Origin of the sequence: Helicobacter ailurogastricus, from assembly GCF_001282945.1 — a bacterium.
Taxonomy (GTDB): domain Bacteria; phylum Campylobacterota; class Campylobacteria; order Campylobacterales; family Helicobacteraceae; genus Helicobacter; species Helicobacter ailurogastricus.
Window position 1 is genome coordinate 321,193 of sequence record NZ_CDMG01000002.1, and the last position, 106,859, is coordinate 428,051.

The following is a 106,859-nucleotide window of genomic DNA, read 5'->3' on the forward strand; positions in this document are numbered from 1 at the left end:
TGGGGGGCAGGTGGGGCTCAAAACGGGAGGCCACAAAGGGGCTTGCCGCTAAAACAAAGCGGTAAAAGCTGATGTCGTCTAAGGTTAAATCGGGGTCTATGTGCTGGTTTTCCTCTAAAAAAGTTTCGGCATCGCTGGTTTCTTGCGTGTTGATGCCCGTTTCAATGGGCTTAACTAAGAAGGTTTTGATCCCCCGTTCATTGTAAAGTTTGGCTAATTTAAGGGCTATGGTGGTTTTGCCCATATCTGTGTTTGTGGCGCTGACAAAAATGGGGCGGTGCATGTAAAATCCTTGTTGTGGTTTTTAGTAGCGGTGTATTATAATACAAATGCTCCCTAACGATACTTTTAGCTTAACTTTCTTATAATGCTGGGAAAAGTCTGTGAGGTTTTTTATGCTTAGAGTACTTTTTGGAATCAGCGATACGCAAGAATGTAGAAGCGGGGTGGATGCGGCAATTAGGCTCTTCTCTAAGATCAAAGAAGTGCATTTTACTTTGGTGCATGTGAGTCCGGAGGTTTTGATTTATCCTGAAAGCGGGATCATGAATTACAGCCAAACCGAGGTCGTGGCAAACGAACAATCTAAGCAACTTATCGATGAGTTCATGGAGCTTTTCACCCAAGAGGGCATCTCTTGCGAAACGGTGCTTAAAATGGGTAATCCTGTGGATATTGTGCTGGAGATGGCACCCAGTTTCGATCTTTTGGTGATTGGGGCTAGCGAGTCTTCGATGTTTTACCGCCTTTTTGGGTCGCACCAAAACAGCTTCATCGATAATTCCCCCATCCCCGTTTTGGTGGCAAAATAATGCCCCCCATCACGACAAGACTAAATCGGCTCTTAAACGCCGCCCTAGCGCTGGCTAGTAAGCTCTCCCACCGCTACATCACCCCTGAGCATTTGTTTTTTATCATGCTCAACGATAAAGAAGTGCAGGGGTTTTTAAAACGGCTGGATTTAGACATCGATGAGGCCAAACAGCTAGCACAAAATTACCTCACCGAGAATATTCCCACCTACGAAAACGCCCTAGAAAGCCATGGCAAGACCCCCGTCAATGACGAGCACCTTAACCGCCTTTTTCAGACTTTAAGCCGTTATGCCAAAGAAATGCCCCACAAAGTCCTGGATGTGCAAGACTTGCTGTGGCTCATGGTTGAAAAAATCCCCTGCTACGCCACAGAGATTTTGAAAACCTATGGGGTCGATGGCCCTAAAATTTTAGAGCAACCCCCCCTAACTTTCTCTAAAGAAAAGACCCCTGCCCTTAGAAAATTCGCCCGGGATTTAAACGCCCTAGCCGCTAGAAACGCCATTGACCCGGTGTCTCACAGAGAAGCAGAAATCAAAAATGTGATCGAAATTTTGGGGCGGCGCAAGAAAAACAACCCTCTATTGGTGGGCGAGCCGGGCGTGGGAAAGACCGCCATTGCAGAGGGCTTGGCTTTAAAGATCGCTAGGCAGGAGGTCCCCCCATTTTTGTTAGGGCGCACGATTTACGCCCTAGATTTAAGTGCGATGGTCGCGGGGAGCAAGTATCGGGGCGAATTTGAAAAACGCTTGAAAAAAACCCTAAAAGAGCTCCAAAGGGACAAGGGGAGCATTTTATTCATTGATGAAATCCACACCGTGCTAGGGGCTGGGGCTTCTAGTGCAGGCGCGCTTGATGGGGCGAATATCTTAAAACCCATGCTGGCCGATGGGAGTTTAAGTTGCATTGGGGCGACCACTTTTGACGAGTTTCGCGCAGTGCTCGAAAAGGACAAGGCTTTTTGCCGCCGCTTTAGTAAAATCGATGTTTTAGAGCCCTCTAAAGAGGATTGTTACGGCATTTTAGACGACATCGCTGGCTACTACGAACGCCACCACAAGGTCAAATACAGCAAAGAGGCTTTAAAAGCTTGTGTGGATTTGTCGGTGCATTACTTGCATGAAAGCTTTTTGCCCGACAAGGCGATCGATCTTATGGACATGGCCGGCTCGTTTAAGAAAATCTACGCCCCAAACACCAACCCCCCCACTATCTCTAAAAGCGACATTGAAAATGTACTCTCTTTTAAAATCGATATTCCTAAAGCCCACATTAGCCCAGAGAAAAAGAACCACTTGAAGGGGCTAGAAGAACAGCTTAAAAAAGAGGTCTTTGCCCAAGAAGAGGCGATTGCCCGCCTAGTGGAAACCATAAAAATCCACGCTTCAGGTCTGAGCGGCGCGCAAAAGCCCATTGCAAGCTTTTTATTTGTCGGCCCTAGCGGGGTGGGCAAGACGGAGTTAGCCAAAGCTCTAGCCAAACACATGCACTTGCATTTAGAGCGCTTTGACATGAGCGAGTATAAGGAACCCCACAGCATTTCTAAACTCATCGGCGCGCCCTCGGGCTATGTGGGCTTTGAGCAGGGCGGGCTCTTGGTCAATGCCATGCGAAAGCATCCCCGCTGTGTACTCCTGCTCGATGAGATTGAAAAAGCACACCCCAATGTTTATGATTTGCTCTTGCAAATCACCGATAACGCGGCCCTGACAGACAATAGCGGAAAAAAGAGCGATTTTAGGCACACGATTTTAATTTTAACTTCCAATGCGGGCAGCCAAACTTTGGGCAAGTTGGGCTTTTTGGAGGACAACACCCACAAGTACCACCAAGCCCTAAAGGAGCTTTTAAGCCCAGAGCTACGCTCAAGATTGGACGCAGTTTTGACTTTCAAGCCCTTAGATTTGCCGCATTTAGAGTGTGTAGTGCAAAAAGAGTGCAAAAAAATAGAAGCCGTGCTGGCCCCTAGAAACATCAGCCTAGTTGTGGATAAGTCGGCGATCGCTCATCTCGCATCCTTGTGTTTAAAAGACCCATTGGGCGCACGCGTTGTAGAAAAACTGGTCCATACGCACATCAAGGTGAAACTCAGCGATGCCCTGCTCTTTGGTGGGCTCAAGGAGGGGGGGAGCGCAAGATTTATATGGCGCAACCAAGAAATGCAACTTGTCCTTAAAACTGCAAGCAAACCCCGCAAGATGCGCCAGACCACGAAAACGCCTTGAGGTGAGCGATGCCTTCGATCCAAGCTCTTTATAGTAAAATCCACCGCGCTGTTGTTACAGACGCGAATTTAAATTATCAAGGTTCGATCACTTTGGGCGAGGATTTGCTCAAGGCCGCTAGACTCGCCCCCTTCATGAAAGTCGATGTTTTGAATGTCAATAACGGGGCTCGTTTTAGCACCTATGTCATTGCGGGCAAAGATTGCGAGGTTTGCGTCAATGGGGCGGCGAGCCGACTTGTGCAGCAAGGCGACCTTGTCATCATTGTCGCTTATGTGTCGCTCTCTCTTGAGCAACTACCCACCCACAAGCCCCATATTGTGTTTGTGGATCAACACAACGCCCCGATACTGGAGGAGAACCCATGTTAGATTTTGGCCAGTTTGGCGGTTTGCTCTCTAGCCTACAAGAGCAAATTAAAGAAATGGAGGAAAAGAGCAAGAACACCACCTTTGAAGCCAAGAGTGGGGGCGGGCTTGTTAAGGTGCAATTTAATGGGGCGGGCGAGTTGTTAGACATTCTCATTGATGATGGCTTGTTAGAGGACAAAGAAGCCTTGCAAATCTATTTAATCAGCGCGCTCAACGAGGCTTATAAACAAGTTGAGGAGGCGCGCAAAACTTCAGCCTTTGGCATGTTGGGGGGCTTAAATCCCTTTGCGAAATAAGCTTTTTGCCGTGCTCTTGGCCTTTGGTGCGCTCAAGGGCTATGACTTCTCCCATTGTCAAGGCTACTACAAGCGGGCAAGCCACGCGGGCAGTGTCTCCTTGTTTTGGAAAAACAGGCAGGTGTCTTTTGCGCATGGCAAACTTGCCAAGGGGGCGAAAGTCTTAAAAGCTGACCCTTTCATCGGCTTTTATGTCCTTAAAACCCCCCCCACAGAATTTGCTTACAATCTCTTAGACATCGATGAGCACGCCTACACCCACCCGCTGGCTAGTGTTAGCGCAGACAAAGCCACTCCCGGGCACATTGTAAAACGCCAAGGGGGGTTTTTAGACTACGCCCAATTTTCTACCCCCGTGGCGCTCAATGGCGTGGTGAGCAATATTTGCTACCAAATTTATGGTGTGGGTGTGGGGGAGGGCTTTATTGAAGCTCGCTACATCAAGCGCTTTTTACGCCAAAGCACGCCCTATTATGGCGACATCGGGGTGAGGGTGCGCCAAAGAGGGGGCGTGGTGGTGGAGAGTGTCGATCCTTTTTTTCAAAACAACCCCTTTTTAGAGCAAGATAAAATCACAAACATCGATGGGCGCGCCATCAACAATGTTAAAGAATTCGAGTGGGTGGTGAGTAACCTTGCCTACCAAGAGCGCGCGAGCGTGCAGGTGTTGCGAGGGGGGCGTTACAAGACTTTGAGTGTTAGAGTGGATAAACGCTATGGGGGGTTTTTGTTGCCAGACAGCTTTTTAGAGCGCTTTGGCGTGAAGCTTAACGGGCATTTTGTCATCCAAACCCTCAATAAAAACCGCCCCCGCGATTTTAAGCTCTTGCAAGTGGGAGACAAGCTCGTGTGGATCAACCGCAAGCCCATCGCCCCCGCAAGCGCAAGTTTCGCACAAAAACTCGCCGCTTTACGCCACGCTCTAAGCCACGCCTACATGCAAGGGCGGATTGAATTGTTGGTTTTAAGAAATGGTTTTGAGTTTTATGTCCGACTCTAATTTGCGCTTTTATCAAGAAATTTGCACCGCGTTTGAGGGCTATCTTGTGGCAAACAAGCCCACATTACAAAACTTCGATCCTCCTTTTGACCCCTCTTTTAAATTTGAAACCGCCTTTTGGGAAATGCTTTTAAATGGGGGCAAGCGCTTTAGGCCCAAGCTTTTACTGGCCGTTGTGTGCGCCTTTGTGCGCTCACCTCAACGCGTTAAGCGGGCTTTTCCCATCGCTCTAGCCCTAGAGGTGTTGCACACTTATTCATTGATCCACGATGACCTGCCTTGCATGGACAACTCCCCCCTGCGCCGCGGTCATCCCACCTTACACACCACCTACAACGAAACCACCGCTACTTTAGTGGGCGATGGTTTAAACACCTACGCCTTTGAGCTGATCGCTTGCTCCAAACTGCCAAGCCCCCTAAAGGTGTGCTTAGTGGCGACTCTAGCGCAATGTGGAGGGGTTAGAGGGATGGTGCTAGGGCAGGCTTTAGATTGCCACTTTGAGGGGCAAGAGTTGTGGCGTGCGCAATTAGAGGAATTACACATCCTCAAAACGGGCAAGCTCATTGCCGCAAGCCTTAAAATGGGCGCACTCATTTCCAAAGAGTTTAGCAAAACCCCCGCCCGCTTGGCCCAAACCCTTTTTGATCTGGGCTTGCTGATGGGTCTTTTCTTTCAAGTGCGCGATGACATCATCGATGCCACCCAAAGCCCCGAGCAGTCGGGCAAAAGCACCCAAGCCGATGGTTTGAAAAACACTTACGTACATTTGTTGGGCCTAAATGGGGCGCAAGGGTATTTAGCCACCTTGCAAGCGCAACTTTTAGAGAGATTAGAGATTTTGCCCCCCGCTCTCAAAGGATATTTAACGCATTTGCTGGAGAGTTTGGCATGAAGCCTTATATTTTACTCACTAATGATGACGGCTACGAAGCTAGAGGGCTTTTGGCTTTAAAAGAGGCTTTAGAGGGGGTCGCTGAGGTGCTGGTGGTCGCCCCTAAAAATGAAAAATCTGCCTGCGGGCATGGCGTTACAACCACTCTGCCCCTACGTTTAGAGCAAATGGGGGAGGGGTATTACCGCGTGGATGATGGCACACCCACCGATTGCGTGTGTTTAGCCCTATCCATTGCCAAGCGCCCCTTTGATTTGCTGATCTCAGGGATCAACCATGGCTCAAACATGGGAGAGGATGTGCTTTACTCGGGCACGGCCGCCGGGGCCATTGAGGGGACGATCCACAACATCCCCTCCATCGCCTTGTCCCAATACATCAAAGAGCGCAAACTCTTTAGCCATTTTGATTTTGCGCTGGCTAAACAAATCGCCCTAAAATTAGTAGAAAAATGCTTGCAAGGCTTCCCCCTTAAGGGGCGCAAGTTCTTAAATGTCAATGTCCCCCAAAGCCCGCACTTTAAGGGCGTGAAAATCACCCAACAGGGCATCCGCTTGTATGCCAACAACATCCACTGCAAACAAGACCCTAAGGGCAAGCAATACTGCTGGATGGGGGTCAATCCTTTGCGCTGGGAGGAGAGAGAGGGCGTGGTGAGCGACTTTAAGGCCCTTAAAGAAGGGTTTGTGTCCATCAGCCCCATCACGCTCAACATGACAAGTTACGCCGATTTAGAGGGCTTGCAAGGCTGGTTTGCCTAAACTTATAGTAAAATGGGGTTTATGAAAACGAGGCACCTTTTTTTGTGGTTGTTGGTCTTTCTTTTGAGCGGTTGCCATCGCCTGAATATGGGCTATTTCTCAGAAGTGCGGGCAGGCTATGTCTTTAATGTGAGCTCGCCCACCGTTGTGGTCTATGACACCGCTGACATGGTCACCTCCTTTTATATCCAACTCATCATCTACGACCTGCAAGAGCTCGGTTTTTACAATGTCTTTAGCATGCTTGAATACCCCCCGGCTAAGGCAAAAAATGTCATTTACGCCCAAGTGGTGCGCAATGTCTCTGCTGTGCCCGTGCTCGCCTACCACTACATCCTGATAGACAGAGCCAAGAGCAACCGCTGTTATTGGCATGAAGGGCAATTTTATTGTGCCAAAGTCCCCACAGACTACTACGCCATCAATGGCTTTTCGGCATATTCTAAAATGTTGGCAGGCTCGCATTTTATCCTAGATTGGTGGGACAATGTTTTAAATAAACGGGTGCTTTACATCGATGGGAGCGTGAGCGGGGACACTTGCGGGTATAACCGCTTGTATGAGGAGTTGATCTCTAACACCATTGGGCGCATTGACTTTACCCGCTCAGAGCATTACCGCTACTTCCATCAGCTCCCCATATACCAACCATGTTATAGGCGTTGAATGCAAATCCGCCGCTCTTTTCACTTCTGTGCGAGCCACATTGTGCGTAATTGCACCTCTAGGCGGTGCGCCACGAGCATCCACGGGCATAACTACCAAGTGGAAGTCTTTTTACAGGCGCATAAACTAGACAAGGCGGGCATGGCTTTAGATTTTGGGATTTTTAAAAACGAAATCGCTAGCTTCATCGATGCATTTGATCATGCGCATCATTTTTGGGACAAGGAAGCCGAAGGCTTTAAAAACTTCATCACCAGCACAAGCGCGCGTTATGTCAAACTAAGCTTTAATCCCAGTGCCGAGCATTACGCCTTAATGTTCCATCTTTTCATTAGTGCGATTTTAGAGGCGACAGAGCTACACAACAACGAGGCAGTGGGAGTCTGCTCTGTGAGGGTGCATGAAACCAGCTATGGCTATGCCCAAAGCGAGACAGAGGATTTAAGCAATCCCGCTTTAATGGGCGCGATCTCTTTAGAGAGCGTGGTTTTTTCGCCCGCCATTTTAAAGGACATGCCAAATCCTAAACTCTTAGAGCAGCTTTTAAATTACCACAAGGCCAAAAAAAACTCCCCTTGTGCGCCTAAAAAACCCTTTGCTAGCCCAAAGCCCCTAGCCCAAATATGAGCCTACCTTTAGTAGAAACCTTTTACAGCTTGCAGGGCGAGGGCTCTTGTGTGGGGCAACCGAGTGTCTTTATCCGTTTAGGGGGGTGCAATTTTAAATGCGTGGGCTTTGGAGTGAGGGCAAATATTGAGGGGCAAGAGTTTATGGGCTGTGATAGCATCTACGCCGTGCGCCCTAATTCTAAATGGCAATATCTAAAGAGCGCTGGGGAGCTTTTAGATAAACTCCCCGCTTTTAACCCCGCTTGCTTGCCTTTGATTGTCTTAACGGGGGGCGAGCCAAGCCTGCACTTTAAAAACCCCATTTTGCTTGAGGCGTTGCAAATCTTGCAAGAAAGGGGACATGTTCTTTGGGTCGAGAGCAATGGGAGTGTGCTTTTCGACTTTAGCCCGCCTTTAGATTCTTTGCATTTCACTTTAAGCCCTAAATTATCTTTTAGCCAAGAAACAACCCCCCTAAAACCCCTACAAAACATTTTAGATCACGCCCTAGAAGTGGTCTTAAAATTTGTGCTAAAAAATCCGACAGACATACACGAGGTGCAAAATTTACTCAAACAATTGTGCTTTAAAACCCCTCCCTTAGTCTATCTTATGCCCCTAGCCACAGACAAGGAGCGCTTACAAGAGGGTTTAGAGGGTTTAGCAGAAGTGGCCTTAGCGCATGGCTACTCTTTGGGGCAAAGGCTACACATCCAGCTTTGGGGCAATGAGGCGGGGCGTTGATGTTAGAGGCGTTTAGAGCACACATCGAAGCCATCAGCAAGGAGGATGGCACGCATAAATTCAGCCTAGATAGCGTGCTAGAAATGGGCGAGGGGCAAAAGGCATTAGAATTGCTGCACAACGCCCTAAAAGCGCAAAAGCAAATCATTCTTGGGGGGGATTACGATTGTGATGGCATGAGCGGCACGGCTTTAGCCCTGTACTTCTTTAAAGAGGTGCTAAATTATCCTAACATCAATTACATCATCCCTAGACGCAACACCGACAGCTATGGCATGAGTGTCGCGCTCTTAGAGGCTTACGCCACAAAAAAGCGTTTTGTAAAGACCAGCTACAACGCTAGGGAGGAGGTTATTGGCGGGCAAGCCCTAGATTTTAACAATAGCCTTTTCATCACCATTGACAATGGGGCAACCATCCCCGATGAAGTGTGTGCCTTTTTACACGCCCACAACACGCCCCTAATTCTAAGCGATCACCACGAATTTTTAGAGGGGCGCATCCCCGCTTGCGATGCCTTTGTGCATCCCCTCTTAAGCTCCAAGCACCCCTTTAAGGGCATTAGCGGGGCGTGCGTAGGGTATTTATTTTTGCTCGCCTACGCCAAGCACTACGGGGTAAAAATGCGCCTAGATCACTTGCAGTATTTGCAGATCTTGGCCGGACTTAGCACCATAGCCGACATGATGGACTTAAGCACGCCTTATAACCGGCAACTCGTGCAGCGCATGGATTGCACCCTAAAAACTGCTATGCCAGACTCGCTTAAAGCCTTGTATTTAGCCCAAAAATACCAAAACCCCTATAAACTAAGCACCCTAGCATGGGACATCATTCCGCTCATCAACGCCGTGGGACGGCTCGATGGCATTGAGGGCTTTTGCCATTGCAATTTGGTTGTGGATTTGCTCGCCACAAGAGAGGCTAACCCCACTTACGCCGCGCTTTTAGTGCAGACCAATCAAAAACGCAAAGAGTGTATTCAAGAGATCAAAAAGACCCTGCAACCCACAAAAAAAGGCCCGCTCATCTATGCGGGCGGGCACATCCCTAGAGGGGTTTTAGGCATGCTGGCCAATCAATTCTTAGAAATGGGGGGGGTTGTGGCCCTGTGTTGGCGCTATGAAAACGAGAGCATAGAAGCGTCCTTGAGGGCAAAAGAAGCGGATTTAATGCAAATTTTAGCCCACCTTAAAGACAAGGGCATTGGCGTGCAAGGCGGGGGGCATAAGCAGGCGTGCGGGCTCGTCTTTGCAAATGAAAATGAATTTCAACAAGCTTTAGAGTTTTTAGGGCAAGCGCATGCTTTTTAAGGCCCAAAGTTTAGAGGTCTTTTTTAGCCCTGAGTTTTTAGAGCTTTATGCCAAAGGTGAGCCTTATGGGGTGGGCAATCCCACACCCCTATTTGAGGTTTGCGCCCCCTTAAAATCGTGGCGTTTTTTGGGACGCACAGGCCAACACATCGAGCTCATCTTAGAAGATCACACCGCTCTTTTGGTGTGTAAGTGGTGGTTTTGCCCCCCCAAGCACCATATCCACTTTTGCCCCCCAAACTCCCTATGCCTTGTGGGCGAGTTTGATCCCTTTGATAAAGAATTAAAATGTCTAGAAATTAAGCTGTAAAACCAAAACTTTTAAAGGAACAAAAAATGTTTTATATTTTTGCACTTTTAGCAGGCATGGCCTTAGCCTTACAAGCCCCCGTTAACGCAGCACTGGCTAGAGACATGGGGGGCGTGAGTGTCTTTGCGGCGTTTTTTTCGTTTTTGATAGGGACTTTGTGCTTGCTGGTTTTAGCACGGGTGTTTCACCAAATACAGGGTGACACTTTGAAACTTTTAGGGCAACAAGAGTGGTGGAAATACATAGGCGGGCTGTTGGGCTCTTTTGTGGTCTTTACAACCATCACCAGCGCGCCCAAAATTGGGCTAGCCCCCATGCTCGTCTTTTTGCTTGTGGGGCAGTTGTGCATGGGTTTATTCTTAGACTCCATCGGGGCTTTTGGATTGGCGCAAAAAACCATCAGCCTGTCTAAAATCCTCGGGCTAACGCTCATCATCTTTGGGATTATTGTCTTTTTCTACAAGGACATTTTTAAATAAAAAACGCGTAGCGTTTTTAAAGCGTTTTTAAAATGCGGGGCAATAACCCTGCTTAAGGGCGCAAACACAACGAATTGATACAAAAATGCTAAAAATCTTTGGTGTTGTGCGTAACTTAAAAGCGTGGGTTTAGAAAATCTTTAGGGTTTTGAGTTTGCTTTGTTTATTTTTCTTGTGTTAGAGTAACCCACTTTCTTTTAGTGGAGCGTTCCATGCCCATCGCGCCCAAGCCTTATAAACTTGTCTGTCCTTGCGGGTATTCTAAAACCGTGGCTTTTAAAAGCGATGCTTTAAGTCCGACAGATTTAGCGCAAATGAGCGCAACTTGCCCCAAATGCGGGCAGAGCATGCGCAAAACTTCCTTAAGTCTGTTTGGACAAATCTTTAAGGGGTTTAAAAAATGATTCAAAATTTATCTATCTTTTAAAGAGCCTAGGGGGTGTGCCCGACTACTGTATTTTGGAGTGAGGGCGTGGCCGACCTTTGCAGACTTGCGCGGGTTGGAGTGTGATGGCTTATCGCTGTGCGTGGCCACTGCATAAAAAAACGCGCAAAACAAACGCGCGCTTTAATTTCACATGCCCCAACTTTAGGGCATTAGAGCAAAAACCCCATTAAGTTATTGGCAATGGTGGCACTCAATGGAGCGGTCAAAGACACTTTTTTCTTCTAAATGGGGGCTTTGGGTGCGTAGGTAGTAGGTGGATTTTAGCCCGAGTTTCCACGCCAAGTGGTAGATTTCGTGTAAGAGTTTGCCATTGGCCTTATCGAGGCGTAAAAAAAGATTCAGGCTCTGGCCTTGATCGATCCACTTTTGGCGCACGGCGGCTAGGCGGACAATGTCTTTCGGATCAACATCGTAGGCGGAAGTGTAGTAGCTCCAAGTGTCAAGGTTCAAGTTTGGCACCACTACGGGGATCATCCCGCTTAAATTCTCTTCAAACCACTTTTTTTGGTAAATGGGCTCGATGGTTTGGGTCGTGCCGACTAGGATAGATATAGAGCTAGTGGGCGCGATTGCCATTAAATAGCCATTTCTGAGCCCCTGTGTTTGCACCTGCGCTTTTAGGCCAGCCCAATCGCAGGCGCTCTTGTGCGGGCTGATTTCTAGGGCTTCCAGCTTGGCCTTATCGATGGGGAAAATGCCCCTACTCCACTCCGAACCCTCAAAGTGAGCATAAGAGCCCCGCTCTTTGGCTAATGCGCTGCTTGCCTTAATGGTTTCATAGCTGATTTTCTCCATTAAAGCATCGACTTTGGCGGCGTGCTCTTGGCTCCCCCAAGCAATTTGCGCTTGGGCGAGCATTTGCGCCTCGCCCATCACACCCAGCCCGATCGCGCGGCTTTTTAAATTCGTGCGCTTGGCTTTGGTGGTGGGGTAAAAGTTTAAATCAATGACATTGTCGAGCATGCGCACGGCAATGGGCACGACCCGCTCAATGTCTTTGGGGGTGTTGATCTTGCTTAAATTTAAACTCGCTAGGTTACACACGGCAAGCGTGCCCTCTTTAGGGACTTTAGTTGCCATAAAGATTTTTTGCCCGTTTAAAAAGTCGTTGCTGGTGAGTTTATTTGCCTTTTTTTCAATGCCTGCATCGGTGCAAACAAGGTCCTCTTCCTCAAAATACACCCGCGCGCCATCGGTAAAATCCACTTGCACTTTGTAGTGGCTCGAGCTCGTGTTTTGGTAAATCTCAGTGCAAAGGTTGGAGGAGCGGATCATCCCCACATGGGCATTAGGGTTGGCGCGGTTGGCGCTGTCTTTAAAGCCTAAAAAGGGCAAACCGCTTTCAAAGTAGTTGGTTAAAATGCGCTTCCAAAGCGTGCGTGCGCTGATTTTCTCCTTGCCGATGTGGGGGTTTTGCTCGTAGGCCAAATATTTTTCTTTAAACTTGGCTCCGTAGCACTCGGTTAAATCTTTGCATGCATAGGGGTCAAAGAGCGACCACATCTCATCGTTTTCCACCCGCTCCATGAATAAATCGCAAATCCACAACGCGGGGAAGAGATCGTGCGCGCGGCGGCGCTCATCTCCGCTGTTTTTACGCAGATCAATGAACTCCAAAATATCCATGTGCCAAACTTCTAAATACACCGCGATTGCGCCCTTTCTCGTGCCGAGTTGATCGACCGCAATTGCCACATCATTGACGATCTTTAAAAAAGGGATCACGCCTGCGCTTGCGCTTTTGTGCCCATCAATGTAGCTGCCTAAACAGCGCACTTGACTAAAATCCCACCCAATGCCCCCGCCGTATTTTGAAAGCAGTGCCATGTCCTTATAGCTATCAAAAATCCCCTCAATGTTATCCGGGGTCGAGCCGACATAGCAAGAGCTGAGTTGGTGATTAGGGGTGCGGGCGTTGGCGAGTGTGGGCGTGGCACACATCATCTCAAAGCGGCTTAAAACCCCATAAAACTCTAGGGCTTTTTCATTAGGATCGCTCTCATTTTGGGCCAAGAACATCGCAATCGCCATAAACATGTGTTGGGGCAATTCGATCGGGTGGTTGAATTCGTCTTTGAGTAAATAGCGATCATGCAGAGTCTTAATGCCTAAGTAGTTGAATTGCAAATCCCGCTTAGGCTCAAGGGCCTTATTCAACAGATCCAAATCAAACTTTTCTTTAAAGCCCCGCACAATGCGCCCCTTGCTTTCACCCAGCTCCAAATATTTTTTGAAGGGCAAGTAGCCCTGAAACCCGCTCACCTTTTCATAAAGGTCTTCTAAGAAAAGTCTAGCGGCGACAAAGCTCCAATTAGGCGCATCCACATCTATTTTATCCACTGCCATGCGAATCAAAGCTTGCGCCACGTCTTGCGTGCCAAGGCTGTCTTTAAAATAAAGTTGCGCCTCGGCTTCTAGCTCATCGGCACTAATGCCCTCTATGCCCTCTGTCGCTTTTTGTATGCTTTGGCGTATCTTTTCCATGTCTATCGAGTCGGTGCGCTCGTTGCGCTTGGTTGCTGTCATTTCCATCAATTGCCTTTAATCGGTCATTTTTTGACACGGCGGCGTGCCGTGGGGTCTAAAACTTTTTTGCGGATACGCAAGGTTAGAGGGGTGATTTCTAAAAGTTCGTCCTCTTCGATCCACTCTAGAGCGCGCTCTAGTGCCATCAGTCTTGGGGGGGTGAGTTTGATCGCATCATCGCTTCCGCTGGCACGCATGTTGGTTAAGTGTTTGGATTTAATGGGATTGACCTCTAAATCGTTGTCGCGGCTGTGTTCGCCAATCACCATGCCGACATAGACTTTTGTTTGCGGATTGATAAAGAGCGTGCCCCGCTCTTGGATATTAAACAGAGAAAACGCGGTCGCCTCCCCATTTTCCATGCTCACCAACGCCCCGTTTTTGCGTGACTCCACGCCTCCGCTAAAGGGGCGAAACTCTAAAAATGAATGGTTCATCACGCCCTCGCCCTTGGTGTCGGTTAAAAACTCAGAGCGATAGCCAATCAGCCCTCTAGCTGGAATCTCAAATTCTAAGCGGCTATAACCATCATTCATCGGGTTCATCGCTTTCATCTCCGCCTTGCGCCGCCCCAATCGCTCAATGATCGCCCCGCTAAAATCTTGGGGAGTGTCGATCACTAAGTGCTCAAAAGGCTCTAGTTTCACGCCATCTTGGACTTTAACAATGACTTCAGGGCGGGAGATGCTAAACTCAAAGCCTTCACGGCGTAAATTCTCGGCTAAAATGGTGATCTGCAATTCCCCCCGACCGCTCACTTTAAACTTGCCCTCGCCCATTTCCTCGCACTTCATCGCAATGTTGGTTTGCATCTCTTTTAGCAGGCGATCTTTAAGCTTGTTGGCCGTTACATGCTTGCCCTCCGTGCCGGCCAGCGGAGAGTCGTTGATGGCAAACACCACGCTCATGGTAGGCTCTTCAAGGTGCATGGGGTCTAAGGGCATAGGATTATTGGGATCGACCACGCTATCGCCCACATCCATCGCATTAAAGCCGGCAATGGCGACAATGTCGCCCGCCTGTGCCTGCTCGATCTCCATTCTAGCTAGCCCTAAAAAGCCAATCAATTTTGTGATACGCCCGCTCTCCTTGCTCCCATCGCTTTTATACAAAGCGACCATGTCCCCCTTTTTGATCTGCCCATTAAACACCCGCACAATGCCGATCTTGCCGACATAATTGTCGTAATCTAGGGTGAAGATTTGCATCTGTAGAGGGTTATTTGCCTCTCCGCTGGGCGCGCTCACATGCGAGACGATCGTTTCAAATAGGGGCTCTAGGTTCTTTTTCTCATCGCCCAAATCTTTGATAGCATAGCCATCGCGCGCGGCGGCATACACCACGGGGAAGTCTAATTGCGCATCGCTGGCTCCCATCGCCACGAACAAGTCAAAGACTTCATCGACCACCCGATCGGGCTCGGCGGCAGGCTTGTCAATTTTATTGACCACCACAATGGGGCAAATGCCAAAACTGAGCGCCTTTTTCACCACAAATTTGGTTTGGGGCATCACGCCCTCTTGCGCATCCACTAAGAGCAAAACCCCATCGACCATTTTAAGCACCCGCTCCACTTCTCCCCCAAAGTCGGCGTGTCCGGGGGTGTCTATGATGTTGATTTTGGTGTCTTTGTAGTGGATCGCTGTGTTTTTAGAAAGGATGGTGATCCCCCTCTCCCTTTCTAAATCGTTGCTATCCATCATGCGCTCATCGACCTTGTCGTGCTCGCCAAAAGTCCCCGATTGGGTGAGCAAACCATCCACTAAAGTGGTCTTGCCATGATCGACATGCGCGATGACAGCGATATTTCTAATCTTTTGCATCTAAGCCTCTTGGTTATGGTAGATTTTTGGAGGGGCTAGTATAACCAAACTTTACTTAGGGCAAAATCTGCAAAAAAGCTAGTTTTTGGAGCGGAAAATAAACTTATCGATTTTAAAAAAGATGATTGCACCGATGGTTTGCCCGATAAAGAGATTGAGCCAAAGGGGGGTGTGCATCCACTCAAACAAGAGCATGAAGGGCAGCATCACCACCGCCGAAACCATCCAACGCACCCAGTAAATCAAGAACAAACGAGTTTTATATGCCTCAAAAAACTTCATTCTCTCTCCTAAGACAAGATCACGCAAGGACAGCAAAATTCGGTGTATCGATGGTAGCCCCCTCCTTTAAAAACTAATGTTTCTTCAACAACTCTTCAATGCGCTGGGCGTAGTGGCTGTCGGCCTTTTTAAAGTGCTCTAATTGGCGGCTGATGATGTCATTAGGTACACCCTGCATGGCGTCGGCGACATTTTGGCAAGTGCGCTCTTGCTCATCTTTAGGCATCAATCTAAAGAGATCGCCAGCTTGGGTGTAGTAGTCGCTGTCATAATCCCTAAAGTTATAGGCATAGATGGCCATTTCATCGGCAAGTTTAGCCAGCTCGAGCTTGGGCTCTCTAGCGTGGGGGGATTCTTTGTAACCGGGCAGTGAGCTGGGTTCGTAATTGCGCATTGCGCCATAGTGCCCGTTTGTCATAAAGCCATCCCTTGAAGAAGTTGCAAAGGGGCATTTGGGAGCATTGACAGGCAGTTGGCTGTGGTTGATGCCTAGGCGGTAGCGCTGCGTGTCGCCGTAGGCAAAGAGCCGTCCTTGCAACATCCGATCGGGGCTATAACCCACGCCGGGGATCACATGGGCGGGGTTGAAAGCGGCTTGTTCCACTTCGGCAAAGTAGTTTTCAGGGTTTTTATTCAGCTCCAAAATCCCCACTTCAATGAGGGGGTAGTCCTTATGACTCCACACTTTGGTTACATCAAAGGGGTGGAATTTATAGTTTTTGGCATCGCTTTCTGGCATGATTTGCACGCAAAAACGCCATTTGGGGAAGTCTTTATTTTCAATGGCTTCAAATAAATCCCTTTGGTGCGAGTCCATGTCATGCATGCGAATCTTTGCCGCCTCTTGACTGGTTAAATTTTTTATGCCTTGCAAAGTTTTAAAGTGGAATTTCACCCAAAAGCGTTCATCTTTCTCGTTGATGAGGCTAAAGGTGTGGCTGCCATAGCCGTTCATGTGGCGGTAGCTCTTAGGAATGCCCCGATCGCTCATTAAAATCGTCACTTGGTGCAAACTCTCGGGCGTGAGACTCCAAAAATCCCAAACCATAGTCGCGTCTTTTAGATTGGTTTTAGGGTGGCGTTTTTGGGTGTGGATGAAGTCGGGGAATTTTAAAGGATCGCGGATAAAAAACACGGGAGTGTTGTTGCCCACAATGTCCCAGTTGCCCTCCTCAGTGTAGAGTTTGAGCGCAAAGCCCCTAGGATCGCGCTCGGCATCGGCCGAACCCTTTTCGCCCGCCACGGTGGAGAAGCGCAAAAAGCAAGGGGTTTGTTTGCCCACTTGGCTGAAAAGTTTGGCTTTGCTGTATTTGGCGATTTCGGTGCTGGTGATCGTTAAAGTCCCATAAGCCCCACTGCCCTTAGCATGCACCACGCGCTCGGGGATTCGCTCGCGATCAAAGTGGGCAAGTTTTTCTAAGAACCAAGTATTTTGGAGTAAAACCGGTCCTCTGGGTCCAGCGGTGAGTACATCTTGGTTAGATCCAATGGGTGCGCCCGTGGCGTTGGTGAGAAAAACATCTTTTTTCATAAAAATCCTTTACTTAAAAATTTGGGAAAACCCATAGCAAAGGATAATATAAAAAACGGAAGATTCGACTAAAAAAGGCAGAGAGGGCTAAAAAGCCCCTTTAAGCGTTACAGCTTGTAACTAATGGCTGGGTTTGGGTGGTTTGTGCTCGCCACAATGGCAACTGCGGAGACCAAGAGGGCCCATGCCGTGCCCCCAAAACAAGCCGCTTTCTTTAAACTGCGCCCTTGTCATTTTGGCAACCCTAGTTTTGATAGCGGCACGGATAGCCTCCATGCGTTTGTCAAAATCCTCCATTGTCATGTTTGCGGTGTTTTTGTCCGCTGAGGCCATGACTTTTTCGAAAAACTTTTTGCGCTGTTTGGCATCCATGTGCTTGCTGCGTTTATAAAGCTCCATGCGGTAATCGGGCACTTGTTCGGGTGCGACCTTACCTGCCATCTCAATGAGCTCTTTATCGCTTTTGCTCTCAAAAGCCCCTGAACCGGCGAGCAGACTATTGCACAATCCCGCCATCACTAAAGCGGCGACACCTAATTTCATCTTATTTACCATTAGCATGAAACTCCTTATGTGTGGGCTAGACCCTCAAGAATTATTCGTGAGCTGCAGGTTTATCAGCAGGTGCAGCAGGCGCATCTTTAGCGGGAGCGTGCTCTGCTTTATTGCCATGCTCTTCGCCATGTTCGTCTTTGTGCTCTTTTTTATGGGCGTGGTGTTCGCCTCTTTTGTGGCCTTTTTTGGCATGTTCATGTTTGGGAGAGCACCACATTTTGTGCTCTTCACCTTTACAAACTTCAACATTAGCCAAGTCCATAGCCTTCAATTCCTGAGGTTTGTGTTCTTTTTTCATTTTTTCGAGCTCTTCGGCCACTTCTTCACGCAATTTGTTGAAGTCTTCCGCACTCATTTTGGCGAAGTTGGCTTCGGCGGTTTTCTTCGCTTGGTGTTTAAACTTAGCCCTAGCTTTGGGGGATTTTATCGCTTTCGCGCGTTTAGCCACTTCAATGCGGTACTGAATCACATCCTCAGCATCGTGCATTGTGCCCGCTTTTTGGATAAATTCTTTTTTACTAAGCTTAGAAAAATCCTCTGCTGCGTGTGCAACACCTAAAGCCAATAAACCCATTACGAAAATCTTTGCAAATTGACGCATAAACTACCTTTGTGGAATTTGTAGAATAAAAACAAGCTGGATTCTATCTACTCTTACTTAAATCCCAGCTTAACAATGCGCTTTGAGAGCGATTTTATGTGGGGGATTGTGGCCTAAATTAACCACAACTACCAATGCTCTTAAAAAATGTTTTAGGCGAGGGGGAGCGCATTTTGATGGCTTGAAAAAACATGCAACGGGTGTTGGCGTTGTGTAAGCGCCACCCGCTCAAATCTTGGTTAAAGCTTTTGGCGTAGGCAAACATTTGGTACATGTTGCGTACATGGGTGATGTCCCAGTCGTCTAAGGGCTGGTTAAAGCTTTTGGCAAAGAAAAACATTTTATGCATGTCGGTTACATGGCTGGTGTCCCACTCATTCAAGGGCTGGTTAAAGGCAAAGGCCCCATAGAAAAGGTAGGACATGTTTTCCACATGGCTTACATCCCAACCTTGAATGGGGCGGTTAAAGGCGGTGGCGTATTTAAACATGCCCTGTAAATTCGTGGCGTTAGAGAGTTTCCAATGGGTGATGTCCCCATTAAAACTATAAGTCAGGCTAAACATGTAACTCATGTTGCGGACATACTCGACATTCCAATGGTTGAGATTTTGGTTAAAGTCTCTGCAACCATAGAACATAAAGCTTGTGTCTTGCACATGTTGCATCTCCCAATCGTCTAAGGGCTGGTTGAAAGAAGCCAAAGCAAACATGCCTTTCATGTTTGTAACGCCACTTGTGTCCCAGCTGTTTAAAGCTACATTCACCTCCCGCCCCATAAACATGGCTTCCATATTTTTAACATGGCTCACATTCCATGTTTCAATGCCGTTTAAATCTGTACGGGTACTGCTTGTGTGGCAATTCTCAAAAAGATTGAGCAGCTGGCTATATTCTTTATCTTGTTTAGCCCACAAACTGCCGTTTTTAATGGGGAGTTGCTTTAAGCGGGCGTAAGTGTTGTTTTTATCACAAGATAAATAGCTCATGTCCTCAATTAGACTCGTGTCAATGCTTGCTAGTGGGATTTTAGGGTCATTGATCAAAGCGGTGAGTTCGGCCTTGGTTTGCGGGTAGTGCAAGTATCGAAGGACATTGGGAGGAGACATGCCCTGCATTTCTCTTTGCGCTTGGGTGTGGAGCGTTTTGCGTGTTTTTTGGCTTTGGATTTTTGTGCCCTCTAGGGGTGAGCCTAAAAAAATCCCTTGTGTGTTGGCCTGTTCTAGGTTTTTCCACTGGCTGATGTCTTGCCTAAAATGCGTGGCGTTGGCAAACATGTAGCTAAAGTTCTTGGGGGTGGCAATGTGCTTACGATTCCAGCGTGATAGAGGCTGGTTAAAGGCTCTAGCGTGGTAAAACATGTAGCTAAAATCCACCCCCCTAGAGGTATTCCAATTATTGATGGGCTGGTTAAAGCTAGTGGCGTTGGCAAACATGTAGCTAAAATCCACCCCCCTAGAGGTGTTCCAATTATTGATGGGCTGGTTAAAGCTAGTGGCGTTGGCAAACATGTAGCTAAAGTTTTTCACCCGAGAAGTGTTCCAAGAGCGCAGGGGTTCGTTAAAGCGCATTTGATTCATAAACATTCCCTCCATGTTTTCTACATGGCTCACATCCCATTTGCCAATCCCCTTAAAGTCTTCACGATAAGGCGTGCATATACCCTTTTTAGCTAAGGGGCCTTGCAGACAAAATAAATAACTCATGTCCTTAATGTAGTGGGTATTGATTTGGGTTAAGGGAATATGGGGGTTTTGCAAGAGATTTTGCAACGTGGTTTTGTCCTTTGGGACAAAGATTTGCGCTCTTAGAGGGAAAAACCCCACTAAAAAAAGCAAGCATATAAATGCGGATCGACTAGACATAAACACTCCCACAGAAGAGATGATCGCAGAGAGCAAAAAAATTTTTAACATTCTAACATAAAAAATGTTAAACAACCCAATTTTGCGCTTTTTTGAGGCCGTTTAAGATGGCCTCGTTTGGCTTGTGTTATAGTTTAAGTGTCTATAACCGATATAAGGCTACGACAATCAAAGGAGTTAGTATGCGTTGCTCTAAATATTCTTGGATGGTTTTGCCGGCTTTGGTCGGTCTCTTAAACGCTGAAGAGAGTGGTATTTTTCTTGAGGGCGGTTACCAACAAGGTAAGGCACAAGTGCGCAGCACGGGTAAAGATAGCAGCACCACAACCTCCACCATAAAGGGTTTTGGTTTGCAAATCGGTTATCAAATTTTTGCGAATAAATACTTCGGTTTTAAGGTTTATGGATTCTTTGACTACGCCCACACGACGGGGATAGAATTTGCCAACAACGGCGCTTCAGGGGGCAACCCCGTAGATTGTAAAATGCCCGGGGGTGGGGGCTTGCCGGGGGGTTTGACACCACCTGTGTCCGGCCATCCCGCCGTCCCTCCCGTAGTGCCCGGAAGTGTCATACCGCAGTGTTCTGTGAATGTCATGGGCATTTTACAGCAAATGGTGGGGAGCAAGAAGCCCTTACAGCCCAACATGCTCACCTATGGTGGGGGGGGAGATTTGATGGTGAATTTCATCAGCAACAAGATGATGGCTTTGGGGGTCATAGGGGGCATACAATTTGCCGGCAATTCTTGGATTCTGGCTACACCTGATTTTAGCGATGTGGCCTTGCGCTATATGGGTGTGAATAAAAAAGCCACCGGTTTTCAATTCCTTTTTAATGTGGGGGGGCGTTTGCGTATCTTAAAGCACAGTAGCATTGAAGCGGGCGTGAAGTTTCCTATGATGCGCAACAACCCTTTCTTGGAAACCAAAAACGATGGCACGCTCTACATCCGCCGACTCTACTCTTGGTATGTCAATTACGCCTTCACTTTCTAGCGCACAAAAGCGGGTTGGATGAGAGGGAGCTCTTCGCCTTTAAAATTTATCTTCACCATGATTTGGTAACGCCCTTTTAAGGGGAGATTAAAAGGGGGCAGCTGGCAGGTGCTCCCTTTTTCTTGTGTTTCGCATAGGATATTGTCTAAAGTCAAGGGTTTTTGTTTGCTCCTTAAAACCGACACGCTAAAAATAAGAGTGGGGGCTTTTGGGTCTTTATAACGCACTTGCAGGCCTAAATGGTTGCCCCGGTTGGAGAGCCAAAGTAGAGGCGTGTTTTGGTTTAAATAAAAGGGGAAAAGCGGTTCGAGTTTTTGGCCACCACTGACGAGCTCAAGGCCGTAGGCCTGTTTAAAGGCATTGTAGGCAGCCAGCATGCCGTTAATGTGGCTGTCGGTGTAGGTGTGCTGGTGCAAATAAGAATTGTCGCTTTGGGGGGTGTATTTGATCGCCACAACCACCAAAGCCACAACCAAGCCTAGTCCAATAAATAAAATAGACAAAATGCCAAGAGGCCAATAGTTTTTTTCTTTAGTGTCCATGTTTTCTTGTTCCAAAAAAATAGCCGTAAAAGAAGAGGGCTAGAAGCGAGCAGAGCAAAATGTAGAGCGTGGTTTTAACCACGCTGTTAGAATACTCCTCTTTAATGTTGTTCGCTAGTTGTATGTGGTATTTGCGCGCGATGGCATCGGCCATATAGGTGTAGCCATTGAGCAAGGCAAAGGAAAAGCGGGCGTTGTTTTTAGCTGTGTCTGTGCCCCACTCTTTAGGCAAAAAGGGGGCGATGCGCTCAAAAAAAATACGCTCTGTGGGGATTAAGTCCTTTGGATCAGTTAGAATGTCTATTTTTTGCGCTCCAAAATGGGCAAAAAGAGCAACAAAGGGGCGGTGCAGGTCTTTTAATTTGGCTTGTTGGTAGGCTAGCCGCCCTTGTTTTGTGTGGGTATCTGGCGTGTCGGCCAAAAACAACACAAAAGAAACCCCCGTTTTGCTAAACAGCTCACTAGACACTTCTTGCACAAGCTCCACACTTTTGGGGACCAAATGCCCCGCTTCGTTGTCTAGCACGAAGTCCCCGGCGTGTAAAAAGCCCGCCAAAAGCAGGCAAGCCCTAAAGAGCTTCACACGGCGAAGAGAAAGGGGCGAGCGAAGTAAAGCACAACCGTGATGGCAAACAAGGCGATTAAAAAAAGCCCTAGCAATTTTTCCATCCCTGTAAACATGCGCTACTCCTTCACTTTGTAAAATTCGTGTTTGTTGCCAAACATTTGTAGGCTTTGGGTGTCTAGCTTGTAGTAGTGGGTCGCCTCCTCTTGCTGGATGTGCACGGCCTTAAGGCCCAAAAAAGCCACCAAGATCAACAAAATAACCACCACCAAGAGGTTGCCTAAAATCCCGTTTAAACCAAATAACCCATTCATCATTCATCTCCTTGTAGGGATTGGATATAAGTTGCCAACGCCTTCACTTGCGTGGGGCTAAAGTGGCGGTAAGCAAAGCTAGGCATCTCCCCGATGTGCCCTTTTTTGCCCTTGTCAAGCACTTCTTGTAAAAAGGCGGGGGTGCCATAGCGGGTTAGATCCGCTGCCATGCTCCCTTGTCCCTTGCCATCAGCCCCGTGGCAACTCGCACAAGTGCTTTGGAAAATGGCCTGCCCTTTTTGGACCAATTGCGGGTTTTTGGTGTGGTGCAAAGCTGAAATGTCTGCCATGACATAACTAGCCACAGCCTTAGAATCTTCGGGGCTAAGACCTAAAGGGGGCATTTCGCCGGCTTGATAACCCAAGCCCACCGAGCCCTGCGCGATCACTTCCTCAATGCCCTCCTCTTTGCCCCAATTGACAAGGTTTTTAGCGGTGTTGTTAAGCCCTGTGGCCTCTAAGCCGTGGCATTGTGAGCACTGCACCAAGAAAATGCCCTGCCCCATTTGCTCCAAGTCTTTTTCTTTAAGATTTTGCCAACGGGCTTCAAAGTTTTTATTATAAGTGGCGACTTCTTTATTGTACTGGCCGATTTGAGAGAAACCAGACATGGGATAACCCATAAAGATGTACCAAAGCCCCCAAACGATGATGGCTAAAAAACTGATGATCCAACCTGTGGGGATGTCGTTGAGAAACTCTCCAATGCCATCATAGCTGTGATCCTTGCCCCCATAAAGCTCGCCGTCTGCCTTACTTTCGCGCATCGCCTTAAAGAGAGAAGAGCTCATGCTAAGTGTGGCAACCAAAATCACAAGGGCTGCCCCCAGCGCAAACAAATTAATGTGATCCTTCAAAATATCCATCTTTAGCCTTTTTTATGAGATAAGTGCCGAGGCTCGATGGGCGCATCGTTTAGCTCATCTTGCAAGGCCAGCTGGCTGTAACGCTCGTAATCCGTGATCCCCTTTTTGTCTTTCACATACATAGATATAATGTAAAAATACAAAAAGAGCGTGAATAAGACCGTGAAAAAGGCGTAAGCAAAGCCTCTTAGAGTGTCGATGTCCATTTATTGCCCCTTTGCGCTGGGTTTTTCAATGCGCCCTTGCCCTAGACTATTTAAATAGGCGATGAGGGCCACAATTTCTTTAACCCGCCCCTCTTTAAGTGCGGCCTTCACTTCAAGGTCTTGCATGCGCTCAACAATGCCTTTAGCTTCCTCTAAGAAAAGCTTTTTGGCCTCTTGCATATCGCCCAGTTGCACCCCTCCGGGTTTGTCATAAGGCACTTTAAAGACCTCTTTTTGGGTGTAGGCTTCTGCAAAGGCGGTGTCAAAATCTGCATCTTTTTTAAACAAATGCTTATAGGCGGGCATGATGCTACCGGGCACTACGCTGGTGGGCTCTAGCATGTGTTTTTCATGCCAAGCGGTGGTGCGCACATCGCCCACGCGGTGCAAGTCGGGGCCAATGCGCCGAGACCCCCACAAAAAGGGGCGATCGTAGGCATATTCTCCACTTAAGCTGTAAGCCCCGTAGCGTTGCACTTCAGCTTGAAAGGGACGGATGAGCTGGGAGTGGCAATTATAGCACCCCTCATTAATATACACCTGCCGCCCGGCGGTTTCTAAAATGCTGTAGGGTTTTAACCCCTCAATGGGGCGGGCGGATTTAAAGAAGTTGGGCAAAATTTCGACCACCCCGGCCACTGCAAAGGCGACCACAAAAGCGAGCGTAAAAAAGAAAGGGTTTTTTTCCAAAAAATAAAACATGGTGCGCTCCTTAGTGCATGCCCATAGGCGTGGCGTAGGCGGGCTCTTTTTCTAAAACGCGCCCTTTTTGGATCGTCATCAGCACATTGTAAAGGAAGATGAAAAAGCCCACGAGATATAAACTGCCACCCAAGCCACGGATCACATAATAGGGGATCAACACCCGCACAGTATCCACAAACTGATACACCAAGTTGCCGTATTGATCCACATCGCGCCACATCATCCCCTGCGTGATGCCCGCAATCCACATGGAGGAGAAGTAAAGCACAATGCCTAAAGTCATCAGCCAGAACTGCACATCCATGAGTTTGGCAGAATAAATTTCTCTTTTAAACACACGGGGCACCATGTGATAAACCGCCGCGATCAAGGTAAAGCCCACCCAACCGAGCACGCCGTCATGCACATGCCCGATGATCCAGTCGGTAAAGTGCGCTAGGGCATTGACCGAGCGGATGGCTTGAATGGAGCCCTCTAAAGTGGAGAGCATGTAAAAGGTGCTGGCTAAAACCAAGAACTTAATGAGGGGAGATTCTTTGAGCTGGTGCCATTGCCCCCGCAAAGTCAAGAGCATGTTAATGGCCGTGCCCCACGAGGGGATGACCAAAATCACAGAGAACACAGAAGATAAGGTTTGCACCCAATCGGGCACGGTGGAATAGATCAAGTGGTGTCCGCCAGCCCAAATATAAACAAACATCAAGCTCCAAAAAGAAAATAGAGTGAGCTTGTAAGAGAAAATGGGCTGTCCGCTTTCTTTAGGCAAGAAGTAGTAAATCGTGCCGATCACCCCACTAGTGAAAACAAAGGCCACCGCGTTGTGCCCCCACCACCATTGCACCAAAGCATCGTTGCTGCCCGCATACATAGAAATAGAGTGCCAAAGGCTACCTGTGTGGGCGACTAAATAAGTGGGGATGGAAAGGTTATTAAAGATGTAGAGCACGGCGATGCCTACATAAGTGGCGATGTAATACCACAGCGAAACATAAATCGTGTTTTCGCGTCTAACCCCCATGCTCCCAAACATGCTAATGCCCCACAAGACCCACACCACCACGACTAAAATGTCTAAAGGCCATGCAAGTTCGGCGTACTCCTTGCTTTGGGTGATTCCGCCTAACAAGCTCACCACGCCCAAGATTAGGGTTACAATCCAAAGCCAAAAATGCAGGTAGCCCACCACTCTTAAGAATGGATAGTCGTGATAGGTAATTTTTAAGACCCTTTGTCCAATATAATACCAACTTGCCCAAATCCCACCCAGCGTAAAACCATAGATCACGCCATTTGTGTGGACAGGCCGCAAACGCCCAAAAATGCTGTATTCACCTAAAATATAGTTGAGTTTAGGGAAGGCTAGCTGAAAAGCTAAGATCACTCCAACTAACATGCCAATGACCCCAAAGGCGATCATGGCAATGATGAATAGTCGGGCAATCGAATAGTCGTACTCAGCGGAAGTTTTAGCTGTTGCTGACACTGAAGCACTGCTAGCATAACCCTGTGGGATGCCTACATCCATACATTCTCCTTCATTAAAATATCACGCAATCAGACATTATAGCACAAATTGTATCGATGGCGTTTAATTTAATGTCCCTTGTGGCTTTTAGGCCATCGGACTAAAAAAGCGCGCTCACTTCCTCTACTAAGGGCGCATCTTGGCTTAAATCTAAAAAACGAAAAGCGTCCCCACTTTGTTGCGTGCCCTCTAGCAAATCCCCTGAGTGGCGGTATTTTAAATCTAAATTTGCGATTTCAAAACCATCCGTGGTTTGGCTAAAGTCGTGTAAGCGGGGGTTTGTAAGGTTGTGGGTGAAAAGATAGCAATAACCCTTGCCCCCAAGCCTTGCCACCCTGCCCCTTAGCTGGTGCAAGGTCGCTAGCCCTAAGCGTTCAGCCCCCACAACGACAATCGTGGAGAGCTTGGGTAGGCTGATTCCCACTTCAATTAAGGTTGTGGCGAGTAAAAGTTGCCCCTTTTTGGCAAAGTCCTCCATGATGTCCTCTTTGTCCTTGTCCTTGCCACTCACCACAAAGACATTTTCAAAGCGTTTTTGCCAATAGGGCGCGCCCTCTTTTAAAGAGAGATAGTCCTTGTTTTCGCTCTCCTCCACTAGAGGGTAAATGATGGCCACCTGTTTGCCCGCGGCGATCTCGGCTTTAATGTGGGTTAAAAGGGCGTTAAACTGGGGTTTATCGACAATGCGGGTTTGTATGTTCTTTGTGTGGGGTTTGTCTTTTAAAAAGCTTGTGGCGATGAATTTAGCCCCCATCATTGCTAGGGTTCTGGGTATGGGCGTGGCAGAAAATTGCAAATAATGGGGCTTGCTACCCGCTTGTGTGGCTAGAGCTTGCAAGGTGTGGCGTTGCTTCGTGCCAAAACGGTGTTGTTCATCGCTGAGTACTAAAGCGACTTGCGAAGTGTCTAGGGGGGCGTAGAGCAAAGCGGTTGTGCCAACAATAAAGTCCGCCTCGCTAAAGGCTTCTTTTTGCTTGCCATTTGTCCCGCCTAGGAGCAACAAGGGCTTGATGCTGGCGGGCAAATATTTAAGAGCCTCGTTGTAAATTTGCTTGGCCAAAATGCTTGTGGGGGCCATTAACAGGCTTTTATAGGGGGCACACAAAGCCACGCTGGCTAAAATCACCATCGTTTTACCACAGCCCACATCACCCATCACGAGGCGTTTTGTGGCTTTAAAACCCTGCATGTCTTGCTGGATATTGGCGATGGCCTTTTGCTGGTCCGGCGTGAGCTTAAAGGGCAAATTGTCTAAAAACTCTTGCAAGGCCTTTGTGTTGGCATGCTGGCTAAACTTAGCGGGGAAATCAAAAGTTTTAGACTTTAGAGCACACATGTAAGATAGGGCTTCTATGTATTTTAGGGCTTGTAGGTGTGGATGGGGCAAGCCTTTATGGGCGTTGTAGGCTAGAGCAAAAGCCATTGTGGGGTGGAAAATTTCGCATAAATTTTGCACAACCTCTAAGGGTACGCCGATGCTTTCGAGCTGGTGTAAATTCTGGGGTGTGAGTGTATTTAGGCAAAAGTCAAGGTAGGTTTTGTATTGGTCTTGCTTAAGAAAGGCGGCAAGTTTTTTACAATCCTTGTCAAAGCGCATGGCTATGGTGTTAGGCTTGTCTATGATTTTGGGGTTTGTCATTTGTAGGGCATTTGTGTAGGGGCTTGTGCCTAACTTGCCATAGACAAAATAGCTTTTTTGTCTGAAAACTTTAAGGTGGTAGGAGGTGTGGTTAAAACAAATCAATTCTAAAGTTTGCCCGGTTGTTTTGGCTTGGGTTTGGATTTTTAAGACTCTGCCCGCGTGCATACTCATATACGCAACTTCTATGCAACCCATAGCCCCCGGCTCTAAAGTGTCGAGCAGGGCATAGGGGGTGTAAGCCTTGGGAGGGTTTAAGATGATCTCTAAGAAATGGGCTAGGGGCAAACCCACGCCCAAGTCTAACTTAGGGTTGATCCCCCCCTGTTCTGTCTGCAACATGGCTAATCTTTAACTTAGATTTAATAAAGCATGGTTATTATAGCCCAAAAAGGAAGTGGATGAACTCCAAACTCTTACGCTTTTTAGGCTCTTCTATCTTGGCTACTATGGGGGTTTTTGGCTTGCAGGCGTGCAAGGACACAAGCAAAACCTCTAGCCAACAAGCCAAGCCCGCGGACGCTAAGGTCTTAAACCAAGCCAAAGATGCCGACTCTAAGGCACTCAATAAAATGACTCCTGTTAATCCCGACAAGAGTGCGGATTTGGAGTCTGGCCTAGAACACAAGATCGATGATGCCAAAACAACCGAGAAGATCGATCGCATTGTGGATGAAGAAAATGCGATCCAAGAAGCCACACAGGGCACAGGTCCGATCTACACTCCCCAAAACAACAACATCCTCCAAAACTGGTCCAACCACGAGGATAACTTGGCTTCACCTTTAAACCACAACTACTAGCCTAAGGACGACCATCCTAAACTTGACACGCAAGCTTGCCTTTGTGTTGGGTGCGTTCAGTGCTTCACTGCTCCCCATGCGGGCTGCCAAAAGCCGAACTTTTTTGCTCAGCCAATTTCAGATCGGTACGATGCAATTTTACACCTACCAAAATGGTGTTCCCGTTAGAAATGTGCGCACCATTGAGGGGGCAAGCATTGTCTATGGCTACGAGTATAACCCTCTAAATCGCTGGTTTTACACCCGCTACTATGGCTTTTTGGACTATGGATATGTGATCTTAGACAAAAGAAAAGCCAACATCGAAACAAACATGTTCACTTATGGAGTGGGGGCGGACTTATTGATCGAGTACAACAAAAACCCCCTCAATGTTTGGGGGCTCTTTTATGGGATGATGGTGGCGGGCAACACTTGGACGACTTCGAAGTTTTCGGAAAATTTCTTTGTGGAAAATTACCGCTCTTTTACAAGCTTTTCATTCAAAGGGACTTATTTTAGGCTCTTGGGGCAAGTGGGCGTGCGCTTCCAGACTGTGATTCTCTACCACGATGTGTCTTTTGAGTTTGGGGTGAAATTCCCCTTTGACACCGAGATTGGCTCTAAATTTGTGCGTAATTACAGCATTTTCGTGTCCCACACTTGGTATTTTTAAAGGATTCGTCTAAAAGCTTTAATGCCCTAAACAACGTTTAAAATGCCTCATTTCCAAAAAGTCTCTTTGGCGTTTTTGCAACCCTTCTTGTCCATCGTTCGCACACAAGACCAAAAAGACCATCACCCCCTGCAATCCTCGCATCGGCTGGAAGTGCTCTTATTTGGGTGGCATAGATCAAAACCCATAAATGTTAGAGATGAATCCACTAAAACTTATTTGGGTTTTGGCAACACCAACCCTCTATTTTCTCATTATTTGTCAAAAATAAGATTTTATTAATCTTAGAGTGTTATAATGGCGTGCCTTTTAATCATAACAAGGAGTTTGAAATGGATATTCAATTTATCCTAGATCACATGAACAAAAACCATGTTAAAGACATGGAGGCTTTATTGGCAAAATTTGGGCAAGTCAAAGGCGCGCGGGGTGTACATCTCAAAACAGCCACCCTAACGCATATTGAAATCGGCTACAACCTTGAGGGTAAAGAGGGCGTGTTGAAAATCGATTACCCCGCTAAAGTCGCAGACAACGAGGGCATTAAAAACGCCATCATCGGGCTTTGCACTTCCATTAGTGAAACCACAGACATTAAAGGGGTCAAAGAGGATTTAGAAAAATTTAGAGAGGGCTTTAGCAGCGTGTGTATCGCCAGCTTAAGTCCTGAAAACGAAGTGATTTGCTCATATAGCGCGCTTCTCTTTGATGAACACCACGACCACAAGCATTTTTACATTTATGTGAGCGAGGTTGCCGAACACTTTAAAAGTCTTAAAGCGCACCCTGATAATGTAGAAGTCATGTTTTTAGAAGATGAAGCGAGCGCAAAATCGCCCATTTTACGCCGCCGTTTGCGTTACAGGACCAAGTTGCACTTCATCGAAAGGGGCGAGGAGTTTGACAGGGTTTATGACAACTTCTTAGCCAAACACGGCAAAGGACGGGGCCTAGAAACCATCCGCCACATGCAAGACTTCCACTTGATTAAACTAGAGTTTCTTAAAGGGCGGTTTGTCAAAGGTTTTGGACAGGCTTACGACATTGACGCTCACGGGCACATCTCCTATGTCGGGGCAAAGGGCAACCCCCACACCAAAGGTGCACACCCACACGGCGCACATCCCTATGGAGCAAATCCCCACGCACACCCACACGGCGCACACCCACACGGCGCACACCCACACAGTGCCCACCCCCACGCTTAAAGCCCACACTTTAAGCTAGACAGCGCAGGGCGCACCTAGCGGGTGCGCTTAGATTAATTTTGCCTTTATTCTTTTTGCGCTAGAATGCGCACTCGCCTTGTATTAAAAATCACACACGCTCCACCTTGAAGTGTTTTTAGGGAGCGTGGCGGCAAACTTTAAGGAGCAGATCATGATCACCATGAAGGATTTATTGGAATGTGGGGTGCATTTTGGGCACCAAACTAGGCGCTGGAACCCCAAGACAGCCCGTTTTATCTTTGGTGTGCGTAAGAACATCCACATCATCGATTTACAAAAAACCTTGCGCTATTTCCGCTACACGTATAATATTGTCCGCGATGCGAGCGCAGAGGGCAAAACCATCATGTTTGTAGGCACAAAAAAACAAGCCAGCGATGCACTCAAAGAGTACGCAACGCGAGTCAATGTCCCCTATGTCAATTACCGCTGGTTAGGTGGCATGCTCACCAATTTTAGCACCATTCGAAAGTCTGTGCGTAAGCTTGAAATCATGGAGGAAATGGAGAGCAGCGGGCAAATCGACCTGCTCACCAAAAAAGAAAAACTCATGATCTTACGCAAAAAAGAGAAGCTTGAAAAGTATTTGGGCGGGGTGCGCCACATGAAAAAGATGCCCGACATGATGTTTATCGTGGATGTGGTGAAGGAAAAAATCGCCGTGGCTGAGGCGCGCCGCCTTGGCATCCCCATCATCGCCCCCCTAGACACGAATTGCGACCCCGATCTGGTGGATTACCCGATCCCGGGCAATGACGATGCAATCCGCTCCATCGGCCTTTTCTGTAAAGAAATGGCAGAGGCAATCACTGAGGGGCGCGAGCTTGTGGGGCGCAGTGAGGAAGCGGTTGAGGAAGTTCAGGCAGCTAGTGAGGCTGAGAAAGAGGAAGTCTTAGAAGAAATCGCCCAAGAAGAGGAGGGAGCAGACCATGAGTAGTGTCAGTGCCGCACAAGTCAAGCAACTAAGAGAAATGACCGATGCGCCCATGATGGATTGCAAAAAAGCCCTTGTGGAGTGTGGGGCGGATTTAGAAAAAGCGGTCGCTTACCTGCGTGAAAAGGGCCTAAGTAAGGCGATCAAAAAAGCCGATCGCGTGGCGGGCGAGGGCGTGGTGGCTTTGGCGGTGGAGGGCAACAACGCCACCATGCTAGAGATCAACAGCGAAACCGACTTTGTGGCTAAGAACGACCACTTTAAAGACCTAGTGGCTAAATCCTTAGAGCTTGCCAAAAACAAGCAACCCAAAAACACCCAAGAATTGTACCAACTCCAAATCGAGGGGCAGGCTTACGAATCCTATTTGCACTCTGCGGTCGCTAAAATCGGGGAAAACATCGTGGTACGCCGCCTAGCTTGCGTGCAAGCGGGGCAAAATGAAGTCCTCAATGGCTATTTGCACGCCAACCACCGCGTGGGCGCGATCATTAAAATCGCCCACAACAACCCCGCCAACGCCGATAAGCTGCGCGAATTGGCCCGCCACATCGCCATGCACGCGGCGGCCATGAAACCTGTGGTGTTGGATTACAAATCCTTCAGCCCCGATTTCATCGCTAAGGAAAAATTGGCTCTTGTGGCCGAGCTTGAAAAGGAAAATGAAGAGGCTAAACGCTTGGGCAAACCACTTAAACACATCCCCACCTATGTGAGCCGTGCCGAGCTAACGGCAGACATTCTAGCCAAACAAGAAGAGGCCTATAAGCAAGAATTAAGGGATCAAGGTAAGCCTGAAAAAATCTTTGACAAGATCATTCCGGGCAAAATGGAGCGATTCATCGCCGACAACACGCTTTTAGATCAACGACTCGCCTTGCTCGGGCAATTCTTTGTGATGGACGATAAAAAGACCATCCAACAAGTCTTGGATGAAAAAAGCGCGCAAATCCACGACGAAGTCCGCATCGTGGAGTACATCCGCTTTGAAGTGGGCGAGGGGATTGAAAAGAAAAGCGAGGACTTTGCTGCCGAAGTGGCGGCACAAATGAAGTAAGGGGAGTTGATGGGCTCTTATCTTTTCACCTCAGAATCGGTGACAGAGGGGCATCCGGATAAAATGGCAGATCAAATCAGCGATGCCGTTTTAGATTACATCATTGAGCGGGACAAGAACGCCCGCGTGGCGTGCGAAACCTTATTGGCTAATGGGTTTTGTATCATCACAGGCGAACTTAAGACCAACATCTACGCCCCCATGCAAGAGATCGCAAGAGGAGTGGTCAAAGACATCGGCTACACGGACGCACTCTATGGCTTTGACTACCGCAGTGCAGCGGTGCTCAATGGAATCGGCGAGCAAAGCCCGGACATCAATCAGGGCGTGGATCGCTTGGATGGCGAAGTGGGGGCGGGCGATCAGGGCTTGATGTTTGGCTACGCTTGCAATGAAACCCCCCAATACATGCCCCTAGCCATTAGCCTAGCGCACGCCATCACCTTAGGGCTTGCCCGCGCGCGCAAAAGCGCAACTTTGCCTTTTTTGCGCCCCGATGGCAAGGCGCAGGTGACGATCCGCTATGAAGACGATAAACCCGTGGGTATCGATACAATCGTGGTTTCTACCCAACACTCGCCTGAAGTCGATCAAAAACACTTGCGCGAGTCCGTGATTGAAGAGATCGTTTATAAGGTCCTGCCCAAAGAGTTTTTAGACGACAACATCAAATACCACATCAACCCTACGGGTAAATTTGTCATCGGCGGACCACAAGGCGATGCGGGCTTGACGGGGCGCAAGATCATCGTGGATACCTATGGGGGCTCTTGTCCGCACGGGGGCGGGGCGTTTAGCGGAAAAGACCCCTCTAAAGTCGATCGCAGCGCGGCTTATATGGCGCGCTACATCGCTAAAAATTTAGTGGCTAGTGGGGTGTGCCAGCGCGCCACGGTACAACTGGCTTACGCCATAGGCATTGTCGATCCCGTCTCTGTCTATATCAACACCCACCACACCAGTACACACAGCCCCCAAGCGCTTGAGGCGTGTGTGCGCACGCTCTTTAAACTTACCCCAAAAGGGATCATTGAGAGTTTGGATTTACTGCGCCCCATTTACCGTCAAACGGCGACTTACGGACACTTTGGGCGCGAAGGGTTTAGTTGGGAGCAAACCGACAAAGCCACAGCGATCGCCGACTTCTTAAGCAAATAATCAAGGTTTTTAGATTTTAGGAAGTGGTGGAGTGTAGGGGGATCGAACCCCTGACCTCAACGCTGCCAGCGTTGCGCTCTCCCAGCTGAGCTAACACCCCAAAAGCAAGCATTGTAGCACAGATTTTATTAAAATGCAAGTCTAACCATTGAGCTCCTGATAGTGTTTGTTGTACTCTGCTTGCATGTCTTGCTCTAATTTGGCATACCAGTCTGTGCTTAAGTCGGGCGTGAAGGCGGGCATGAGCACCATGCGTAGGTGCGTGGCCTGCGATTCTATGGGTTTGGTGTTAAAAATCTTGCGGGTGTTGAATAAGAGGATGGGCTGGATTTTTAAGTGCAATTTCTCTGCCAAAACCCTAGCCCCTGGTTTAAAAGGCAAGAATTTTTCAGCCCCCCTGCCCCTTGTCCCCTCAGGAAAGATCACCAAGGGGCGATCTTGCTCGAGCTTTTCTTTGGCAATTTTAATCAAAGATGCTAACCCGCGCCGATCCTCTCTATCGATTAAAATCATCTGGGGGGTTTTGAGCGCGTAGCCATAATAGGGGATGTCGCCCAATTCTTTTTTGGCGATCCAGCAGATGTTGCGGGGGTGGTAGGCCTCTAGGCAGATGATGTCGATGATGCTTTGGTGGTTTAAGACGATCAAATCCGCGCTCAAATCAAATTCCCCGACTTTCTCCAAAGGCGAGCCCATGAGTGGGAAGAAAGATCGGCACCATTTGCGGGTTTGGCGGGAGTTGTTGCGCTTACGGGTTAAAAAATTCATTAGAATAATAAAGCCTAGCCCTAAACCCACAACCAACAAAGCATAAATGCCCCGAATTTTACTCCACATCTTCTTTCCTCACCCAACCAATTTTTTCATCATCGGTCATGATTTTATAATACTTGGCATGCTCGCCTATGATTTTGACATGCAAGGCCTCTTTAGGGATCGCCAATAAAGTTGAATTTTGCGTGGGCAAGATTTTAATCGCTGCTTGCGCCCTTAAAATCCCCGTGCGGTAAGTGGAAAGGATATTCCACAGCAAGACTCCCAAGAGCAAAACAGCCACAACCAAGGTGGCGTTTTTATAGCTGGTGAGAAAATAGCACACCACAACCACGAGCAACAAAGTCATTAAAAAGATATTCGAAAAGAGCAATAAATTATTCTTGGGTTTTAGGTTGCTCTGCGTGCTCACACTTTCTTCAATGGGGATGAGCGAAAAATGCAACTCTTTAAACTGCGCCTCTTGCAAGGAAAAATAATTAAAAGACAGGTTTTGCATGCCCTTTGGCAAAATGCAATAATAAACCCCACTGGCATCCCCTGCGCCTAAACGGCTGCTTTCAAAGCCTTGCTTGAATCCGCCCGGGATTTTAAAATCCTCTAGATTCGCCCCCCTTGTTTGCAACTCAAAGACTAAAATATTGTGGGCGGTGTCGTACTCCTTGACCTTATAACCTACGAGTTTAAAACTCTGCGCCACCACCCCTGTGTAATTGGGGTGCGCTGAGAGATCGACCACCTGCAAGGGGATAGCCGGCGCGCTAGATTTATCTAAATAGCCCTGATTTTGCACAAAAGCACTCACTTTAAGGGCGGGAACAACTGCTTTTGTGCCTAAAACTTTGTAATCGTAGGTTGCGCTGAAAGTGCCATTGCCTGTGTCTAGCCAAGTGGGGGTGAAGTTGATCCGTTGAAGTTTTTTGGGATCGGGCAGGTTTTCTAGAGCCGCCCCTAGAAACTTGGCTTGAGAAAAGAGCATCAAGCGATACTGCACGCTGATGCGTTGTCCGATATACACGGGCTTGCCAGTCAATTCTTGCAAATTAGCCACCTTGACATACACGACCTTAGCCTGAACTTCCTCGCCTTGCAACCCGACTAAAAAAAACAAGAAGCCTAAGAGATAGCGCGCTAGCCCCACCCTCACAATGGCCTACTTATGCGCGCTCTCTTTTTGTGGGGCGGTTAAGATGTCCCAAACTTTTAGGGTGTCGATGGCGGTTTTTAGCTGGATGTCGGCGTTGATGTCTTTTTGGGTGATGGGCTTATCCTCTTTATTTTCACCCTTTTTGCCATGCTCGGATTTTTTGCTCTCAGATTTGTTGTTTAGCGATTGCAATTCCTGTTGCAAATGGTGTTTTAAATCCGCCTCTTTGATGCTGAATTTGCTTTCGTCTTGGGGGACATTGCCCGGATGGACCACAATGTCTGGCTTAATCCCCACCGCTTGGATCGTGCGCCCGCTGGGTAAATAGTAGCGGGCGATGGTGATCTTAATCGCCTCGTCTCTACCCACGGGGAAAGTGGTTTGCACGCTGCCTTTACCAAAGGTGCTCTCCCCAATGATGATCGCCCGCTTGTGATCTTGCAGGGCCCCTGAAACGATCTCGCTGGCACTTGCTGTGCCGGCATTGACTAAAACCGCGATGGGAAGATTAGGATAGGGGGCTTTGCCGTTGGCTCTATATTCGATGTCCTCAGATTTGATCCGCCCTTTTTGCGACACGATGACGCCATGCTTGATGAAGAGATTAGACAAGTCAATAGCTTGGTTTAAAAGCCCGCCCGGATTGGAGCGCAGGTCTAGCACAATGCCTTGTAAATTTCTAGCCTTGCTTAACTCGGTAAGCACTCCCTTAACCACATTGCGATCAAACGAATTGACCCGCACATACAAGAAGTGCGTACCCTCGATCTTTTTGGCATGCACGGATTTGATCTTAATGATGTCGCGCAACATCTTCACCACAATGGGTTTGGGCTCAGACTTACGCACTAAAGTGAGCTCAATGGGGGTTTTTGGCTTGCCGCGCATGAGATTGACGGCATTATCAATGCTCATGTTTAGCGTGCTCTCTTGGTTGATCTTTAAGATCACATCGCCCGCTTTGATCCCGGCTCTAAAGGCGGGGGTGTCATCCAGCGGGGCGATCACGGTGAGCGCGCCATCGCGGATACCCACAGTGATGCCCAACCCGCCAAATTCGCCCTCGGTTTGGGCTCTAAAATCGCGGAATTTTTTAGGCGTTAAGTAGGACGAGTGCGCGTCTAAATTCGTCATCAACCCATCGATGGCCTTATCGACAATGTCGTTAATGCTGACCTCATCCACATAGTAGCGTTCGATTTGTTCCACCACGCTAGAGAATTTTTTTAAGGCATTGAGCCGCTCTTGAGTCGTTGGCTTGCTATTTTTTTTAAAGCTCTTGGTGTGGGGGGTGTCTTGCGCCACTTCTTGTTGGGGCAAATTGTGCGCCACCAGCCACACACTTAAAATAGACGACACAACCCCCATCGTAAAATACTTATTCATCGATTCCCTTATGTTTTAATTCTCGCATCAAAAGGCCCCATTTTATCGAAAATTAAGCAATTTTACAATTATCCCACACAAACCCCCTGCGGGTTGGCTAAAGCTTAAACCCCCTTACAGGGTTGGTTACTTTGCGTAGCGTTATTTCTATCCACGACTCGCAAGCAAAAATTTAGCACCACTCTAACAGAGTTTTTCATTATAATTTTGGTGCTAAAGCACTTCTAGCTACGGGCTAGAAAAGGTCTTTACGCGATTTGTCAAGATGGCAAAGGAGTCCCATGCAAGACAGGCACGAAACACAGCAAGATATAGACATCAAATCCAACTTCTCGGTCTTGGCGTATGTTTGTGGCTCGTTGATCTTCTTTGCAAGCTCTTTAGATGCGTTTGAATACAAGTTTAGTGGCCGAGCCGAGCAGACCTCTCAAATTGGGTTCAACACCAGAGCGATTAAGCGCAGAAGAGGCCTTTATCCCATGCAACAATACGCCACAGTGGCGGGGTATTTAGATTTAAGCTTTAGTTTATTGCCCCAAAAGTCTCCCCACAGCCTTAAAGGCGGGATCGGGGGCATGGTCGGCGGGGTTTTCTACGACAGCACTAAAAAACTTGAGGGTGGGAGCGAAATCTACAATCTATATGGTTTCTACGATGGATATTTAGGGGGATCTTCTAATGTTTTGAGCACGGACAGCATTGACATTAAAAATAATAAAAAACGCGCATTGGCTAAAACCTACATTTGGAGCGATGCGTTCTTAGAATACCAATACAAAGATGTCTTTGGGATCAAGGGCGGACGCTACACCTCCACCATGCCTTATAGAAGCGGGAAAACGCAGGGTTTTGAAGCCTTTGGCCAGTATAAACACGCCCGCTTGATTTGGTTTAGCTCTTTTGGCAGGGCAATCGTGGGCAGTGGGTTTTTAATCAATTGGTATGCCCCTAGGACATCTTATAGCGGCAATTGGACAAAGAACACCCGTGGGGGCTGGACTCCACATGGATACCAACTCTCCTATGGCACGCACGCCACCCGCTTGATTTACAACAACCATAAATTTTTGGCCGAGTTTTTCTATTACTTCTCGCCCAAGGTTTTTAACGCTCCGGGTTTTCAGTTTGGTTGGGACACCAACCCCAATTTTGATGGCAAGGGCTTTCGATCAGATAGCCACATCATCGCTATTTTTCCCATGTATGAGCCTTGGATGGTGCTCAATAACAAAGGCGCGCCCATTTACAAATACGATAACCCCATAACCCCCACCGGCCAGAGCTTGATTTTGCGCCAACGTTTCGATTACAACAACTTTTATTTGGTGGGGACTTTTTATAAAAATTTTGGCAACACTAACGCCTATGTGGGCAATATGGGTAACCCGGCGGGCGTACTCTTAGGGGGCAATAGCATTTACGCCGGCACGGCTGGCACGGCGTTGAAGGCCGATGCTGTAACGGGAGCCATCGCCTATGGAGCCACACATTTTAATAAAAAATTCTTGTGGCGCATGCAGTGGCAATGGACCAGTGCGCCTGTGGCGTGGGAAGCGCGTTACATGCTCACACTGGGGTACACCTTTAACCAAGTACTCAAGGCCACGATCGACTTAGCCTATTATGGAGTACATACGAATAAGGGCTACCAAGCGGGCTTAAACGGGCCATGCGTTACTTATTGTGGCGGAGGTTATCAAGACCGCAGCGCACTCTACACCAACCTCATCGCTTCTTTTTAGCCATTTTGCTAGGAAAAAGTGGGGTGTTTTAAGCAAGAACTTGCTAGAATCAGACACACGAGAGTGAATGGCCGTTAAATTATTTTCGTTTTAAGGAGATTTGATGGGTTACCCCACAACCAGCTTAACATCCCCATTAGGCCTTTCTTCTTTCATTACTTGCCCCCGTCCTTACATCATGAAAGAGAGGAGAGTTTTGGACTGCATGCAGCTCCTAGGCATTAGGTGTTGCTAAGGGTAACACGCCCGATTTGGTTTTAGGTTTTCCAAGAGTTTTTAAACCCGTTGTGTTACACACAGATCACGCACATTAAAGGATTGTGATGAAAAGAGTTGTGTCGCTCTCTAAAAATTTAGTGGCTTGGTTGGGGCTTGCGTCCCAAACTTCGGCTTTGGATTGGAAGCACTTAGATTTGCGCAATTTGGAGTCTTTTGCCAAATTCAAGGCAGGTGCGGAGTCTTTCTCTAAAATTGGATTTAACAATAAACCCATCAACACCAATAAAGGCCTCTACCCCACAGAAACTTTTGCGACCATCGTGGCGTATTTGCAATTAGATTTTCCCGAACTCATGCCCAAAAGTGCAACCGCCAATGGACACCACATGTCAGGGAGTCTAGGCGGGTTTGGTGGGGGCTTGCTCTACGATGGCACGAAATACGCCATTAACCAAGTTACGGGCAAGCCCTATGGAAGCATGGCTTGGAACTACTTTGGTTACTGGGGTGGGCTCGTGGGGCAAAAGCCTTGGGCAAAGTGCTGGTATGGGGCAGGGGGCGGTAGCGCTTCCGACTACGCAGGCAAAAGCGCAGCCCAACTGCAAGCCATGTCAGATGCGACAGTTATTGGGGGGGTGAATGCCGCTGATTGTGTGCAAGGCTATGCTGATAACGCCCGCAATTATGTGATCTACAACGCCTATATTGACTATTCTTATAAGGATATCTTTAGATTCAGGGGCGGGCGTTACGAATCTCCCGCTGACTACATGAGTGGTTACACGCAAGGCTTGGACATGACTTTAAAGTTGAGAAACTTTAAGTTTTGGTGGTTTAGCTCCTTTGGCCGTGGCTTTGCTTACAACGAATGGCTTTATAATTTTTACTCGCCTAAAACTTACACGCTCGCCAATGGCAAAAAGATCAACCCCGGGGTGCATGCTTTTTACATCACTTGGGAATACAAGGGCTTTAGTGTCGTGCCCTTTGTCTATTTTTCGCCCAACAACGAATATAGCCCATGCTTTACTCTCATGTATGATAGCAACCCCAAATTTAAGGGGGTTGGTTGGCGCTCGCAAACCGACATCACGGTCTTAAACCCCTTTTACGCACCCCGTTTTTGGAACACCTACCAATTTGGGATGCTCTCGGGTAGAAACGCCCACAGCTTGATGATCAAACAGCGTTTTGACTACAACCAATACAACTTTGGGGGCGGGATTTACCAAAATTTTGGCAACGCCAACTACATGATTGGCTACCACGGGAGCCGCTTAGGCTTTGACTTTTGGACAAACACGGTCTATGCCAACACCATTAACTCCCTCTCTTACATGATGGACTCTAACGCTTTCACGGGCTTTCTCTTTGGCGGGGGGGTGTATAAAAAATGGCTTTGGGGTTTGATCGGCCGTTTAACCTATGGACCTAGAGCGGATGAGCAAAGCTTTGCGTTCAACGTTGGTTACGAGTTTTCCAAACATTTTTACGCCGACATTAAAATAGAATACTATAACCAGTTGATACACCATGGCTATAAAGTGGGTTGGAATGGCCCTTTCTTGCCCGATCAACCTGCCACCGACCAAGATAGAAGCCATATTTTTACCGAGATTAAAGTGAAGCTTTAGTTTAAAGTTTTGGTCGTGGAATTTTGAATCCTTGGGGGTTTGTATGGGCTTAATGTGCCGTAAAGGCTTGTTCTTTTGCGCATGCTGTGCGAGCACTTTGGGGGCTTTTGATTACAAATTCAGCGGGACAAGCGAGTCGGTTTCTAAGGTCGGTTTCAACCACTCCCCCATCAACTCTAAAGAGGGCATTTTCCCTACAGAGAGCTTTGTAACCCTAACGCTCAAGGCCCAAGTGGATGCGAGTTTGTGGGAGAATGAGAATTATAAGCTCAGTGCAGGGTTGGGTGGCAGCATCGGTGGATTGGCCTACAATTCGACTAAAACTTTAATCGATCAGAGCACCGGGCAGCTCTATGGCTCTAAGATTTACTACTATTTTGGGCGTTGGTGGGGGTTTTTGGGCAACGCCCCTTGGAAAAAGTCCAATATAGAATCCACGCAACAAGCCCGTCCCTATGTGCTCTACAACGCTTTTTTGCGCTACGACTATGGGCATGTTTTAACCATCATTGCCGGCCGCTACCTTTCTAAAACGATTTTTTTAAGCGGATACACAGAAGGGTTTGAAGTCTCTTATAAATTCCGCCCCTATTTTAGATTGCGCTGGTTTAGCTCTTTTGGGCGGGCTTTGGCGGTGGGGGAATTTATCCGCCCTTGGTACGCCCCCATCACCACCACCAATAAAAAAGGCCAAGTGGTCGATTTGGGCATCCACGCTGTGGGGCTAAATTTTGACACCAAGAAATTTTCAGCGGTGGGCTTTGTCTATTTCTCCCCCAACACCTACACCACCCCCGGGGTCAAGCTCCACTACAACAGCAACCCCAGCTTTAACGGGCTGGGCTTTAAATCCTTAACCGACATGACTGTAATCTTTCCTATTTATAGCCCACACCTCTACGATGCATGGTATCGGGGCTCTATGTTGGGTAAGGGCGGGGTGAGTTTATACATCCGCCAACGCTTTGACTACAACCAATACAATTTTGGCGGGGGATACTTCCAAAACTTTGGCAACGCCAACGCTAAGATCAACTGGTATGGTAGCCCCATTGGCATCGACTACCGCGACAACAGCGTTTACGGCGGGCTCATGGATAACATGATTTCACCCAATGCGGTGACGGGTTTTGTCTTTATGGGGGGGGTGTATAAAAAGCTCTTTTGGGGGCTCGTGGGGCGCTTGACCTTCTCACCTAGGGCTAACGAGCAAAGTGTGGCTTGGAATGTGGGAATCAAGTGGAACCGTTACTTTTCGACCAACATCAAGATTGAATACAATGAAGTGGACACCCACAAGGGCTATAATATCGCCAACTGGTACACCCTAGACCCAAGTGCCCCAGCCACCAACCAAGACCGCAGTTATTTAATGACCGCCATTAAAGCGCAATTTTAGTGGCGATTTGTAACATTCAAGCATTGCTTAAGCACCCCGCGCCTTTCCAAACTAGCCCAGTTGCCCCAAAGCTGTGCTACAACTCTAGATATTAACACAAGGAGCTCGATTGCACACCGCTACACGCAGATTAAGCCATGTCCTCTATTCTTTGGCTTTTTTAATGAATCCACTCAAAGCCTTTGATTTTAAATTCACGGGACGGCTAGACAACTTCTCTAAAATAGGTTTTAACCACTCTAAAATCAACACCCAGTACGGCATTTTCCCCACAGAGAGTTTTGTGGATATTGTGGGTTTTGCCCAAGTGAAAGTGGGGTTATTGCCCAAGCACACAACAGATCACAAGCTCAGTTTTAGCTTGGGCGGGGCGATGGCAGGCGTGCCCTACGACTCGACCAAGTATTTAACGGATCAAGACGGGCAAGTTTATGGCTCTGTGGTGCATAACTTTATCGGGGGCTGGCATGGGTACTTTTTTAACAAGTATCTCACGCAAGCATCTGGGGCTTACCACGCTCGGCCCTATGTACTCGACACTGCCTTTTTGCAATACGATTACAAAAATAAATTTGGCTTTAAGATCGGGCGCTATGAAGCCAACATTGACTTCATGAGCGGGTCGAATCAGGGCTTTGAGTTTTACTACCGCCCCATTAAAAATCTCAAATTGTGGTGGTGGAGCTCGTATGGACGGGGTTTGGCGTTTAACTCGTGGATTTATCAGTTTTACGCCTCAACCGCTTATGAAAAGCCAAACAAACAGATGATCAACTACGGCTGGCATGGCATCACTGCCACTTACGACTACAAGAAACTAAGCGCACAGGCTTTCTTTTATTTTTCGCCCAAGACCTACAATGCCCCGGGTTTTAAGCTTATCTACGACACGAATAAGAATTTTGAATTGGTGGGCTTTCGCTCCCAAACCCTTTTGATGGTAACGGTCCCCATTTACGACTCGGGCTGGTACAACCCGCTCACAAAAACTTACAGCATTTGGGATTCTGCGCAGCACGGCGCGCTCGTGGGTAAATATGGAGTCACTTTAAACATCCGCCAAGCCTTTTGGTGGAATCGCCTAGCCATCATCTTAGGGCTTTACAACACCTTTGGCAATTCTGATGCCTTTTTGGGCAGCCACACCATGCCCATGGGGAACAACACTTCCTATGTCAATAACTATGTGAGCTCGAGCATCATCGGGTTTGACTTTTGGGACAACACGGCTTATGACGGGCTGGCTGATGCCACCACTAATGCCAACACCACAACCATCTATGGCTCCGTAGGTAGCATTTATAAAAAATTCGCGTGGCACATCTTTGGACGCGTAAGCAACGCCAACCACAACGCCCAGGGGCACATTGGGCGCAGCAACGAATACTCCGCAGCCCTAAGTTTAGACTACGCCTTCACCCGCTCGGTGTTCTTGCACTTTAAAATCGAATACTACGGAGTGCAAATGCATCAGGGCTACCAAGTGGGCTACTTTGGCGCACCCCAATTTAACAACCCCGACTTTAGGGCAAATTATCAAGACCGCAGCCACATCATGACCAATGTTACTTTAAAGTTTTAGCGTCCTTGGATTTAGTGTTAAGAAAACATTTAAAGTAACATTCTATGTACTTACAAAATTTCTAAACCAAATTGTGTTTGTTTAAGAAAAAAATACACAAAGTACATTAAAATTGCGCTCACACAATCATGGTCTCGGGCATAGCTCGGTTTTAGAGTTTTTACGGGCATGTTTTGTGTAGTTTTCTGAACACTATAAGGTTAAATGGCACTTGCATACAAAGGCGACACTGATGAATAAAGAAAAACAAACAAGAAGGTTACGAGATATGAAGAAAATCAAAGGCTCTAAGTGGGATAAACTAGCAAGGGGGGTGCGCAAGCTACGCAACACGCTCACACCCGCCCTGCTGGCCTCTTCTTCTTTGGGGGTTTGTGGCTTGGATGCGCTCAGCTACGAGGTCCATGGAGATTTAATCAACTTCTCTAAGGTGGGATTTAACAACTCCCCCATCAACCCGGTCAAGGGGCTTTACCCGACCGGTACTTTTGTGGAATTGACAGGCAAGCTAGAAAGCACCGTGCATTTAGGCAAGGGCTGGAGCGTGAGCTTGGGCGGCGCGCTGGGTGGGATGCCCTACGACAACACCCGTTACGACAAATACGCCAGTGGCATCAATGTTCCACAGGCTTGGAAGAATCCGGATGCTTGCGGAAAAAACTACACGGGCCCAGACAGCGCAAATGGCTTCTGTGTGCCTTTTTGGAGTCCTAGTGGGCAGTACGGCTCTTACCAATGGGCGATGCAACACGGTGGCGTAGCCGACCCTCGCGGTATTGGTTATATGTTTATGGGGGAATGGAACGGCTTGGCTCCTAACTACTACCCGGCCAGTGCCTACACCCCCGGGCAATCGCGCAGGTATGAAATCTACAAGGCGAATGTCCAGTACAAAAGCGACAAAATTTGGATCATCGCTGGGCGCTATGACACCACACAGGTCAAAGACATCGACTGGTTCTACCAATTGACCCAAGGCTTCTACGGCATGTTTAAACTCACGAATAAGCTGACTTTCCAAGTGTTCAGCTCCTGGGGCCGTGGTATTGCTGACGGTCAATGGATGTTCCCCATCTACCGGGAAAAACCTTGGGGGCAACACAAAATCGGGGTGATTTACCAAGTGAATAAACACTTCTCCATCCACCCGCATGTGTGGTTCTCTCCCAAAGTCTTCACCGCTCCTGAAATCAAAATGTATTACGACACCAACCCCGAGTTTAGCGGGCGCGGTTTCCGCTCACAAACCACCCTTTACGCCATGTATGTGTACCAATGGGCGAACGACTACATCCCAGGCATCGGGCATGTGGGCCGCTATGGGGCCGCAAGGTATAACACTTGGGACCCTTTCCTAGATGGCGGTAAATGGCGCGGCCTACAAGGTCCGGGCGGGGCAACCATTTTGATTAAAGAGCGCCTAGACTTCAACAACTACAATGTGGGCTTTGGTATCTACGACAACATCGGTAACCCAAACCCGAACATCGGTACTTATGGTAACCCAGTGGCGATCGATGGCGTGGAACAATGGACCGGTGGTATCTACTCACTAGGGTTTGCGTCTATCAACAACATCACCGACGCCGATGCTCTCACAGTTTATGCGAAAACCGGCGCGGTGTATGGGAAGTTTGACTGGGAGTTGGCCGAAAGATACACCACAGCTCCTCGTGCAGACGGCCAAGCTTTAGCGTTGTATTTGGACTACCAATTTGGCAAACACATCAAAGCCGGGATCAAGCTTGAATGGTTCATGCAGGTCATCCGTGCGGGCTATAACCCAGGTGTGGGCTTCTTAAGCTACATGGGGCAACCTTTGAGCTTGAATACAGGTGTGTTCTCAGCCTCTGGCTTTGCGCAAGGTCCCCAAGAAACCGGGGGTATTGCGCACACAGTCGTGCAAGATCGGAGCCACTTGATGACTCACATCAGCTACAGCTTCTAGGTTTTTATCCACCTTAGGGGGTCTTCCCTTAAGGTATTGTTGCTATAATACCCCGTTTAGATTTTTCATAATCACCTTCGTTAGGTTGCCAATGCAAGTACAATTTAGAGGGAATCGCACCACCCATAAGTGGCTTGTTTTTATGCTCCTTGTTTTAGAGCGCGTTTTAGCCTTTGACATGAGCATTAGTGGGAAACTCAGCAGTTACACCTTGTATGGCTTTAACAACAAACGCTACGACCCCTCTAAGTTTATCTACCCGACAGGCAGTTACACCTCGCTTTTAGCCGAAATGAATCTTAGCATGGACATTTACAAGGGCTTACACGCCGAAGTGGGCGGCATGCTCTCTGCCCTGCCTTACGACTCCACTGCCTATCAAGGCAACGACATCCAACCCGGGCAGCCGGGCGGTCCAGCGGTCAATGGAGGAAAAAATTATTATAACCACGATGGGGGGATATTCTGGGAATATATTGGTTGGTTTGCGGGTCACAGCGGTTTGCAAGTGCAAAAACCCCGCTACGCGATGGTGCACAATGCCTACATCAGTTACAACTACAAGGATATTTTTGGCATCAAGGGCGGGCGTTATGAACTCTCCGATTACGACTGGTTCACTTCTTTTAGTCAAGGCGTGGAGGGGTTTGTCAAATACAAGGACTATAAATTACGCGTGCTTTACTCGGATGCGAGGGCTTCTGCATCTAGCGACTGGTTTTGGCCTTTTGGGCGTTACTACACCAGCGGCAAGCCCTTAATGATCGCCGAGTTTAGATACCAAAAAAACCACTGGAAAGTCAATCCCTATTTTTACTCCATCTTTGGGCGCATGAATGCCCCCGGGATCAACATCACCTACGACACCAACCCCCATTTTAGAGACAAGGGTTTTCGCTGGGTGGGCACTTTTGTAGGATTCTTCCCCTTCTTTCCCCCCTCTGGACGGGGCTATGACATGATTTTGTTTGGACAAGAGAAAATGGGCAAGGACGGACAAACTCTCTTCTTCCGCTCCCGTTTTTATTACAACAAGTGGATTTTTGGGGGCAGCATTTATAAAAACATTGGCAACGCTAATGGCGACATCGGCATTTATGGCGACCCTCTAGGTTACAACATCTGGACCAACAGCATTTACGATGCAGAGATCAACAACATCGTGGGCAAGGATGCGCTCAACGGGTTTTTATACTTTGGCTCGCACTTCCACGGCTTTACTTGGAAGGTCTTGGGGCGCTTAACCGGCTCGCCTCGGGCCAACGAGCAGAGCGTGGCACTTTTTTTAAGCTATTTTTTGAGCCGCTACAACTTAAAGTTTGATTTGAAACTGGAGTATTACAACAACATCACCAAAAAGGGCTATTGTCTTGGCTTTGGCTATGGCCCCACGCCCAATACTTGTGGATCATGGGACCCTGCGATCAACAACTTCGCCCCCCGCCTGCCCCATAATGTGGATTCAGGCCGTAGCCATTTGATGTTTACCTTGACCTACGGCTTTCAGCTCCTCTAAGGCAGTAAAGACACTAAAAGATCTTGTGTTTCACTGACACACGCCATGGCGTTAGAGCGGCTTAGAGCGTCGATCGCCCCCGCCCCATAGGTGTTGTCTTTATAGGGCGTGAAAATGCCCTTTTCTAACCATCCTAAAATTAAATGTGTGCGTTGCCCTTTTAAGTTTAAAGAGTTTGCCATGCGCGCTTTAATTAAGGGCGTTTGCGCCATATCCCCGGCTTGCTTTAAAAGCACAGGGCGCACAAGGGCTAAAAAGGTGAGGATACAGCTTAAAGGGTTGCCCGGCATGCCAAAGATGAGCTTCCCTCCTACGCTCGCGCACAAAATGGGCTTGCCCGGCTTGACATTCACCCCGTGGTAGTGGATTTTTGCGCCCAAATGCGCTAAAGCCTCTTTAAAATGGTCTTTATCCCCCACACTCACCCCCGCGCTGCTGATGAGCACATCGCAAATTAAAGCTTCTTTTAAGCGTGCGCTTTGCTCTTGCAAGTCATCGGGCAGATGCCCTAAATGCGTGGCTTCAAAGCCTAAGTTTTGCAGCATGGCCACTAAAACAACCCCGTTTGTGTCATACACTTGGTGTTTCTTTGCTACACTGCCTAAGCCCACAACTTCGTCCCCACTGCTAAAGACCCCCACTTTCAATTTTCTAAAAACGCCTAGAGTGGCGCACCCTTGTGAGGCGAGCAGAGCAATGTCTCCGATTTTTAAGCGTGTGCCTTGTTTTAAGAGCAAATCCCCCGCCTTAAAATTTTCCCCCTCATAGCGGATGTTTGCCCCCTTAATAAACCCTAGCGGGGCTGTGGCGTGGGTGTTGTTAAAGTCTTGCATTTTTTCTAAAGGCACGACCACCTCCACCCCACTAGGCACGAGTGCGCCGGTCATGATTTTCACACACGCCCCCGGGGCCAAATCCACTAGGGGGTTGCCGGCATAAATGGTTGTGCCAATGGGCATGCTCTTGCCCAGGTCCTCTAAGCAAAAACCAAAGCCATCCATCGCCGAGTTTGTGGCCTTTGGCAGAGGGTCTTTGGCGTAAAAATCTTGTGCCAAAATGCGCCCGTGCGCTTCTTGCAAGGGAACTTCTTGCACTTCTAACTTGACTTGGGGTAATTTTAGCCCGACTTCCAAAGCCTTCGAAAACGCGATTAAATCCATCAAAAACCTTTAAAATAAAGTAGAGATCGTTTTAAACGCTTGCAACAGCTCATCTTTAAAGCGGTGCATGATCGCGCCTAAAACTAAAATCAAGCCGATCAAGGCGATGGCGATTTTGAGCGGAAAGCCCACAGCCAACAAGTTAAATTGCGGGTGGGTTTTCATGATCATGCCAAAAACAATGTCGCTAAACATCACCACCGCCAAAATGGGAAATGCCATGCTAAAGCCCACGATAAACAAATGCCCCAAAGCCTGCACGCTCGCCTTTACCATGTGGTTGGTGAGCACAAACCCACCTAAGGGAACTTGCTCTAGGCTGTGTTGCACCCATAAGATCACCAAATGGTGCATGGAGGTTTGGAGCATGGTTAAAATGGCTAAAAGCAAGACTACCTGCCCAACCACCGCCTTTTGCGCGCCTGAAACGGGGTCGTAGGCGCTAGCCATCGTAAGCCCCATAGAAAAACTAATGGTGTCTGTCGCAAAGGCGATGGCATTGAAAACCACATGCAAAAAGAAAGAGGCGCACAGGCCTAGCAAAACTTCAGCCAAACAGGCGATTAAAAAATCCTCAGCCCCCAAAAACACGCGCATGTGGGGTATTGAGGGGTAAAAGACCAAAGTCAAGAAAAAGCTAAGGGCCCCGCGCACAGACACGGGGATCAAGTTGTTGTCAAAAAAAGGAAAAAGCGCGACCACCCCGCTTAAACGTAAAAAGAGCAGCAAAAAGCCCTGCACATGGCGATCGCTCATATAAGCTAACCAGTCTAACATGGCCGGCATTATAGCGCAGCAAGATTTTTATTAGGCTTTTAATGTTAGAATGAGCGTTTAGTTTTAATTTTACTTAAAGAAAGAGGGAAATATGCGTAGATTGTTTTGTGCTTTAAGCTTGTGTGCCGGGCTTCTTGGGGCTGTGGAGAGCAAAATAGGGCAGGCCGTGGTGGATCTCATCGACAAAGAGATCCATAAAAAGGTCAGCGTGCTTGAGGTAAAACCCCTAAAGTCTAATAAAGAGTTTCAGGTGGTGGTGGTGGAGGACCCTGACACAAAATACCACATTCCCCTTTTGGTGGATAAAAATGCGGATTTGGTCATGGGGCTTACAAACATCTTCTTTAGCAAAAGCAAGCAGGACACCGAGTTTGTGCAAGATCTCTACCACAGCACCCAAAGCCACAACTTTAAACAGCAAAATAGCACCGCTTTGAACGCTCTTTTTGAGGGCTTGCCTAAGGGTTATACCATCGATCTAAAATCCACCACTCCAGGGGTGAAAAAAAATCTTTACATCATCTCCGATCCTAAGTGTCCGCACTGCCACCACGAATTGGAGCAAATCGACAAACGCTTGAAAGAAGCCAATGTGCATATGGTCTTAGTGGGCTTTTTAGGGCATGAATCCACGCTCAAAGCCGCCGACATTTTAAAACAAGTCAAAAAAGCCCACAGCACTCAGGACAAAGTGGATTTGCTCCAAAAGGTCTATGCCATCGCCTACAAGCCCACCGATGCCCCCGATGATAAAATCCAAGAAGTTGAAAAAGTGACCAAAAAGATTTTAGACACGGGGCTGGTCAAGGGCGTACCTTTCCTCTACGAGTACCAAGCCAAAGCGAACAAAAAATAACCTACTTGCCGTGCAGTCTTTTTAAAACTGCGCGGCTATACCCTCCCCAAAAGACATAAACAAGCGTGAAAAGCCCTAAGAGCCCTTGATACCATAAAAACCCCAAAACTTCTAAAAACCCCACCTCTTCCTTAGCAAAACTAAGCAGGATCAACATCTGCGCCCCATAAGGGATCAGCCCTTGAAAAATGCACGAAAAAATGTCTAGAATCACCGCACTTTCCCGTCTATCTACCTCAAATTTTAGGCTGATTTTCTTGCTGATTTCGCCCACAATGACAATCGCCACCGTGTTGTTTGCCACCGCTAAATCCACCAAGCTCACCAACGCGGCGATGCCCACTTTTGCACTCTTTGCACCCTTAATGCAGCCCTCAATCTTAGAGATGATCCACGCCACTCCCCCCTCTTTATCCACCATGTAGGCAAGCCCACCCGTAAGCAGCGAGAGTAAAAAAATCTCTTGCATGCTCGAAAAGCCCTTATAAACTTCTTGCCCCAAAGCTAGCCAAGTCCAATGCCCGCTAAAAAGCCCGATTCCCCCTGAGAGCGCAATCCCACTAAAAAGTACCAAAAAGACATTGACCCCCAAGAGGGCTAAAACCAACACAAAAATATAGGGCAAGGTTTTAATGAGCTCGTAGCTGTGGGCTTGCACGGGTGTGGGGTGTGTGGGTTGCCCCCAAATTAACAGCAAGATTAAAGTCAAAAGGCTCGCGGGCAGGGCAATGTAGAGATTGATTTTAAATTTGTCTTGCATATTGACATCTTGCGTGCGGGTGCTGGCAATCGTGGTGTCTGAGATGATAGACAAATTGTCCCCAAACATCGCCCCTCCCATAAGCGCGGCTAAGACTAGAGCCAAAGACAAATGCCCTTCTTTAGCTAACCCCACCGCAATGGGGCCTAAGGCCACAATCGCCCCCACGCTCGTGCCGATTGCTAAAGAAATGAAGGCGGACATGGCAAAAATCCCGGCGGCTAGGTATTGCGCGGGTATATAGGTGAGCCCCAAATTCACGGTGGCATCCACCCCACCCATCGCCTTACTCACCACCGCAAACGCCCCGGCAAGTAGGTAAATCACGCACATGGTCATGATATTTTTATCCCCACAGCCACTCAAAAAGTCGTTAAACTTTTGCTCTAGACTCCCTTTAAAAAACGCAAAGGCAGCAGCCACCCCTATAGCAGCGCACACGGGTCCGGGCAGTTGGTAAAAGCCCATTTTCACCCCCCTAAGTTCTAAATAAAACCCCGTGCCTAAATAGACCCCGATAAACACCCCAAAGGGGATCAAGGCGTGCAAACTCGGGTTGTTCTCTAGCTTATCTGACATTCTCATCCTTAAGTTGGTTTATAAAAGTTTCTAAACGCGCTTTTGCTTGCCCATGGCTGGCTAAAAAGTCCTTGTGTGCGTGTGCGTTTGTGTAGTTTGTAACACAAAACACCCCAAAACTAGGGATTTGGTAATACTGAGCCACGCTCAGTACACTAAAAAATTCCATGTTCTCTAAGTGGATGCCCGCTTGCACCATGCGTCTAGAAAAGTCTAAATCCGTGTGTATGTAATTGCTGCTATTGACAATGGCTGGTGGCAAGTCTAGGGTTTTTGGCCCTTGCGCTTGCAGGCAATTATCTAGGGGGGTGTAGCTATGGGCCAGCGTAAAACTCTCCTCAATTTGCATGGCCTGTGTACTCACATAAAGGCTTAAAAGCGGGGTAGAAAAATCGTAGCTGCCCGCCGTGCCGATAAAAATGATTGTGCTAGGCTTTTCAAGCAAGCACAGACGGCTTAGATTTAAAGCACTTTGCACCAAGCCCACGCCAACACTTTTGGCGCAAACAAAGCTTTCCGTGTTACCCGCACACACAAACATCAACACCCCTTCGCGTAAAGTCTAGTACTTAAGCTAGCCCATGCTAAAATAGCTGAAATTTTTTAAAGTGGAATTATGGCACTTTTGGGGCAGCATTTTTTGCACGACCCGCACTACTTGGAGCAGATCTTGCAATCCATCCCCCATGCCCACTTTGCCGATGCGGTGCAGATGGTGGAAATAGGGGTTGGCTTGGGAGATTTGACAAGCCGACTGCTTAGCAGGCTAGAGCCGCCCAAAAGTTTGTTAGCCTACGAGGTGGATGCCCGTTTAGCCCAGAGGTTAAAGCCGGTTTTGGGGTCTTTATCGGCGCGTTTAGAGCTGGTCGTGGGCGATGTGATGCAACGCAAAGGGGTGCAAGATGGAGAGCCAAAAGAGATACGCGTACAAGCCCCTGCGGGGTTTGTGGGGCTTAGGGTTTGCAAAGACGCTTTTTTACACCCCAGGCCTTATTTTTTGGTTTCTAATTTGCCCTACTACATCGCCACGCCCATTCTCACTAGATGCCTTAGAGATGCCCTTTGTGTGGGGATGGTGGTGATGGTGCAAAAGGAAGTGGCTGTGAAATTTTGCGCCACAGAGCAAGACAGCGATTATGGGGCTTTGAGTGTTTTGTGCGCGGGTGTGTGCCCCGAGCGTACTTTGCTTTTTGAAGTCCCTCCCCAAGCTTTTAACCCTCCCCCAAAGGTGCGATCTGCCGTGATGCGCTTGCTTAAAGCCCCCTTAAGTGATCTAGGCGCAATTTGTAGCCTGCCGCTTGCGTCTTTTGAGAGCGTGCTTAAAGTTTGTTTTCAGGCGAATAGAAAAACCCTATACAACAACCTTAAGAAAACCTACAAGGCAACGCATATCCAAGAGTTTTTTACACAAAACGGGCTAGAGCTTTCTTTAAGGCCCCACCAAGTGGCTTTTACCCACTACGCTAGTTTGGCGCACTTTCTCCACAAAAAACTAAACAGGACAACACATGGACAACAATCCCTTTAAGGACAACCCACAAGACAACAACCAAGAACCGCAAAACCCAGCGGGCGAGAACGCAACCCCCCAGCAGAACAACAAAAAGCCCCATAAAAGCCGCTTCAACAACCGCATTAAGCAAGGGAGGGGGGCGTTTAACAACAATAACCCCCACATGCAAGAGCAAAGCGGGGTGAAAAACATCACAAAGGCCAACGAGCGGGGCAATTTGGGCTTTCACAAAGAATTAAAGCAGGGAGTGGAGGCCAACCATAAAATCCACATCAACCATTTAAACCCCCATTACAAATTAGACCTCAATGTCAAGGCGCGGGTGAAAATCACCCCCCTTGGCGGTTTGGGCGAGATTGGGGGAAATATGATGGTGATTGAAACCTTAAATCAAGCCATCATCATCGATGTTGGGATGAGCTTTCCTAGCGAGGACATGCACGGCGTGGATATTTTGATCCCCGATTTTAGCTACCTACACAGCATTAAGGATAAAATCGTGGGCATTTTAATCACCCACGCCCACGAGGACCACATCGGGGCAGTGCCCTACCTCTTTAAAGAGTTGCAATTCCCCCTTTATGGCACGCCTTTAAGCCTTGGGATGATTGGCAATAAATTTGATGAACACGGCTTAAAAAAGTTTAAGAGCTACTTTAAAATCGTGCAAAAACGCCAACCGATCCAAATTGGGGAGTTTGTCGTGGAGTGGATTCACATCACGCACTCCATCATTGACGCGAGCGCGCTGGCGATCCAAACCAAAGTGGGGACCATCATCCACACGGGAGATTTTAAGATCGATCACACCCCCGTAGATAACATCCCCACAGACCTTTACCGCCTCGCGCACTATGGCGAGCAGGGAGTGATGCTGCTACTTAGCGATAGCACGAACTCTTATAAACCGGGCATTACGCCCAGTGAAAGCAGCGTGGGGCCTGTGTTTGAAAATCTCTTTAAAAACGCCAAGGGGAGGGTGATCATGAGCACCTTCTCTTCAAATATCCACCGCGTGTACCAAGCGATCCAGCACGCTTTAAACCACAACCGCAAAGTCGCTGTGATCGGGCGCTCTATGGAGAAAAACTTAGACATCGCCAGAGAGCTAGGCTACATCCATCTGCCCTCTAAAACTTTCATTGAGGCGCACGAGGTGGAAAAGCACCCCGACCATGAGGTGTTTATTGTGACGACCGGCTCGCAGGGCGAAACCATGAGTGCGCTTTATCGCATGGCCACAGACGAGCACCGCCACATCAGCATTAAGCCTAGCGACCTCATCATCATCTCGGCTAAGGCGATCCCGGGCAATGAAGCGAGCGTGTCGAGCATTTTAAACTTGTTGATGAAAAAAGACGCGCAGGTCGTGCACCACGCCTTTGATGTGCATGTGAGCGGGCACGCCGCCCAAGAGGAACAAAAACTCATGTTGCGCCTCATCAAGCCCAAATTCTTTTTACCCGTGCATGGCGAGTATAACCATGTCGCGCGGCATAAAGAAACCGCCATGTCGTGTGGCATCCCTGAAAAGAACATTTACCTAATGGAGGATGGCGACCAAGTGGAGGTGAATCCAAACTTCATGCGCAAGACCAAGAGCATTAAGAGCGGCAAAAGCTATGTGGATAACACGAACAACACCAGCATTGAGGAAAAAATCGTGCAAGAACGCCAAGAAATCGCCAGTGCAGGGCTTTTAAGCGCGGTGCTCTTTATCTCCAAAGAGGGACAGGATTTAATGCCAAGCTCCAAGCTCACCAGTCTTGGCATTGTGAATATGCAAGAGGAGAGGGCGTTTTTAAGCGAATTGCATGGCTCTTTGAGTCTATACATCAAGGCCTTGCGCCAAGATGTGTTGGGCAACCACAAACACCTAGATGAAAATGTCCGCAACTTCTTAAGGAAAGCTCTATTCAAACACACCAAGAAATACCCGGCGATTGTAAGCCATGTGTTTGTGAGCTGATGAGAGCGTGGGTTTTGGGCTTCATGTTGGCGGGGGTTTTGGGTGCAGCGGAGGTTAAGATGCATACGATTTACTTAGCGGGGGGGTGCTTTTGGGGGTTAGAGGCGTACATGGAGCGTATTTATGGGGTGAAAGACGCAATCGTGGGCTATGCTAATGGCAAGAGCGAGCACACCAACTATCACGAACTGCACAACACCGACCACGCCGAAACAGTGAAGGTGGATTTCGACCCGTCTAAAATCAGCCTAGATAGACTCTTGCTCTACTACTTTAAAGTGGTCGATCCCACGAGTTTAAACCAGCAGGGCAACGACAGGGGGCGGCAATACCGCACGGGCATTTACTACACCGACAAAGCCGATGAACCCATCATCGCCAAAGCCCTAGCGCATTTGCAAAGCCGCTACAAAGAAAAAATCCGCATTGAGCTAGAACCGCTAAAAAATTTTGTCGTGGCGGAGGATTACCACCAAGACTATTTAAAGAAAAACCCCGGGGGTTATTGCCACATTGACTTAAAAAAAGCCGATGAGGCCATCATCGACCCCAACGACTACCACAAACCCAGTCAAGAGGAGTTGAAAAAGAAACTCACTGACCTACAATATAAGGTTACTCAAGAGAGCCACACCGAACGCCCCTTTGACAACGCGTACGATAAATTAGACAAGCCGGGCATTTATGTGGACATCACGACCGGCGAGCCCTTGTTTCTCTCCACCGATAAGTTTGATAGCGGTTGTGGCTGGCCTGCCTTTAGCAAGCCCATTGAAAAAGAAGTTGTGGGCTACGCTAAGGACACAAGCCACAACATGATCCGCACAGAGGTGAAAAGCCGCGTAGGCAAAGCCCACTTAGGGCATGTCTTTGAGGATGGACCGGCCGAGCTGGGGGGACTGCGCTATTGCATCAACAGCGCAGCACTAAAGTTTATCCCCCTAGAGGACATGGAAAAAGAGGGCTATGGCGCGCTCATCCCCATGCTTAAAAAAGCCCTTCTTAAAAAAGAGGTGCATAGGTGATCGATTACACCCGCCTCGCCACGCAGAGCCTAGATTTAGCCATTGAAGCATTGGCACACGCTAAAGAAAATTTAACGCAAGACACCCTAAAACCCATTGTGGAGTTGTTGGGCAACGCCCCCTTAGTCGTGGTGATGGGGGTGGGCAAGAGCGCACACATTGGGCGCAAGATCGCAGCCACACTCACCAGCACGGGCACTAGGGCGGTCTTTTTACACCCCACAGAGGCGATGCATGGGGATATGGGAATTGTAGGTAGCCAAGATGTCATCTTGGCTATCAGTTATGGCGGGGAGAGTGTAGAGCTGTTGGAAGCCCTGCGCTACATTGAGTGCGCCGGGGTGGTGGCGATGAGTAAGCACAAAAACAGCTCTTTAGCTAAGAGCGCAACCCACCATTTAGAATTGAAAATTAGCAAAGAGGCTTGCGGGTTTAATTTAGTCCCCACCACCTCCACTACTCTAAGTTTGGCTTTAGGCGACATTTTGGCGGTGTGCCTCATGGCATACAAGAATTTTAGCAAAGAGGAGTTTGCTAAGAGCCATCCGGGGGGGTTACTTGGTAAAAAAATGCACCTAAGAGTGAAAGACATTTACCGCACTACAAATTTACCCTTAGTGGATGCCAATTGTTGTTTGCACGAAGCGTTGCTAGAGGCGACTGCTAAGGGACTAGGCAATGCGCTTTTGGTGGATAAAAAGGGGCATTTGCTGGGAGTTTTAAGCGATGGGGACATTCGGCGCGCGCTTTTGCAGCCTGAAAACTTTGATTTAAACGCCCCTGCCAAAAATTACGCCACTTTGCAACCCAAAACCACGACAGACTTAGACATGCTCGTGGTGGAGGCGTTAGAACTCATAGAGCAAACCCAAATTTCGCTCTTGGTGGTGTGCGACACCCAAAATAAGGTTTTAGGGGTCTTGCATTTACACACCTTGTTAAGTTTGGGCTTAGGGGGCTAGCATGTTTGAACGCTTAGAACTCATCATTAAGGACATTGAGAACGCCAAAGAGGAAGTGGAATTGTTGTTAAGAATCGCCCACTTGAGCTTGAGCGATTTTATTTTAATGAAGCGGGGGAGTTTAGACATCCCGCCCACTTTGGACATGGCGTTTTACACGCAGATCAGCGAAAGGGTCGAGGAATTAAAAGAGGCCATCAACGCCCTAAACAAATACAAAAGAGAAATGTTAGTTTTTTAAAGGAATTTTATGTGTGGCATTGTGGGCTATTTGGGGCTTGATGAGAAAAAAGAAATTTTAATCCATGGCCTAGAGGAATTGGAATATCGGGGGTATGACAGCGCGGGGCTGGCTGTGCTAAAGACTAACGACTCTCATTTGCACCTTTTTAAGGTGAGCGGCAAGGTGCAGGCCTTGCAAGAAAAGGCGCGCGATTTTGAATCCAGCGGGTTAGGTGTGGGCATCGCGCACACCCGTTGGGCAACGCATGGCAAACCCACAGAGGCTAACGCCCACCCGCATGCTTACCGCTCAAGTGCTGTGGTGCATAATGGCATCATTGAAAACTTCGCCCTTTTAAAAGCCCAGCTACAAAAAAAGGGGCATGTGTTCTCAAGCCAAACAGATAGTGAGGTCATCGCCCATTTGTTTGAGGACGCACTAAGCCAAGAGCCAAGCGTTAGCATCCAAACCGCCTTAAATGCCTTTAAAAGCACCATTGCCAAATTAGAGGGGGCGTATGCGATTTTACTCATTTGCGCTAAATTGCCCACCTGCATTTTTTACGCCAAAGAACGCTCCCCATTGCTCATCGCACAGGGAGAAAGCGGGATTTATTTAGCCAGCGCGCCCAGCGCATTAGTGGGTAAAGCTAGCCACATGGTGCGCCTAGCCGATGGGGCAATTGGCGTGTTAGAGGCTAACAAGCCCTTAAACTTAGAAAAACTAGGCAAATTAGACGAAGTCCCCACCGACAGCCAGCAAGGGGATAAAGAGGGCTTTAAAACCTTCATGGAAAAGGAAATTTACGAGCAGGGCAAGGTTTTAACTTTGTTGGGGCGTTTAAGCCCTAAGGGCGTTGCTTTAGAGTTGCCCGAGGGGTTTTTGGAGGGCGTGGGCTGTCTTAGCATTTGTGCGTGCGGGACGAGTTATCACGCTGGGCTCGTGGGCAAATATTTGATCGAGAGTTTAGCCGGGCTAAAGGTGCAAGTGGAGCTAGCCAGCGAATACCGCTACGCTCACCCAGCCACCCAACAAGGCGAGTTGTTTGTCGCCATCTCGCAAAGCGGCGAGAGTGCGGACACTTTGGAGGCTCTAAAACTTGCCAAAGCTTTAGGTTTAAAGACTTTAGGCATTTGCAACACCCAAAGCTCGAGCATGGGCGCGCTAGTCGATGCCATGCTTTTGACGCATGCGGGGTTAGAGCGCTCAGTCGCCTCCACAAAAGCCTTTGCCAGCCAAGTTTTAGTGCTTTGGCTTTTGGCCTTGCAATTGGCCAGCTTGCGCCACACCTTAAGCAAAGAGGAGCAGGAGGCCCATTTACAGGCCCTAAACTCAAGCCTAGAATCCATGCAAGAGGCCTTAAAAGCACACACACAAATAAAAAATCTGAGCAAAGAAATCACTAAACGGGATTTAAAGGGGTATTTTTTCATGGGGCGGGGAGTGTTTTATCCGCTTGTGCTCGAGGGAGCCTTAAAGCTTAAAGAAATCGCCTATGTGCATGCGCAAGGTTATGCGAGCGCAGAGATGAAGCACGGACCCATCGCTTTGGCAGACAACACCCTTTTAAGCACGACTTTACTCCCAAAGAATTTGCTTTTTGCCAAGAATTTAAGCAATGTAGAAGAGCTGAGTGCTCGAGATTCCTTGATCTTTGCTTTAAGCCCGCTTAAGGTCGCGCCCGCCACTTTTTATTTAAAAACCCCTCCCTACCCGCATTACATGAACGAGTTTTTTTATATGCTCGTGCTGTTGCAACTTTTTGCCCTAGAGATGGCGCAACTAAAGGGACTAGATGTGGATAAACCCCGCAATTTAGCCAAGAGTGTTACGGTTGAGTGAAACAATTCCCATTTACATCATCCACCTAGAAAATTGTGCTAGGGACATTGCCCCTTTGCTGTGGCATTTAAATTATCTTTTAGAAAAAACCCCACATAAAAACTTTAGTGTGGAGGTCTTTAGGGCGGTGCATGGGCATAAGGATTTTTTAGCTAAGGGCATCACCTACACCCACACCCACCCCGTATTCAACGACTTTAGCCCCCACTTGCCCGATGTTAAAGAAACCCTAGATTTGATGCGCCTTGCCCTAAAAATTCGGGTGAATTTCCAAAGTTTCGGGCAACTCGGGTGTTTTGCCAGCCACTATTTGCTGTGGCAAGAGTGTATGAAATTGCAAAAGCCCATCATTGTGCTAGAAGACGATGTCCTCCCCACTTTTGATTTCTTTGAAAAATGTGCTTTGGGGTTAGAGAGCTTGTATGGCAACAAAACCCAAATGGTGCGCCTCTTTGCCCTTTACTTCAAACGCCACCGCCTTAAAAAGTCCATGGGGCACCACTTCGATCGCCTCTTTAGTCCCATAGGGGGTATGGGGACACAGGGCTATATCTTAAGCCCGCTTGGGGCGCAAAAACTCTTAGAAAATTGCCCGGCGCAATGGGTGCTGCCCGTAGATGTCTATATAGACGCTTATTACACCCATAAAGCTTCTTGCTTAACTTTAAAAACCCCTGCGCTCTTTGTCGATGAGCTCGCCTCGCAAGTGCCGCACGCCAGCGCGGATTATTTTAAGGGCAAACTCAAAGCCCTATCCTACCTCTTACGCGCCTGCAATTACACGCTTAAATGCAAGCTTTTTATACAACACCTGCTCTTGTCGTTTTTAGATCGCAAGGCCTAACAACCAATCTTTAAACGGGCAATGAGGACAAAATCTTGGCTGGCGGGTGCCTGTTGTGCTTTAAGGCGCGTGGGCGTAGAGCCCGGGTAAAAATCTAGGTGTTGGATGTAGCATTGTTTCTTTAGTTGCTTGCCCATCCAATTCGTTTGTTCTTGGGCTTTTTTAATCAGGTCTTGGCGCAAAGTGCTCCAATCGATCTCTTTAATTTGGGGATAAAGGGCGGGAGTACTTGGCAGAATCAGCCCGCTTTTTAGCGCAATCTGAGAGATCTTATCTTTGAGGGTGTTGTAAGCCTTAAGTTTGTCTGCGGGGATTTTGCAATCCATCGCGCCCTGAAGGCTGTACCCACTAAGCTCTTGTTTAGGCCCAAAGGTGTAACGGGGGCGCAAGTTGTAAATGGCTTGTTGGCATAAATGATCCTCTTGAGCTAGGTCGTTGATCTCTTTAAAACTCTCTTTAATGGTCTTTTCCTGCTCGGGGCTTAAAGATGGGCTCTTTAAAAGCCCTTGGCTGCCCTCAAAGATAAAATGCGCACCATAGGCTTTGGGGGCTAAAGATTGTGTACTTTTGATTTGCAAAGCAACGCTCGTCTCTTGCGCTTGTGTGTGTTTGCCTAAAACAAAACGCTCAAAGCTCAAGCCTCCTATAAAAACCCCTAAAAACACCACCGCCACACATGCACTTTTGATATATTTCATGTCTTTCCTTTACTCTTGGGAGATTTGGATTTCATCTAAATTTTTAAGCCGTCCGGTCATCTGCTCCACTTCGTTTGGACTATAATGGTCTTTGACATGCTCGATGATGTCTTGTACAAGGGCCAAATTTTGGTTAGGGACTTTGTCTAGGGGAATCTTGTCTGTCTTGTTCGTCAAAACGCTGCGATACACGTGCATTTTTAGCACAATCCACTCGATGTGGCGCATGACATGGATTAGGCTTGTTTCAAGTCCTTGGTTATTATCCGCGCTTTTATGACTATCGGCTACGAATGTCTCTAGCGCCTTAAAAAACTGCTCAAAATGCGCGCTGATGTCTGTGCTTAAACGGGTAACTTCCAAAAAGGAGGTGGCCAATTTATTGATCTCTTGTTCAAACCCACCAAGACTGCTCTTAATGTTGCTCACCTCCTTAGCCACCCTTTCGGCTAATTTGCGGATTTCATCAGCGACCACGGCAAAGCCCCGCCCGTGCTCTCCACTTCTAGCCGCCTCGATGGCCGCATTGAGCGAGAGCATGTTCGTCTGCTCGGCGATGTCGCTAATGACATCTGTCACCTGCATAACAAAATCCATATTGTTTTTAAGCCCCTCCATCACAGCGTTGGTGTCTGTGCAACTGACATTAAAATTGTCTAAATCAGTGCGGATTTCACGCATTTTGTCTTGGCTTTTTAAAGAGTTTCCCTCAATGTTTTGGGCCAATTCTTTATTTTCCACACATTGTTTAACCCGATTAGACAATTCTTGAAGCACTTCCAAAATGCCCTTAGCCCCCCCGCCCATCTCGGCCAAGCGGAACACAATTTCGCTGTTATGTGCCTTTAAAATCCCATCGACATGGGACTTGGCGTGCGCGGCGTATTGTTTAAAAACCCCTCGATAACCCTCTTCAAAGACATTTCGATAATCCTTGCCCTCCTTAGCCGCCTGCACACATGCGTCCATCTCCCTAAACACCGATTCGACTTGATCCAAGAAGTCGTTTAAATCGTGCATGATAGAGCTATAAGGGCTTTGCTCGTCAATTTCTGTGATGCGGCATTCTAAACAGCCGCTTCTAACTTGGGTGGCAAATTCCTTAATCTTGGCTAGGGAAGTGTCGGGGCTCGTGCTAAACCATTTAAGCATGTGCATCCTTATAGGCGTTGGAGTTGATTGACCCACCGGTCGTAACTGCAATTTTGTTCTGCCAACATTTCCTCTAATAGCCGTCTGCTCGCATCCATCCCCCCTCCTTTCTCAGCTTCAAGCAAGCGGGCATAAAGGGGGATGATGATTTTTAAGGCTTTTTTATTAGGAGCGCGCCGCACAGAATAATAGCCGATGGTGTTGTGTTGTTCATCAATGGAGGCCGTAGCGGTGGCAAAAACCCAATAAAAATGCCCATCAAAAGTTTTGTTTTTGACATAAGCGAGTATTTCTTGCTGTTTGGGGATAGTGTCCCACAAGAGTTTGAATATAATGCGGGGCATGTCAGGGTGGCGGATAATGTTGTGCGGCTTATGTAGGACATCTTTTTCAGAGCAGGCGACAATGTCGCAAAAGGGTTTATTCACATAGGTGATCACCCCCTTGGTGTTTGTTTTGGAAACCAAAAAGTAATCCGGATCTACAAACTTTTCCATGCAACTCTCCAGAAACGAAATTACGACCCCACATTGTAGCAAAATTAATGATCTTTAAACAAGAAACCCATCCGTCTTTAGCGGGTGGGCGATTCGCAGTTTAACAGCCCCCCCTCCATTAAAAACCGCGAAGGTTTATAGGTGGCTTTTTTCATTTTATCCTCTTTGGCGTAGGACAAATACAAGTGATCCTTAGCCCTAGTTACGGCGACATAAAATAAACGCCGCTCTTCCTCTAAGCTCCCGCTTTGTTTGGCTAGCTTGGTGTTAGGAAAGCGCCCCTCCATAAGATCGATCGCATACACCGTGCCAAACTCTAGCCCCTTGCTGGCATGCACACTTAAAAGATTAACCCCGCTTCCGCTCGCCATTTCTTTAGAGCCGAGCACGACCGCGTGCAAAAAATCGCGCAAATTTTTATAATTCAGCGCTAGGCGGATCAATAGATCCACTCTTTGCTTGATTTTCTCCAAAGCTTGGGTGTAATGCTCTTGATCTAGCCCTCCATCTTTGTTCTTCGCCCGCTCTTTGGCTAGGCCTTGGCTGATTTGCTGAAACCAAGTGGATTTGGCAATGTGAGCTAGGCTTTGGGCGGGCAGTCTTGGGGTTTGCGTTTTACATAGGGCGTAAAGCTGGTCTAAAAAGGCGGCGCTGGCTTGGGTGAGCTTGGGGTGGGTTAAAAGGGGGTGGGCTTTAAAATCATCGCTCACGCTGTAAGTCGGGGTTTGCACGGGGATTAGGGTTTCAAACAAGCCCATTTGGGGGCGTTTAACTTGGGGGTAGGGGTTTTTGTTATTGGGCTTTAACAAGCCTTGCAAGCTGTGCCCATCGCCTAGAATTTGCAAGGCCAAATAAAGGTCTTTGGCTAAAGCGTTGCCAATGCCGCTGCCGTAGCTTAAAACCTGCATGGCCGCCATCATGTCCTTAGAGTAGCTCAAAAAGGCGCACACATCTAAGAGAAGTTTGATTTCTTTGGTGTCAAAAAACCCCACGCCTCCCCTGCGCCTTGAGGGCACGCCAAGCGCGCGCAAGGCCGCCTCACACCCTTCAGCGCTGGAGTTGTTTCGAAAAAGAATCGCCACATCCTCAAACCCCCCCCGCTTGGCAATGTTTTGGGCAATGCCCTTATACTGCTCAAAAAGCTCGTTGTATTGCAATAAGGTCGGGGTGGAGGGGTTGCTTGTTTTCACCACCTCTAATTGTTTGGGGTAAATGCGGGGGTTGTGCGCGATGACTTTATTTGCCAGCTCTAAAATCGCCCGACTGGAGCGGTAGTTTTTTTGCAAGGTGAAGACCTGCGCTTGTTTGTACTTGAGGGCAAAGTTACTGATGATGGAGATGTCTGCCCCATTGAAGGCGTAAATGCTTTGGTCGTAATCGCCCACACAAAATAGACTTTGGGGGCGCAGTGCGTCTAGCACGGCATCTTGCAGGGGGTTTGTGTCTTGGTATTCATCGCACAGCACCTCAATGAAGGCAGGCGGATTGCTTGCCATTGTGTCCTTGTAGCGCAACAATAAGTCGTTGTAATCTAGGTAATTTTGCTCTCTTTTAAGCTGGCTAAAGAGCTCTAAGGCGCATTCGTAACGCTCAATGTGATCGATTTGCTTGGCGTTGCGCTCTAAAAGCCAATCCGCAAAACTCTCTTTGCTCTGGGCGTTGATGTAGTAAGAGTGCAGGTCGTATAAATGACTCGCCCCATAAAAGCTGTCTTCTTTCATGCGGTGATCTTGCTCTAAAATGCTTTTTAACAAAGTTTGCATTTCTTTAGGTTGCTTCAAGCACAAGGTGGGATCGAGGGTTTTTAAATGGCGGTAGGCGATGGCGTGGAAAGTGCCGGCCTCAATATAAACCGCCTCTTTGGTGTGTTGGGCCAAGCGGGCTTTCATCTCTTGGCTGGCTTTGTTGGTGAAAGTGAGCAATAAAATTTTTCTAGGATCAACGCCCGTTTTAAGCAAGTGTAAAATCCGTCCCACGATCGTAGAGGTCTTGCCCGTGCCCGCCGAGGCGATGACGAGATTTGCCCCTAGGGGGGCTTGGCTGGCTTGCAGTTGCTCGGGGTTTAAGCCCACTTAGGCCAACTCTTTGATTTTGTCTAAGATCATCGCCGCACGCAGTTCTAAGAAATCTTGGTAGTTTTCTAACACTTGGGGGCTCTTTATGTCGATCAGATGCCCTTGTAAAGTTTTTTCTAAGTTAGGGTTTTTGGCTTGAAATTTGGGGACATACAAGGCGGGGGATTTGTCCTTAATTTCTTGATTGAGCCTTGCGCTTAAAAAGGTGATGTTGGCGATCGCATCGGGATTGAGCGCGGGGGCGGTGTGCTTCAGGTGGTTTTTGGGGAAAAAATGGTGCAAATTGCGCTTGTGCGCGTTTTGTAAAAAGAGATTGTCTAAAACCACTCTGCCATTGTTGTCAAAATCGCAGGGCCCAAGGCTTGCCAAAACGCATAAAATCCCCCGATGCAACCCGCTTTTAATGTTGATCTTCTCTTCGGTTAAAAACTCTTTGGTGATGCTATAAAAAGGGAGTTCCTTTTTAAAGTCAATGGGTTTTTCTGTATAAATGCACTCAACCAAAGCCAGTTGCTTTAATAAAGTGTCGCCCCCTATATTGTTGGCAAAAAACGCCCCCCTAAAAAAGAGTCGTCTAAGATCAGCAATTTGGCGGGCATTCGGGCTTTTATGCCCACTTAGGGCGTAAAAATACGCCATCAGCATGAACGAACCCACAGAGGGCAAAAAGTCAAAAGAGGGGATTTTTAAATCGTGTTTGAGAAGGTGGGCAGCGTGGGTAAAGCAAGGGGCGATGAAGTCCCATTGTTCTTGCACCTTTTCGGGTTCCAGCTTTAAAATTGTGGGGATTGAAATCCTTGCTTTTAAATTGGGTGCATCTTTGTGTAATAAATGCGAAATGAGTTGCAACACAACCATGGGCTGGTTAAAGGCGTAATCTAAGCGCCCCAGCTCGTCTGTGAGATTTTCAAAGCGCTCTTGCAAATCAAATCTCGGTTTTAAAATAACGCTTTGGCTAGAGTCGGTTTTAGCGGGGCTGTAAAACTTGGCGCACATGACCTCAAAGGGGGTTAGCTTTGTCCCGCCCGTGTTGATTCGCGCAAAGATCTCTACAATCTTTTCAAGCGGGGCGTTGTCAATAGACACAATGGGGAAGCGGTAATTCTCAATCCTCTTTTTAAACTCGTCAAAGCGTTTTGCCTCTTTAAGACTTAAATTGTATTTTTCTTGCACCTCTAAAATGCTCTGGGTGATGAGGTCATACACGCTCACCGCCAATGCGCCCGTTTCGGCCTTAAGATCACGCACAAAGCAAAAATCTTTGTCCTCATCGGCTTCTAGCCTTAGCATGATGTCTTGGTAATTGTCTATTTTTTGGAGCTTGTCTTGCAAGCCGTCCTTTTTGGTGTTCTTCTCTTGGTAATGGTCTTTTTTGCGTTTCCTCTCGATTTGCAAGCCCTGATACACCACAAAAAGAGCGGTCATGCGCTGTTGCCCATCCAGCACATAGTGGATGCATTCGTCTGTTTTGGGCTCTCTTATATACACCTTGCCTATGCGGCGGTTAGTTTGTAGCCGTTCTTTGGTCCGCCACACCACAAAACTGCCCGTAGGAAAACCCCTCACAAGGCTGTCTATAAACTTGGCGACCTGATCCTTGCTCCACACAAAATCGCGCTGGAAGCGCGGGATTTGGTACTCCCCCTGCTGTAAAAACTGCACCAGTTGCAAAAACCCTTTTTCATCGTAATTGCAAAACGACATGCCCTACTTCTTGAGATTGATCGCTTCTTTCACCAAATCATCGCCCGTAGTGAAGGCTTTAGCGTTCATAGAGTAGCCCCGCTGCATTAAAATTAAATTCGTCAAGGAGCGCCCCGCATTGACATTGCTCGTTTCTAAATATTTGTGCATGAGCTTGCCAAATTTTAATTTGCCATCATCGCGATCCCAGCCCAAAATGGGATTACCGCTTAAAGGGGCGGTGCGCCCATCCCTGGTAGCGTTGCTGATGTCAAAAAGATTGCTCCCCACTTTGCGTAGGCCCTGATCGTTGGTGAAAGCGGCGATCCCCACCCGCCCCATCGTTTCAATCGCTCCATTGCTAAAGGCCAAGCGAATCACCCCGTCATCGTCTATGCGCATGTTTTGCAACAGCCCCTTGGGCTTGCCATCTTGCGAGATTTGATAAATCTTAGAGTCTTCATAAGGCACATCGCTGGATTGGTAGTCCTCGCTCTTGGCAAGGTTGTAAGTCAAGGGGTTGCCCTTAAAGTTTAAAGTAACGGGCTTGGCCTGCATTTTGCCGTCTTTATCAAAAGTGATCGTTTGGCGCACGCTCTGCGGGGTGATGGGTAATTTAGAGCGCATTTCCAAAATGGAGCTCTCCACATCCCATTTTTCTGTCGTGGGCGGATTTGCCATTGGGTCTTTGGAGTTTGTCATAAAAAAATCGCTCTTAAGCAGGTATTTATCCCCGCCCTTGTCGTAAATCTCGGCGGTGGTGCTATAAAAGGGGATTCTGATCCCCACAGAATCGCGCGTTTCACCTTTTTTAAGGATCATCCCGCTGGCCGTCCAACCCAATTTGTCCGCCATAGGCCCGCCAATAAAGAGTGTGGCTTCGGGGTCCGTGGGGTTTTTAATCTGTAAGAGTAAAGGAGATTTGACTTGGTCGGGTTTGCTCTTAGCGATGGTTAAATCCAAGTTGGCTTTCGTTTTTAAGAGATTTTTTAAATCGCCCAAAGTGTGGAACTCGTTTTTCTCAGGCCCGCCCGTGCCGTATTTAAAGGTGATGTCTTGCGCGATGTTGCCCTTGACCATCATGATCTCTAGATTGCGGTGCATAGCCAAATCCAAAGCCTCGTTGTCGTCATTGGCTAAAGCGTTTGCGTCTTGGTTTAAAAACCGATCGTTGATGATCTCGCCATCTTTGTCTAAAAAATATTCTTCAGCGGGGCGCACATGGTTTTTGGCATTGAGGTTGATGCTCATATCCACTTTAGTGGTGAGTACGGGCTGGTATTGCACATCCCGGGGCAAGTATAAAGTACTCAGCTTGCCGCTCTTTAGCATCTTGGCTTCTTCATCGGGGTTGCCTGCCACCAAAACCCCGTTTTTGATTTTATGCAAATCCACCCCATAAAGATAGTAGCCATGCGTATTGACAATGTAGCCATCCGCATCCCTTAAAAAATTGCCATCCCTCGTGAAAAAGTTCTCTTGTGCCTGCTTGTAGCCGTCTTTATTGATCTCCATGCTCCCGTTTTTGTTCGGGCCGACAATAAACCACCCGCTCCCCTGATAGGCCATGTTAAACTCGCTGTCGCTAGGCATATATTCGCCATCTTTGTCGGAAATGGAGTTGCTCCCCTTGGTAACGCCAAAATTGCGATCGTCTGCCGTAACATTGGTTGCCCCCAAAGTGTCTAAATGCGCGGAGAAAAGGGATTTAAATTCGGGGATGTTCTCTCGATAGCCCACGGTGTTGATGTTGGCGATGTTGTTTGAGAGGCTGTCTATGCCAAATTGGTGGGTCTTGATGCCTGAGTAGGCGTTGAGTAAGGTGTCGTTCATGCAAAACTCTTAGAAGTGGGGTTAGCGTGCATACTCGCCCGCTCTAGGGGATTTGGGCGGTGCGTTTGCGCTGTGCTTGGGCTATGTGGGTGCGTGGGGTTGGGCTCTGCACGCTTGGGCGTGTTTAAAGCCGTGTTGTGCGCTTGGGCGCTTGTGTGGCTAGACGCATTGAGTCCATTTGTGTGGTGAGGGTTTGGGAACACAGCGTGTTGCGCTGTGCTTGGGGCGTGCTGTGCTGGGTTTTGGACGTGCTGTGTTGCGCTTGGGGCTGTTTGGCTTGGGTGCGGGGCAGGGGCACTTTGGGGGCGTTTTAATGCATCTATGGGCTTAGGCATTTGCGCTTGGGCTGTGCTTGGGGCGTGGGGCGTGGGGCTATGTGGGTGCGCTTGGGCGGCGAGGTTAGCCCGACCTTGGCCTTTGGCTAAATCTGGCACGCTGGCTAGACTTGCGGGTTTGGTCTTGGTCGCCTGTGTGGGGGCTTGGGGTTTGGGGGGATTTTGGGGGACAAAGTGCGCAGCGTTTTCTCTTTGCTCTTTCTCTTGGCGGGTGGTGTTTTTGTCGTAAAACTCGAGCGCGCTATCCATCGGCAAGACCATTTCGCCCATGCGCAACATCGGTTTGCCCTTGTCAAACAGCACGCTTTGCACCTCGCCACGTCCAATGCGGGTGTGTAGGTATTTATTGCTCTTGGGGTCTAAATTGTACTCGGCAAAGACCTCGTAAGTGCCCGGAGCCACGGGCTTGCCCTGATCGTTTAATCCATCCCACTCAAAAGACACATATCCCCCCTGCCCCTCTTTGCCCTTAAGCGAAAGGGTGCGGACCAATTGCTTATCCTTGTTAAAAATCTGCACCCCCGTGTTGCCCTCGCTGTTTCTAATGGGCTCATCAAAGTAAAGCGAAAACTCCACCTTGCCCTTGGTAACATTAATGCCCTTGACATCGGTTTCAGCGATCTTGCCAATCATCGAAACGCTGTTTAGACCGCTCGCTTGCGTCATCGCTAAATTGCTCTTTAGGGTGTTATCCACGCCTTGATCCAAATGGTCTAAAGTTTCTTTGAGCTTGCCCTGAAAGTCTTTTAAGGATTTATTGGTGTCGCGTGTGGATTGCATCGCATCGGCGACCTCCTTCATCGCCTTTTTGTTCTCCTCTTGCATTTCTACTTGCGAGAGCTGGGCGGTTTGGCTGATGATCTTATCCGTTTCCATCGGGGCGGTGGGGTCTTGGTTTTTGAGCTGCTCTAAAAAGAGTTTCATAAACGCGTCTTTGTCTAAGCCATTGGCAATTTTAGGCTCATGCTTTTTTTTCTCCATCGCGGCTTTTTGCCCCGTAACTTCGGCTAAATCAATGGGCATACCATCCTCCCAAGCTTTAAGGATTTTATCCCCCATTATACACTAGAAACCCTAAAGCTTGGGGAATATCCAAGGGTCTTGTCATTGTCTTTTTGCTCCTTTTTTGCTACGCTTTCCTGCCATCTCACTACAAAGGATCAAAGATGCAACAAGCATACAAAGATCTTAGTCAAGAGTTAAAAGCCACCAAGCGCACCCATAAGCACTTTTTACTGGTGCTGGAGGACATTAAGGTGGAGGATTTAACCCCCATTAAAGAGGAATTAGAGACCATCAAAAGCAAGTTTTACAAACTCTTAAACACGCTGGGTAATTTTAACATCGCCCTAGAAGATGTCTATGAGAAAAGCGAAGAGAACGACACAGAGCTAGAAAAAGCCCTCGTGAATTTTAAAAGAGTGAAAGTGAGAGCAAACATCCACCTAAACGCCCTAGAGCGTGCTACTGAGGGCACACAGGCAATCGAAAACACCCATAGATTGTCTCAATCCTTAGAGGATTTAGAAAGCCTGCTTAATGCCGTTGAAGAGAAGCACGCCTCTTTATTACTGCAGGTTACATGTGCAGGCACAGACCAAGACACCGAGGCAAGCAATGCGGACGCGTTGCGTCCTTGCCAGCGAGCAGCCCAAACCGCCAAAAACATAAACGCCCCCGAGGTCAAGCCCCTATGGCAATACGGCGCAAACACTTTGCAGGCCTTTAAAGACTATATGAAAGCTAAAGACTTGGGCAACGCGCAGGCGTGGCTGGAGCTAGGTAAAATGGCCATGGAGGGGGTTGTGCTTTACCCGGATCACAATGTGGCGATCCGTTGCTTTTCAAAAGCCGTGGAGTTGTGCTCTGTGGAGGCCTTGGTGGAGCTGGGCAAGATTGCCAAAGCAAATTATCGTGGGATTTGGGTGTTAGAGCACGAAAGTGGGAAGGCCATCAGCGGGAAAGAGTTGAACGATTCGTTTAAACTTTTCGGCATTCATGATCATTACGCCATTTTAGAGCATTGCAAAGTGTTTAAGGACAAAACCCTATCGGTCGAGAACAGCTGCCACAAGGCCAGAGAGCTTTTTGAAAGAGCCACAGAAGTGGGGGAGGGCAAGGGGTTTTTAGAGCTGTGGAAACTGTACCTGCGTGATTATAAGCGCTTGGGTAAAACGCGTAAAGAGGGCAAGCAAAAGGCGATGGAGTGTTGCAAGCAGGCGATCCCCCTTTTAAGAGCGCAGGCTGAAAAAGGCGATGGGGAGGCTTATGCCCTGTGTGGGGAGGCGCTGGCGTTCGTCTGTCAAGAGGAAGCAGAGGGTGAAACGAAAAGCAGAGAGGATCAAGGATACCAAGCGGTCATGCAACTCTTTGAAAAAGCCCGCGATTTGGGCTATGCCGATGCATTTTACTCTATGGCAAATTTTGATTTTGAATGGGTTGATGGGGTGGGCGTTGAAAAGGACAAGGTCGATCGGTGCATCGCTTACTTGCAACAGGGGATGGAGCTGGGCAGTGGGAAGTGTGCGTGTCGGCTAAAAGAGGTGGCCATGCATGCGTCCAATGTCAATTTGCCCCATGCGCACAAGAGGGATTTAAGCAACTACCCAATGCTAGTCGAGCAAGCGATGGTGTTTGTGGATCGCCTAGCCCAGTGCATTAAACTTTTGGAGTTTGTGGCCCTCAAGTGTCGGCACCATAAAGCACTCCCCGTGCTCTTAATGTATTCGCGCAGTGCAAAAAAGATCATTGAGCGTTTGGACTTAGAAAATGTGGAGCGTTATAAAAAGCTTTTAGACGCGCACAATGAGTATAAACGCAGAGCCAGCCATCTTGCCCGCCACCGCCACGAACTGGATTGGGATTTAGCCAAAGCAAGCGGCATTGACATTTTGGGCGAATACAGCTTACGCGCGTTTAAAATACCTGCCAAGAGCAACTATGAAATCACGCCCGATGGGTGCGTGCAAGAAAAACACTCAAAGTAAGGCAACCAAATTCCAAGCCCCACCTCCCAAGCCCAGCTCCCAAGTGGGTTATCTTTGTGGCAATGCCCTTTAAGCCTTATTCTCCCCTGTCTTATCCCCAACTTTGGCTTGAGATTTTGCATTTGGATATTAATACTTTGTTTCCCCCCCTCTGCTACACTCCCTATTTATTTTCAGCACAAAGGACAAGCATGCAACAAGCATACAATCATCTAAGCCAAGAGTTAAAAGCCACNNGGGGGGGTGATTTAACCCCCTTTAAAGAAGAGCTAGAGGATTTAAGCACAAAATTTCATCAGCTTTTAGACGCACTCGCCAGTTTTAGTAAAGCTTTAGAAAATGTCTACAACCAAAGCACAGAGGACGACACAGAATTAGAAAACGCTTTAGCACAATTTAAAAAATGCAAAGTGAAAACAAACGCGGCGTTAAATGCCCTAAACTCTGCCACAGCAAGCCCCCAAGCTTTAGAGCAAGCTAACAACCTCGCCAAATCCCTAGAGGATTTAGAAGTCTTGTTAACTGCCTTGCAAGAGAGCCACACAGATTTATTACAAGGGGCAAACACCAATACAAGCCAAAACACTAACCCCCCACAAGCCACACAAACAGCCAAAAGCACACAAACAGCCCAAAACACAAATGCCCCTGAAGTCAAACCCCTATGGCAATATGGGGCGAACACCTTACAAGCCTTTAAAGATTACATGCAAGCCAAAGATACGGGCAGTGCTGGGGCTTGGCTAGAGCTGGGTAAAATGGCGTATGAGGGGATTGTGTTATACCCCGATGACAATGTCGCCATGCGTTGTTTTGAAAAAGCCATAGAACTAGGCTCCGTGCAAGCTTTGGTGGAGCTGGGTAAGGTGTATATGGAAAATGGAGATGTGCAGGTTGTGGAGTATGGGAGTGGGGAGGCATTTAGTGGGCAGGAGGTGCTCAATACCTTAAACCCTTTAAAAGATGACCTAGAGAGTGAGGATTATTTAAAAATTTTTCAACATTGTCAAGTTTTTAAAGACAAAACGCTCACAAATTGCCAAGAAAAAGCCAAAGAGTTGTTTGAAAAAGCGGTGGGCTTAGGCGAGGGGCGGGGGTATTTTGCGCTAGGGCAAATGTTTCAATACAAGGATAGCGACAGAGCCAAAGAATATTACAGACAAGCCATTAGGCTTTTAAAAGTGCAAGCGGAAAAAGGCGATGCGGAGGCTTACGCACTTTTAGGCGAGATAGCCAAAGAAGTTGCGGGCTTTGACAACCAAGAGAGCATGCCCCTTTTTCAAAAAGCCATTGATTTGGGCTATGCAGACGGGTATAGCTATTTAGCTGACTTTGTCTATGCAAATATGATGGGTAGTCGATATACGGCAGAGGAAAGAGATGAGCAACGCAACGCCTACCTTAAACAGGGGGCAAAGTTAGGCAGTGGCGAGTGTGCTAGGAGCTTACGCCCTTCAACGGACAATCTGCCTTATGAGGGTTTGGATAATTTAGACAGCTTTGAGCTAGCGGTCGAACAATCCATAGAATTTATGGATAGGCTCATGGAGTGTATCCAAATTCAAGAGTTTGTCGCCTTGCATTGTAGGCACTACCAAGTGCTTTTAACCTTGCTAGAAAATTTAAGTTGGGCGAGGGCGATTAATAAGCGTATCGGTTTAGGCAACATTGAGCGTTATCAACCCTTGCTAGAGTTAGCCGAGGGCAAAATCTATGACATTGCCCGTGCTACAAACCGCTCAAATGCAAGATTTGAAAGGAGTAAATGGGCAAATCTCTTTTATGTGGATAATCTTTTCAACTTTGTCCATGCTAAATTTAGAGCGTTTGCCATACCTTACTACGATGACGCTCGGTCAAAAAAGGTAACGGCTGAGGGGAGCGTTGAATTTCATGTCTATGGGTCAGGGAATATTTAAGCTGTAACTGTGGGGCAAACCCCCAACGCCCCCACAAATGGGGCTAATCTTTGTTTGAGCGTCTAAACCCCCCAAAGCCAAAAATGGGGGCAATCCCCCACAATCCTAGCCTTAAAAGGTGGGGGTAGAAATGGGGGATAAAGGGGGGATACGCCCAAAGGTGGGGGCTCTCCCTAAGTGTAGTGTGTAGTGGGCGGCTTTTTAAAGCCTATTTATTGGGCGTGGAGCGTCCATGCCCTTTAACTTGAGTCCCGTCTTTTTTTGTGTAGGGGGACACACGCACGATTTTTTTACCGCCATTTGTCTTTGCCATTGTCCATCACCGCCTTTCTATGAGAGAGATTTTGCTATATCGGCACTTTCTACGGCTAGAAACCTACCCCCCTTCGCAAAACTTCCCATATTCTGCTAACATGTTTGTTTTCAAATGCAAGATTTAAGACAAGGAAAACCATGCAAATCGAATCGGTGAAAGCTTATGAGGTGCTGGATAGTCGGGGCAACCCCACGCTCAAGGCGCAAGTGGCTTTAAGTGGGGGGGTTTTAGGGCACGCCATCGTGCCAAGCGGCGCAAGCACGGGCAAAAAAGAAGCCCTAGAGTTGCGCGATAAAGAGCCGGGGCGTTTCTTAGGCAAGGGGGTAACAAAGGCGTGTGGTTTTGTCAATGGGGCGATTCAAGAAGCCTTGATCGGGCAAGACCCTTACAACCAAGCCAAGATCGACCAACTCTTACAAAGTTTAGACGCCACACCCAATTACAGCCACTTAGGGGCTAATGCCGTGCTGGGCGTGTCTATGGCTCTGGCGCGCGCGGCGGCGCACTCTTTAAACCTGCCCCTTTATGCCTATCTAGGCGGACTCAACGCCAATGTCTTGCCCGCCCCGATGCTTAACATCATCAATGGCGGGGTGCACGCCAACAACCGCCTAGACTTCCAAGAGTATATGATCATGCCCCTAGGCTTTACAAGTTTTAAAGAGGCGCTAAGGGCAAGTGTGGAGGTTTACCACACCCTAAAGACGATGCTAGCCGATGCCAAGCAACCCACAAGCGTGGGCGATGAGGGCGGGTTTGCGCCCGATTTTAAGGACAACGCCCAGCCGCTAGAGTGGATACTAAAAGCCATTGAAAAAGCGGGCTACAAACCCGGGGAACAAATCGCCCTAGCCTTAGACATCGCCAGCAGTGAGCTTTTAAACATCAATGGCAATTATGTGCTGGCGGGCGAGGATAAGGAGCTGGAGACGGGCGCGCTCATTGAGTATTACGCCCACCTTGTAGAGAAATACCCCATTGTATCCATTGAGGACGCGTTGGGGGAGGAGGATTACAGCGGGTGGGCCCAGATCACCCAAAAACTAGGCGACAAAGTGCAGTTGGTGGGCGATGATTTGTTTGTAACCAACGAGTCGTTGCTAAAAGAGGGCATAGAGAAAAATTTAGCCAACGCCATTTTGATTAAACCCAACCAAATCGGTAGCCTCACACAGACCATGCAAACCATGCGCTTGGCGCAAAAATCGGGCTATGCCTGTGTGATGAGCCACAGAAGCGGGGAGAGCGAGGATAGTTTCATCGCCGATTTTAGCGTGGCGATGAATACGGGACAGATCAAAACCGGCGCGCCCACGAGAGGCGAGCGCACCGCCAAATACAACCGCTTATTAGAAATCGAAATGGCAAGCCATGCCCCCTATGCCGGCCCCACTCTCTTTAAATAAAATTTGGCTCATTGGGTTTATGGGCTGTGGCAAAAGCACCGTGGGCGCTCATCTTGCTAAGGCGTTGGGCTATAAATTTTTAGACACGGATTTACAAATTGCCACCCAAGAAGGCTTAAGTGTCGAGCGGATTTTTAAAGAAAAGGGGGAGAAATATTTTAGGCATTTAGAAAAGGACTTGGTGGCGTGTTTAAATCAAGTGCCAAGCCCCTTAGTCATCGCCACAGGGGGAGGCTTGCCCCTTCAAGTGCGCCTAAAAGGCACTTTAATTTATTTGCATTTAGATTTTGAGGGCCTTTACGCACGGCTTTTAAACGACTCTAACCCTCGCCCGCTCTTTAAAGACAAAGAGAGTCTGCACGCCCTTTACCAACAAAGAGCCCCACTTTATGAGGGGATGGCAACTTTTAAATTAGAGGCCAGCAGTGCGCCCCAAGAGCTAGCATTACAGCTTGTAACACTCTTGGCCCAAAAACCCTAGCAACCAAGGCTTGTTAATGTCCGTAGGCTATAATGCTTCTTTTGCAAAGGAGAAGCATGGCAAAAGGAATTTTGGTTTTAGCCCCCAGCGAGTTGGAGCAAGAGGCGTTGGAGTTTTTACAAGCCCTTTGTGAGCATTATGGTAAAAGTGTGTGCGTGTTTGCACCCACAAAGGATTTAAAACATGGGGTGTGTGAGCTGTTGTTCACCAACAAAGAGGCGTTTTTTACGCATATTTTAAATCTTTATGCCCCCTTGCATGCGGCCCACGATTATGTGTTGATGGGGGCATGCCCCTTCAAGGATCGCCTAAACCACTTCACAGAATCGCAAAAACTCTACTCGAATCTTGAAGAAGATTTGGCAAGACACTTAAATTTAGTCGTGGTGCAAGTTTTGAAGAATGGGGGGGCACAGATGGGCTTTGCTACCAAGTATTGGCAACAAGTGGGGATTTTAAGCCCTCTATTTCTCACCAAAGACAAGACAAGCACAGCCACAACCCTAGATTTAAGCACCCCCCCAGAGCAGGCCAAAGAAGCCTTTAATGCCCTTGAGGGTGCAAAGCCCACTTGTTTAAGCCCACTTGCTTTCCAGCAACAAATTTTAGAGCGGGCCAAGAGCAACCTTAAGACCATTGTTTTGCCTGAAAGCGGCGATGCGCGGATTTTAAAGGCAGCGCATGCGATCTTACAATTAAAAGCAGCAAAGTTAATTTTGCTCGGACAAAAAGACAAGGTTGATAGGGACGCTAAAGATTTGGGGCTGGATTTAAAGGACACGCCAATTTTAGACCCCAAGACCTCTCCGCTTCTAGACGAGTTTGCCAACACTTTATATGAACTACGCAAAAGCAAAGGTTTAGGCCTAGAAGAGGCGCAAAAGCTCATAAAAACCCCCACTTACTTTGGCACCATGTTGGTCCATTTAGGCCATGCCGATGGGATGGTTTCAGGGGCGACTCACACCACCGCCGACACCGTGCGCCCGGCTTTACAAATCATAAAACTTGCCCCGGGCAATAATTTAGTCTCCAGTGTGTTTTTCATGTGTCTTGAAACAAAGGTCTATGTCTTTGGCGATTGTGCGATTAACCCTAACCCTAACAGCGCAGAGCTCGCCCAAATCGCCCTAGCTTCTGCCAAAACCGCCAAAGCCTTTGGGTTTGAGCCCAAAGTGGCCATGCTCTCTTACTCCACCGGCACTTCAGGCAAGGGTCCGGATGTGGATCAAGTGGCTAAAGCCGTGCAGATCGCCAAAGAGATGGATGGCACACTGGCCTTAGATGGCCCCTTGCAATTTGACGCCAGCGTGGACATGGCCACGGGGTCTAAGAAAATGCCGGGTAGCCCAGTGGCCGGGCATGCCAATGTCTTTATTTTTCCCGACTTGGATGCGGGCAACATCGCTTATAAGGCGGTGCAACGCTGCGCGCACACGCTAGCCATAGGCCCCGTGTTGCAGGGGCTTAAAAAGCCGGTCAATGACCTGAGCCGGGGCTGTTTAGTGGAGGATGTCATCAACACAATCATCATCACCGCCATCCAGGCGCAGGGGCTGTAAATGCGTGTTTTAGTCTTAAATCTAGGCAGCTCATCGATCAAGTTTCAGCTTTTTAACATGGAAAAGCGCATGGTTTTGGCTAAAGGCCTTGTAGAGCGGATAGGCGAGCCTGAAGGCAAAATCAGCATCAGCACCAGCACCAAAGCCTCGCAGAGTGAAACCCTAAAAATCACCGACCACGCCCATGGGCTGTTAAAAATGCAAGAAAAATTGCAAGTGATGGGGGTTTTAAAAAGTTTAGAACACATCGATGGCGTGGGGCATCGAGTCGTGCAGGGGGGGGATTTATTCATCAAGCCCACTTTAATCACGCCAGAGGTGATCGGGCATTTAGAAGACTTGTGCCCCTTAGCCCCTTTGCATAACCCCGCCCACTTAGCCGGGATCAAGGCCATGCAAGCGCAAGTGCCAAACCTCCCCCAGGTCGCCGTGTTTGACACCGCTTACCACCAAACCATCCCCCCCCACGCCTTTATATACGCTTTGCCCTATGAGCTTTATGAGACTCATAAACTCCGCCGTTATGGATTCCACGGCACTTCCCACGACTTTGTGGCGCAGGAAGCCGCCCGCTTTTTACACATCCCTTATTGTAACTTCAACGCCATATCCTTGCACCTTGGCAATGGGGCGAGTGTGTGCGCCATTAAAGACGGCAAGAGTGTAGAAACCTCGATGGGGCTTACCCCCCTAGAGGGGCTGGTGATGGGCACGCGCTCGGGCGATTTAGACCCGGCATTGCTTGGCTATATCGGGCAACTCACCAACAAGGACACGGCAGAGGTGGTGCATATGCTCAATCACGAAAGCGGACTTAAGGGGCTTTGTGGGGACAACGACATGCGCGCCATCGAAAAACGCATCAACGCCGGCGATGAGCGGGCCAAGCTGGCCTTTGACATTTATGCACACCGGATTAAAAAATATGTCGGGGCTTACGCCTTTGTGCTCGGGGCTTTAGATGCGATCATTTTCACGGGCGGCGTGGGGGAGAACAGCGCCAAATTGCGTCAAGCTGTGTGTCGTGGGCTGGAAAACTTTGGGGTTTTCTTAGATGAAGAAGTGAACGCCAACCCACGCCCGGGCATTGCGCTTTTAAGCCAAGCACGCAAACTCCCCATTTTAAGAGTGCCCACCAACGAAGAGCTGGCGATCGCTAAGGCGACCGTGCGAGTGGTTAAGGGGCTTTAAACTACCACTCCCAACCCCCGCCTATGCGCATGGCAAGGTAATTGGGGATTTTAAGATGAGAAAGGCTGCCTAGCAGTCCTTGTGCTCCTGCGCCCCCTAAAGCCACCATTTGCAGACTCGATTGCACAGAAATGTCGATCACCTTGAATAGGCGTATCCCGCCCGTTAAAATCACGCCTTGGTGCAAGCCCTCTTTAGCCACATTGCCCATGGCCCCCAGTTTTAAGCCAAACCACTTCCAATTAAACATCACCCCCCCCGCCGATCATTTGGCTGCGTTTATCTAACATCACCATCTTATTGGAAGTCAAGTCAAAATCCATCGCCAAATTGAGCCATTTCCAGCGATAGCCCAGCCCTAGCCGCACCTGCGGGTCGATTCGCATGCTGGGTAGATAAGCGTAGCGGATTTTGGGGGCGTTTAAGTATTTGCCCACAAGCCCCACCGTAAAGCCCTTAATGCGGTAAGCCCCGCCCAAATCCAGCCCAAAGTGGCTTTGGCGCACCATGTCTTGCATGCTAAAAGAGAAGTTGTCCACCAATTGTTCAGCTCTGTGTAAAAAAGCACTCCCACCCCCATTCACCCCAAAACCATAACTCAAGGTGTATAGATACCTAAAGGTTACGCCTACAGAGATTCGCCCCGCCTTTTTTAAGTCAAAGCCCTTAGCGTAGCCGATCGGCACACTGCCTATGCCAAGAGCCTGCACCCTTAAAGCGTTGTTGGCGTTGGGAGAAAGCAAGGAAGAATTTAAATATGCGCTTTGGGTGCTTTGTTGGAAAGTGATGCTGTTGGGGTTGATTTGTGCGCCTGCGTAAATATTGTGCCCACCTACAGAAACGGGTAAAATGATTTGGTTGTAGCGTGGGTCAGCCACCCCACTTGCCCCCGCAAAAAGACTGCCAAAAATCCCCACCCCAAACGACCCAATCCCGCCCTTAACCTTTTTAACTTTGGGGCTAAATTGCACCACGATGCCATTTTGAGAATTGAGATGCAAGCCGTTTAACCCCAAAAAGTCTTTTAAGGCATTGCCCACATTCACAAGTGTCCTCGCTTCTGGACTTTGGTTGGCATCCACGCTGATGCTCCCCCCGTTTAAAAACTTTTGTATGTCCGATACAGGAAGTTGGCTTGCCATTTGGCTGACATCATCTAGGCTAAAGCCCTGCAAAGCACTGGAGGCTAAAGGCAAGATATTTTTATCGCGCACCCCCATGCCAAAGCTGTAGCCCAATTTAGTGCGATCGTCCATGTCTAGCAAGGCGGGGTTGTAATACAGCCCCCAGGCGGAGTTTTCAAGGGCCACGCCCGCCCCCCCCATGCCAAAGCTGGTGTTCCCCATTTCGCCAAACTCTAGCCCCTCCACGCCACTACATGCTAGGGCGCACCAAACTAAGGTTTTCTTCACCGCCATCTCTCCCTTCATAAAAAATAAAGGGATATTCTAACATGTTTTCTTTTTGTTTACAAAGCTATTTTAGAATGTTCAATTCTCACTTTGCGGATTTCTAAGAAGTTGCCACAACTCTAGCATACAATCTGGCAAGTAGCTTTTATTCCATTTCTTGGGGTCAAACAAATTCAAGTGCTTTTCTTGCACTTTGGCCTTAAAACTCTCCAAGTCTGTTATTTCTAGGCTCTCCAAAGGACTAAAGCTCAAATTTTCAAAGCCTTCGTAAAGTTGGTTAAAATCCGCATTTTCTAGCCCCAGAAACGCCCCGATGTCTAATAAAGCCTCTTTCTCTGCGTCCCCCAAAGCTCCATCGCTGTAAGCCAGCACAAAAAGCAATTCGACCCACTTCACCCGTTTTTTATACTCTCCGTGTGCTAAACTGGTAAGCTCATTGCACAGCGACTCTAGGGGTTCATTGGCCCCTTTGTAAATGTCTGTGAGCAGGTCTAAATCTTTATTGTGCGATTGGCTCAAGTCTTTTAAAAACGCTGCGCTTAGGGCTTGGCTTAAGGGGGTTTCTTTGATGTGCTTGCTAAACACGCCCATTAAGGCAGCAAAAAGCCCCGCCTCGCTGCTTTTAAGCGCGTCTAGGGGTGTGGGCAAGACATAGGTTTCAGCTGGGCTAAACTCTTGCGTTTTGATCTCAACCGGGCTTTTGAGCGGATTTTTTAGATATTCTTGCAAGGTGTAGTACAAATACACCAACACCACCACCACTCCCAAAATTAACACCACCTCTAACATTAAATCAAACTCGTGTTGCTGTCGCGTTTTTTATAGTCCCGCTCCGTGGCGGCTTGATTTAAGCGCCGCTTTTCTTCTTTCTCTTTTTTCTGTAAATCCATTTTACGCTCGTAGCTCCTTTTGAGTTGTTGGATGTAGTCCTCCCTTTTTTCGGGGGGCTGAAAGGATATAGGTTTGATGAGTAGCAAGAACGCCACAAAAAAGAAAATCATGAGGGCTAAATCTCCGGAAGTTTCGCCATTGACAATGTACCAAGCAAGGCCCAACGCGATCGCAAATAGGATTTTTAGCCCCGCTTTCAAGCACACCCTTTATAAGAAGTTAAAGGCATTTTTATGTGTGTCTAGGCCCAAAGCCTTTAAATCCCTCTCGCCCAAAGCCAACAACACCACTTGGGATGCAAATAATGTACTCGTGCTGTCGTGATCCCTTTGGTAAAGATTGGACGCTTGTTTGGCTAAAGTGTCGAATAGATAAAATTGGCTAAGTGCGCCGGTGATTAAAAAATCCACGCCCAAATCGATGCCCTCATAGCGGATACGCGCAGACTCTTTTAAGGCCATAGAGCGATCGACATCTAATAAATGGGCGTAGGATTCTCTAGCAAAAAGCGGGCTTTGCACCTGTAAATCTAACCACTTAAACAAGCCCAAGTCCTCCCCATTCGCCGAAAACAACACGGCACTAAAATTTGTCAAGGGGGTTTTAGGCTCTAGCTTTAAAAGCTTTTGCTCCAACAAGTCGTTTAAATAGAGGGCCTTAGCTTGCGGGGTGTATCTTAAGCCATAGGGCTCTAGGTTTTTATTAACGCGCTCTTGAAGGCTGGGCTCGTTGTCTAAAACCTGCTTGGCGTAGTTGGCGTTGCTGTAAGCATCCTCATCGGCGCACAGCAACACTCCCCCGATCTTGTGCGCTAGACTCAAGTTATAGGCATTGGCTGTAAGAAACTTTTCTAAATCGCCCAAACGCCCCCAATACCCTCCATCAAAGCAACAAGGCAACTCTAAAAAGTCTAATTGGAGTTTTTGCAATAAAAGGCGGGTGCTTTGTAAAAGCGAAGCGGGATTAAAGCTTTGCGCATAGGCCGTGTAGAGCAGATAGGGGGCTGTTTTTTGCGTGTCTGGCTTGCTGAAATTGTAGGTGATGTTGCCTAAACCAGTCCATGGGTTGCTAGCAAGCGGGCACTTTGAGCCATTGATGAGCATTTGTTGCAGGCTGTAAATCTCCATGTCCAGTGCATCGTTTTTAGGGAATATGCGCTCTTTCAAGCTCACAAAATACATCACGCCATGCGCCTTGTCAGCGATGCTTTGTAAAATCTCGGGGCTTCTGTGCGGGTAGCGCTCCATCAGCCACTTCGCGTATAAAAAAAAGCCGTCCCCAAAGTAGCCCTCGTGCTGTTTGGGCGTTAAGGTGTTGATGTTGGTGTAGCGGGCAAGTTCAGCTTTTTCCTCTTCAGTCAAAAAGGGCGCGCTTTTAAAGAAGTTTGCGTAAGGCTCGAGCAGTGCCTCTTCATTTAAAAGCAAATCTTGGCGGGCATAAGGGATAGCTAAAGGCTCGAGCACCCACTCTTTGCCAAAGCGTGCGATGAGCGCGCTCAACTCTAAATCCTCAAACACGGCGATTTGGTTGATCTTTAGCCCCAAGTGCAGGGAGTCGTAGGCTAAATTAGGGATGCTCTCTAGCACTTCCTTTAAACGCCCATTGGGGTTGTAGCCCACACAATAAAGCACATAGGCGGGGTTGTAATCGAATTTGGGGTCAAATTTAAAAACACGGATTTTTAAGGTGAGTAGGCTCATTTAAGGTTCTTTCTGTAAAGTGGCGATGACTTCTTGATTTCTAGGGTCGGACAAAATCGCGTCCTTCGAGCTTTGTAGGGCCTCGGCGGCGCTGTCGGCAAAAATGCTGTGCGGATCGCAGCGGTTAAACAGCACGACATTAGAGTCGTTTTTGTCTTTGACGATGATTTGCACAATTCCCTCAAGGGCGATTTTTACCGTGGTTTCAAAATTATCGCCCAGCCCCGCCTCAAAGCTGATGTGAGAGAGCTCTGGATAAATTTTTAGGCTTTCAAAGGTGTAGCCCGCCAGCACAAAGAGTACAAAACTGCCAAAGTCGGCGCGTTGCTCCTCAGGCAGAGGGGGGTCAAAATACACCTGTGCTAGAGAGCAAAAGATGCTAAAATGCGTGCGGGTTTCGTGCAAAAAATGCAGGCAATCCAAACAATGTTGGTCGCTCATCGCCTTGTATCTTTGCAAAGTGTCCATCAAAGCAAGTCCTCAAATTCGTTTAGCATTTTCTCCACTTCGTGCATGCCGATTTTCCAAAACTCTTTATCGGCGATGTTTAGGCCAAACATGCCCACCAATTCCTCGGGGCTTTGGCTGCCGCCCTTGCTTAAAAAGGTCGTGTAAGTTTCTACAAAGTCTTGTTTCTCGCTTGCACTTCCTTTAGAGCGGTACAGTCCAAAGAGTGCCAACACCAATAATTGCCCGTAGCTGTAGGAGTAGCAGTAAAAGGGCGAGTGGATGAAGTGGGGGATGTAGCTCCACCAGCGGGCGTAATTCTTACTAAGCTTTAAACTTTTGCCAAACATTTTGGCGTTTTCCTCTTGCCAAATCTTGTCAAAGTCCTTGGTTTTTAGCTCTTCAAAATGCTCCCCACATTGGTGGATGCGCCTTTCAAAATTTGTCATCACCACTTGCCTAAACATGGTCGAAAAAATGTCCTCTAATTTGCCCGCATAAATGCCTCTAAGCTCTTTCTTGTCTAGGTCTTTTTTGAGGTTTTCAAATAAAAGCATTTCGCCAAAGACAGAGGCGGTTTCGCTCGTGGTTAAGGGGGTGTTGGTGTTTAAATAGCCCACTTGGCGACTCAAAGTTTGGTGGATCATATGCCCAAACTCATGCGCGATGGTGAAAGCTGAACGGCGGTTGCCCGTAAAGTTTAAGAGCACAAAGGGGTGCGCGCTAGGCACGGTGCTATCGCTAAATGCCCCGCCCCTTTTGTCCGCCCTAGGGTGTGAATCGACCCAACCCTCTTCAATGCCCTTTTTGACAATCTCGTAAAACTTGGGCGAAAACTCTTGGTAAGCTTTGCAAACCAAATCCAAAGCCTCCTTGTAGCTTAAAGGGGCTTCTTTAGACTCAATGGGGGCATAGCGGTCGTGATCTTTAAGTTTATGCCCTAGGATTTTTGCCTTGCTTTTGTAGTAGCGATGCACTAGGGGATAATGCTCTTCTACAATCTCGATCATGCTATCTACGCTGGCTTGTGGGATTTGGTTTGATAAATGCCTAAAGGTTTCGGGCTTTTCGTAATTCCTTAATTTGGTGTCAATGTGTAAGTCCTTACGCACCATGTTTAACACATAGGTCAGCACCAGCTCCTGTTTTTTTAAAGACTTTGTCAAGGTTTTTTGGGCCTGTTTGCGTAGCTTGCGATCGGGGTTGTGCAGCTCGGATAAAATCTCCTCTTCGCTCAACATTTTGTTTTGGAAGGGCATTTTTAAAGAGGTGATGACTTGATCGAACAAGTTAGAAAACGCCTCCACGCCCACGCCACAAGTAGCCAAGAGCACCTTTTCTTCAGGCAGGCTCAACATATGAGGCTTTTGGCGCAAAAGCAGGCGCAAATAATAGGCGTATTTGGGCGTGGCGGCAATCAACGCCTCTTGTTTTTCGCTCTCTAGGGCGCAAAATTCGTTTTCTACAAAGAGTAAATGCTTGCCCATGTCGGCGCATAGAAGTTGGTATTTGGCGTAAAGGTCGCTCCTTTTGGCATCCACTGAGAAAATCAAAAAGACATAACTCATGGCCCGAGAAATGCCCTCGCTTAAAGTTTCATACTCTGCCAAAACACCGCCAAAGTCTTCAGGCTCTACACTAGCAAAAGTCCCGGCGTGTTTTTTCTCAAAATCCGCCACTTTTCCATCCCACGCGCTTAAATGTCGATCTAGGGATTCTTGGTCTTTAAAAAGTGCGCTTAAATCCCATCTGTGTTCTAAATCTTTGGTCTCTGCTTGTTTGTTTCCCATAAAAACTCCTTTAAAAATAAACCCTATTCTAGCATGTTTTATTCTGTGCTATAATGCCTATTTATTTTAAAGTCAAGGGGCTATTTTGTCAAAGAAAGCGATTTTAGCGGGGATGCTGTGTGGGTCTGTGTTTTTCGGTTGCAGTGTTTACCAAAGCGCGGACCCCGACACCACCCCTCCACCACAAAAAAAAGAAAAACCCAGTAAGCAAGCCAAAGAGCAAGCCAAAGAGACTCGCGCGCTAGAGCAACAAATTGAGCAGCTTAAAAGTGCTGTCACCACAGATGAGCGCAAAATGAACGCGTTAGACACCAAGCTTAAAACTCCCCCAAAACAGCCCGCCCCAAAGCCTCAAGCCCAACACAAACCACAACCACAACCGCAATCTAAATCACAACCACAGCCACAATCTAAACCGCAACCGCAACCGCAACTACAATCTAAACCCAAGACCATTTCAGTGGTGCAAAAAGGCGGGCGTTTCTTAGTGGGCTATGGGGTGAGCGATGATCAGGCAAAAACCCCCGAAGATGCACGAGAGAGCGCGTATTTTAACGCTAGACGGCAACTCACCTTTTCCCTTTACAACAACCTAAGCCAAACCTTGAGTGCGCACCACCTCAAGTCCGAACACCTTAAAAATGTCTTGCTTCTTAGCATTGACAAGGCCATAGACAGCACACAGGTTTATAAAGAAAAAACCATCGTCCCCTTAGCCCGTTACGACAAAACCTTCACGGTCTTGCTCGTGGATAGTGCGGTGTTTGATCGCCTCCGCCAACTTGTGCATGCACAATACAATTTTAGCACCGACCACCGGTATTTATTTGACCGCTTGCTCTATGGCGTGCAAACAAAGTTGTTGTACTAAAATTTTATCAGGAGGTGTTGCCCCTTTTGCTTGGGTTTTTAAAATCTGCGCCCAAGCTTTAGCAAATATGGCGGGGTAGCCTCATCTCTAAAATCTATTTGCTCCAGTTGCCCATGCCCCAGCCTAGTCTAAAAGAAATCTTGCAAAACCCCCCTTACTTGCAAGTTTCTAAGAGTGCCCTAGGGTGGCACCACGACTGCTAAGGCCACTTTGCCCCCATCGTTGAGGCAGTGCATGCAGAGCAACAGACGGGGCTTTTGCAGGTTTGAGTGCCAGCCCCCTCATCCCTAAAGACTCCCAAGAGCTCGCGCTCAAGCGCGCCAAATTAGACCTAATCATTGCGGCAAAAATCTACGGACTTGAGCCAAAGCATTTAGAGCATGTCTTGAGCACTTTTAAGGTGCTAGAGAAAAACAAGTCGCGTTTGTAAGATTTTAGTGCAATAAGTCAAAAACGCCTAGCCTGCTTAAACGCCATTTTCAAGAGGGCAATGGCACAGCCAAGAGCGTAAATGGGGGCAAGCGCAGAACATTTAGCTTAAAACTTAAGGCGCAGCGCTTCTTTTAAATCTCTGGCGTTTTGGGTGATGTCGCCTAGCCATAGACTAGAGATCACAGCGCACAAGTCAAGGGAGGGCAGAGTGGCTAGATTGTGCGGGTTTAGCCCACCTATGGCGCAAAGGGGCAGGCTTAAATGCGCCCTAGCTTGTATAAAGACTTCTTTGGAAATGGTGCGCGCACTAGGCTTTGTGCTGGAGGCAAAACACGCCCCAAAAGCCACATAATCAGCCCCTAAGTCTTGCGCTTCTTTTGCCCTTTTTACATCGCCATAGCACGACACCCCAATCACCCCCTTAAAGCGTTTGCGCGCCTCTTTTAAGGGCATGTCCTCTTGGCCTAAGTGCAACCCAAAGGCGTGGCATTTTAGGGCCAACTCTAGGCGGTCGTTGATGATAAAGCCCACATGATTTTTAGCGCACAAGCGGGCTAAATCTTGGGCAAGACTCAATAACTCTGTGTCGCTGTGGGTTTTATCCCTTAATTGAAAAAGGCTAACCCCGCCCCTAATCGCCAGCTCCAGCATATGAGGCAATTTATCATAGGGGGTCAGCTCCTCATCGCTGATCGCATACACCCCTTTTAGGGCTACTCCCACTCAATCGTCCCCGGGGGCTTAGAAGTGATGTCATAAACCACCCGATTGATCCCCTTCACTTTGTTGATGATTTGGTTAGCCACGCTCTCTAAAAAGTCAAAAGGTAAGGGCGCAAAGTGCGCGCTCATCCCATCGCTGGCACAAACCGCCCGCAAGGCTAGGGTGTTGTCGTAGGTGCGGTTATCCCCCATCACCCCCACAGAGCGCACATTAAGTAACACGCAAAACGCCTGCCACACAGAATCGTAAAGCTTGGCATCGTGCAGGGCTTGGATAAAAATGGCATCAGCACGGCGTACGATTTCTAGACTATCGTAATCGATAGCTCCTAAAATGCGAATCGCCAAGCCCGGACCGGGAAAGGGGTGGCGCTTTAGCATGTTTGCTGGCAAGCCCAGTTGTGCCCCCAAAGCCCTCACCTCATCTTTAAACAACTCCCTTAAAGGCTCTAACAGCACAAAGTCCATTTTTTCAGGCAACCCGCCCACATTGTGGTGCGACTTAATCACTTTAGAAGGGCCTTTGACACTCACAGACTCGATCACATCGGGGTATAAAGTCCCTTGTGCCAGGTATTTGATCTTGCCCCCTTGCTCTAGCTCTTTTGCTTTTTGCTCAAAAACTTCTATAAAAGTGTTGCCGATGATTTTACGCTTCACTTCAGGTGCGCTCACCCCCTTAAGCCTGTTTAAGAACAAGCTAGAAGCGTCTATCACATGCAAAGGGATGTTTAGGGTTTCAAACATCTGGATGACCTGCTCTTTTTCGCCCAAGCGCAAAAGCCCGTGATCCACAAAGACCACTTCGGTTTGCGCCCCCACCGCTTTATAGCACAAGCTTGCCACCACGCTTGAATCCACGCCCCCACTCACCGCGCACAAAATCCGATCCGTGCCGACCTTTTGTTGAATCTTGGCGATCTCTTGCGTGGCGAAAGCTTGCATGTCCCATGACGGGCGGCACCCGCAAATCTCAAGTGCAAAGTTTTTTAAGATTTGTGCCCCCTGTGCGCTATGCACGACCTCGGGGTGGAATTGCAGGCCAAAAAGGGGTTTTGTGGCGTGCGCTATGGCACAAAAAGGGGCGTTAGCGCTCCTAGCCAAAGCGATGAACTCAGAGGGCAGGCTCTCCACCCGATCGGCATGGCTCATCCACACCACGCTTAAATCCTCAACGCCCTCTAATAGGGGGTGTGGCTCTAACAGCTCTAAATGTGCCTTGCCAAATTCTTGGGCTTTGGCCGCCACCACCGCCCCCCCAAAGGTATCCACTAAAAGTTGCATGCCATAGCAAATGCCAAGCAAGGGCAAGTTGGCGTTAAAAAGCGCAGGATCGCATCTGTAAGCGTCTTTAGCATACACGCTTGCCGGCCCCCCGCTTAAAATAATGCCCTTTGGGTTTTTTGCTAATAGAGTTTCAGTGGGCGTGTGGTAGGGGTAAATCTCAGTATAAACGCCCGCTTCACGCAAACGGCGGGCGACAAGCTGGGTGTATTGACTCCCAAAATCTAAAACAATCACATCAATCATGCTTGTTGTCCTCTATTGGGGTGAAGATGTTTTGGTAATTGACTCTAAAATCCGTGAAAATCCCTTGGTGGGTTTGCAACCACTTGAATACGGGTTGCGCGCTTTGAGAGTGGCAGGGGTTGAGCCACAAATAGCGTAGTTTCAAGGGGGTGTAAAGCACGCTTAAATTTTGCGCTTTTTGCGCATACAGCCTTTGGCTCATTAAGATTAAATCGTGGGGCCTGTGGGGGCTTAAGTTGGTGCGCATGAATTTTAAGTGTTTGGCTAGGGCGGGCTTGGCTAATTCTTGCAACACCGCCTGAGGGTTTTTGCCCGCAAAAAGCGGGGCTAGGGATTTGTCGCCCAAGAGCGTAAAATTTTCTTGAAAAAGAGCGACACCCTTTTTGCCCTTTAAAAAGTGGCGGGTGTGTAGCGCGCCCTTAGAGATTAAAAAAGCGGACACTTGGCAAAGGTGCTTGGTTTTTTTTAGGGGCAAGAAAATAACATCAACCCCGGTGTCTTGTTGGATTGCTAGCTTGAGAAAGTCTAAAAACCCCTCTTTGTTGCCTATGTCACTAGCGATGTAAAGGGGCTCACCCATTAAGGGCAAGCACAAAAGCAGGGGGGCAAGGCGCATTAAAAGGCGCGTAAAATCGTGGCACTGAGCCGATCGTTAAAGGCTTTGGCGTTTTTCAACGCCCCGTTTTCTAAGAGTTTCGCGCTGTCAAAAAGTAGGTGCGCCACATCGGCCAAAAGGGTGCGATCCTCCACGCCCTTAAGCTTTTGGATAATGGCATGCCCGATATTGAGCTCTAAAGTTTTGGGCTGCTCTTGCACACTTTGGCCCATTTGGCGCATTAAATTTGCCATCATAGCGTTTTGTTCATCGCCCACAAGCGCGACCGCTGAGTGCAAATCTTTAGACAGGGCGACCTCTTTGACTTCATCTTTTAAGGCTTCTTTAAACGCCTCTAGCACGCCCTTAAATTCCTCTTTTTCCGCTTCGCTAACCTCAGCTAGCCCTAGCTCTTTTAAGGTTTCGCTGCTGGCCGCGTCTTTCAAAGGGGTTTTATCATACTCACTCACCCCGGGCATCACAAAGGCATCGACCTCATCGCCCATTAAGAGCACATCAAAGCCCTTTTGGGCGTATTTTTCTAAAATGGGGGACGCTTTGAGCAAGTCTTGGCTTTCGCCCACCATGTAGTAAATGCTCTTTTGCTCGGCGGGCATGCCAGCTTTATACTCTTTGAGCGATAGGGGTTTTTCGCTTTTGTTGCTTACAAAGCGCAATAAGTCTAAAATCTTATCTTTGTTTTCAAAATCGCTGTGTAGGCCCTCTTTTAAGACCCGCCCAAATTGTGTGTAAAATTTCTCGTAGGTTTTTTCATCTTGGCTTAGTTTCTCAATCTCGGCTAGGATTTTCTTTGTGGAGGCGCTTTTGATGTTGGCTAAGATTTTGTTTTGTTGCAAAATCTCGCGGCTCACATTTAAGGGCAAATCCTCGCTGTCGATGATGCCCCGCACGAAACGCAAATACTGGGGCAAAAGCTCTTTATCGTTGTCGGTGATGAAAACCCGCTTGACATAGAGTTTCACGCCCGATTGGTAATCCACGCGAAACATGTCAAAGGGAGCGACACTGGGGATATAAAAAAGCGTGTTGTACTCCAACACCCCCTCGGCTTTGTTGTGTATCCACGCTAAAGGGGCGTTGTTGTCGTGGGCAAAACTTTTATAAAATTCTTTGTAGTCCTCGTCTTTGAGTTCATTTTTAGGCATGCGCCAAAGGGCTTTGGCGCTGTTGATTTGGGTGCATTTCTCTTCTGTAACTTCTTTTTTGTCTGCGCCCTCGCCCTCGCTTTTAGTTTCAGTGTAGCTTAAGAAAATGGGAAAGGGGATGTGCTCGGAGTATTTTTTCACGATGTGCTCGATCTCCCAGCGGTTGGCAAATTGCGCCTCTTCATCTTTTAGGTATAAAGTGATCTCTGTGCCAAAACCCTCTTTCACGCAAGGGCTGATCTCATAAGAGCCTTTGCCATCGCTCACCCACGCAAAAGCCTCTTCGCTTAGGGCCTTTTTGCTCTGCACCACGACTTTATTGGCGACCATAAAGCTGGAGTAAAAACCCACGCCAAATTGCCCGATGAGTGCGTTGTCTTTCTTTTGATCCCCGCTTAAATTAGCCAAAAAGCTTTTCGTGCCAGACTTAGCGATCGTGCCTAGATTAGAGATGAGCTCTTCTTCGCTCATGCCAATGCCATTATCCGCGATCGTCAAGCTCTTGGCTTTTTCATTAAAGCTCAAGTTGATTTGGGGGCGAAACTCTAGGGATTTGTAGGCCTCATCGCTGATGACCATGTAGTTTAGCTTGTCTAGGGCATCGGAGGCGTTGGAGATGAGCTCTCTTAAAAAGATTTCTTTATGAGAATAAAGCGAGTGGATCATCAAATCCAAAAGTTGGTTGATCTCCGTTTGGAAAGTGTGTTTTTTAGACGGCATTAAAACTCCAGTTGCAAGATAAACCCCTAGTATAGCAAAAAGGGGGTTTTTGCCCCCTTAAGAAAACATGCTAACATGCCCGCCATGCACTCTTTAAAATTAGGCATTTTATTTAGTGGCGAGGGCTCAAACATGCAAAATCTCATCCAAAAGTTACACCACAAGGTCTATTCACGACAAGACAGCCCCACAAGGCTAGAAGTGGTGCTGTGCGCCACAAACAATCCAAAGGCAAACGGGCTTAGGCGTTGCGTGAGTCTTAAAATGCCTTACTTGGTCGGCACGCAAGATGACTTCATCACCGCTTTTAAGGGGTGTGATCTACTGCTCTGTGCGGGCTATAATAAAATCTTAAGCCCCAAATTTCTAGCCCACCACAAAGCCATCAACATCCACCCCGCCTTTTTGCCCCACCACAAGGGGGCAAGGGCGCTGGAGCGCAGCTTTTATAGCCAAAGCGGGTTAGGCGTGAGCGTGCATTGGGTGAGCGAGGAACTTGATAGCGGGGCGTTGATTTTACAAGAGCGTTTAAACCTAAACCCCCTAGAAAGCCTAGAGAATTACACCAAAAGGGTACATGCTCTAGAGCATCGGCTTTACCCACAAGCCGTTTTAAAAGCCCTAAAGTTGTGCGCCCATGCATGATTTATTCATTTTAGTGACGATCACGCCCTTAATCGTTTTGGCTCCCTATGCGAGTCGGGTTTTAAAAATGCCCGTAGCGGTGCTAGAGATTTTGCTAGGCACTTTGGGGGTCTATTTTGGGCTTTTAAAGCCTAACGAGAGCTTTAGAGAGATGGCGGAAGTGGGGTTTTTGTTTTTAATGTTTCTGTGTGGCATGGAAGTGGATTTGTATGTCTTTAAACAGATGGAGCACCGCTTATTAAAAAAAATCTTAGGCTACTTTGGGATTCTCTATGCCCTATCTAGCACGATCACTCTAAGCGCGCACCTGCCCGCCCTCTACATCATCGCTTTGCCTATTGTGAGTTTGGGGATGATCATGACCTTAGTGCGCGACTATGGCAAGGACAAGCCGTGGTTGGCTCTTGTGCTCAAAGTGGGGGTGCTAGGCGAGCTTACCAGCATCATTTTACTCGTGGTCGTGGATGGGATTTACCTACACGGCTTGGGGGCGGATTTACTCAAGACTTTGGGGATTTTGCTCGCCTTTTTGCTCATCACCGCCCGCTTGGTGCGCACCTTTAGGGTGTTGTTTTGGTGGTTTCCTAAATTAAAGGCTTTCATCATGCCAAGCAACGAGGCAAATCAAGACATGCGCTTTGCGCTCATGCTCTTTTTTCTCTTGGTGGGGATTGTGGCGTGGCTGAAGTTAGAGCTCGTTTTGGGGGCGTTTTTGGCTGGCACGCTCATTTCGACCTTTTTTCCCCACAAGCACGAACTTTTTAACAAGCTCAATGACATCGGCTTTGGTTTTTTTGTCCCCCTGTTTTTTATCCATGTCGGCTCGACTTTGGATTTGCGCTTGATTTTAACCCACCCGCAATTTCTCACGCACGCCGGCCTAGTCGCCGCCTGCATGGCAAGCTTGCACCTTTTTAGCAGCTTTGTTGTCTTCAAGGGGGAGTTAAAAAGTGTGAAAAACACGGCCATGTTTGCCATGAGCGCGTCCATGCCCCTAACTTTTCTCGTAACCACCGCCAGCGTGGGGCTAAGGGTGGGGGCGATCAATGAGGAAACTTATTATGCGTTTTTGTTGGCAGCGATCATTGAGGGGGTGCTTTTCACCACCTCGATTAAGATTTTACAAAGACCCCCTAAGCTAGCCTAGAAAGTGTAGAGGTAGCGCACATACACAGAGTAATCGCGTTTCAAGCTGTAATAATACCCCCCTGTGTTCGCACTCTTAGAGGGGAAGAAAGGATTAACCAACATGGGCAATTTCACGCCCAGCTCCAAACCATTGTGTTTGAAAAGGTTTGTCCTAAAGCCAAAGTTTAACCACACATTGAAGTTGCCGTGGTGGGGCAAGCCTGAAAGGTTAGCGCTGGGGTCTGCGGCTAAAAGGGCGGCTTTCCAAGCGTGTAAGGTGGCGGCATTGACTTGCCACGCGTTGCCCCCGATGGCAAAGCCCCCAAACACGCCCACGCTCGCATTCTTGCGGTCAATGAAGTTGCCCATGATGTCTGCGCCGATCCCATAAGCAACCATGCTTAAGCGGACATTTTGGTCATAGCCCACGAGGCTTAATTGTGGCCCCAAGTCGCTAAAGCCGTAGTCTAAAAAGCCGTAGTAGCGCACGCCCAGCCATTTGGTCTTTGCATGGGGAATCTTAAAGAAAAACTTCTGCCCGACAAGCACGCCAAAGCCATTCATTGCCCCATTGCCATATTTACCATGCCAACTAATGTCTGTCCCCTGCCAGTTTGTATTTGGCGACACAACACCATTGTCATTGTAATGCCATGTCCCGGGAGGGTATGATGTGCCATTGGGGGCGACTGTGTTATACAGGTTGGTATTCATCCTGCCCTGCCCGATTTGGTAATCTGCCCCGATAAAAACCCCATTCTCTTCGGCTGCTAAACTCCCCATAACTCCAAAAGCTAGAGGAACACCCAGTAAAAACTTTCTCATCACAATCCTTTAAAGTTCATCATAAAAAGTGAAATTAGACCGCAATCATAGCATGTTTAATCTCATAAAACAAGAATTTTATATTTTTTTATTGCATGCCCCCTCTAGAATTTAAGTATAATAGCCCGCTATTTTAACCAAAAAGAGTTGCATTTGCCAGACAGCATTAAAATCCACGGCGCAAAAGAGAATAATTTAAAGAACATTGACCTTGAAATCCCCAAAAACCGATTCATCGTTTTTACAGGGCTTAGTGGCTCGGGCAAATCCACTCTAGCCTTTGACACGCTCTATGCCGAGGGGCAGCGGCGCTATTTGGAGTCGCTCTCTAGCTACGCCAGACAATTTTTAGACAAGGTGGGAAAACCCGCGGTGGATAAAATCGAGGGGCTCATCCCGGCCATTGCCATTGATCAAAAAACCACTTCCAAAAACCCCCGCTCCACGGTGGGCACGACCACAGAGATTTACGATTATTTGCGCCTACTCTTTGCAAGAGTGGGGAGGCAACACTGCCACTTGTGCGGCGCACCCATTGCCTCCATGCAAGCTAGCGACATCATCGCCCAAGTCTTGCAAGAGTACGCGGGGCGTAAAGTCCTCATTTTAGCCCCTCTTGTGGATAATAAAAAGGGGCATTTTAACGACATTTTGCAAGGCTTGCGCCAAAAGGGCTTTGTGCGCGCGCAAATTGACGGGGTTTTGGCCCGCCTTGATGAGCCCTTAGAGCTTGCCAAGAATAAAAAACACAGCATTAAAGCCGTGGCCGATCGCCTTGAAGTGAGTGCAGACAACCAAGCCCGCCTATCTAGCGCGCTCGAGCGGGCCCTATCTGAAAGCTATGGGAGGGCGGAAGTGATGGATTTAGAAACAAACCAAATCCGCCATTACAGCGAACATTTGGCCTGCTTTGCTTGTAAAGTGAGCTTTGAGCCTTTAGAACCCTTGAGTTTTTCTTTTAACTCCCCCAAGGGGGCTTGCCCTGAGTGCGCCGGGCTTGGGGCAAAGGTGAGTCTAGATGCCCAAAAAATCCTAGATCCTAACGCGCCCACCAACCACATTAAAAAGGCGTTTTTTTGGAATCATAACTATTACGGCGCGCTCTTTGAGGGCTTTTGTGCCGCCCATCAGATCGATCCTAATGTGTGCTTTAAGGACTTAAGCACGATCCAGCAAGAGGCTTTGCTCTATGGCAATGGGACAGAAATTTGCTTTTCGTGGCGGCAGAGTGAGTTAAAACGCCCTTGGAGGGGTGTGATCCAAATTGCCTATGATATTTTTAAAGACACGCGCGATCTTAACCAGTATATGAGCGAAAAGCCATGCCCGAGTTGCAAGGGCCAGCGCCTCAACCCAAAATCCTTGGCGGTGCGGGTGGCAAATCTTGGCATCGCTCATTTATTAGACATGCCCATCAACGCTGTGCATGCGTTTTTTAAAGACAAGGCCCATTTTGCGTATTTGAGCCCGCAAGAGCAGCGCATCGCCGCCCCGATTTTAAAAGAAATCAGCGAGCGGGTGTTTTTTTTAGTGGATGTGGGCTTGGGCTATCTCACTTTGGGACGGGACGCACGCACCCTAAGCGGGGGCGAATCTCAGCGTATCAGGATTGCCAGCCAAATTGGCAGCGGTTTAACAGGGGTGTTGTATGTGTTGGATGAGCCTAGCATTGGATTACACGAGCGCGACACGGCCAAACTCATAAGAACCCTCAAGAATTTACAACAAAAGGGCAACACCTTAATCGTGGTCGAGCACGACAAAGAAACGATCAAGCAGGCGGATTTTATCGTGGATATTGGCCCTAAAGCGGGCAAGCACGGGGGGCAGGTGGTCTTTAGCGGGAGCATCGCTAAACTCTTGCAAAGCTCACACCCCACGGCGTTGTATTTACAAGGCATTAAGAACATCACAAGGGCCAAATTAAATCCGCCCAAAAACTCCCCCTGTTTGCAATTAAAAGGTGTTTTTATCCACAACATTAAAAACTTGCAAGTGAAAATCCCCTTGGGGCAATTTGTGTGCGTGACGGGGGTGAGTGGGAGTGGTAAAAGCTCTCTGATTTTACAAACTCTTTTACCCATCGCCCAAGAAAAGCTAAACCACGCCAAAAAAAGCGGGGGGGGAGGTGCGGTTGTGCAAGGTTTGGAGCATTTAGACAAGGTGATTTATTTAGATCAAGCCCCCATAGGCAAAACCCCAAGGAGCAACCCGGCCACTTATACGGGGGTGATGGACGACATTAGAGAGCTCTTTGCCCAAAGCAAGGATGCGAAAATGCTAGGATACAGCGCAAGCCGTTTTAGCTTCAATGTGCGGGGGGGGCGGTGTGAGAAGTGCCACGGGGAGGGGGAAATTAAAATTGAAATGCATTTCTTGCCGGATGTGTTGGTGCAGTGTGGCAGTTGTAAGGGCAGCAAGTACAACGAGCAGACTCTAGCCGTGAAAATCAAGGATAAATCCATCGCCGACGTGTTGCGCATGAGCGTGGAGGAGGCTTTGGAGTTTTTTGCCAAAATCCCCAAAATCGCCGCCAAATTGCAGACTTTAAACGCCGTGGGGCTAGGCTACATCACGCTGGGCCAAAACGCCACGACTTTAAGCGGGGGGGAGGCGCAACGCATTAAATTAGCCAAAGAGTTGAGCCGCAAGGACACGGGCAAGACTTTATATATCTTAGACGAGCCGACCACGGGGCTACACTTTGAGGACATACAATTACTCTTAAATGTCTTGCACTCGTTGGTGGCGTTGGGCAATTCTATGATCGTGATCGAGCACAATTTAGACATCATTAAGAACGCAGATTACATCATCGATATGGGACCAGAGGGCGGAGAGGGGGGCGGGCAAATTGTCGCCACAGGTAACCCCGCCACTCTAGCTAAAAACCACGCCAAAACGGGGAGCTTTACGGGGAAATATTTGGCCCTAGAGTTGGGTAAATTTGTAAGCAATTAGACCATAAATGGATTGCAAAATGAACTTCAAACAGGACTTAAGAAACTTTAAGCCTATTAAGTGATCGCATTAAAAAACTTTCATTTACCAAAGTAAACAAGAGTTTTGGTATAGTCTGCGGTATGAAAACCAAAGGTTAGGCGAAAGCTTGACCCCTAGGGTTTTCAAATTTTTAGGAAGGAGAATGTTATGAGCAGCAACAGCAGCAACAGCAACAACAGCAGCAACAGCAGGAACAGCAACAATAGCAATAACAGCAGCAGCAGCAACCGCAACAACAGCAACAATAGCAATAACAGCAATAACAGCAACAACCAAGACTAAGCTGCGCTTGCCCCTCCCCCTTGTGGGGGGGAAACTCCAAAAATCTTTCCACCCTTTAAAAATCTAAGACTCTGGGGCCTTGGCTTTGTGGTTGTGTCTTGCCTTTAGTGCCCGCGTAGAGCTTATCGAGAGCCAATCAAACCGCCCTTAAACCGCTAAGGTGTTTAAAGGCCCAATAACTCTAGAACCGCTTGTTTGTAGCCTTGTGCGCTCGCTTCATCCTTGCCCTCAAAACGGGTTACTAGCGTGGGAGTGGTGTTGCTCGCGCGCACCAGTGCAAAACCATCTTCAAAGACCACCCGCACCCCATCGATGTCGATCAAATCCACAATGGGCGGAAAGTTGGGCGCAAGTTGCCCTTTCAGCCTTTCTTTTAGTTTTTCAACAACCATAAATTTTTCTTCTTCTTTGACAGCGATTTTTTCTTCAGGGGTTTTATAAGAGTAGGGCAAGGTTTTTAAGCTCTCTTCTAGCGCGCTGGGGGTTTGCTCTAAAAACAATTCTAAGAGACGCAAACAGGCGTAAAGCGCATCGTCATAGCCAAAATAGCGGTCGTTGAAGAATAAATGCCCGCTCATCTCAGCGGCAAAGTGGGCGTTGGTTTCTTTGAGCTTAATCTTTAAATTGCTGTGCCCCGTTTTATACATGAGCGCTTGCCCGATCTCATTAATGGCGTTATACATCACCTGTGAGCATTTGACCTCCCCAATCACCACGGGTTTAATGCCCTTTTTAGCCAAACTTCTAGCAAATAAAATCGCCAATTCATCGCCCGCATAGATGCGCCCGGAGGTGAGCAGCGCTACCCTGTCTGCGTCCCCATCAAAGGCAATGCCTATGGGGATTTTATGCGCTTGCATGTGCGCTTGCAAGTCCTTTAAATTTTTGGCCTCGCTTGGATCGGGGTGGTGGTTAGGAAAAGTCCCATCGGGGTTAGGATATAGGCTGTCAAATTTGATATTCAACGCCCTTAGCACCGGCTCTAAGCCGATCGCCCCCACGCCATTGCCAAAATCTAAAGCGATTGGATAGGGGAAGTCTTTTAAATGCAAAAAGGCGTTGATTAAATAAGCGTGGTAGGCTTCTTTGGCTTTGAGGGTGTGGGTGGGCGTGGGCTTGGGGGTGTAGGGCGCGGGGGCTTTTAAGATTTTGTCTTTGAGCTCTTGAATGGCTTGCCCGTAAAAGGGCTTTTGGTCTAGGGTGATTTTAAAGCCGTTATACTCGGGAGGATTGTGTGAGCCCGTAATCATGATAGAGTGGGGGGTGTGGGTGTTGTCAATGGGATTGAAGGTAGCAAAGTAAGCGATGGGCGTGGGGATGAGCCCCATATCATAGACCTCTACAAAGTTTTCAAGCCCGCTTTTAAGCCACTCAAACAAAAGGGGTGAATGTGTGCGGGCATCGTAACCCAAAGCCACTTTAGGGCAGGTTTTAGCCATGAGTGCCCCCAATTCTAGCCCGATTTGGCGCACACAAGGCTCGTTTAGATTTTGATTAAAAATGCCCCTGATGTCGTATTCTCTAAAAATGCTTGGGTCTAATTGCATCGCCATCCTTTATTGATAAATGTAAGCGTTGGTCAGCGGGATTGTGTTATCTACGCTATTGGTCAAGAGCAACTGGTAAAGATCGACACTGCCAACTCTAAAGGCGGAGGCGCAGCTGTTTAAGTAGAGCGACCACATGCGCACGAAACGGGCATCATACATTTTAGAGATTTGCTCTTGTTTTTCGCAAAAGTTTTGGTGCCAAAGGTCTAGGGTTTTGGCATAGTGCAGGCGCAAGCTCTCGGCCAACACTAGGTGAAAATCGCTCTCGCTGGCAATGGAGATCACCTCCCGCAAAGAGGGCAAATACCCGCCGGGGAAAATGTATTTATCGATCCAAGCGTTGGTCGTGCCCTCAAAGCAACACAAAATCGAGTGCAATAAAAACATCCCCCCTACTTTTAAAACTTCTTTGACTTTCTTAAAGTAAAAGGGCAAGTTCGCCTTGCCGACATGCTCAAACATCCCCACGCTCACAACCTTATCAAAGCGATAATGCATGCCGTCTAAATCTTGGTAATTTAAAAGCCTGATGCTAACCCGATCGGCTAGGCCCAAATCCTTCACCTTTTGGCTCGCTTGCTTAAACTGCTCTTCAGAGATGGTGATTCCCATCACTTCTACATTGTATTCTTGTGCCGCTCTAATGGAGAGATAGCCCCAACCACAGCCGATGTCTAAAAGTTTTTCGCCCTGTTTGAGGTCTAACTTTTTTAAGGTGTGATCGAGTTTTTGCAACTGCGCTTGGTGCAAAGTGTCGCTTTCTTTCTTAAAGTAGGCGCAAGAGTAACTAAGGGTTTCATCCAGCCACAGGGAGTAAAAGTCATTGCCTAGATCGTAGTGGCTTTTAATGTTTGACTTTTCTTTATCTGCGGGTTGGATGGGTGTGGCGTTGTCGTGTTTGTGTAAATGCTCGTAGTTGGTCTGCAAATACAGCACCCGCATCACCGCGTCCATCGAGCCCTCAATGTCGATCAGCCCGTCCATGTAGGCTTCGGCAATGGTTAAGGACATGTCTTTTTTAATGTCGCTCATCTTTAGGGGGCGGTTGATTTTTAGAGTAAATTGGGGGGTTTTCGTGCCATTTTGATAAACATCTTTGTCCCAAAAGACCACACGGTAATCCCCATTTTTCCATTTTTTAAACATCGATTTTAAAAACATTTTAGTGAGCATGCCAACGACCTTTATCAATACATTGAACGAGTGTATGTCCGTGTGCGCCAAAGCACATAAAGTCCCCATTCTAAACTAATTTTATTTAAAAATCCTTATTGCGCTTGATCGAGGTTAAAAGTTTGCATTAACCATTTTTAGGCTAAAATGCAAGCCGTTTGTTCTGACAAGCAAAAAAATATTAAAGGAAACCTATGAAAACAAAGACACTCGATCTGTTAAGACAGTTGCAAGCCGACAGCATTGTTTTATTCATGAAATTGCACAACTTCCATTGGAACATTAAAGGGCACGACTTCCACGCTGTACATAAATTCACCCAAGCCGTTTATGAGGAGTTTGCCGACATGTTTGACGACCTAGCTGAAAGGGTGGTGCAATTAGGCCATGTCCCTGTGGTGACGCTTGCCGAAGCCTTGAAGATCGCGCATGTCAAAGAAGAGAGCAAACACAGCTTCCATTCCAAAGAAGTTTTTGAAGCCATTTTACACGACTACGAGCATTTAGAAAAACACTTTGCCCAACTCTCTGAGCTCGCTGATGAAGCCGGCGATAAAGTCACAGTCGCCTACGCGGACGAGCAACTTGCCAAATTGCAAAAATCCGTGTGGATGTTAAAGGCTAGCCTAGCTTAATGCTACGGGATTTAGAGGTTTTGGAGGGCGACCCCCTTGAGAAGTGGGGGGAGATCTTATTGCATGCTAGTCCCAAGCGCTCTTTTGAGGAATTGGAGCGGTTTTTGGAGTGGCAGGCTTTAAGCATGCTTTTCTTCGAGGAAGCGGGTTTGGAGGATAAATTCGAAGCCTTGTTAGAGCAGTTGCGCTTTGATCCCGCTTTGCAAGAAAAAGTGCATGCCAAAAAGGTGGATTTAGCCATACAATCGATGGCGCATGTCCTCAGCGGGCATGAATAGGCTCTGGCTCGTGTTATTGCCCGTTGCTTTGTTGTCTAAGCCCCTTGATCGCACGCTCACGCTTAAAAAAGACGAGGTTTTTAGCGGGGAGTTGCAATTAGGCAAGTTTAAAAAGCCCTTATCCTTGCGCTGGACACTTTTTAAAGACCACGGGCTGGTCGTGCATTTAAAGTTAAACCGCTTCCCCTACCAATTCATTTTGTATAAAGATTTTCAGCGCAATACCTTTAGGGCCGACATTTTTAAAGAGGGCAACACCGCACACAAAGAGGGCACAGACATCCACGAGCACCCCTATTTTTTAGTAACCTTTAAAGATTTTGACAGCAAAAATAGCGTGGCGACTTTAAAAGTTAAAGCGTCCCAGCAACTTAAATGGATCGAGCCTTAATGTTAGAGCGCATACAGGCAAAAATTGGGGCGTATTTAGAGGAAGTGGATAGCCCGCAGGTCTTGCACATGGCCAAGACTCTTGGCATGGGCAAAATGCTAAGGAGTCGTTTGATTTTAACGATTTGCCCTAGCCACCCACAACTTGTGGATTTTTGCGCCATCATTGAGATGATTCAAACGGCTTCTTTACTCCACGATGATGTGATCGACAACGCCACCACAAGGCGGGGACACTCATCGCTTAACCACACTTTTGGCAACACGAATGCCATCATGCTAGGCGATGTCTTTTATTCTAAAGCCTTTTGCGCTTTGGCGCATTTTTCTACACCCATTGTAGAAGTGGTCGCCCAAAGCGTGGTGGCTTTATCCAGAGGAGAGATCAAAGACACCCAAATGGCCAAGGCCTTTAACCCCGACCAAGCTTTTTATACCGACATGGTCGCGGACAAAAGCGCGGCTTTGATCGTGGCAAGCAGTGGGGGGGCAGCCCTTTTAGCGGGCTTGGATTTTGACAAGTACGCCACGTTTGGGCGCAACTTTGGCATCGCTTTTCAAATTGTCGATGATTTGCTAGACATCACCCAGCCTAAGGAGGTCTTAGGCAAACCCGCCTTTAGCGACTTTAAGGAGGGTAAAAGCACTCTGCCCTATATTCTCTTGCACCAGCGCTTGAGCCCTGTGGAGCAAAGCATCTTAGAGGGGTATTTTAAAAGTCCAAAAGAGGAGGCTAAGTTGTGGTGCCAAAGCAAGTTTCAAGAACATAACATCATTCAGGCCACGCTGCAAGAGGCAAAAGCCTACACACACAAAGCCCTAGAGGCGATCAAGGGTGAAAACGCCGCCCTAGAGGCGATGGCATTAAGGGTTTTGGAAAGGCAATTTTAGGGGCTAAAAAGTGGAAGTTTATAGTGTCTTAAGTTTCACGCACAAGCGCTTACCCATTGAGTTGCGCGAACAATTGGCCTTCCAAGACACCGCCACATTTTTAAACTTCTTGCAGCATTTAAAACACCAGCACCCCAGCCTAAAAGAAATCATCGGGCTTTGCACTTGCAACCGCGTGGAGTTTTATTGTTACGGCACGCTGGCAAGCGGCGCACTTTTAGAGGCTTTGGCCCACGCTAAAAACCTGCCCCTCGCGCTCTTGCAAGAAAAAAGTACACACTACACCCACACAGAGGCGATTTACCACAGCTTTAGCGTGGTGAGCAGTTTAGACAGCTTGGTCGTGGGCGAAACCCAAATCACGGGGCAGTTTAAAGAGGCGTATAAAATGTGCCTAGAGGCCAAACTTTGTGGCAAGCATTTAAGTCGTTTGGCACATTTTGCCTTTAAATGTGCGGGGCGCGTGCGTAGCGTTACGGCCATCTCGTCGCAAGTCGTGTCCATCGCGTCTATGGCGGTCAAGCAGGCTTTAGAAGTGCTAGAGAGCGAGGATTTGCCTAAAAAAGCCCTCGTGGTGGGCGTGGGGCAAATGGGGCAACTTGTGTGTAAGCACCTTTTGGCTAAGGGCTTTTCTGTGCTCTTGTGTAACCGCCATTTAGACAACGCCAAAACCTTTGCAGACTCGCTAAACGAGCCCAATATCCAAATTGATGGCCTAGAAAATTTAAAAGCGCACATCAACGCCTACCCCTTTTGCTTTAGCGCCACACACTCCCCCACTCCCCTAATCACCCCCGATATGCTAGAGCCCACGCCCTTTAGGCGTTTTTGGTTTGATTTAGCCGTGCCGCGGGATATACAAGACCCTAAAGACCCTAGCGTTTGGCTTTACAGCGTGGATGATTTAAAAGGGGTCGTTGCCGACAACTTAGAAAAACGCCAAAAGGACACGGCTAAGGCGCACGCCCTCATCGCTGAAGACACGGCGCAGTTTTTGGCATGGTTGCAGACCTTAGAGCTTGACCCGCTCATCAAGGGGCTTAGAGACTTAGCCAAACAAGCCGCCCTAAAAGAATTGCACAAGGCGATCAAAAAGGGCTATATCCCCCCCGAGTTGCAAGACAATGTGGCTAAAATTTTACACAACGCTTTCAACACTTTTTTGCACCAACCCACCGCCGTTTTAAAGAAAAACGCCCACAAAGAGGAGGGCGACATGCTCGGTGAGTCTTTAAAAACTCTCTTTAGCTTAGGGGGTGATTTGTTTTTTTTAAACGCCTACCGCTGCGAACACACGAAAGGACTTTGATGCGCTATTCTCATCTCTTTGCCCCCACTTTAAAAGAACCCCCCAAGGACGCGGTGCTTAAGAGCCATAAATATTTGGTGCAAGCTGGCTTTATCCAACAAATAGGCAGTGGGGTTTATAGCTTCTTGCCTTTGGGACAAAGGGTGCTTAAAAAAATCATAGACACCATCGATGCCGTGATGCAAGCACATGGGGCACAAAGTTGCTTGTTTAATTTTGTAACCCCCGCTGCTTTGTGGCAAGAGAGCGGACGGCTTGAGAAATACGGCAAAGAGCTTTTGGTTTTTAAAGATCGCAAAGAGAACGATTTTGTACTGGGCCCCACGCACGAGGAAGTGGCGACTCAAATCGCCAAAGCCCACATCAAAAGCTATAAACAACTCCCCCTAAACCTCTACCAAATCCACACCAAATTTAGAGACGAAATCCGCCCCCGCTTTGGGCTCATGCGTGCTAGAGAGTTTATCATGAAAGATGCTTACAGCTTTCACACCGATCTTACGGATTTGGATAGAGAATTTGCCAACATGCAAGAAGCCTACAACGAGATTTTTGAGCGGCTGGGGCTTAAAGTGCGCTCAGTGGAGGCAGACAGCGGAGCCATAGGTGGGAGCAAGAGTAAAGAATTTGTACTGCTATCTCCTAGTGGGGAGGACACTTTAGTCGCCTGCTCTAATTGTGCCTATGTGGCTAATGTGGAGGTCGCTAAAAGGGCAAAACGCGAAGAACCGCTAAATGTCCCCCAAGCCGCCTTTGCTAAATTCCCCACCCCCAACACGCCGACCATCGAAGCCGTGAGCGCGTATTTAAAGGTCGATCCCTTTTTTATCCTAAAGGCTGTGGTGAAAAAAGTCCTTTTAGAAAACAACGAAAGCCAAACCGCCATTTTCTTTGTCCGGGGGGATGATAGCCTAGAGGAGACCAAAGCCCTAAACGCCTGTAAAGCCCTGGTCCCCGCCTTGAGCCTAGAAGACATGGAAAGCGCGGCGTTAAAAAAATGTGGGCTTTTTGCCGGCTACATCGGCCCGTATGGGCTAAAACACCTTCTGCCCAATGCCCTAGTTTTCTTTGATACGGATTTACAAGAAGCCGATAGCCTCATTTGTGGGGCAAATGAGGAGGGGGCGCACTTTGTGGGGGTGGATTTGTCTAGCTTTGAGGGGCTCAATTACCAAGACATCGCCACGGCCCAAGATGGGCAAATTTGCGCCCTGTGTGGGGGGGTGTTAGAGCACCACAAGAGCATAGAAGTGGGGCATATTTTTAAGCTCGGCTCTAAATACTCACAGAGTCTAGGCGCGCAGTTTTTAGACCAAGAGGGGCGCGCGTGTTGTTTTGAAATGGGTTGTTATGGCATCGGGGTGAGTCGCCTACTTGCCGCCATTTTGGAGCAAAACAGCGATGAAAAGGGTTGTGTGTGGAGCGAAGCAGTGGCCCCCTTTAAAGTTGTCATCATCAACGCCAACACCAAAGACCCTAAGCTCAATGCCTTAAGCGAAACCCTTTACACCGCGCTTTTAAACGCAAAGGTTGAAGCCTTGTTAGACGACCGCGCAGAGCGCTTTGGGGCAAAAATGGCGGATTTTGAGCTGATCGGGTGCTCTTATGCGCTCATTGTGGGCAACAAGGCTAAAGAGGGGGTGTTTGAGCTCATCAAAAGGCATGGCCTAGAGAAAAAAGAATTTAGCAGACAAGAAGTGTTAGACTTCTTGCAAGGCGCTTAATGCCCATTCTTGTGCTCTTAGGGCTTGGTTACTTGGCCTTTGAGATTTATTTAGTGGTGCAGGTTGTGGCGAGTTTTGGAGTGTTTGCTTTCTTGTTTGAGGTGGCCGCCAGCGCACTTTTAGGCGGCGTGATGCTTTTTAAAAGCCCCTTTCAAAATTTAACCCAGCTTATGCAAGAGCGCTTAAACCCCATCTCTTGGGCTGAGGGGGTTTTTTTGCGTTCTGTGGGCGGGGTGTTGTTGCTTTTGCCCGGGGTGTTGTGCGACATTTTTGGTTTGCTCTTGCTCTTGATCGCCAGCGTGCGTAAAAAAGACCCGCCCAACAGCCCAGACATGCCAGACATAATCGATGTTGAAGTGAGTGATAAGAAAAAATGAAGGAACTTGTGATCGGGAGTCGGGGCAGTGCTTTAGCTCTGTGGCAAACCCGCCATATCCAAACGCAGTTAGAAACTTTGGGGCTCAAAAGCCGCATTGAAGTGGTGAAAACAAAGGGGGATAGAATCTTAGATGTCCCTTTGGCAGCAATCGGAGGCAAGGGGCTTTTTACCAAAGAGCTTGAAGAGCTTTTGCTCGTGGGGGCTTTGGATTTAGCCGTGCATTCGCTCAAAGATGTTCCCGTGGAGATGATCCCGCCTTTGAGTTTGGCCTGTGTGAGTAAGCGCGCAGACTCTAGAGATTGCTTTTTGAGCATGCACTACTCTTCTTTGGAGGATTTGCCCCTAGGGGCACGGGTGGGCACAACTTCTTTGCGCCGCTGCATGCAACTTAAAAAAATCCGCCCCGATTTAGACACCTTGAGCTTAAGGGGCAATGTCCAAACCCGCCTGCAACGCCTCAAAGAGGGGGCGTTTGATGCGATCATTTTAGCTTATGCGGGGGTGGAGCGCTTGCAAATTCGCATGCCTTATTGCGTGCCTTTGAGCTTTAAACAGATGCTCCCGTGCATGGGGCAGGGCGCGCTTGGGGTGCAGATGTGTAACACCCACCCGCTTTTTACGAAAATCACCCAGCTAAACGATCCTAAGAGCGCGCTTTTATGTGGGTTGGAGCGGACATTCATCGCTAAACTCAATGGAGGCTGTCAAGTGCCCTTGGGCGTGCATGCCTCTTTAAAAGGGGAAGTTTTAGAAATGCGCGCCATTGTGGGGCTTTTAGACGCGAGCCAAATTGTTGAAGAGCGGGTTGTGGGCAACATCCAAGAAGCCGATGAGCTCTTGCAACTGCTTTTAGAGCGTTTCATTGCAAACGGGGCGCTCGACATTTTGGCACAAATCAGCTCTTAGGCTTGCCGGCTAAGAAAATATCCACTTCTTTAGCCGTCCCGATCAACAGCAAAATATCACCCTCGCTCAAAAGCGCGCCCATAGGGACTTGGTAATCCCACTGCGCTCCATGTTTGAGGGCCACGACCTTTAAATCCGCTTTGTAGGTGTCTAAAAAATCTTGCAGGGTGATCGGGGCTTGATCGGGGCCAATAAGTAGGCGCACAAGGCGCATGTGCGTGGTGATCTCCACAATATCTAAATGCGGATTTAGACTAAGCCCTCTCACCAGCCTTTTAGCCGCATCCCTTTCAGGGTAAATGACTCGATCTGTGCCGATTTTTGAAAGGATTTTGCCATGGATGAGGGTAGAAGCTTTGGCGATGACTTCTTTGACCCCGCTTTCTTTGAGCGCCATCACGGTTAAAATCGAGGCTTCGACATTTTGCCCGATGCTCACAATGGCGATGTCTGCCTCGCTAATGCCCGTTTCTTTGAGGGCTGTGGTGTCTGTGGTGTCTAAGATAAATAAATTATCGCACACACTTTTAAAAAGCTTCACGCGCTCTTCATTGACATCGGCGGCAATGATCTGCTCGCCATTTTCAATGAGACCTCTGGCGACATGCCCGCCAAATTTGCCTAAACCCAAAACTGCATAAGTTTTCATAAAACCACCTCTTCTTCAGGGTAGCGCACATGCCGAGTCTTGCTCTTGCCCACTAAGGCCATGCTAAAGACCAACACACCCACTCGCCCCATAAACATTAAAACCGCTAAATACAACTTCCCAAAATCGCTAAACTTGGCCACCAAAGATAGATCGCCCCCATCGCCTGTACTCGCCCCCACCGTGCCAAAAGCCGAACACACCTCAAAGAACAAATGCAAAAAGAATTGGTTTTTGCGATCATCCGTGGCGCTCAAAATCATGGTGGAGAGAATGATGTAAAGCATGGCAATGATGAAAATTAAAAACGATTTTTTGAGGGTGCTTTGGGGGATTGTGCGCTTAAAAAGCACGGCTTCTTGCCCCTTTAGGGCGTGATAAGCGTAGGCTAGAAGGATGGTTAAGGTGGTGATTTTAATCCCCCCGGCCGTGCCCCCCGGAGCCGCTCCAATCACCATCAGCAGGGAGGAAAAAAACAAACTCTGATCGTGCAGACCTGCCAAATCGATGGTGTTAAATCCGGCTGTGCGCAGATTCACAGAGAGAAAAAACGCCGCCATCACCTTAGAAAAACTGCTTAAACTCCCCATGCTCTTAGGGTTGTCCCACTCAAAGAGCAAAATCACAGCCACGCCTAGCACAATACAGCCCAAAGTCGCCCAAAGCACAATGCGCGTATGCACGCTTAGGCGGGGTTTTTTGCGGTAGTTGTGGCACTCGCTTAGGACCAAAAAGCCCAACCCGCCTAAAATGATGAGGAGGCAAATGATGAGGTTGATGGGGGTGTTGTTTTGATAATCCACTAAATTTGAGGTAAAAATGCTAAAACCGGCGTTGTTGAAGGCCGAGATGGAGTGGAAAAGTCCTGCCCAAAGCGCGTCTTTTAAGGGCAAGTCCAGCGCAAAACACGCGCTCAAAAGCAAAGCCCCCACGCTCTCAATCGCCAAAGTGAAAAGCAAGATTTTTTTAAGGTAAAGAACAACGCCTTGCATGTTTGGGTAATCTAGTGACTCTTTAAGCAACAAACGCCCCTTAAAGCCCATTTTCTTCCCCAAGAGCAAGAATAAAAACCCCGCCAACCCCATGTAGCCAAACCCTCCGGCTTGAATGAGCCCTAAAATCACCGCCTGCCCATAAACACTAAAATCTGTCGCAGGGTTAGCCGTGATAAGGCCCGTTAAACACACGGCAGAAGTGGCGTTGAAAAATAAATCCAAAAAAGGGATGGGTCTGGTGTGCATGGGGGCCAAATTGAGTAAAAAGGCCCCAATAAGGGCCAAGAGCACATAACTACCCACAATCATACCAAAGATTCTATGCAAGCTGCCACCGCCTATGCTAGCCTAATACTATGTCAAAGCGGGTAATTATAACATAGTGGGGCAAAGTGTGCGCGTGATTCATTTGCAAAACTACTTCTTTATGCCGATTTACGCTAAAATACGGATGAAAGAAGAGCATGACCTTGAGAGTTTAGCCACCGCTTAAATCTCGGGGTTTATCCCTTTGGGTTTA

100 protein-coding genes and 1 tRNA gene (1 of these 101 running past the window's edge) are annotated in these 106,859 nt (G+C 48.1%); 54 read left to right on the forward strand and 47 right to left on the reverse strand.

Annotation, left to right across the window (positions count from 1 at the left end):
* On the reverse strand, positions 1–283 hold the 5' portion of the coding sequence (gene bioD / locus HAL07_RS01720) for a dethiobiotin synthase (RefSeq protein ID WP_053944874.1). Its footprint begins 377 nt before the window's first position; the window shows 283 of its 660 coding nt (coding positions 1–283); the start codon lies at positions 281–283; the stop codon falls past the left edge of the window.
* A gap of 112 nt (positions 284–395) precedes the next feature.
* Here bioD and HAL07_RS01725 point away from each other — a divergent pair, with 112 nt between their 5' ends.
* The 14 genes from HAL07_RS01725 (at position 396) to HAL07_RS01790 (ending at position 10,887) form a co-directional block, all read left to right on the forward strand.
* Positions 396–812 (forward strand): universal stress protein, encoded by a 417-nt coding sequence (locus HAL07_RS01725; RefSeq protein ID WP_053941675.1) that lies wholly within the window; start codon positions 396–398, stop codon positions 810–812.
* A complete protein-coding gene (locus tag HAL07_RS01730) occupies positions 812–3,040 on the forward strand; it encodes an AAA family ATPase (protein ID WP_053941674.1) in 2,229 nt (742 codons plus the stop codon). The genes HAL07_RS01725 and HAL07_RS01730 overlap by 1 nt, the downstream gene beginning before the upstream one ends.
* An 8-nt stretch (positions 3,041–3,048) precedes the next feature.
* Positions 3,049–3,411 (forward strand): aspartate 1-decarboxylase, encoded by a 363-nt coding sequence (panD, locus tag HAL07_RS01735; RefSeq protein ID WP_053944875.1) that lies wholly within the window; start codon positions 3,049–3,051, stop codon positions 3,409–3,411.
* On the forward strand, positions 3,405–3,707 hold the full coding sequence (locus tag HAL07_RS01740; protein ID WP_053941672.1) for a YbaB/EbfC family nucleoid-associated protein: 303 nt from the start codon (positions 3,405–3,407) through the stop codon (positions 3,705–3,707). Before panD ends, HAL07_RS01740 begins: the two co-directional genes overlap by 7 nt.
* Complete coding sequence (locus tag HAL07_RS01745) at positions 3,697–4,707, forward strand: DUF7488 domain-containing protein (RefSeq protein WP_233702610.1); 1,011 nt, start codon at positions 3,697–3,699, stop codon at positions 4,705–4,707. The genes HAL07_RS01740 and HAL07_RS01745 overlap by 11 nt, the downstream gene beginning before the upstream one ends.
* Positions 4,694–5,602 (forward strand): polyprenyl synthetase family protein, encoded by a 909-nt coding sequence (locus HAL07_RS01750; RefSeq protein WP_053945037.1) that lies wholly within the window; start codon positions 4,694–4,696, stop codon positions 5,600–5,602. The genes HAL07_RS01745 and HAL07_RS01750 overlap by 14 nt, the downstream gene beginning before the upstream one ends.
* Positions 5,599–6,363 carry a 5'/3'-nucleotidase SurE gene (gene surE / locus HAL07_RS01755; RefSeq protein WP_053941671.1) on the forward strand — a complete coding sequence of 255 codons (765 nt, stop codon included), beginning with the start codon at positions 5,599–5,601 and terminating at the stop codon, positions 6,361–6,363. Before HAL07_RS01750 ends, surE begins: the two co-directional genes overlap by 4 nt.
* Before the next feature lie 21 nt (positions 6,364–6,384).
* The gene (locus HAL07_RS01760) at positions 6,385–7,029 is read left to right on the forward strand and encodes a hypothetical protein (RefSeq protein ID WP_202903463.1); all 645 of its coding nucleotides are present in this window, start codon (positions 6,385–6,387) and stop codon (positions 7,027–7,029) included.
* Positions 7,030–7,656 carry a 6-pyruvoyl trahydropterin synthase family protein gene (locus HAL07_RS01765; RefSeq protein ID WP_053944877.1) on the forward strand — a complete coding sequence of 209 codons (627 nt, stop codon included), beginning with the start codon at positions 7,030–7,032 and terminating at the stop codon, positions 7,654–7,656.
* Complete coding sequence (locus HAL07_RS01770) at positions 7,653–8,381, forward strand: 7-carboxy-7-deazaguanine synthase QueE (protein WP_053941668.1); 729 nt, start codon at positions 7,653–7,655, stop codon at positions 8,379–8,381. Before HAL07_RS01765 ends, HAL07_RS01770 begins: the two co-directional genes overlap by 4 nt.
* A complete protein-coding gene (locus HAL07_RS01775; protein WP_082355777.1) occupies positions 8,381–9,694 on the forward strand; it encodes a DHH family phosphoesterase in 1,314 nt (437 codons plus the stop codon). The genes HAL07_RS01770 and HAL07_RS01775 overlap by 1 nt, the downstream gene beginning before the upstream one ends.
* Complete coding sequence (locus HAL07_RS01780; RefSeq protein WP_053941667.1) at positions 9,684–10,004, forward strand: hypothetical protein; 321 nt, start codon at positions 9,684–9,686, stop codon at positions 10,002–10,004. Before HAL07_RS01775 ends, HAL07_RS01780 begins: the two co-directional genes overlap by 11 nt.
* 26 nt (positions 10,005–10,030) lie before the next feature.
* Positions 10,031–10,483, forward strand: coding sequence for a DMT family transporter (locus HAL07_RS01785; protein WP_053944878.1), 453 nt, complete (start codon positions 10,031–10,033; stop codon positions 10,481–10,483).
* Positions 10,484–10,695: 212 nt separating this feature from the next.
* Positions 10,696–10,887, forward strand: a complete 192-nt coding sequence (locus tag HAL07_RS01790; protein WP_053941665.1) for a hypothetical protein — start codon at positions 10,696–10,698, stop codon at positions 10,885–10,887.
* 215 nt (positions 10,888–11,102) lie between these two features.
* Here HAL07_RS01790 and HAL07_RS01795 read toward each other — a convergent pair whose 3' ends face one another.
* The 7 genes from HAL07_RS01795 to HAL07_RS01825 all read right to left on the reverse strand — a co-directional run bounded on the left by HAL07_RS01795 (position 11,103) and on the right by HAL07_RS01825 (position 20,113).
* Entirely contained in the window at positions 11,103–13,463 is a 2,361-nt protein-coding gene (locus HAL07_RS01795) for a ribonucleoside-diphosphate reductase subunit alpha (RefSeq protein WP_053944879.1), read from the reverse strand.
* A 17-nt stretch (positions 13,464–13,480) separates the two neighbouring features.
* Positions 13,481–15,280, reverse strand: coding sequence for a translational GTPase TypA (typA, locus tag HAL07_RS01800; protein WP_053944880.1), 1,800 nt, complete (start codon positions 15,278–15,280; stop codon positions 13,481–13,483).
* Between the two features lie 78 nt (positions 15,281–15,358).
* Positions 15,359–15,562 carry a hypothetical protein gene (locus HAL07_RS01805; protein ID WP_104741714.1) on the reverse strand — a complete coding sequence of 68 codons (204 nt, stop codon included), beginning with the start codon at positions 15,560–15,562 and terminating at the stop codon, positions 15,359–15,361.
* 73 nt (positions 15,563–15,635) lie between these two features.
* Entirely contained in the window at positions 15,636–17,093 is a 1,458-nt protein-coding gene (locus tag HAL07_RS01810; protein ID WP_053944881.1) for a catalase, read from the reverse strand.
* A 120-nt stretch (positions 17,094–17,213) separates the two neighbouring features.
* The gene (locus tag HAL07_RS01815; protein WP_238374457.1) at positions 17,214–17,654 is read right to left on the reverse strand and encodes a DUF1104 domain-containing protein; all 441 of its coding nucleotides are present in this window, start codon (positions 17,652–17,654) and stop codon (positions 17,214–17,216) included.
* Positions 17,655–17,688: 34 nt separating this feature from the next.
* Complete coding sequence (locus HAL07_RS01820; RefSeq protein WP_053944882.1) at positions 17,689–18,249, reverse strand: DUF1104 domain-containing protein; 561 nt, start codon at positions 18,247–18,249, stop codon at positions 17,689–17,691.
* A gap of 118 nt (positions 18,250–18,367) precedes the next feature.
* Positions 18,368–20,113 carry a BspA family leucine-rich repeat surface protein gene (locus tag HAL07_RS01825; RefSeq protein ID WP_082355799.1) on the reverse strand — a complete coding sequence of 582 codons (1,746 nt, stop codon included), beginning with the start codon at positions 20,111–20,113 and terminating at the stop codon, positions 18,368–18,370.
* A 182-nt stretch (positions 20,114–20,295) separates the two neighbouring features.
* On the opposite strand from HAL07_RS01825, the gene HAL07_RS01830 reads away from it, so the two are divergent.
* On the forward strand, positions 20,296–21,111 hold the full coding sequence (locus HAL07_RS01830) for an outer membrane protein (protein WP_053944883.1): 816 nt from the start codon (positions 20,296–20,298) through the stop codon (positions 21,109–21,111).
* Here the strand turns inward: HAL07_RS01830 and HAL07_RS01835 are convergent.
* From HAL07_RS01835 to recG, 8 genes are all read right to left on the reverse strand, one after another.
* Positions 21,108–21,653 carry a hypothetical protein gene (locus HAL07_RS01835; RefSeq protein ID WP_053941658.1) on the reverse strand — a complete coding sequence of 182 codons (546 nt, stop codon included), beginning with the start codon at positions 21,651–21,653 and terminating at the stop codon, positions 21,108–21,110. The genes HAL07_RS01830 and HAL07_RS01835 overlap by 4 nt on opposite strands.
* Positions 21,643–22,209, reverse strand: coding sequence for a hypothetical protein (locus tag HAL07_RS01840; protein WP_238374458.1), 567 nt, complete (start codon positions 22,207–22,209; stop codon positions 21,643–21,645). Before HAL07_RS01840 ends, HAL07_RS01835 begins: the two co-directional genes overlap by 11 nt.
* A 128-nt stretch (positions 22,210–22,337) precedes the next feature.
* Positions 22,338–22,532, reverse strand: coding sequence for a DUF4006 family protein (locus HAL07_RS01845; protein ID WP_053941766.1), 195 nt, complete (start codon positions 22,530–22,532; stop codon positions 22,338–22,340).
* Entirely contained in the window at positions 22,532–23,398 is an 867-nt protein-coding gene (gene ccoP, locus HAL07_RS01850; RefSeq protein WP_053944885.1) for a cytochrome-c oxidase, cbb3-type subunit III, read from the reverse strand. Before ccoP ends, HAL07_RS01845 begins: the two co-directional genes overlap by 1 nt.
* Positions 23,399–23,400: 2 nt before the next feature.
* Positions 23,401–23,604 carry a cytochrome c oxidase, cbb3-type, CcoQ subunit gene (locus tag HAL07_RS01855; protein WP_053941655.1) on the reverse strand — a complete coding sequence of 68 codons (204 nt, stop codon included), beginning with the start codon at positions 23,602–23,604 and terminating at the stop codon, positions 23,401–23,403.
* A complete protein-coding gene (gene ccoO, locus HAL07_RS01860) occupies positions 23,605–24,306 on the reverse strand; it encodes a cytochrome-c oxidase, cbb3-type subunit II (protein WP_053944886.1) in 702 nt (233 codons plus the stop codon).
* A 10-nt stretch (positions 24,307–24,316) separates the two neighbouring features.
* Positions 24,317–25,834: a cytochrome-c oxidase, cbb3-type subunit I gene (gene ccoN, locus HAL07_RS01865; RefSeq protein ID WP_199766988.1), complete on the reverse strand. Its 1,518-nt coding sequence runs from the start codon at positions 25,832–25,834 to the stop codon at positions 24,317–24,319.
* Between the two features lie 100 nt (positions 25,835–25,934).
* Positions 25,935–27,815 carry an ATP-dependent DNA helicase RecG gene (gene recG / locus HAL07_RS01870; protein ID WP_053944887.1) on the reverse strand — a complete coding sequence of 627 codons (1,881 nt, stop codon included), beginning with the start codon at positions 27,813–27,815 and terminating at the stop codon, positions 25,935–25,937.
* Between the two features lie 59 nt (positions 27,816–27,874).
* Here recG and HAL07_RS01875 point away from each other — a divergent pair, with 59 nt between their 5' ends.
* The 6 genes from HAL07_RS01875 (at position 27,875) to metK (ending at position 33,309) form a co-directional block, all read left to right on the forward strand.
* A complete protein-coding gene (locus tag HAL07_RS01875) occupies positions 27,875–28,276 on the forward strand; it encodes a hypothetical protein (RefSeq protein ID WP_053941652.1) in 402 nt (133 codons plus the stop codon).
* 103 nt (positions 28,277–28,379) lie between these two features.
* Positions 28,380–28,931 (forward strand): outer membrane protein, encoded by a 552-nt coding sequence (locus HAL07_RS01880; protein ID WP_053945042.1) that lies wholly within the window; start codon positions 28,380–28,382, stop codon positions 28,929–28,931.
* 332 nt (positions 28,932–29,263) lie between these two features.
* Entirely contained in the window at positions 29,264–30,139 is an 876-nt protein-coding gene (locus tag HAL07_RS01885; RefSeq protein ID WP_053944888.1) for a HugZ family heme oxygenase, read from the forward strand.
* A gap of 172 nt (positions 30,140–30,311) precedes the next feature.
* Positions 30,312–31,097, forward strand: coding sequence for a 30S ribosomal protein S2 (gene rpsB / locus HAL07_RS01890; RefSeq protein WP_053944889.1), 786 nt, complete (start codon positions 30,312–30,314; stop codon positions 31,095–31,097).
* Positions 31,090–32,151, forward strand: coding sequence for a translation elongation factor Ts (gene tsf, locus HAL07_RS01895; protein WP_053944890.1), 1,062 nt, complete (start codon positions 31,090–31,092; stop codon positions 32,149–32,151). The genes rpsB and tsf overlap by 8 nt, the downstream gene beginning before the upstream one ends.
* 6 nt (positions 32,152–32,157) lie before the next feature.
* A complete protein-coding gene (gene metK / locus HAL07_RS01900; RefSeq protein ID WP_104707391.1) occupies positions 32,158–33,309 on the forward strand; it encodes a methionine adenosyltransferase in 1,152 nt (383 codons plus the stop codon).
* Between the two features lie 24 nt (positions 33,310–33,333).
* On the opposite strand, the gene HAL07_RS01905 is transcribed toward metK, so the two are convergent.
* The 4 genes from HAL07_RS01905 to HAL07_RS01920 all read right to left on the reverse strand — a co-directional run bounded on the left by HAL07_RS01905 (position 33,334) and on the right by HAL07_RS01920 (position 36,616).
* Positions 33,334–33,409, reverse strand: a tRNA-Ala gene (locus HAL07_RS01905).
* 41 nt (positions 33,410–33,450) lie between these two features.
* A complete protein-coding gene (locus HAL07_RS01910; RefSeq protein ID WP_053941646.1) occupies positions 33,451–34,146 on the reverse strand; it encodes a 1-acylglycerol-3-phosphate O-acyltransferase in 696 nt (231 codons plus the stop codon).
* Positions 34,136–35,194: a hypothetical protein gene (locus tag HAL07_RS01915; protein WP_053941764.1), complete on the reverse strand. Its 1,059-nt coding sequence runs from the start codon at positions 35,192–35,194 to the stop codon at positions 34,136–34,138. The genes HAL07_RS01910 and HAL07_RS01915 overlap by 11 nt, the downstream gene beginning before the upstream one ends.
* 42 nt (positions 35,195–35,236) lie before the next feature.
* A complete protein-coding gene (locus HAL07_RS01920; RefSeq protein ID WP_053944891.1) occupies positions 35,237–36,616 on the reverse strand; it encodes a S41 family peptidase in 1,380 nt (459 codons plus the stop codon).
* Positions 36,617–36,897: 281 nt separating this feature from the next.
* Between HAL07_RS01920 and HAL07_RS01925 the strand changes: the two genes are divergently transcribed.
* The 6 genes from HAL07_RS01925 to HAL07_RS01950 all read left to right on the forward strand — a co-directional run bounded on the left by HAL07_RS01925 (position 36,898) and on the right by HAL07_RS01950 (position 46,656).
* Positions 36,898–38,358, forward strand: coding sequence for an outer membrane family protein (locus HAL07_RS01925; protein WP_082355778.1), 1,461 nt, complete (start codon positions 36,898–36,900; stop codon positions 38,356–38,358).
* A gap of 323 nt (positions 38,359–38,681) precedes the next feature.
* A complete protein-coding gene (locus HAL07_RS01930; protein ID WP_053944892.1) occupies positions 38,682–40,211 on the forward strand; it encodes an outer membrane family protein in 1,530 nt (509 codons plus the stop codon).
* 43 nt (positions 40,212–40,254) lie between these two features.
* Positions 40,255–41,610 carry an outer membrane family protein gene (locus HAL07_RS01935; protein ID WP_053944893.1) on the forward strand — a complete coding sequence of 452 codons (1,356 nt, stop codon included), beginning with the start codon at positions 40,255–40,257 and terminating at the stop codon, positions 41,608–41,610.
* A 109-nt stretch (positions 41,611–41,719) separates the two neighbouring features.
* On the forward strand, positions 41,720–43,192 hold the full coding sequence (locus HAL07_RS01940; RefSeq protein ID WP_274377878.1) for an outer membrane family protein: 1,473 nt from the start codon (positions 41,720–41,722) through the stop codon (positions 43,190–43,192).
* Between the two features lie 268 nt (positions 43,193–43,460).
* Positions 43,461–45,140 carry an outer membrane family protein gene (locus tag HAL07_RS01945; RefSeq protein WP_053944894.1) on the forward strand — a complete coding sequence of 560 codons (1,680 nt, stop codon included), beginning with the start codon at positions 43,461–43,463 and terminating at the stop codon, positions 45,138–45,140.
* A 91-nt stretch (positions 45,141–45,231) separates the two neighbouring features.
* Positions 45,232–46,656 carry an outer membrane family protein gene (locus tag HAL07_RS01950; protein ID WP_053941642.1) on the forward strand — a complete coding sequence of 475 codons (1,425 nt, stop codon included), beginning with the start codon at positions 45,232–45,234 and terminating at the stop codon, positions 46,654–46,656.
* Here the strand turns inward: HAL07_RS01950 and HAL07_RS01955 are convergent.
* Positions 46,653–47,816: a molybdopterin molybdotransferase MoeA gene (locus HAL07_RS01955; RefSeq protein ID WP_053944895.1), complete on the reverse strand. Its 1,164-nt coding sequence runs from the start codon at positions 47,814–47,816 to the stop codon at positions 46,653–46,655. The genes HAL07_RS01950 and HAL07_RS01955 overlap by 4 nt on opposite strands.
* Positions 47,817–47,825: 9 nt before the next feature.
* Positions 47,826–48,593 carry a flagellar biosynthetic protein FliR gene (gene fliR / locus HAL07_RS01960; RefSeq protein WP_053944896.1) on the reverse strand — a complete coding sequence of 256 codons (768 nt, stop codon included), beginning with the start codon at positions 48,591–48,593 and terminating at the stop codon, positions 47,826–47,828.
* A gap of 91 nt (positions 48,594–48,684) precedes the next feature.
* On the opposite strand from fliR, the gene HAL07_RS01965 reads away from it, so the two are divergent.
* Positions 48,685–49,449 (forward strand): DsbA family protein, encoded by a 765-nt coding sequence (locus HAL07_RS01965; RefSeq protein ID WP_053941639.1) that lies wholly within the window; start codon positions 48,685–48,687, stop codon positions 49,447–49,449.
* Position 49,450: 1 nt separating this feature from the next.
* Here HAL07_RS01965 and HAL07_RS01970 read toward each other — a convergent pair whose 3' ends face one another.
* Positions 49,451–50,788, reverse strand: coding sequence for a Na+/H+ antiporter NhaC family protein (locus tag HAL07_RS01970; protein WP_053944897.1), 1,338 nt, complete (start codon positions 50,786–50,788; stop codon positions 49,451–49,453).
* Entirely contained in the window at positions 50,778–51,329 is a 552-nt protein-coding gene (locus HAL07_RS01975) for a phosphorylase family protein (RefSeq protein ID WP_053941637.1), read from the reverse strand. The genes HAL07_RS01970 and HAL07_RS01975 overlap by 11 nt, the downstream gene beginning before the upstream one ends.
* Positions 51,330–51,404: 75 nt before the next feature.
* On the opposite strand from HAL07_RS01975, the gene rsmA reads away from it, so the two are divergent.
* The 7 genes from rsmA to HAL07_RS02010 are packed head-to-tail and all read left to right on the forward strand — an operon-like array spanning position 51,405 to position 59,166.
* On the forward strand, positions 51,405–52,316 hold the full coding sequence (gene rsmA, locus HAL07_RS01980; RefSeq protein ID WP_053941636.1) for a 16S rRNA (adenine(1518)-N(6)/adenine(1519)-N(6))-dimethyltransferase RsmA: 912 nt from the start codon (positions 51,405–51,407) through the stop codon (positions 52,314–52,316).
* On the forward strand, positions 52,297–54,270 hold the full coding sequence (locus tag HAL07_RS01985; RefSeq protein ID WP_053941635.1) for a ribonuclease J: 1,974 nt from the start codon (positions 52,297–52,299) through the stop codon (positions 54,268–54,270). The genes rsmA and HAL07_RS01985 overlap by 20 nt, the downstream gene beginning before the upstream one ends.
* Positions 54,270–55,295 carry a peptide-methionine (R)-S-oxide reductase MsrB gene (gene msrB, locus HAL07_RS01990; RefSeq protein WP_156295915.1) on the forward strand — a complete coding sequence of 342 codons (1,026 nt, stop codon included), beginning with the start codon at positions 54,270–54,272 and terminating at the stop codon, positions 55,293–55,295. The genes HAL07_RS01985 and msrB overlap by 1 nt, the downstream gene beginning before the upstream one ends.
* Positions 55,292–56,257 (forward strand): KpsF/GutQ family sugar-phosphate isomerase, encoded by a 966-nt coding sequence (locus HAL07_RS01995; RefSeq protein WP_053944899.1) that lies wholly within the window; start codon positions 55,292–55,294, stop codon positions 56,255–56,257. Before msrB ends, HAL07_RS01995 begins: the two co-directional genes overlap by 4 nt.
* Before the next feature lies 1 nt (position 56,258).
* Positions 56,259–56,498, forward strand: a complete 240-nt coding sequence (locus HAL07_RS02000; protein WP_053941632.1) for a DUF2443 family protein — start codon at positions 56,259–56,261, stop codon at positions 56,496–56,498.
* A 9-nt stretch (positions 56,499–56,507) separates the two neighbouring features.
* Complete coding sequence (gene glmS / locus HAL07_RS02005; protein ID WP_053944900.1) at positions 56,508–58,322, forward strand: glutamine--fructose-6-phosphate transaminase (isomerizing); 1,815 nt, start codon at positions 56,508–56,510, stop codon at positions 58,320–58,322.
* Complete coding sequence (locus tag HAL07_RS02010; RefSeq protein ID WP_053944901.1) at positions 58,306–59,166, forward strand: glycosyltransferase family 25 protein; 861 nt, start codon at positions 58,306–58,308, stop codon at positions 59,164–59,166. Before glmS ends, HAL07_RS02010 begins: the two co-directional genes overlap by 17 nt.
* Here HAL07_RS02010 and HAL07_RS02015 read toward each other — a convergent pair.
* The 7 genes from HAL07_RS02015 to flgD form a co-directional block, all read right to left on the reverse strand.
* Positions 59,163–59,864, reverse strand: a complete 702-nt coding sequence (locus HAL07_RS02015) for a hypothetical protein (RefSeq protein WP_053944902.1) — start codon at positions 59,862–59,864, stop codon at positions 59,163–59,165. The genes HAL07_RS02010 and HAL07_RS02015 overlap by 4 nt on opposite strands.
* Positions 59,865–59,873: 9 nt before the next feature.
* On the reverse strand, positions 59,874–61,016 hold the full coding sequence (locus tag HAL07_RS02020; protein WP_053944903.1) for a methyl-accepting chemotaxis protein: 1,143 nt from the start codon (positions 61,014–61,016) through the stop codon (positions 59,874–59,876).
* Between the two features lie 8 nt (positions 61,017–61,024).
* Complete coding sequence (locus tag HAL07_RS02025; RefSeq protein WP_053944904.1) at positions 61,025–61,513, reverse strand: PAS domain-containing protein; 489 nt, start codon at positions 61,511–61,513, stop codon at positions 61,025–61,027.
* A 77-nt stretch (positions 61,514–61,590) separates the two neighbouring features.
* Positions 61,591–63,585, reverse strand: coding sequence for an ATP-dependent helicase (locus tag HAL07_RS02030; protein WP_053944905.1), 1,995 nt, complete (start codon positions 63,583–63,585; stop codon positions 61,591–61,593).
* Positions 63,586–65,292: a GmrSD restriction endonuclease domain-containing protein gene (locus HAL07_RS02035; protein WP_053944906.1), complete on the reverse strand. Its 1,707-nt coding sequence runs from the start codon at positions 65,290–65,292 to the stop codon at positions 63,586–63,588.
* Between the two features lie 3 nt (positions 65,293–65,295).
* Positions 65,296–67,104 carry a flagellar hook-basal body complex protein gene (locus tag HAL07_RS02040; RefSeq protein WP_053941363.1) on the reverse strand — a complete coding sequence of 603 codons (1,809 nt, stop codon included), beginning with the start codon at positions 67,102–67,104 and terminating at the stop codon, positions 65,296–65,298.
* Positions 67,101–68,462, reverse strand: a complete 1,362-nt coding sequence (flgD, locus tag HAL07_RS08320; RefSeq protein WP_156295916.1) for a flagellar hook assembly protein FlgD — start codon at positions 68,460–68,462, stop codon at positions 67,101–67,103. The genes HAL07_RS02040 and flgD overlap by 4 nt, the downstream gene beginning before the upstream one ends.
* A 143-nt stretch (positions 68,463–68,605) precedes the next feature.
* Between flgD and HAL07_RS02050 the strand changes: the two genes are divergently transcribed.
* The 5 genes from HAL07_RS02050 to HAL07_RS02075 all read left to right on the forward strand — a co-directional run bounded on the left by HAL07_RS02050 (position 68,606) and on the right by HAL07_RS02075 (position 77,301).
* Entirely contained in the window at positions 68,606–70,426 is a 1,821-nt protein-coding gene (locus tag HAL07_RS02050; RefSeq protein WP_053941903.1) for a tetratricopeptide repeat protein, read from the forward strand.
* 2,372 nt (positions 70,427–72,798) lie between these two features.
* Entirely contained in the window at positions 72,799–74,067 is a 1,269-nt protein-coding gene (gene eno / locus HAL07_RS02060) for a phosphopyruvate hydratase (RefSeq protein WP_053944908.1), read from the forward strand.
* On the forward strand, positions 74,033–74,548 hold the full coding sequence (locus tag HAL07_RS02065) for a shikimate kinase (RefSeq protein ID WP_231624718.1): 516 nt from the start codon (positions 74,033–74,035) through the stop codon (positions 74,546–74,548). Before eno ends, HAL07_RS02065 begins: the two co-directional genes overlap by 35 nt.
* Before the next feature lie 56 nt (positions 74,549–74,604).
* On the forward strand, positions 74,605–76,110 hold the full coding sequence (pta, locus tag HAL07_RS02070; RefSeq protein ID WP_053944909.1) for a phosphate acetyltransferase: 1,506 nt from the start codon (positions 74,605–74,607) through the stop codon (positions 76,108–76,110).
* A complete protein-coding gene (locus HAL07_RS02075; RefSeq protein WP_053944910.1) occupies positions 76,111–77,301 on the forward strand; it encodes an acetate kinase in 1,191 nt (396 codons plus the stop codon).
* Between the two features lies 1 nt (position 77,302).
* Here the strand turns inward: HAL07_RS02075 and HAL07_RS08135 are convergent, their stop codons facing one another.
* From HAL07_RS08135 to HAL07_RS02105, 7 genes are all read right to left on the reverse strand, one after another.
* Entirely contained in the window at positions 77,303–77,551 is a 249-nt protein-coding gene (locus HAL07_RS08135; protein WP_156295917.1) for a hypothetical protein, read from the reverse strand.
* Entirely contained in the window at positions 77,544–78,713 is a 1,170-nt protein-coding gene (gene traF / locus HAL07_RS02080; protein WP_238374460.1) for a conjugal transfer protein TraF, read from the reverse strand. The genes HAL07_RS08135 and traF overlap by 8 nt, the downstream gene beginning before the upstream one ends.
* Positions 78,714–78,791: 78 nt before the next feature.
* Entirely contained in the window at positions 78,792–79,502 is a 711-nt protein-coding gene (locus HAL07_RS02085) for a TerB family tellurite resistance protein (protein ID WP_053944911.1), read from the reverse strand.
* A complete protein-coding gene (locus HAL07_RS02090) occupies positions 79,502–79,804 on the reverse strand; it encodes a hypothetical protein (RefSeq protein ID WP_053941909.1) in 303 nt (100 codons plus the stop codon). Before HAL07_RS02090 ends, HAL07_RS02085 begins: the two co-directional genes overlap by 1 nt.
* A 9-nt stretch (positions 79,805–79,813) precedes the next feature.
* Positions 79,814–81,304, reverse strand: a complete 1,491-nt coding sequence (locus tag HAL07_RS02095) for a DUF5644 domain-containing protein (protein ID WP_053944912.1) — start codon at positions 81,302–81,304, stop codon at positions 79,814–79,816.
* Positions 81,305–81,772 carry a hypothetical protein gene (locus tag HAL07_RS02100; RefSeq protein ID WP_053941911.1) on the reverse strand — a complete coding sequence of 156 codons (468 nt, stop codon included), beginning with the start codon at positions 81,770–81,772 and terminating at the stop codon, positions 81,305–81,307.
* Positions 81,772–83,541 carry a M3 family oligoendopeptidase gene (locus HAL07_RS02105; RefSeq protein ID WP_053944913.1) on the reverse strand — a complete coding sequence of 590 codons (1,770 nt, stop codon included), beginning with the start codon at positions 83,539–83,541 and terminating at the stop codon, positions 81,772–81,774. The genes HAL07_RS02100 and HAL07_RS02105 overlap by 1 nt, the downstream gene beginning before the upstream one ends.
* An 85-nt stretch (positions 83,542–83,626) precedes the next feature.
* On the opposite strand from HAL07_RS02105, the gene HAL07_RS02110 reads away from it, so the two are divergent.
* Positions 83,627–84,412, forward strand: a complete 786-nt coding sequence (locus HAL07_RS02110) for a hypothetical protein (protein WP_238374461.1) — start codon at positions 83,627–83,629, stop codon at positions 84,410–84,412.
* Positions 84,413–84,677: 265 nt separating this feature from the next.
* Entirely contained in the window at positions 84,678–84,842 is a 165-nt protein-coding gene (locus tag HAL07_RS07885) for a hypothetical protein (protein WP_156239988.1), read from the forward strand.
* 107 nt (positions 84,843–84,949) lie between these two features.
* Here HAL07_RS07885 and thiE read toward each other — a convergent pair whose 3' ends face one another.
* The 4 genes from thiE to htpG are packed head-to-tail and all read right to left on the reverse strand — an operon-like array spanning position 84,950 to position 89,577.
* The gene (thiE, locus tag HAL07_RS02115) at positions 84,950–85,567 is read right to left on the reverse strand and encodes a thiamine phosphate synthase (RefSeq protein WP_053944914.1); all 618 of its coding nucleotides are present in this window, start codon (positions 85,565–85,567) and stop codon (positions 84,950–84,952) included.
* Positions 85,558–87,096 (reverse strand): glutamine-hydrolyzing GMP synthase, encoded by a 1,539-nt coding sequence (gene guaA, locus HAL07_RS02120; protein ID WP_053944915.1) that lies wholly within the window; start codon positions 87,094–87,096, stop codon positions 85,558–85,560. Before guaA ends, thiE begins: the two co-directional genes overlap by 10 nt.
* A complete protein-coding gene (locus HAL07_RS02125) occupies positions 87,089–87,712 on the reverse strand; it encodes a hypothetical protein (RefSeq protein ID WP_053941915.1) in 624 nt (207 codons plus the stop codon). Before HAL07_RS02125 ends, guaA begins: the two co-directional genes overlap by 8 nt.
* On the reverse strand, positions 87,712–89,577 hold the full coding sequence (htpG, locus tag HAL07_RS02130; protein ID WP_053941916.1) for a molecular chaperone HtpG: 1,866 nt from the start codon (positions 89,575–89,577) through the stop codon (positions 87,712–87,714). The genes HAL07_RS02125 and htpG overlap by 1 nt, the downstream gene beginning before the upstream one ends.
* 75 nt (positions 89,578–89,652) lie before the next feature.
* On the opposite strand from htpG, the gene HAL07_RS02135 reads away from it, so the two are divergent.
* Positions 89,653–90,222: a formyltransferase family protein gene (locus tag HAL07_RS02135; RefSeq protein WP_053944916.1), complete on the forward strand. Its 570-nt coding sequence runs from the start codon at positions 89,653–89,655 to the stop codon at positions 90,220–90,222.
* Positions 90,215–91,369, forward strand: a complete 1,155-nt coding sequence (locus tag HAL07_RS02140; protein ID WP_053944917.1) for a cation:proton antiporter — start codon at positions 90,215–90,217, stop codon at positions 91,367–91,369. The genes HAL07_RS02135 and HAL07_RS02140 overlap by 8 nt, the downstream gene beginning before the upstream one ends.
* Here HAL07_RS02140 and HAL07_RS02145 read toward each other — a convergent pair.
* Positions 91,366–92,175: an outer membrane protein gene (locus HAL07_RS02145; RefSeq protein ID WP_053944918.1), complete on the reverse strand. Its 810-nt coding sequence runs from the start codon at positions 92,173–92,175 to the stop codon at positions 91,366–91,368. The two genes, HAL07_RS02140 and HAL07_RS02145, sit on opposite strands and share 4 nt — an antisense overlap.
* A gap of 153 nt (positions 92,176–92,328) precedes the next feature.
* On the opposite strand from HAL07_RS02145, the gene uvrA reads away from it, so the two are divergent.
* Complete coding sequence (gene uvrA / locus HAL07_RS02150; RefSeq protein ID WP_053944919.1) at positions 92,329–95,136, forward strand: excinuclease ABC subunit UvrA; 2,808 nt, start codon at positions 92,329–92,331, stop codon at positions 95,134–95,136.
* Positions 95,137–95,325: 189 nt separating this feature from the next.
* On the forward strand, positions 95,326–95,460 hold the full coding sequence (locus tag HAL07_RS08270) for a hypothetical protein (protein ID WP_274377879.1): 135 nt from the start codon (positions 95,326–95,328) through the stop codon (positions 95,458–95,460).
* Between the two features lie 164 nt (positions 95,461–95,624).
* Here HAL07_RS08270 and HAL07_RS02155 read toward each other — a convergent pair whose 3' ends face one another.
* Positions 95,625–97,007, reverse strand: coding sequence for a phosphomannomutase/phosphoglucomutase (locus HAL07_RS02155; RefSeq protein ID WP_053944920.1), 1,383 nt, complete (start codon positions 97,005–97,007; stop codon positions 95,625–95,627).
* A gap of 9 nt (positions 97,008–97,016) precedes the next feature.
* Complete coding sequence (locus HAL07_RS02160; RefSeq protein WP_053941922.1) at positions 97,017–98,183, reverse strand: class I SAM-dependent methyltransferase; 1,167 nt, start codon at positions 98,181–98,183, stop codon at positions 97,017–97,019.
* Positions 98,184–98,377: 194 nt separating this feature from the next.
* Here HAL07_RS02160 and HAL07_RS02165 point away from each other — a divergent pair, with 194 nt between their 5' ends.
* From HAL07_RS02165 to hemC, 8 genes are read left to right on the forward strand one after another with little or no spacing between them, the layout of a single operon-like run.
* Positions 98,378–98,818, forward strand: coding sequence for a Dps family protein (locus tag HAL07_RS02165; RefSeq protein WP_053941923.1), 441 nt, complete (start codon positions 98,378–98,380; stop codon positions 98,816–98,818).
* On the forward strand, positions 98,818–99,096 hold the full coding sequence (locus HAL07_RS02170; protein WP_053944921.1) for a DUF2018 family protein: 279 nt from the start codon (positions 98,818–98,820) through the stop codon (positions 99,094–99,096). The genes HAL07_RS02165 and HAL07_RS02170 overlap by 1 nt, the downstream gene beginning before the upstream one ends.
* Complete coding sequence (locus HAL07_RS02175) at positions 99,089–99,487, forward strand: hypothetical protein (RefSeq protein WP_053944922.1); 399 nt, start codon at positions 99,089–99,091, stop codon at positions 99,485–99,487. The genes HAL07_RS02170 and HAL07_RS02175 overlap by 8 nt, the downstream gene beginning before the upstream one ends.
* Positions 99,487–100,377: a polyprenyl synthetase family protein gene (locus tag HAL07_RS02180; RefSeq protein WP_082355780.1), complete on the forward strand. Its 891-nt coding sequence runs from the start codon at positions 99,487–99,489 to the stop codon at positions 100,375–100,377. The genes HAL07_RS02175 and HAL07_RS02180 overlap by 1 nt, the downstream gene beginning before the upstream one ends.
* Positions 100,378–100,387: 10 nt before the next feature.
* Complete coding sequence (gene hemA, locus HAL07_RS02185; RefSeq protein WP_053944924.1) at positions 100,388–101,686, forward strand: glutamyl-tRNA reductase; 1,299 nt, start codon at positions 100,388–100,390, stop codon at positions 101,684–101,686.
* Positions 101,686–103,410 carry a proline--tRNA ligase gene (locus HAL07_RS02190; protein ID WP_053944925.1) on the forward strand — a complete coding sequence of 575 codons (1,725 nt, stop codon included), beginning with the start codon at positions 101,686–101,688 and terminating at the stop codon, positions 103,408–103,410. The genes hemA and HAL07_RS02190 overlap by 1 nt, the downstream gene beginning before the upstream one ends.
* Positions 103,410–103,787, forward strand: a complete 378-nt coding sequence (locus HAL07_RS02195) for an FxsA family protein (RefSeq protein WP_053944926.1) — start codon at positions 103,410–103,412, stop codon at positions 103,785–103,787. The genes HAL07_RS02190 and HAL07_RS02195 overlap by 1 nt, the downstream gene beginning before the upstream one ends.
* Entirely contained in the window at positions 103,784–104,695 is a 912-nt protein-coding gene (hemC, locus tag HAL07_RS02200; protein WP_053944927.1) for a hydroxymethylbilane synthase, read from the forward strand. Before HAL07_RS02195 ends, hemC begins: the two co-directional genes overlap by 4 nt.
* On the opposite strand, the gene HAL07_RS02205 is transcribed toward hemC, so the two are convergent.
* The gene (locus HAL07_RS02205) at positions 104,685–105,344 is read right to left on the reverse strand and encodes a potassium channel family protein (protein ID WP_053941931.1); all 660 of its coding nucleotides are present in this window, start codon (positions 105,342–105,344) and stop codon (positions 104,685–104,687) included. The two genes, hemC and HAL07_RS02205, sit on opposite strands and share 11 nt — an antisense overlap.
* Positions 105,341–106,666, reverse strand: coding sequence for a TrkH family potassium uptake protein (locus HAL07_RS02210; RefSeq protein WP_053944928.1), 1,326 nt, complete (start codon positions 106,664–106,666; stop codon positions 105,341–105,343). The genes HAL07_RS02205 and HAL07_RS02210 overlap by 4 nt, the downstream gene beginning before the upstream one ends.
* Positions 106,667–106,859 lie beyond the last annotated feature (193 nt).

Excerpts from the sequence above, each read along its gene's own strand:
- HAL07_RS02180 (WP_082355780.1), top strand. The coding sequence starts at position 99,487 with ATGTTAGAGCGCATACAGGCAAAAATTGGGGCGTATTTAGAGGAAGTG.
- msrB (WP_156295915.1), top strand. The coding sequence starts at position 54,270 with ATGAGAGCGTGGGTTTTGGGCTTCATGTTGGCGGGGGTTTTGGGTGCA.
- HAL07_RS01725 (WP_053941675.1), top strand. The coding sequence starts at position 396 with ATGCTTAGAGTACTTTTTGGAATCAGCGATACGCAAGAATGTAGAAGC.
- HAL07_RS02190 (WP_053944925.1), top strand. The coding sequence starts at position 101,686 with ATGCGCTATTCTCATCTCTTTGCCCCCACTTTAAAAGAACCCCCCAAG.
- HAL07_RS02140 (WP_053944917.1), top strand. The coding sequence starts at position 90,215 with ATGCATGATTTATTCATTTTAGTGACGATCACGCCCTTAATCGTTTTG.
- surE (WP_053941671.1), top strand. The coding sequence starts at position 5,599 with ATGAAGCCTTATATTTTACTCACTAATGATGACGGCTACGAAGCTAGA.
- HAL07_RS01780 (WP_053941667.1), top strand. The coding sequence starts at position 9,684 with ATGCTTTTTAAGGCCCAAAGTTTAGAGGTCTTTTTTAGCCCTGAGTTT.
- glmS (WP_053944900.1), top strand. The coding sequence starts at position 56,508 with ATGTGTGGCATTGTGGGCTATTTGGGGCTTGATGAGAAAAAAGAAATT.
- ccoO (WP_053944886.1), bottom strand. The coding sequence starts at position 24,306 with ATGTTTTATTTTTTGGAAAAAAACCCTTTCTTTTTTACGCTCGCTTTT.
- HAL07_RS02165 (WP_053941923.1), top strand. The coding sequence starts at position 98,378 with ATGAAAACAAAGACACTCGATCTGTTAAGACAGTTGCAAGCCGACAGC.
- HAL07_RS02175 (WP_053944922.1), top strand. The coding sequence starts at position 99,089 with ATGAATAGGCTCTGGCTCGTGTTATTGCCCGTTGCTTTGTTGTCTAAG.
- guaA (WP_053944915.1), bottom strand. The coding sequence starts at position 87,096 with ATGATTGATGTGATTGTTTTAGATTTTGGGAGTCAATACACCCAGCTT.
- panD (WP_053944875.1), top strand. The coding sequence starts at position 3,049 with ATGCCTTCGATCCAAGCTCTTTATAGTAAAATCCACCGCGCTGTTGTT.
- HAL07_RS01765 (WP_053944877.1), top strand. The coding sequence starts at position 7,030 with ATGCAAATCCGCCGCTCTTTTCACTTCTGTGCGAGCCACATTGTGCGT.
- HAL07_RS08135 (WP_156295917.1), bottom strand. The coding sequence starts at position 77,551 with ATGTTTAATTGGAAGTGGTTTGGCTTAAAACTGGGGGCCATGGGCAAT.
- HAL07_RS01950 (WP_053941642.1), top strand. The coding sequence starts at position 45,232 with ATGCAAGTACAATTTAGAGGGAATCGCACCACCCATAAGTGGCTTGTT.
- pta (WP_053944909.1), top strand. The coding sequence starts at position 74,605 with ATGGCAAAAGGAATTTTGGTTTTAGCCCCCAGCGAGTTGGAGCAAGAG.
- HAL07_RS02085 (WP_053944911.1), bottom strand. The coding sequence starts at position 79,502 with ATGTTAGAGGTGGTGTTAATTTTGGGAGTGGTGGTGGTGTTGGTGTAT.
- HAL07_RS02100 (WP_053941911.1), bottom strand. The coding sequence starts at position 81,772 with ATGGACACTTTGCAAAGATACAAGGCGATGAGCGACCAACATTGTTTG.
- HAL07_RS01815 (WP_238374457.1), bottom strand. The coding sequence starts at position 17,654 with ATGCTAATGGTAAATAAGATGAAATTAGGTGTCGCCGCTTTAGTGATG.
- HAL07_RS02145 (WP_053944918.1), bottom strand. The coding sequence starts at position 92,175 with ATGAGAAAGTTTTTACTGGGTGTTCCTCTAGCTTTTGGAGTTATGGGG.
- HAL07_RS02105 (WP_053944913.1), bottom strand. The coding sequence starts at position 83,541 with ATGGGAAACAAACAAGCAGAGACCAAAGATTTAGAACACAGATGGGAT.
- HAL07_RS02015 (WP_053944902.1), bottom strand. The coding sequence starts at position 59,864 with ATGAAATATATCAAAAGTGCATGTGTGGCGGTGGTGTTTTTAGGGGTT.
- HAL07_RS02035 (WP_053944906.1), bottom strand. The coding sequence starts at position 65,292 with ATGTCGTTTTGCAATTACGATGAAAAAGGGTTTTTGCAACTGGTGCAG.
- ccoP (WP_053944885.1), bottom strand. The coding sequence starts at position 23,398 with ATGGATATTTTGAAGGATCACATTAATTTGTTTGCGCTGGGGGCAGCC.
- HAL07_RS02135 (WP_053944916.1), top strand. The coding sequence starts at position 89,653 with ATGCCCGCCATGCACTCTTTAAAATTAGGCATTTTATTTAGTGGCGAG.
- HAL07_RS02170 (WP_053944921.1), top strand. The coding sequence starts at position 98,818 with ATGCTACGGGATTTAGAGGTTTTGGAGGGCGACCCCCTTGAGAAGTGG.
- HAL07_RS01925 (WP_082355778.1), top strand. The coding sequence starts at position 36,898 with ATGCAAGACAGGCACGAAACACAGCAAGATATAGACATCAAATCCAAC.
- HAL07_RS01805 (WP_104741714.1), bottom strand. The coding sequence starts at position 15,562 with ATGAAGTTTTTTGAGGCATATAAAACTCGTTTGTTCTTGATTTACTGG.
- HAL07_RS01775 (WP_082355777.1), top strand. The coding sequence starts at position 8,381 with ATGTTAGAGGCGTTTAGAGCACACATCGAAGCCATCAGCAAGGAGGAT.
- HAL07_RS02095 (WP_053944912.1), bottom strand. The coding sequence starts at position 81,304 with ATGAGCCTACTCACCTTAAAAATCCGTGTTTTTAAATTTGACCCCAAA.
- HAL07_RS08270 (WP_274377879.1), top strand. The coding sequence starts at position 95,326 with ATGAGCAGCAACAGCAGCAACAGCAACAACAGCAGCAACAGCAGGAAC.
- HAL07_RS02125 (WP_053941915.1), bottom strand. The coding sequence starts at position 87,712 with ATGCGCCTTGCCCCCCTGCTTTTGTGCTTGCCCTTAATGGGTGAGCCC.
- htpG (WP_053941916.1), bottom strand. The coding sequence starts at position 89,577 with ATGCCGTCTAAAAAACACACTTTCCAAACGGAGATCAACCAACTTTTG.
- HAL07_RS01820 (WP_053944882.1), bottom strand. The coding sequence starts at position 18,249 with ATGCGTCAATTTGCAAAGATTTTCGTAATGGGTTTATTGGCTTTAGGT.
- HAL07_RS02195 (WP_053944926.1), top strand. The coding sequence starts at position 103,410 with ATGCCCATTCTTGTGCTCTTAGGGCTTGGTTACTTGGCCTTTGAGATT.
- HAL07_RS01795 (WP_053944879.1), bottom strand. The coding sequence starts at position 13,463 with ATGGAAATGACAGCAACCAAGCGCAACGAGCGCACCGACTCGATAGAC.
- HAL07_RS01945 (WP_053944894.1), top strand. The coding sequence starts at position 43,461 with ATGAAGAAAATCAAAGGCTCTAAGTGGGATAAACTAGCAAGGGGGGTG.
- HAL07_RS01975 (WP_053941637.1), bottom strand. The coding sequence starts at position 51,329 with ATGTTTGTGTGTGCGGGTAACACGGAAAGCTTTGTTTGCGCCAAAAGT.
- HAL07_RS01830 (WP_053944883.1), top strand. The coding sequence starts at position 20,296 with ATGCGTTGCTCTAAATATTCTTGGATGGTTTTGCCGGCTTTGGTCGGT.
- HAL07_RS01910 (WP_053941646.1), bottom strand. The coding sequence starts at position 34,146 with ATGTGGAGTAAAATTCGGGGCATTTATGCTTTGTTGGTTGTGGGTTTA.
- HAL07_RS01920 (WP_053944891.1), bottom strand. The coding sequence starts at position 36,616 with ATGAATAAGTATTTTACGATGGGGGTTGTGTCGTCTATTTTAAGTGTG.
- recG (WP_053944887.1), bottom strand. The coding sequence starts at position 27,815 with ATGTTGCAGACAGAACAGGGGGGGATCAACCCTAAGTTAGACTTGGGC.
- HAL07_RS01825 (WP_082355799.1), bottom strand. The coding sequence starts at position 20,113 with ATGTCTAGTCGATCCGCATTTATATGCTTGCTTTTTTTAGTGGGGTTT.
- flgD (WP_156295916.1), bottom strand. The coding sequence starts at position 68,462 with ATGCCCATTGATTTAGCCGAAGTTACGGGGCAAAAAGCCGCGATGGAG.
- HAL07_RS01935 (WP_053944893.1), top strand. The coding sequence starts at position 40,255 with ATGGGCTTAATGTGCCGTAAAGGCTTGTTCTTTTGCGCATGCTGTGCG.
- HAL07_RS01760 (WP_202903463.1), top strand. The coding sequence starts at position 6,385 with ATGAAAACGAGGCACCTTTTTTTGTGGTTGTTGGTCTTTCTTTTGAGC.
- HAL07_RS01930 (WP_053944892.1), top strand. The coding sequence starts at position 38,682 with ATGAAAAGAGTTGTGTCGCTCTCTAAAAATTTAGTGGCTTGGTTGGGG.
- HAL07_RS01955 (WP_053944895.1), bottom strand. The coding sequence starts at position 47,816 with ATGGATTTAATCGCGTTTTCGAAGGCTTTGGAAGTCGGGCTAAAATTA.
- HAL07_RS02040 (WP_053941363.1), bottom strand. The coding sequence starts at position 67,104 with ATGAACGACACCTTACTCAACGCCTACTCAGGCATCAAGACCCACCAA.
- HAL07_RS01885 (WP_053944888.1), top strand. The coding sequence starts at position 29,264 with ATGGATATTCAATTTATCCTAGATCACATGAACAAAAACCATGTTAAA.
- eno (WP_053944908.1), top strand. The coding sequence starts at position 72,799 with ATGCAAATCGAATCGGTGAAAGCTTATGAGGTGCTGGATAGTCGGGGC.
- HAL07_RS01790 (WP_053941665.1), top strand. The coding sequence starts at position 10,696 with ATGCCCATCGCGCCCAAGCCTTATAAACTTGTCTGTCCTTGCGGGTAT.
- HAL07_RS01785 (WP_053944878.1), top strand. The coding sequence starts at position 10,031 with ATGTTTTATATTTTTGCACTTTTAGCAGGCATGGCCTTAGCCTTACAA.
- HAL07_RS02000 (WP_053941632.1), top strand. The coding sequence starts at position 56,259 with ATGTTTGAACGCTTAGAACTCATCATTAAGGACATTGAGAACGCCAAA.
- HAL07_RS02075 (WP_053944910.1), top strand. The coding sequence starts at position 76,111 with ATGCGTGTTTTAGTCTTAAATCTAGGCAGCTCATCGATCAAGTTTCAG.
- HAL07_RS01855 (WP_053941655.1), bottom strand. The coding sequence starts at position 23,604 with ATGGACATCGACACTCTAAGAGGCTTTGCTTACGCCTTTTTCACGGTC.
- hemC (WP_053944927.1), top strand. The coding sequence starts at position 103,784 with ATGAAGGAACTTGTGATCGGGAGTCGGGGCAGTGCTTTAGCTCTGTGG.
- HAL07_RS02160 (WP_053941922.1), bottom strand. The coding sequence starts at position 98,183 with ATGCTCACTAAAATGTTTTTAAAATCGATGTTTAAAAAATGGAAAAAT.
- HAL07_RS01750 (WP_053945037.1), top strand. The coding sequence starts at position 4,694 with ATGTCCGACTCTAATTTGCGCTTTTATCAAGAAATTTGCACCGCGTTT.
- typA (WP_053944880.1), bottom strand. The coding sequence starts at position 15,280 with ATGCAAAAGATTAGAAATATCGCTGTCATCGCGCATGTCGATCATGGC.
- HAL07_RS01985 (WP_053941635.1), top strand. The coding sequence starts at position 52,297 with ATGGACAACAATCCCTTTAAGGACAACCCACAAGACAACAACCAAGAA.
- HAL07_RS01835 (WP_053941658.1), bottom strand. The coding sequence starts at position 21,653 with ATGGACACTAAAGAAAAAAACTATTGGCCTCTTGGCATTTTGTCTATT.
- HAL07_RS02155 (WP_053944920.1), bottom strand. The coding sequence starts at position 97,007 with ATGCAATTAGACCCAAGCATTTTTAGAGAATACGACATCAGGGGCATT.
- HAL07_RS02025 (WP_053944904.1), bottom strand. The coding sequence starts at position 61,513 with ATGGAAAAGTTTGTAGATCCGGATTACTTTTTGGTTTCCAAAACAAAC.
- HAL07_RS01875 (WP_053941652.1), top strand. The coding sequence starts at position 27,875 with ATGAACTCCAAACTCTTACGCTTTTTAGGCTCTTCTATCTTGGCTACT.
- ccoN (WP_199766988.1), bottom strand. The coding sequence starts at position 25,834 with ATGGATGTAGGCATCCCACAGGGTTATGCTAGCAGTGCTTCAGTGTCA.
- HAL07_RS02050 (WP_053941903.1), top strand. The coding sequence starts at position 68,606 with ATGCAACAAGCATACAAAGATCTTAGTCAAGAGTTAAAAGCCACCAAG.
- HAL07_RS01970 (WP_053944897.1), bottom strand. The coding sequence starts at position 50,788 with ATGTCAGATAAGCTAGAGAACAACCCGAGTTTGCACGCCTTGATCCCC.
- fliR (WP_053944896.1), bottom strand. The coding sequence starts at position 48,593 with ATGTTAGACTGGTTAGCTTATATGAGCGATCGCCATGTGCAGGGCTTT.
- HAL07_RS01770 (WP_053941668.1), top strand. The coding sequence starts at position 7,653 with ATGAGCCTACCTTTAGTAGAAACCTTTTACAGCTTGCAGGGCGAGGGC.
- HAL07_RS01730 (WP_053941674.1), top strand. The coding sequence starts at position 812 with ATGCCCCCCATCACGACAAGACTAAATCGGCTCTTAAACGCCGCCCTA.
- rpsB (WP_053944889.1), top strand. The coding sequence starts at position 30,312 with ATGATCACCATGAAGGATTTATTGGAATGTGGGGTGCATTTTGGGCAC.
- rsmA (WP_053941636.1), top strand. The coding sequence starts at position 51,405 with ATGGCACTTTTGGGGCAGCATTTTTTGCACGACCCGCACTACTTGGAG.
- HAL07_RS01740 (WP_053941672.1), top strand. The coding sequence starts at position 3,405 with ATGTTAGATTTTGGCCAGTTTGGCGGTTTGCTCTCTAGCCTACAAGAG.
- HAL07_RS02205 (WP_053941931.1), bottom strand. The coding sequence starts at position 105,344 with ATGAAAACTTATGCAGTTTTGGGTTTAGGCAAATTTGGCGGGCATGTC.
- HAL07_RS01810 (WP_053944881.1), bottom strand. The coding sequence starts at position 17,093 with ATGAAAAAAGATGTTTTTCTCACCAACGCCACGGGCGCACCCATTGGA.
- HAL07_RS01845 (WP_053941766.1), bottom strand. The coding sequence starts at position 22,532 with ATGAATGGGTTATTTGGTTTAAACGGGATTTTAGGCAACCTCTTGGTG.
- tsf (WP_053944890.1), top strand. The coding sequence starts at position 31,090 with ATGAGTAGTGTCAGTGCCGCACAAGTCAAGCAACTAAGAGAAATGACC.
- HAL07_RS02020 (WP_053944903.1), bottom strand. The coding sequence starts at position 61,016 with ATGCTTAAATGGTTTAGCACGAGCCCCGACACTTCCCTAGCCAAGATT.
- HAL07_RS02065 (WP_231624718.1), top strand. The coding sequence starts at position 74,033 with ATGCCCCCTATGCCGGCCCCACTCTCTTTAAATAAAATTTGGCTCATT.
- HAL07_RS01965 (WP_053941639.1), top strand. The coding sequence starts at position 48,685 with ATGCGTAGATTGTTTTGTGCTTTAAGCTTGTGTGCCGGGCTTCTTGGG.